Annotated in this window: 105 protein-coding genes, 2 tRNA genes and 1 pseudogene (2 of these 108 cut by a window edge); 15 read left to right on the forward strand and 93 right to left on the reverse strand. The window is 33.1% G+C overall.

Annotated elements, in window-relative coordinates; translation table 11 throughout:
• From BG261_RS03930 to BG261_RS03950, 5 genes are all read right to left on the reverse strand, one after another.
• Nucleotides 1-1,499, reverse strand: partial view of an acetate--CoA ligase family protein gene (locus BG261_RS03930; RefSeq protein ID WP_070791872.1) — the 5' portion only. Its footprint begins 619 nt before the window's first position; the window shows 1,499 of its 2,118 coding nt (coding positions 1-1,499); it begins with the start codon at nucleotides 1,497-1,499; its stop codon lies beyond the left edge, outside the window.
• Nucleotides 1,500-1,544: 45 nt separating this feature from the next.
• Nucleotides 1,545-2,888 (reverse strand): aldehyde dehydrogenase, encoded by a 1,344-nt coding sequence (locus BG261_RS03935; RefSeq protein WP_206598615.1) that lies wholly within the window; start codon nucleotides 2,886-2,888, stop codon nucleotides 1,545-1,547.
• A gap of 140 nt (nucleotides 2,889-3,028) precedes the next feature.
• Nucleotides 3,029-3,676, reverse strand: coding sequence for a YczE/YyaS/YitT family protein (locus BG261_RS03940; protein WP_233278895.1), 648 nt, complete (start codon nucleotides 3,674-3,676; stop codon nucleotides 3,029-3,031).
• A complete protein-coding gene (locus tag BG261_RS03945) occupies nucleotides 3,666-4,319 on the reverse strand; it encodes a cyclase family protein (RefSeq protein ID WP_070791874.1) in 654 nt (217 codons plus the stop codon). Before BG261_RS03945 ends, BG261_RS03940 begins: the two co-directional genes overlap by 11 nt.
• A 302-nt stretch (nucleotides 4,320-4,621) precedes the next feature.
• Nucleotides 4,622-5,773, reverse strand: coding sequence for an iron-containing alcohol dehydrogenase (locus tag BG261_RS03950; RefSeq protein ID WP_070791875.1), 1,152 nt, complete (start codon nucleotides 5,771-5,773; stop codon nucleotides 4,622-4,624).
• Nucleotides 5,774-5,870: 97 nt separating this feature from the next.
• Here BG261_RS03950 and BG261_RS03955 point away from each other — a divergent pair, with 97 nt between their 5' ends.
• Entirely contained in the window at nucleotides 5,871-6,683 is an 813-nt protein-coding gene (locus tag BG261_RS03955) for a MerR family transcriptional regulator (RefSeq protein ID WP_070791876.1), read from the forward strand.
• Between the two features lie 40 nt (nucleotides 6,684-6,723).
• Here BG261_RS03955 and BG261_RS11445 read toward each other — a convergent pair whose 3' ends face one another.
• From BG261_RS11445 to BG261_RS04075, 25 genes are all read right to left on the reverse strand, one after another.
• Complete coding sequence (locus BG261_RS11445; protein ID WP_158007175.1) at nucleotides 6,724-6,873, reverse strand: hypothetical protein; 150 nt, start codon at nucleotides 6,871-6,873, stop codon at nucleotides 6,724-6,726.
• A gap of 293 nt (nucleotides 6,874-7,166) precedes the next feature.
• Nucleotides 7,167-8,621, reverse strand: coding sequence for a sucrose phosphorylase (gene gtfA / locus BG261_RS03960; RefSeq protein WP_070791877.1), 1,455 nt, complete (start codon nucleotides 8,619-8,621; stop codon nucleotides 7,167-7,169).
• 226 nt (nucleotides 8,622-8,847) lie between these two features.
• A complete protein-coding gene (locus BG261_RS11710; protein ID WP_324609669.1) occupies nucleotides 8,848-10,644 on the reverse strand; it encodes an ROK family protein in 1,797 nt (598 codons plus the stop codon).
• Nucleotides 10,645-10,759: 115 nt separating this feature from the next.
• Nucleotides 10,760-11,722, reverse strand: coding sequence for an oxygen-dependent tRNA uridine(34) hydroxylase TrhO (gene trhO, locus BG261_RS03970; protein ID WP_233278896.1), 963 nt, complete (start codon nucleotides 11,720-11,722; stop codon nucleotides 10,760-10,762).
• Nucleotides 11,723-11,854: 132 nt separating this feature from the next.
• Nucleotides 11,855-15,151: a DEAD/DEAH box helicase gene (locus tag BG261_RS03975; protein WP_173646039.1), complete on the reverse strand. Its 3,297-nt coding sequence runs from the start codon at nucleotides 15,149-15,151 to the stop codon at nucleotides 11,855-11,857.
• A complete protein-coding gene (locus BG261_RS03980; protein WP_070791880.1) occupies nucleotides 15,141-16,421 on the reverse strand; it encodes a sigma-70 family RNA polymerase sigma factor in 1,281 nt (426 codons plus the stop codon). Before BG261_RS03980 ends, BG261_RS03975 begins: the two co-directional genes overlap by 11 nt.
• A gap of 77 nt (nucleotides 16,422-16,498) precedes the next feature.
• On the reverse strand, nucleotides 16,499-16,825 hold the full coding sequence (locus BG261_RS03985) for a nucleotide pyrophosphohydrolase (RefSeq protein ID WP_070791881.1): 327 nt from the start codon (nucleotides 16,823-16,825) through the stop codon (nucleotides 16,499-16,501).
• Entirely contained in the window at nucleotides 16,822-18,597 is a 1,776-nt protein-coding gene (locus BG261_RS03990) for a DUF2075 domain-containing protein (RefSeq protein ID WP_070791882.1), read from the reverse strand. The genes BG261_RS03985 and BG261_RS03990 overlap by 4 nt, the downstream gene beginning before the upstream one ends.
• A gap of 104 nt (nucleotides 18,598-18,701) precedes the next feature.
• On the reverse strand, nucleotides 18,702-19,973 hold the full coding sequence (locus BG261_RS03995) for a dihydroorotase (protein ID WP_070791883.1): 1,272 nt from the start codon (nucleotides 19,971-19,973) through the stop codon (nucleotides 18,702-18,704).
• Nucleotide 19,974: 1 nt separating this feature from the next.
• Nucleotides 19,975-20,604, reverse strand: coding sequence for an orotate phosphoribosyltransferase (gene pyrE / locus BG261_RS04000; RefSeq protein ID WP_070787119.1), 630 nt, complete (start codon nucleotides 20,602-20,604; stop codon nucleotides 19,975-19,977).
• Nucleotides 20,605-20,626: 22 nt separating this feature from the next.
• Nucleotides 20,627-21,313, reverse strand: a complete 687-nt coding sequence (pyrF, locus tag BG261_RS04005; protein WP_233278897.1) for an orotidine-5'-phosphate decarboxylase — start codon at nucleotides 21,311-21,313, stop codon at nucleotides 20,627-20,629.
• Nucleotides 21,303-22,250, reverse strand: coding sequence for a dihydroorotate dehydrogenase (locus BG261_RS04010; RefSeq protein ID WP_070791885.1), 948 nt, complete (start codon nucleotides 22,248-22,250; stop codon nucleotides 21,303-21,305). Before BG261_RS04010 ends, pyrF begins: the two co-directional genes overlap by 11 nt.
• Nucleotides 22,250-23,053 carry a dihydroorotate dehydrogenase electron transfer subunit gene (locus BG261_RS04015; protein ID WP_070791886.1) on the reverse strand — a complete coding sequence of 268 codons (804 nt, stop codon included), beginning with the start codon at nucleotides 23,051-23,053 and terminating at the stop codon, nucleotides 22,250-22,252. Before BG261_RS04015 ends, BG261_RS04010 begins: the two co-directional genes overlap by 1 nt.
• 401 nt (nucleotides 23,054-23,454) lie before the next feature.
• Nucleotides 23,455-26,634, reverse strand: coding sequence for a carbamoyl-phosphate synthase large subunit (carB, locus tag BG261_RS04020; RefSeq protein WP_070791887.1), 3,180 nt, complete (start codon nucleotides 26,632-26,634; stop codon nucleotides 23,455-23,457).
• A 161-nt stretch (nucleotides 26,635-26,795) separates the two neighbouring features.
• On the reverse strand, nucleotides 26,796-27,881 hold the full coding sequence (locus BG261_RS04025) for a carbamoyl phosphate synthase small subunit (protein WP_070791888.1): 1,086 nt from the start codon (nucleotides 27,879-27,881) through the stop codon (nucleotides 26,796-26,798).
• A gap of 2 nt (nucleotides 27,882-27,883) precedes the next feature.
• On the reverse strand, nucleotides 27,884-28,837 hold the full coding sequence (locus BG261_RS04030; RefSeq protein ID WP_070791889.1) for an aspartate carbamoyltransferase catalytic subunit: 954 nt from the start codon (nucleotides 28,835-28,837) through the stop codon (nucleotides 27,884-27,886).
• A gap of 18 nt (nucleotides 28,838-28,855) precedes the next feature.
• Nucleotides 28,856-29,851: an NAD(P)/FAD-dependent oxidoreductase gene (locus BG261_RS04035; RefSeq protein WP_070791890.1), complete on the reverse strand. Its 996-nt coding sequence runs from the start codon at nucleotides 29,849-29,851 to the stop codon at nucleotides 28,856-28,858.
• 90 nt (nucleotides 29,852-29,941) lie between these two features.
• On the reverse strand, nucleotides 29,942-31,222 hold the full coding sequence (locus BG261_RS04040; RefSeq protein WP_070791891.1) for a uracil-xanthine permease family protein: 1,281 nt from the start codon (nucleotides 31,220-31,222) through the stop codon (nucleotides 29,942-29,944).
• Nucleotides 31,223-31,248: 26 nt separating this feature from the next.
• Complete coding sequence (gene pyrR, locus BG261_RS04045) at nucleotides 31,249-31,770, reverse strand: bifunctional pyr operon transcriptional regulator/uracil phosphoribosyltransferase PyrR (RefSeq protein ID WP_070787128.1); 522 nt, start codon at nucleotides 31,768-31,770, stop codon at nucleotides 31,249-31,251.
• Nucleotides 31,771-32,019: 249 nt separating this feature from the next.
• Entirely contained in the window at nucleotides 32,020-32,751 is a 732-nt protein-coding gene (locus BG261_RS04050) for an MIP/aquaporin family protein (protein ID WP_070791892.1), read from the reverse strand.
• Nucleotides 32,752-32,893: 142 nt separating this feature from the next.
• Nucleotides 32,894-34,708 (reverse strand): glutamine--fructose-6-phosphate transaminase (isomerizing), encoded by a 1,815-nt coding sequence (glmS, locus tag BG261_RS04055; RefSeq protein WP_070791893.1) that lies wholly within the window; start codon nucleotides 34,706-34,708, stop codon nucleotides 32,894-32,896.
• Nucleotides 34,709-34,934: 226 nt separating this feature from the next.
• Nucleotides 34,935-36,338, reverse strand: coding sequence for a TPM domain-containing protein (locus BG261_RS04060; RefSeq protein WP_070791894.1), 1,404 nt, complete (start codon nucleotides 36,336-36,338; stop codon nucleotides 34,935-34,937).
• 131 nt (nucleotides 36,339-36,469) lie between these two features.
• Nucleotides 36,470-37,366 (reverse strand): RluA family pseudouridine synthase, encoded by an 897-nt coding sequence (locus tag BG261_RS04065; protein WP_070791895.1) that lies wholly within the window; start codon nucleotides 37,364-37,366, stop codon nucleotides 36,470-36,472.
• Nucleotides 37,363-37,836 (reverse strand): signal peptidase II, encoded by a 474-nt coding sequence (gene lspA / locus BG261_RS04070; protein WP_070791896.1) that lies wholly within the window; start codon nucleotides 37,834-37,836, stop codon nucleotides 37,363-37,365. Before lspA ends, BG261_RS04065 begins: the two co-directional genes overlap by 4 nt.
• A gap of 78 nt (nucleotides 37,837-37,914) precedes the next feature.
• Nucleotides 37,915-38,622, reverse strand: coding sequence for a hydrolase (locus tag BG261_RS04075; RefSeq protein WP_070791897.1), 708 nt, complete (start codon nucleotides 38,620-38,622; stop codon nucleotides 37,915-37,917).
• A 247-nt stretch (nucleotides 38,623-38,869) separates the two neighbouring features.
• Here BG261_RS04075 and BG261_RS04080 point away from each other — a divergent pair, with 247 nt between their 5' ends.
• Entirely contained in the window at nucleotides 38,870-40,015 is a 1,146-nt protein-coding gene (locus tag BG261_RS04080) for an amidohydrolase (protein WP_070791898.1), read from the forward strand.
• Between the two features lie 57 nt (nucleotides 40,016-40,072).
• Here the strand turns inward: BG261_RS04080 and BG261_RS04085 are convergent, their stop codons facing one another.
• The 6 genes from BG261_RS04085 to parE all read right to left on the reverse strand — a co-directional run bounded on the left by BG261_RS04085 (nucleotide 40,073) and on the right by parE (nucleotide 48,417).
• Nucleotides 40,073-40,480, reverse strand: coding sequence for a VOC family protein (locus BG261_RS04085; RefSeq protein ID WP_070791899.1), 408 nt, complete (start codon nucleotides 40,478-40,480; stop codon nucleotides 40,073-40,075).
• A 31-nt stretch (nucleotides 40,481-40,511) separates the two neighbouring features.
• A complete protein-coding gene (locus tag BG261_RS04090; RefSeq protein ID WP_070791900.1) occupies nucleotides 40,512-41,909 on the reverse strand; it encodes a TPM domain-containing protein in 1,398 nt (465 codons plus the stop codon).
• Between the two features lie 120 nt (nucleotides 41,910-42,029).
• Nucleotides 42,030-44,453: a DNA topoisomerase IV subunit A gene (parC, locus tag BG261_RS04095; protein WP_070791901.1), complete on the reverse strand. Its 2,424-nt coding sequence runs from the start codon at nucleotides 44,451-44,453 to the stop codon at nucleotides 42,030-42,032.
• A gap of 11 nt (nucleotides 44,454-44,464) precedes the next feature.
• On the reverse strand, nucleotides 44,465-45,118 hold the full coding sequence (locus BG261_RS04100; RefSeq protein WP_070791902.1) for a potassium channel family protein: 654 nt from the start codon (nucleotides 45,116-45,118) through the stop codon (nucleotides 44,465-44,467).
• 8 nt (nucleotides 45,119-45,126) lie between these two features.
• Nucleotides 45,127-46,458, reverse strand: a complete 1,332-nt coding sequence (locus BG261_RS04105) for a TrkH family potassium uptake protein (RefSeq protein ID WP_070791903.1) — start codon at nucleotides 46,456-46,458, stop codon at nucleotides 45,127-45,129.
• An 18-nt stretch (nucleotides 46,459-46,476) separates the two neighbouring features.
• A complete protein-coding gene (gene parE / locus BG261_RS04110) occupies nucleotides 46,477-48,417 on the reverse strand; it encodes a DNA topoisomerase IV subunit B (RefSeq protein WP_070791904.1) in 1,941 nt (646 codons plus the stop codon).
• 262 nt (nucleotides 48,418-48,679) lie between these two features.
• On the opposite strand from parE, the gene plsY reads away from it, so the two are divergent.
• The 5 genes from plsY (at nucleotide 48,680) to nrdF (ending at nucleotide 53,319) form a co-directional block, all read left to right on the forward strand.
• Complete coding sequence (gene plsY / locus BG261_RS04115) at nucleotides 48,680-49,318, forward strand: glycerol-3-phosphate 1-O-acyltransferase PlsY (RefSeq protein WP_070791905.1); 639 nt, start codon at nucleotides 48,680-48,682, stop codon at nucleotides 49,316-49,318.
• Nucleotides 49,319-49,458: 140 nt separating this feature from the next.
• Nucleotides 49,459-49,680 (forward strand): glutaredoxin-like protein NrdH, encoded by a 222-nt coding sequence (gene nrdH / locus BG261_RS04120; RefSeq protein ID WP_070787140.1) that lies wholly within the window; start codon nucleotides 49,459-49,461, stop codon nucleotides 49,678-49,680.
• Between the two features lies 1 nt (nucleotide 49,681).
• On the forward strand, nucleotides 49,682-50,041 hold the full coding sequence (gene nrdI, locus BG261_RS04125; RefSeq protein WP_414653942.1) for a class Ib ribonucleoside-diphosphate reductase assembly flavoprotein NrdI: 360 nt from the start codon (nucleotides 49,682-49,684) through the stop codon (nucleotides 50,039-50,041).
• 68 nt (nucleotides 50,042-50,109) lie between these two features.
• Nucleotides 50,110-52,266 (forward strand): class 1b ribonucleoside-diphosphate reductase subunit alpha, encoded by a 2,157-nt coding sequence (gene nrdE / locus BG261_RS04130; protein WP_070791906.1) that lies wholly within the window; start codon nucleotides 50,110-50,112, stop codon nucleotides 52,264-52,266.
• A gap of 99 nt (nucleotides 52,267-52,365) precedes the next feature.
• On the forward strand, nucleotides 52,366-53,319 hold the full coding sequence (gene nrdF / locus BG261_RS04135; protein ID WP_070791907.1) for a class 1b ribonucleoside-diphosphate reductase subunit beta: 954 nt from the start codon (nucleotides 52,366-52,368) through the stop codon (nucleotides 53,317-53,319).
• 178 nt (nucleotides 53,320-53,497) lie between these two features.
• Here the strand turns inward: nrdF and BG261_RS04140 are convergent, their stop codons facing one another.
• The 28 genes from BG261_RS04140 to BG261_RS04275 all read right to left on the reverse strand — a co-directional run bounded on the left by BG261_RS04140 (nucleotide 53,498) and on the right by BG261_RS04275 (nucleotide 79,093).
• Nucleotides 53,498-54,142 (reverse strand): class I SAM-dependent methyltransferase, encoded by a 645-nt coding sequence (locus tag BG261_RS04140; RefSeq protein ID WP_070791908.1) that lies wholly within the window; start codon nucleotides 54,140-54,142, stop codon nucleotides 53,498-53,500.
• Nucleotides 54,143-55,288 carry a cystathionine gamma-synthase gene (locus tag BG261_RS04145; protein WP_070791909.1) on the reverse strand — a complete coding sequence of 382 codons (1,146 nt, stop codon included), beginning with the start codon at nucleotides 55,286-55,288 and terminating at the stop codon, nucleotides 54,143-54,145.
• Between the two features lie 2 nt (nucleotides 55,289-55,290).
• Nucleotides 55,291-56,223: a PLP-dependent cysteine synthase family protein gene (locus BG261_RS04150; protein ID WP_070791910.1), complete on the reverse strand. Its 933-nt coding sequence runs from the start codon at nucleotides 56,221-56,223 to the stop codon at nucleotides 55,291-55,293.
• Nucleotides 56,224-56,615: 392 nt separating this feature from the next.
• Nucleotides 56,616-57,611, reverse strand: coding sequence for a phospho-N-acetylmuramoyl-pentapeptide-transferase (mraY, locus tag BG261_RS04155; RefSeq protein ID WP_070791911.1), 996 nt, complete (start codon nucleotides 57,609-57,611; stop codon nucleotides 56,616-56,618).
• A gap of 1 nt (nucleotide 57,612) precedes the next feature.
• Entirely contained in the window at nucleotides 57,613-59,868 is a 2,256-nt protein-coding gene (locus BG261_RS04160; protein WP_233278898.1) for a penicillin-binding transpeptidase domain-containing protein, read from the reverse strand.
• Nucleotides 59,865-60,242 carry a cell division protein FtsL gene (gene ftsL, locus BG261_RS04165; protein WP_070791912.1) on the reverse strand — a complete coding sequence of 126 codons (378 nt, stop codon included), beginning with the start codon at nucleotides 60,240-60,242 and terminating at the stop codon, nucleotides 59,865-59,867. Before ftsL ends, BG261_RS04160 begins: the two co-directional genes overlap by 4 nt.
• Nucleotides 60,243-60,269: 27 nt before the next feature.
• Nucleotides 60,270-61,217 (reverse strand): 16S rRNA (cytosine(1402)-N(4))-methyltransferase RsmH, encoded by a 948-nt coding sequence (gene rsmH, locus BG261_RS04170; RefSeq protein WP_070791913.1) that lies wholly within the window; start codon nucleotides 61,215-61,217, stop codon nucleotides 60,270-60,272.
• A gap of 102 nt (nucleotides 61,218-61,319) precedes the next feature.
• A complete protein-coding gene (locus tag BG261_RS04175) occupies nucleotides 61,320-62,567 on the reverse strand; it encodes a peptidoglycan bridge formation glycyltransferase FemA/FemB family protein (RefSeq protein ID WP_070791914.1) in 1,248 nt (415 codons plus the stop codon).
• 29 nt (nucleotides 62,568-62,596) lie between these two features.
• Entirely contained in the window at nucleotides 62,597-63,838 is a 1,242-nt protein-coding gene (locus BG261_RS04180; RefSeq protein ID WP_070791915.1) for a peptidoglycan bridge formation glycyltransferase FemA/FemB family protein, read from the reverse strand.
• Between the two features lie 201 nt (nucleotides 63,839-64,039).
• Complete coding sequence (recN, locus tag BG261_RS04185) at nucleotides 64,040-65,698, reverse strand: DNA repair protein RecN (RefSeq protein WP_070792195.1); 1,659 nt, start codon at nucleotides 65,696-65,698, stop codon at nucleotides 64,040-64,042.
• Between the two features lies 1 nt (nucleotide 65,699).
• Entirely contained in the window at nucleotides 65,700-66,125 is a 426-nt protein-coding gene (locus tag BG261_RS04190; RefSeq protein ID WP_070791916.1) for an arginine repressor, read from the reverse strand.
• Between the two features lie 3 nt (nucleotides 66,126-66,128).
• Complete coding sequence (locus tag BG261_RS04195; RefSeq protein WP_070791917.1) at nucleotides 66,129-66,947, reverse strand: TlyA family RNA methyltransferase; 819 nt, start codon at nucleotides 66,945-66,947, stop codon at nucleotides 66,129-66,131.
• 11 nt (nucleotides 66,948-66,958) lie between these two features.
• Nucleotides 66,959-67,837, reverse strand: a complete 879-nt coding sequence (locus tag BG261_RS04200) for a polyprenyl synthetase family protein (RefSeq protein ID WP_070791918.1) — start codon at nucleotides 67,835-67,837, stop codon at nucleotides 66,959-66,961.
• Nucleotides 67,827-68,054, reverse strand: coding sequence for an exodeoxyribonuclease VII small subunit (locus BG261_RS04205; RefSeq protein ID WP_099098635.1), 228 nt, complete (start codon nucleotides 68,052-68,054; stop codon nucleotides 67,827-67,829). Before BG261_RS04205 ends, BG261_RS04200 begins: the two co-directional genes overlap by 11 nt.
• Nucleotides 68,051-69,376 (reverse strand): exodeoxyribonuclease VII large subunit, encoded by a 1,326-nt coding sequence (gene xseA, locus BG261_RS04210; RefSeq protein ID WP_070791920.1) that lies wholly within the window; start codon nucleotides 69,374-69,376, stop codon nucleotides 68,051-68,053. The genes BG261_RS04205 and xseA overlap by 4 nt, the downstream gene beginning before the upstream one ends.
• The gene (locus BG261_RS04215; RefSeq protein ID WP_070791921.1) at nucleotides 69,369-70,217 is read right to left on the reverse strand and encodes a bifunctional methylenetetrahydrofolate dehydrogenase/methenyltetrahydrofolate cyclohydrolase; all 849 of its coding nucleotides are present in this window, start codon (nucleotides 70,215-70,217) and stop codon (nucleotides 69,369-69,371) included. Before BG261_RS04215 ends, xseA begins: the two co-directional genes overlap by 8 nt.
• Before the next feature lie 149 nt (nucleotides 70,218-70,366).
• Nucleotides 70,367-71,482 (reverse strand): alanine racemase, encoded by a 1,116-nt coding sequence (gene alr, locus BG261_RS04220; protein ID WP_070791922.1) that lies wholly within the window; start codon nucleotides 71,480-71,482, stop codon nucleotides 70,367-70,369.
• Between the two features lie 5 nt (nucleotides 71,483-71,487).
• Entirely contained in the window at nucleotides 71,488-71,847 is a 360-nt protein-coding gene (gene acpS / locus BG261_RS04225; protein WP_070791923.1) for a holo-ACP synthase, read from the reverse strand.
• Entirely contained in the window at nucleotides 71,840-72,559 is a 720-nt protein-coding gene (locus BG261_RS04230; RefSeq protein ID WP_070787157.1) for a pseudouridine synthase, read from the reverse strand. The genes acpS and BG261_RS04230 overlap by 8 nt, the downstream gene beginning before the upstream one ends.
• A 47-nt stretch (nucleotides 72,560-72,606) precedes the next feature.
• A complete protein-coding gene (scpB, locus tag BG261_RS04235; RefSeq protein WP_099098636.1) occupies nucleotides 72,607-73,173 on the reverse strand; it encodes an SMC-Scp complex subunit ScpB in 567 nt (188 codons plus the stop codon).
• Nucleotides 73,166-73,894, reverse strand: coding sequence for a segregation/condensation protein A (locus BG261_RS04240; RefSeq protein WP_070791924.1), 729 nt, complete (start codon nucleotides 73,892-73,894; stop codon nucleotides 73,166-73,168). The genes scpB and BG261_RS04240 overlap by 8 nt, the downstream gene beginning before the upstream one ends.
• Nucleotides 73,887-74,627: a site-specific tyrosine recombinase XerD gene (xerD, locus tag BG261_RS04245; protein ID WP_070791925.1), complete on the reverse strand. Its 741-nt coding sequence runs from the start codon at nucleotides 74,625-74,627 to the stop codon at nucleotides 73,887-73,889. Before xerD ends, BG261_RS04240 begins: the two co-directional genes overlap by 8 nt.
• Nucleotides 74,628-74,639: 12 nt before the next feature.
• Entirely contained in the window at nucleotides 74,640-75,125 is a 486-nt protein-coding gene (gene cbpB, locus BG261_RS04250) for a cyclic-di-AMP-binding protein CbpB (RefSeq protein WP_070791926.1), read from the reverse strand.
• Entirely contained in the window at nucleotides 75,115-75,630 is a 516-nt protein-coding gene (locus BG261_RS04255) for a metallophosphoesterase (protein WP_070791927.1), read from the reverse strand. Before BG261_RS04255 ends, cbpB begins: the two co-directional genes overlap by 11 nt.
• A complete protein-coding gene (locus BG261_RS11115; RefSeq protein WP_075201839.1) occupies nucleotides 75,627-76,637 on the reverse strand; it encodes a nucleoside-triphosphate diphosphatase in 1,011 nt (336 codons plus the stop codon). The genes BG261_RS04255 and BG261_RS11115 overlap by 4 nt, the downstream gene beginning before the upstream one ends.
• A complete protein-coding gene (racE, locus tag BG261_RS04265) occupies nucleotides 76,634-77,425 on the reverse strand; it encodes a glutamate racemase (protein WP_070791928.1) in 792 nt (263 codons plus the stop codon). Before racE ends, BG261_RS11115 begins: the two co-directional genes overlap by 4 nt.
• A gap of 57 nt (nucleotides 77,426-77,482) precedes the next feature.
• Complete coding sequence (locus BG261_RS04270; protein ID WP_070791929.1) at nucleotides 77,483-77,719, reverse strand: YneF family protein; 237 nt, start codon at nucleotides 77,717-77,719, stop codon at nucleotides 77,483-77,485.
• 120 nt (nucleotides 77,720-77,839) lie between these two features.
• The gene (locus BG261_RS04275; protein WP_070791930.1) at nucleotides 77,840-79,093 is read right to left on the reverse strand and encodes a diaminopimelate decarboxylase; all 1,254 of its coding nucleotides are present in this window, start codon (nucleotides 79,091-79,093) and stop codon (nucleotides 77,840-77,842) included.
• Between the two features lie 207 nt (nucleotides 79,094-79,300).
• Between BG261_RS04275 and BG261_RS04280 the strand changes: the two genes are divergently transcribed.
• Entirely contained in the window at nucleotides 79,301-80,704 is a 1,404-nt protein-coding gene (locus BG261_RS04280) for a DUF1958 domain-containing protein (RefSeq protein ID WP_143603359.1), read from the forward strand.
• A gap of 72 nt (nucleotides 80,705-80,776) precedes the next feature.
• Here BG261_RS04280 and lepB read toward each other — a convergent pair whose 3' ends face one another.
• The 5 genes from lepB to BG261_RS04305 all read right to left on the reverse strand — a co-directional run bounded on the left by lepB (nucleotide 80,777) and on the right by BG261_RS04305 (nucleotide 83,088).
• Nucleotides 80,777-81,406, reverse strand: coding sequence for a signal peptidase I (lepB, locus tag BG261_RS04285; protein WP_070791931.1), 630 nt, complete (start codon nucleotides 81,404-81,406; stop codon nucleotides 80,777-80,779).
• A 66-nt stretch (nucleotides 81,407-81,472) separates the two neighbouring features.
• A tRNA-Gln gene (locus BG261_RS04290) sits at nucleotides 81,473-81,544 on the reverse strand.
• Between the two features lie 26 nt (nucleotides 81,545-81,570).
• Nucleotides 81,571-81,651, reverse strand: a tRNA-Tyr gene (locus tag BG261_RS04295).
• 78 nt (nucleotides 81,652-81,729) lie between these two features.
• Nucleotides 81,730-81,933 (reverse strand): DUF2969 family protein, encoded by a 204-nt coding sequence (locus BG261_RS04300; protein WP_070791932.1) that lies wholly within the window; start codon nucleotides 81,931-81,933, stop codon nucleotides 81,730-81,732.
• A 135-nt stretch (nucleotides 81,934-82,068) separates the two neighbouring features.
• Entirely contained in the window at nucleotides 82,069-83,088 is a 1,020-nt protein-coding gene (locus tag BG261_RS04305) for a branched-chain amino acid aminotransferase (protein ID WP_070791933.1), read from the reverse strand.
• Nucleotides 83,089-83,194: 106 nt separating this feature from the next.
• Here BG261_RS04305 and BG261_RS04310 point away from each other — a divergent pair, with 106 nt between their 5' ends.
• On the forward strand, nucleotides 83,195-84,025 hold the full coding sequence (locus BG261_RS04310) for a mechanosensitive ion channel family protein (protein WP_070791934.1): 831 nt from the start codon (nucleotides 83,195-83,197) through the stop codon (nucleotides 84,023-84,025).
• 23 nt (nucleotides 84,026-84,048) lie between these two features.
• Here the strand turns inward: BG261_RS04310 and budA are convergent, their stop codons facing one another.
• Both budA and BG261_RS04320 read right to left on the reverse strand, forming a co-directional pair.
• Nucleotides 84,049-84,759 carry an acetolactate decarboxylase gene (gene budA, locus BG261_RS04315; protein WP_070791935.1) on the reverse strand — a complete coding sequence of 237 codons (711 nt, stop codon included), beginning with the start codon at nucleotides 84,757-84,759 and terminating at the stop codon, nucleotides 84,049-84,051.
• Nucleotides 84,760-84,859: 100 nt separating this feature from the next.
• Nucleotides 84,860-85,648, reverse strand: coding sequence for a LysR family transcriptional regulator (locus tag BG261_RS04320; RefSeq protein ID WP_070791936.1), 789 nt, complete (start codon nucleotides 85,646-85,648; stop codon nucleotides 84,860-84,862).
• Nucleotides 85,649-85,754: 106 nt separating this feature from the next.
• Here BG261_RS04320 and BG261_RS04325 point away from each other — a divergent pair, with 106 nt between their 5' ends.
• Nucleotides 85,755-86,276 carry a DUF4865 family protein gene (locus BG261_RS04325; RefSeq protein ID WP_070791937.1) on the forward strand — a complete coding sequence of 174 codons (522 nt, stop codon included), beginning with the start codon at nucleotides 85,755-85,757 and terminating at the stop codon, nucleotides 86,274-86,276.
• A 56-nt stretch (nucleotides 86,277-86,332) separates the two neighbouring features.
• Here the strand turns inward: BG261_RS04325 and rny are convergent, their stop codons facing one another.
• On the reverse strand, nucleotides 86,333-87,913 hold the full coding sequence (gene rny / locus BG261_RS04330) for a ribonuclease Y (protein WP_070791938.1): 1,581 nt from the start codon (nucleotides 87,911-87,913) through the stop codon (nucleotides 86,333-86,335).
• 164 nt (nucleotides 87,914-88,077) lie between these two features.
• Between rny and BG261_RS04335 the strand changes: the two genes are divergently transcribed.
• A complete protein-coding gene (locus tag BG261_RS04335) occupies nucleotides 88,078-89,664 on the forward strand; it encodes a polysaccharide biosynthesis protein (RefSeq protein ID WP_070791939.1) in 1,587 nt (528 codons plus the stop codon).
• A 23-nt stretch (nucleotides 89,665-89,687) separates the two neighbouring features.
• On the opposite strand, the gene BG261_RS04340 is transcribed toward BG261_RS04335, so the two are convergent.
• Together BG261_RS04340 and metK are read right to left on the reverse strand one after the other, a co-directional pair.
• Nucleotides 89,688-93,113 (reverse strand): pyruvate carboxylase, encoded by a 3,426-nt coding sequence (locus tag BG261_RS04340; protein ID WP_070791940.1) that lies wholly within the window; start codon nucleotides 93,111-93,113, stop codon nucleotides 89,688-89,690.
• Nucleotides 93,114-93,314: 201 nt separating this feature from the next.
• Complete coding sequence (gene metK, locus BG261_RS04345) at nucleotides 93,315-94,505, reverse strand: methionine adenosyltransferase (RefSeq protein ID WP_070791941.1); 1,191 nt, start codon at nucleotides 94,503-94,505, stop codon at nucleotides 93,315-93,317.
• A gap of 223 nt (nucleotides 94,506-94,728) precedes the next feature.
• Between metK and birA the strand changes: the two genes are divergently transcribed.
• Complete coding sequence (birA, locus tag BG261_RS04350; RefSeq protein WP_070791942.1) at nucleotides 94,729-95,655, forward strand: bifunctional biotin--[acetyl-CoA-carboxylase] ligase/biotin operon repressor BirA; 927 nt, start codon at nucleotides 94,729-94,731, stop codon at nucleotides 95,653-95,655.
• A gap of 56 nt (nucleotides 95,656-95,711) precedes the next feature.
• Here the strand turns inward: birA and BG261_RS04355 are convergent.
• Nucleotides 95,712-96,677 (reverse strand): annotated as a pseudogene (locus tag BG261_RS04355) (serine hydrolase domain-containing protein).
• 186 nt (nucleotides 96,678-96,863) lie between these two features.
• Between BG261_RS04355 and BG261_RS04360 the strand changes: the two are divergent.
• Nucleotides 96,864-97,595: an SDR family NAD(P)-dependent oxidoreductase gene (locus tag BG261_RS04360; protein WP_070791943.1), complete on the forward strand. Its 732-nt coding sequence runs from the start codon at nucleotides 96,864-96,866 to the stop codon at nucleotides 97,593-97,595.
• Between the two features lie 63 nt (nucleotides 97,596-97,658).
• Here the strand turns inward: BG261_RS04360 and BG261_RS04365 are convergent, their stop codons facing one another.
• The 15 genes from BG261_RS04365 to ccpA form a co-directional block, all read right to left on the reverse strand.
• Complete coding sequence (locus BG261_RS04365; RefSeq protein WP_070791944.1) at nucleotides 97,659-98,066, reverse strand: hypothetical protein; 408 nt, start codon at nucleotides 98,064-98,066, stop codon at nucleotides 97,659-97,661.
• Nucleotides 98,067-98,130: 64 nt separating this feature from the next.
• The gene (locus BG261_RS04370; RefSeq protein ID WP_070791945.1) at nucleotides 98,131-98,937 is read right to left on the reverse strand and encodes a helix-turn-helix domain-containing protein; all 807 of its coding nucleotides are present in this window, start codon (nucleotides 98,935-98,937) and stop codon (nucleotides 98,131-98,133) included.
• 77 nt (nucleotides 98,938-99,014) lie between these two features.
• The gene (gene trxB / locus BG261_RS04375) at nucleotides 99,015-99,926 is read right to left on the reverse strand and encodes a thioredoxin-disulfide reductase (protein WP_070791946.1); all 912 of its coding nucleotides are present in this window, start codon (nucleotides 99,924-99,926) and stop codon (nucleotides 99,015-99,017) included.
• Between the two features lie 91 nt (nucleotides 99,927-100,017).
• On the reverse strand, nucleotides 100,018-100,245 hold the full coding sequence (locus BG261_RS04380; protein WP_070791947.1) for a DUF4059 family protein: 228 nt from the start codon (nucleotides 100,243-100,245) through the stop codon (nucleotides 100,018-100,020).
• A 14-nt stretch (nucleotides 100,246-100,259) separates the two neighbouring features.
• Nucleotides 100,260-101,021 carry an amino acid ABC transporter ATP-binding protein gene (locus BG261_RS04385; RefSeq protein ID WP_070791948.1) on the reverse strand — a complete coding sequence of 254 codons (762 nt, stop codon included), beginning with the start codon at nucleotides 101,019-101,021 and terminating at the stop codon, nucleotides 100,260-100,262.
• Nucleotides 101,014-101,823 (reverse strand): amino acid ABC transporter permease, encoded by an 810-nt coding sequence (locus BG261_RS04390; RefSeq protein WP_083318269.1) that lies wholly within the window; start codon nucleotides 101,821-101,823, stop codon nucleotides 101,014-101,016. The genes BG261_RS04385 and BG261_RS04390 overlap by 8 nt, the downstream gene beginning before the upstream one ends.
• A 17-nt stretch (nucleotides 101,824-101,840) precedes the next feature.
• On the reverse strand, nucleotides 101,841-102,704 hold the full coding sequence (locus tag BG261_RS04395) for a transporter substrate-binding domain-containing protein (RefSeq protein WP_070791950.1): 864 nt from the start codon (nucleotides 102,702-102,704) through the stop codon (nucleotides 101,841-101,843).
• Between the two features lie 37 nt (nucleotides 102,705-102,741).
• On the reverse strand, nucleotides 102,742-104,082 hold the full coding sequence (locus tag BG261_RS04400) for a DEAD/DEAH box helicase (RefSeq protein WP_070791951.1): 1,341 nt from the start codon (nucleotides 104,080-104,082) through the stop codon (nucleotides 102,742-102,744).
• A 196-nt stretch (nucleotides 104,083-104,278) separates the two neighbouring features.
• Nucleotides 104,279-104,890, reverse strand: coding sequence for a superoxide dismutase (locus tag BG261_RS04405; protein ID WP_070791952.1), 612 nt, complete (start codon nucleotides 104,888-104,890; stop codon nucleotides 104,279-104,281).
• 50 nt (nucleotides 104,891-104,940) lie between these two features.
• Entirely contained in the window at nucleotides 104,941-105,792 is an 852-nt protein-coding gene (locus tag BG261_RS04410; RefSeq protein WP_070791953.1) for a transporter substrate-binding domain-containing protein, read from the reverse strand.
• A 321-nt stretch (nucleotides 105,793-106,113) separates the two neighbouring features.
• On the reverse strand, nucleotides 106,114-107,136 hold the full coding sequence (holA, locus tag BG261_RS04415) for a DNA polymerase III subunit delta (protein WP_070791954.1): 1,023 nt from the start codon (nucleotides 107,134-107,136) through the stop codon (nucleotides 106,114-106,116).
• Nucleotides 107,137-107,138: 2 nt separating this feature from the next.
• The gene (locus BG261_RS04420) at nucleotides 107,139-108,461 is read right to left on the reverse strand and encodes a sensor histidine kinase (protein ID WP_070791955.1); all 1,323 of its coding nucleotides are present in this window, start codon (nucleotides 108,459-108,461) and stop codon (nucleotides 107,139-107,141) included.
• Between the two features lies 1 nt (nucleotide 108,462).
• Nucleotides 108,463-109,128 carry a response regulator transcription factor gene (locus BG261_RS04425; RefSeq protein WP_070791956.1) on the reverse strand — a complete coding sequence of 222 codons (666 nt, stop codon included), beginning with the start codon at nucleotides 109,126-109,128 and terminating at the stop codon, nucleotides 108,463-108,465.
• Between the two features lie 123 nt (nucleotides 109,129-109,251).
• A complete protein-coding gene (locus BG261_RS04430) occupies nucleotides 109,252-111,129 on the reverse strand; it encodes an LTA synthase family protein (protein WP_233278899.1) in 1,878 nt (625 codons plus the stop codon).
• Between the two features lie 42 nt (nucleotides 111,130-111,171).
• Entirely contained in the window at nucleotides 111,172-112,167 is a 996-nt protein-coding gene (gene ccpA, locus BG261_RS04435; RefSeq protein ID WP_070791957.1) for a catabolite control protein A, read from the reverse strand.
• Nucleotides 112,168-112,520: 353 nt separating this feature from the next.
• Between ccpA and BG261_RS04440 the strand changes: the two genes are divergently transcribed.
• Together BG261_RS04440 and BG261_RS04445 are read left to right on the forward strand one after the other, a co-directional pair.
• A complete protein-coding gene (locus BG261_RS04440; RefSeq protein ID WP_070791958.1) occupies nucleotides 112,521-113,612 on the forward strand; it encodes a M24 family metallopeptidase in 1,092 nt (363 codons plus the stop codon).
• A complete protein-coding gene (locus BG261_RS04445; RefSeq protein WP_414653943.1) occupies nucleotides 113,605-113,859 on the forward strand; it encodes a phosphoribosylaminoimidazole carboxylase in 255 nt (84 codons plus the stop codon). Before BG261_RS04440 ends, BG261_RS04445 begins: the two co-directional genes overlap by 8 nt.
• A 60-nt stretch (nucleotides 113,860-113,919) precedes the next feature.
• Here BG261_RS04445 and BG261_RS04450 read toward each other — a convergent pair whose 3' ends face one another.
• From BG261_RS04450 to glsA, 3 genes are all read right to left on the reverse strand, one after another.
• Nucleotides 113,920-114,657, reverse strand: coding sequence for a DUF3021 domain-containing protein (locus BG261_RS04450; RefSeq protein WP_070791959.1), 738 nt, complete (start codon nucleotides 114,655-114,657; stop codon nucleotides 113,920-113,922).
• Nucleotides 114,654-115,094, reverse strand: a complete 441-nt coding sequence (locus BG261_RS04455; RefSeq protein WP_070791960.1) for a LytTR family DNA-binding domain-containing protein — start codon at nucleotides 115,092-115,094, stop codon at nucleotides 114,654-114,656. The genes BG261_RS04450 and BG261_RS04455 overlap by 4 nt, the downstream gene beginning before the upstream one ends.
• A 125-nt stretch (nucleotides 115,095-115,219) precedes the next feature.
• Nucleotides 115,220-115,343: the 3' end of a glutaminase A gene (glsA, locus tag BG261_RS04460; protein WP_070791961.1), read on the reverse strand. It continues 1,724 nt past the right edge of the window; 124 of the gene's 1,848 nt are visible here — the last part of the coding sequence; its start codon lies beyond the right edge, outside the window; the stop codon is at nucleotides 115,220-115,222.

Consider the following 115,343-nt stretch of genomic DNA (forward strand, 5'->3'; position numbering starts at 1 on the left):
GTTCTAACACCATACTTTTGTAATACTTTCATTCCGTCAAGTTCATTTAAAACTTTTTGACTATCAGTTTTTTCTGAAATCTTTGAAGGGATTGCAACTTCCAAGCTTTTTTTAGATTTATCATATTCAGAAAAATTAATTATTTTCTTCAACGCAGGTAAAGCATATTTAGGTGGTGGTAAAATTGGAACACCAGCTTTAAGAAGTCTTTCTTGATACTCATGATTTCTCGTATTCTCCATATATGGCATCATGAGTATTGGTTTTTTTACATTTGTTTCAGCTAGTGCTTTTTCAATTCCAGGTGCCATATACTTTATAGCTGGATCATATATTTCTTCAGCTAAAGTAAAACCAAGAATAAGAGTACCTATATTTTCATCTTCTAAAACAGCCTTAACAGTATTCGCATAGGTATCTACATCATATGCAATAGAAGCAGTCGTATCCAAAGGATTCTTTGCAGTAGCATATGTTGGTAAAATATCATTTAATTTTTTTACTGTATCTTCAGTGAAATCAGGTAATTGAATGCCAAATTGCTCACTTGTATCTGCCGAAATACCAACCTCACCACCTGAAATTGCCATTATTGATACAGTAGATTTTTTAGGCAATTCATCCCAAGTTGCTAGCGTCATTGAGATACTATAAAGCTCTTGTAGGTCATCAACTCTTATGACACCAAATTTCCTAAATATTGAGTCAATGACTTTATCTGCACCAGCCAAACTTCCAGTATGTGAGGCGGCTGAAGCACTTCCTTTTTCAGATTTTCCAATTTTCAAAACTACAATTGGTTTTCTAAGTTCAGCAGCCCTTTTGAAACTTTTTATTAATTTTTCAGGTTCTTGCACCCCTTCTAAATGCATTGCTATTACTTTAGATTTTTCATCTTCAACAAGATATTCTAAATAATCTTCCATCTTTACAACTGCTGAATTACCAGCACTTATATTATATGAAAGTTTCATATTCTGTGATTCCATCGCAGAAAGACATGTTTGACCACTTTGTGATATTAATGCTACAGATCCTTTTCTATCTTCTTTTGGAATCATCAGAGCATAACTTGTAATTCCATCAATTAAATTTATGAATCCTGCACAATTTGGACCCATTAATGAAATTCCTAACTCATTAGCAACCTTTTTAAGTTCTTCTTCATCTTTTTTATCTTCCAGTTTTCCTGTTTCGCTATAACCGCTAGCAAAAACAACTGCGCTACTTGCCCCTTTTTCAGCTGATTCTTTTAAAAGGTTATTTACAGTCTCTTTTCGGGTTGCAATTATTACTTGATCTATATCTTCTGGTAGATCTTTTATACTTGGATAACATTTATGACCAAATACTTCGTCCCTTGATGGATTAACAAAATAGATATTATCTTTATTGCCAAACTCCAATAAATTTCTAGCTGTGTCACCACCAAACCCATCACGCTCATTTGCCCCTACTAATACTAGTTTTACAGGATTTAGAAGTTTTTCTACATTCATTAACAATTCCTTTCTTAAAAAATTTAGAGATAGCTCGCAAATTTATTATAGTATGTAATTTCCACCATTTGCCATTGCAAACAATCTACGTCTAGTGAATGTAGAGGCATCAGTAATACCTTCTCCAGTTGGAGTAGCAATAGTTGGAGAATCTTTTCCAGTACCATCTACACCGAAGGCTGCTGACGTACCACCATTTTGAACATAGATTGATGTATTAATTCTACGACCAAACTCTGTTACTCTATATACATCTTTTGACCATATTGATGCAGAATGATTATTATTATTTTCTGCTTCAATTGCCCATTCCATTGCTGACTCAAAATTAGGTGTTGGAACAATAGGGATAATAGGTAGTAATTGCTCTTTTTGAACAAATAAATCATCTTTATCAGTAATAAAAATTGCTACCCTAGGATCGCCTTCGACATCTACACCAGCATCTGATAAAATTTTTGAAGCATCTCTTCCGATATAATCTTTATTTACTACCTTTTCTCCAGACTCAAGTTCTACAAAAATCAAATCTCTAACCTTATTTGCTTCTTCTTCACTTAAAAGTCTCGCACCTGATTCAACAAACGCATTAGTAAAACGATCAAGTACCTGATTAGAAACAAATATTTCTTTTTCTGTAGTACACATTAATGTATTATCGTATCCAGTCGATAAGTATAGCTCATTTGCTGCACGCTCTACATCTGCCGTCTCATCAACAATTGTTGGAGGGTTACCTGCTCCTGCAGCAATAACTTTTTTACCGGAAGCCATTAGAGTCTTAACCATGGCTGGTCCACCTGTTCCCACTAATAGTTTTACATATGGTGATTCTAAGATTTCTTGCAATGTTGCAAGACTTGGATTTGCTGACATTGTAACTAAGTTATTAGGTCCCCCAGCATCAACAACAGCTTTATTAAATGTTTTTACTGCAATTGAAGAAGATTTTTCTGCAAATGGATGTGCATTAAATACAACGGAATTCCCTGCAGCTAAGTTTGAAATTCCGTTACCAATCACAGTCAAACTTGGATTAGTTGAAGGTGTTACAGCACCAACTACACCATAAGGGGCAGAGTATTCAATTGTAAGACCTTTATCAGTCGCGAAAGCCCTTGTTTTTATCACTTCAGTCCCAGGTGTATTTAATATACCACCTAAGTTTTTATCTATTTTATCTTCTACACGACCAAATTTAGTTTCTTCAAATTCAAAATTTGAAAGTTCATCATTTATTTTCTCGAATTCTTTTCTCACATTACTAATCATTTGGTCTCGTTGTTCAAGAGAATAATTATTTACTAAATCTTTTTGAGCTTTATTTGCCGCATCTAATGCTTCAGCCATTGTTGCAAAAACACCAAATTCCATTTTATCGTTATACATAATTTCTCCTTTTTTGGTTTATTAATCTGAAAACTACGCTACTATGCTTCACTAATGTATTCAAATCAGGGGTTAATGAGAATTACTAATTCTAATCTTTTTATATATTAACTCACCTGTTTGACTTAATATTGAATTTCTCAAGATTCCTTTACAGGTTCTGGGATACCTGCGATTTTTCTAGAAAAAGGTGCAGTATGTCCCATCATCCAGTCAATTAATGGTCCATAAGTTAAAACAGCAATAACTGTTCCTATCCCCCATGGCCCTCCCATAAAGAAAGCAATTGTAAAGAATGTTGCATAGACTATGATATGTGAAATACCATATCTAATATGAAACCACTCTGTTATTGATAAAGTTAAAATATCTGAAGTCTGATAACCCATATCCATAGGGATGTAATAGGCTAATGCAAAACAAATTAATATCGTTCCTGAAATGATATAAAAGGCATTTAATGCAAATGATGCTTCTGCAGGAAAAATATTGTCAACAATAGGTGTAAACATATCAATTGCTGGACCAATACCAAATGCATATGCAAATGATCCAAATCCAATTAATTTCCTATTTATAAAGAAGAAAACTACGAAAAGTAAGCCTTCAAATACGAGGGAAGCTGTTCCAAAAGTCCAACCTAATTTTTCTGACAAGGCAATCTCAAACATCGTAAGTGGATCTGAACCAGTATGAGATTTAACAAATAATACAACTCCCAAAGCAGCAATAATAACTGAGGGTACTACTGCTAAACATTTTCGAATATACTCTTTACTAAACATCATTCACCTCAATTGCCACTGCTCTTACAGGTGAACCATCACAGTGTATGTATAAAGGAAATGCAGATACAAAGAAATTATCGCTAGTTATATCTGAAAAATTAGCCCAATTTTCCCCAATTATTAAATTATGTTCTGAGAATAAGTCATGAACAGGAAATTCTGTTCCTCCTGTTTGATCCGCATTAATTGTATCAATACCTAAAAATTTAATTCCATTATCAATCAATGCTTGAGCAGCTTCACCATTCACATATGGATGAGTAAAAAATTCCTCTTTCCCAATGTTTTTATCCCATTTTGTACGGAATAGTACAAATGGATTTTCTTTTACTCTAGGAAGAAATTCTTCTATATCTGCTAGAGTTATTTCTTCATTATTTCCTTTATTTGAAACATCTATCAGCAATCCTTTACCAAAGAAATTATCAAGACTCATTTCATCAACGAATGATCCTGTATTAGAAAAATGATATGGGGCATCAACATGAGAACCTGACTGAGAACCAACAAAAACTCCAAATAAATTATATCCTTCATTATCAACTGTTGTAGCAACATCAATATTTGGAATAGGATCTCCTGGGTACACAGGTGTTTTTTCGTTTAAGTGAAGTGATAAATCAATAATCCTTCTAATGTTCATTTTAAATTTCTCCTTTTATTTTTTTGAATTTTATTAGTATCTAATAAAAGATTGTTCTCAAACACACATTAATATCTATAAACTTATAAAAATATTTTAATTCCGTTAATCTGTAACCGTTTACATAAGTTGATAAAAAAATATGTTTTTAATCAAAAACATTTTTATTGTAGCGCTACACCTCCAAACTTTTTTTATTATTTTTCCTTAACTATAATATAAAGCTTACTGTTACCACAAGGTCAAGCAAAATTTAATAATAGCTTCAAAAAAACTCTTCAAAAATTGAAGAGTTATAAAAATTAAAATTTATATGCTTTTTCTAATATTTCAATATATCCTTTTTTAGTTAACTCTTTAGCATTATCCGCTGTTAAATCGTTGATCAGTGCTTTCTCAGCAAGTGAATCAAAATCATCTTGACCAAATTTGTCTAGTTTTTCTAAATTAGGGAAATTAAATTGCTTTGTAAATTCTCTTAATACTTTAAGACCTTCTTCAGCAACTTGAGAACTATTTTTTCCATCTGGATCAACACCTAGTGCAACTGCGATATCAGCATATCTTTCAATTTCAGCGTCTAGGCTATATTCAATTACTGGAGTTAACAGTAACGCATTTAATAAACCATGTGGTAAATCATATTTTGCTCCTATTGTTTCAGACATTGCATGAACTGCACCTACATTAGAATTAATAAAAGCCATACCTGCCATTGAAGAGGCTATAAGCATTTTTTCTCTTGCTTCAATATTTGTTGGATTAGTAAAAGCTATTGGTAAATACTTTTTAACTAACTTAATTGCAGACAATGCAAGACTATCTGAAATAGGATTGTGTACTTTAACTGTATAAGCTTCTATTGCATGGGTCATCACATCCATACCAGGACCTGCAGTAGCACTTTGAGGTAAAGTAATAGTTAGTTCTGGGTCTAATATTGCAATCGTTGGTATAAGGTTAATTGAGTCAAACATTGCCATTTTAAAGTGTCTATCAGTGTCATCAAGTACTGCACAGAAAGTAACCTCAGCTCCAGTGCCAGCGGTAGTAGGAATGCAAATATTTGCAAGCATTGGTTTATCAAGATCAGTAAAATCCCAGTCAGAACACTTCCCACCATTGCTAACAAGTGCAGCTATTGCTTTTGCTTCATCTAAGGCAGAACCACCACCTAGGCCAATTATAATATCAATACCCTGCTCTTTGGCAATTTCTGCCCCCTCTTCACAATCATAATCCCTAGGATTTGGTTGAACTTTTGTATATGTAAAACTTGAAATTTCTTCTTTCTTTAGGCAATCAATAATGAAATCAATAGTTTTAGAATCCTTAAAAAATGGATCAGATACAATTAAAGCTTTGGTTGCACCTAAAGATTTAGCTTGTGTTCCAACTTCTCCTAAAGATCCCGCACCGGAAATAATACGGGTTTGATGATTAAAATTAAACATAGTTTTTCTCCTTTTATTATTATATAATAATATTATAAACTCTACTGTAACAATAGAGTCAATAATCAATATTGTTGTATTATAAGAAGAGGAAATCATGGAAGAAAAACTTTATTCAATCGGAGAATTTTCTAAAATAAATTCTGTAAAAAGGCAAACTTTATTGTGGTATGATAAAATTGATCTTTTCAAACCAGTTAAAATAACAGAAAATGGATATAGATATTATTCTCAAGAACAATTAGAACTTTTTATTGTAATTAGAAACCTTAAAGACTTAGGAATACCTTTAGAACAGATCAAAGATATTATTAATACTCGTACACCTGAAGAAATGATATTAATATTTGAAAAACAAATCGAAAACATTGACATAACAATAAATAAACTTTCTCGTCTAAAGGATTCTCTTTGTAATTGGAATCAAATGATTAAAAAAATCGAATCATTGCCCTTTAACACTGTATTTATTGAATATCAGGAAGAAGAAAGGTTGTACGTAACTAATAATCTTTCATATCTATCTGATGAAGAGCGGATGTTAGAAATGACAAAAATCAATAGATATAGATCTCAATCCTCACAGTTAGCAGAAAACCTTGGTGGAATTGTTACACATAATAATTTTTTGAATAACAAAACAGTCTATGATTTTTACTATTTACCTGCTCTTGAAGGTGAACATAATTATATAAAATCTTCTGGATACTATCTTTCTACTTATTCAAAAGGTAATTATACTGAAACCTACAAAATATATGATAAGTTAAAACAATATGCTTTGGATAACAATTTGTTTCTTTCCAATAAAACATACGAACAAAGTCAAGTTGGCGAACTAGTATCTGCCAGTGTAGATAGATATGTCAATAAAATCTCAATTAAAATAATTGAAAAACCTTGCCAATAACTTGCAAGTTAAAAGCCGTGATTAAAAAATCACAGCTTTTTTAATACCCTCTATTTGTAATTGCTTGATATAGATAGTAAATAACACCTAGTATAACACCCCATTTTATCAAGAAAAATGCACTTGATAAAAATATTTTAAGAACAAATAGTGCAATTATCGCTAAAATTATCGTTTTTATTAAATTCATATTTTTTCCCTCATTAATTAACTGAACATCATCTGATGTTTTGTTGAATTAATTATATCATAGCTACATTTTCTTTTTATGGGTCTTGAGGTTGATTTTTCAAAGAGGCTGACTCAAAAGTCCTCTGAACAAATTTTATAAAAAACAAACACGAACTATATTTGGGATATCTGCTAAATTCCCTTATATAATTCGTGTTTTTCGTATATATTTCAACAAAGTTTGGATTATTGTTATTTGAATTTATTTATAAATTTCTGCATAATTCTTTTTGGGTCAGCCTCTACTATCTATTATTGTTCAAAAATTACTCTGTCATTTTCCTTAATGACAAAGTCTTTTGTAGCAAGGTTTGCTTCAAGTGTTGCTGAAACTGTTCCGTCTGTATTTGTACGAGTTACAACGATTTCACTTTCACTTGGTGTTTCTACTTCAATCTTACCTTCTAAATCAAAAGCATCAGACTGATTACGGAAACGAAGTAATTCAAATAGATTTTGGACCACTGCACGTTCTACTTCTTGGTCAATTTCTTCAAGTGAATAGTAATGACGGTTAATGTTACGTCCTTCTTTTGTCCCTTCAAGAAGTTCAATATCATTTTTACCAGCTAAAAGCCCAACATAATAAACTTGGGGAATACCAGGTGCGAATACTTGTACAGCTCTTGCAAGTAAGTAAGCACGGTCATTATCTCCTAACGCTGAATAATATGTACTATTGATTTGATAAATATCTAGGTTGTTATAATTTGCTGAAGAATAAGTCTTCTTAACATTTGCTCCCACCTTATATAATTCCTCTGAAGCGTAATCAAGCTCTTCATCTGTAAGCAAATCACGCGCATCTACTACTCCAATACCATCATGGGTATCAAGCGTAGTAAATTGTTTCATTGGAGCTGTTTTTAACCAATGAGCAAGACGATTAGATTTACCTGAATATAGCGAATAAAGATTAATCATTGGAAGCGCAAAATCATAAACAAAGTAATCATGTTCAGATATCTTCATTGGAATTGAATAGTGCTCATGGATTTCAGGAAGAATTTCAGCTTGGTAAGGTGCCAAGATTTCTCTAACTTCATCAAGAGTTTCCCAAATATCAGGTTCAACAAAGAAACAATTTGTATCTGCTTTTTTAACTGCATAGGCAAAGGCATCCAGTCTAATCAAGCTTGCCCCGTGTTTAACCATATCCACAAGAGTATCCTTGATAAATTCTTTTGCTACTTGGCTGTTCACGTCGATATCAATTTGTTCTTCCCCAAAAGTGTTCCAAAGGTTTTCAACACTTCCGTCAGCAAATTCAATCTCTTGGATTGGAGCCTTGTCTTTACGCTTGTAGATCAAATCAACGTCTTCTTGAGTAGGACGGTTTTCACCAACTTTTTCCCAGAACTTTTCCCAACGAATGAAGAAATCTTTGTACTTAGAGTCGTCCTTCTTCTCCTTGAAGTCTTGATACATATGCGATTGGCGCGAAACATGATTAATCATGAAGTCGAACATAAGATAGTAATCTTCTGCAAGTTTTTCAACATCAGACCAGTCCCCGAAAGCTTCATCAACGACAGTATAGTCGCTTGGCGCAAAACCGCGATCCCCAGTTGACGGAAAGAACGGAAGTAAGTGCACACCACCAACAACACCCTTCATGTGATCAGTCAAAACCTTGTTCAAGTCCTTAAGATTATCCCCCATGCTGTCACTGTAAGTAATCAACATAGCTTCATTTTTAATAGCCATAAAATCCTCTTTCTCTCATAGTTAATTTTTTCACTAGTTACATTATAACTTATTATTCTAAAATTTCTAGGGATATTTCAAATTAATTTAAAATATTCAGTAAATTTATTATAAAAATATTAAAAACCTGAGCCCTACTTCTATCAGAAAAGGGGAATACTCAGGTTTTTGACATCAATAAAAATTGAACTTAATTCAATGATACAAATTTAGACAAGAAAGAAATTTATAAACTCCTAGCATCTATTTCAATAAACAACTGATAAAGAGCACCAAGTAGATTTGATGAATTATGGAACTTGCACTCTTCGATTGCAATTGGTTGGAATGTTTTTTCTAGTAATCCATGCTCCTGCCTTAATTTATAGTATTCTTCTTTGATTGTTTGCGTAACTATTTTTTGGTTACTGATTCCACCACCTATGACTATTTTTTCAAGGTCTAAGGTCACTTGAAGATTATTAATCAGACTTGCAATATCTCGGCAGTAGGCAGTAAACAATTCATCCAGTTCTTTTGACTCATGATTTACAATAGCATAAAATATTGTTTGGTAATCATACTTTGATACACCTAAAATATCACTTGCTCTCTTCATAAAGACAACTGCTGAGGCTTGATTATCAAATAACTGTGAATCATGTCTATTAGGATTTCGTATTAAGTAACTCACTTCTCCAGCTTGATAATTTGGACCTTGAAGCAACTGATTATTTACAATAAGACCACATCCAACATCTGAGCCGAGAACAATCGCTGCCCCATTTTCAATATCCTTAAGATTTCCAATCCACCACTCCGCAAGTGCTGCTGCCTTACCATCATTTATGGTAACAAAAGGAAGTTCCGTAAATGATGAAACCCATTCTTTCATTGAAAAATCATAGAGATATGGAATAGCTCCAGCAGTATGGATATATCCATTTCTTGAATTAATCTTACCTGGAATACTCATGGCAATACCTTTAATAATATCAGACTTTTCCTCAATCTCACTTTGAAGCATGGCTTGCAGTTCTTCCAAAGATTCAGGAGTCTCTCTTTTCCATATCTCAACTAGATTACCAGAACCATTAATTAACCCAAATTTAACAGATGAACCACCAATATCAATACTCAAATAGTCCATATTTGATTTATGGATTGTCGTATCAATAAATGATCTAAAAAATCTTATCTCATCATCATTGCACTCGCTTGCTACCACGCGCTTTTGGTCAACGTGAAAAACATGACCCAAATAAGAGTTATCCTTATTCTTATATAGCTTATATTTGGAGACAACACCTTTCGATTCCAACAATTCGGCAAATGGCTTAGCTAAGTCCTTCAAAAAGTCATGAGAGGAAGTTGCCACGAAAGATGGAGGAAATTCAGAAGTAATAAATTCTTCAACAGGGAAGTCTTTTTTGATAATTTCCTTGATATCTGCCCCAAAATAGTAGGTAAAATCATGGTCAGCAGGTTGCCCCTCATCTACAAAATATAAACCACAGTTGAGAGCCATCGCCTTGATTTTCACCTTAGCAGCCTCGAAGGAGAACCCTTTTGCATATTCAGGATTGGTAACTATGGTCGCATACTGCTCCGCCAGTTGTGCTCCCGCGCTATCGCCCACGACAAAAAGATTATCCATGTCGATATTGTAATTTTGATTATTGTCCAGAAGCCAATTCATCATGCTATTGATGTCTTCAAGCGGTGCAGGATACTTAGTTTCTGGTGCCAAACGGTAATTGAAATTGATGACCGTGAAGCCCTGACTAGCTAGGTGCATAGAGTAAAAAAGATAAATCTCTTTACTGCCGTAAAAGTAACCCCCACCGTGAATATTGACGATGGTCGGTAAAGGATGATGAGTCCCTTTGGGATAATAAATATCAAACTTATTCTCTTTACCGTGAGGACCATATGACAGATTCTTTATTTTTTTAATTGTATAAGGCTCTTTGAGGCCTTTATCACGCTCAGTATCATGTTTGAGCATTATCTCTCGTTCTTGAGGTATTTCTTCTAATCTCATAAATGTAACCTAATTTCTATTTTTCCTAAATTGATTATAGCAAAAATTCTGAATTTATAAAAACGGTTACATTGTTAATTTGTGAAAAAAGACCGTCAATTGACGATCTTTGAACTTAAGCACGTTTTTTAGTAAAGAAATCTTTATCTTTCATACGTTCTTGGATTAATTTGTTTAGCTCTTCTTTTGGAAGGTGCATTTCTGTTTGACATTGTTCTGAACAACATCCTTCAAATTTTTCATCACACTCTGGACATTGGATGAATAGTCTGTGACAAGCTGGATTATGACAATTTTTATGGTCATCATTTACTTTACCACATTGGTGACAGTGAGAAAGCACATCATCAGTAATTCTTTCACCCATGCGCTCATCGAATACGAAATTTTTCCCGATGAATTCTAAAGGTAAACCTTCTTCTTCAGCCTTACGAGCATATTCAATAATACCACCTTCAACGTGATAGACATTTTCGAAACCTTCATGTTTCATGTAAGCACTAGCTTTTTCACAACGAATTCCACCAGTACAATACATTACAATATTTTTGTCCTTAGAGTCTTGAAGCATATCAACAGCCATCGGTAATTGCTCACGGAAGGTAGTTGACGGAACTTCTAAAGCATCCTTAAAGTGACCTACTTCATACTCGTAATGGTTACGCATGTCTACAAAGATAGTGTCTTCACGACCCATCATTTCGTTAACTTCAGCTGCTTTAAGGTAAGCACCAACGTCTGAAGGATCAAAAGTTGGATCATCAATACCGTCTGCAACAACCTTATCACGAACCTTCATACGAAGAACCCAGAAAGATTTGCCGTCGTCATCAATAGCATAGTTTAAACGAATACCATCAAGAGCTGGATCAGCTGCATAGATTGTTTCCTTAAGAGCTTCAACATTTGAAGTTGGAACACTAATCTGAGCATTGATACCTTCAGTCGCGATGTAAACACGCCCGAAAACACCTAGGTCAACAAACTTTTGGTAAAGCTCATCACGAAATGCTTGAGCATCAGGGATATTGAAGTATTTGTAAAAAGAAATCGTTGTGCGTGGCTCAGTCTCAGCCATCAAACGCTCTTTTAATTCTTTGTTTGAGATTTTATTATGTAAATTTTCCATAACAAATATTATACCAGAAGTTTGTGAAAATTAGGATTGATTTGATTGTGAAAAATATAATTAATTATTCTTTATATCAAATTATTTTTTGTTTGTTTTTGAAAGAGAATCTAGTACTTCGTTTGGGAGAATCCCCATAAAATAATTTTCTATATTATTCCAAAACCAGTCAGAGTAATTTAATATTTTTTCTCTGATAGTTGTCTCAGGTTGACTTTTTTTAAATAAGAACTTCAGCATTTCTACACTGATATAATGCTTAAGCTGAACGTCTTTTAATATTCCATTCTGATAAAAATCACCTTGTTTTATTGCTTTTTCTAAGGGAGATATTGAATTCATTCTTATATATATTTGTGGATTATTTCCACCAATCACTAAAAAGTCTAGGAGTCCTCTAGCTTCACCAATGCCCAAAGCAGTTATCTTAGAATCTATTTCTTGACTATGAGGATTAGAACGAATATGGAACAGCGTGATTCTATGTTTTTCAATAACGAAATTAGTGTCAGGCTTTAATGAACTTAATACTGATCTAAGTATAAATTTTGAATAGATATCTCCATCTTGATGGATTGAATATCTTGGATTATTTTCAATACTGTTTATTCTCTCTGAGATAAATTTAATTTCTTTAATTTTTCCAAATTCAAAAGCAGAATTAATAATAGTTTGTGCAAAAGCTCTTGCTTTAAATTTATCAGATATTTTCAAGCTTCTCATAAAATGATTACCTAAATCAGTTACTGTAAATTGCTTACCGGTTAATTTATACTCATTAATAAACTGTTCAAATGAAGATAAAATTTTTTTATATTCAGATAGAATATCATCAATAGCTATTCCATTTTTTAATATTATCTCAATTCCAGATGCATAAGTGAATTTTTCAAATAATTTAGCATGTTTTAATTTTTTTTGTTCTTCTGAAGTAAATAGAGAATGTTTAAAACTAGGATATGACATATTTTTATAGTAACTTTCCCAAATACCACTTAGATTCACTTGATAAACAGAGGAATATATATTACTCATCAAATCATATTGCTTAATAAAATATTTACTCAGATTTGAACTTAAAAATTTATTCTCCAGTTCTGGATTAACAAATATCATATCATTTCCAAAAAGGCTTCTTGGTCTCGCAACAAATGGGGAGTAACCTAATTTATTTGGAGATGAAAAATCCTTTTCAATCATAAGTAATACGGTTTTAACTTTATTATCTAATGAATCCTCGTCCCTTTTATTTTGAACAAAAATATACTTAAAATCTTCAGGACTAATTATTAAGTTACGACTATTTCCACTCTGTTTATAAATTGATAATACTTTCCTCATTACTTCTATGATTTGAGTTTTTTTAATAGCAGACATTCCGTGAAGTTGTTTTACCTCATTAAAATCCCTAGCTAAGAAATCAATCATACCAAATCCATATGGTACTCTTGAATTATCTCTAGCAGCGCGTCCAATTTCTTGAATGTAATCAACTACGTTCCCGGTAGGTGCATAATGATAGACATTAGTAATGTCTGGTATATCAATTCCCATTCCAAAAGCTTTTGTCGCCAAAACAAATTGAAGATCTCCACTTTTAAATTCTATTAATACTTCATCCTTTTCTTCTTTACTAAGTGTCCCATAATACTTTCCCGTCACTTCAGAGATCACATGGTCATTTTGAACAATAAAGTCATAGAAATTATTTAATAAACTTACAGTTGGAAAATAAAGTAAAGATTTTTGCTTCTTTTTATATGCATACTTTAAATGTTTTAAAGCTAATGTATTTTTTGTTTTTCTGTAGTCCCTACCTTCTAAATCAAGATCCTTTTCGCTACTCCTAACCTTCATTAGAATGTCTTTTCTTCTTACCTCACCAAAATACGAAATAGGTGATATCATATTTAAACTATTTCGTGTATCTAGATACATGTCTTCTTTTCCGCCATAAATAGCCGTAGCCGTAAAAGTTACAATAGGAAATTTATACTCTTTTCTCAATTTTGCCAGGTATATACCTAAATACCAATAGTCTGCACGAAATGATTTACCCCATGTTGTTACAATATGAGCTTCATCAATAATAACAATACCTATTTTCCTATTACCAATGACCATTTTAATATCACTTCTTGCTTGCAAAGTTTCAGGTGATAGATATAATACATCAATTTCTTGATTATTTACTTTTTGTAAAATTTTCTCTTTTTCATATGGTGGTGTATTTCCATTAATTGTTGCCGAGCTATCAATACCTTTTTTCCTCATACTGTCAACTTGATCATTCATTAATCCAATAAGAGGTGAAATAACCAATGTCAAAGGTTTATCATCATTATATTTTGTTGCTAAGTATAGAGCAGGTATCTGGAACATAACAGATTTCCCTGCACCTGTTGAAGCAGTAATGTATACATCACGAAAAGGGTCACCACACATAGCTTTCTCAGCTTGTATAACAATGTCATCAATTATTTGTGCTTGAGAAATGTCTATTGTTTCTTTTGATTGATTTTCAATATTTTTATAAAAAGCAATATCTTTAAAGTTATCATACCCATATATATCTTTTAGAATTTTTTCGTATATAATTTTATTTTTAATAAATTGCCTTTCAATTGACAATCTTGAAAAATAAAAATTTACATCTGTAAAGTTATTTAAAATATTTAATCTCTCTAAGTAATGATTTGGAATATAATCGCTGGATTCAGATAGTACAAATATGATATTTTGTTTACTTAATCCATTCAAAATACTACTTTCCAAATCTAAAAATGGAATCTCATTCTCTGAAAGTTCAATTCTTTCTATATTATCTATAGGAGTAGCCTCTGAAAATTCTACAGCTATAGGGATATTTTCATATAAATAATATATCTGAGTGTCATTTTCAAATTGATGATAAGTGACAAAGTAAGAACCACTAAATTTTGAATAGTCTATTTGACCATAAAAATAAGATACATTTTCTAATATTCTTTCTTGTTCAGAACTCAACTCTGAGTCTTCATTATAATACAGATCGTGATAAATATTTTCAATATTTGATAAAGTATTTTGATATGGAAACTGTTTATTATATAAATTATTTTCTAAAATAACTACTGGAAATCCACTCATATTAGAATATTGTCTAAATAATTGATATTCTTCAGCTGTCATCCATCTATATTCTTCCTCAAAATTTTGATTTTTAATTATATCTTGAATGGCATTATTTTTGATAATATCTAAATTAACTTTATCATAATATTTTGTGGAAAAAGAAAAATATTTGTTGTTCTTAGGTAGTTTATCTATTTCAAAACCTTTCAAAACTATAATAATTTTTCCTTTTTCATTTATAATTGACTGAATTTTATCTTTCATAATACAAATTTCCCAATCCTTCCATAAATCTTCTATTTTGTAATTTTTCTAAGGATTTAGATTCGATTTGCCTAATCCTTTCTCTAGTAACATTATAAACTTTTCCAATTTCTTCCAAAGTTCTTATTTGGCCATCATCTAATCCGAAACGTAATGATATTATTTCAATTTCTTTTTGTGTTAATATTTCATTTAAAAGGGAACGTATCTCATTTCTAAATGTTTTTTCATCTAATAATTCTTCCGGAGTAGTAGTATTGTTATCGGCTATAAATTCTTTCAAACTAGAATTATCTTCATTATTAATACTGATTTCCAAACTAACAATATTCGAAATTTCTTTGTACATTTTCAACTCAACTATATCATTGATAGACAAATTCATTATTTTTGAAAGTTCTTCATTTGTCACTTGTCTAGAGTTTGTGTTCCAAAAATTATTTTCTATCTTTATTAATTTTACAATCTTATCTCTGACATGAACCGGAATTCGAATTGTATTGCTATAATTTGCTATCCCTCGTGTTATACTTTGACGAATCCACCAGACTGCATACGTAGAAAACTCATTCTCAAAACTCAGATTAAATTTTTCAGCTGCTTTGATCAGGCCTTGCATACCTACTTGATACATATCATTTAAATCAAATGCTATCGTAGAAAATTTCTTATATTTAAATACTACTTTCCATACAAGCTTGCTATTAGCCCTCACTAACTTATCCAAAGCATCTAATTTCTTTAATGAGTATTTGTCATTCAAATGGTATTCATTCAAATATAATTTATTATTAGATTTGGAAACCACTTCATTTAATTGATCAACTTCTTTATTAAAATTAGTACTATCAAGTAGTGCATCTAAACTTTCTTCTTCAAATTCATCCAAAAAATCTAAATTAACACTTTTTGTATGATTATTTTTATTATTTATTATAGAATATCCATTATTATCTAAATAATTTCTAATTATCAATTTATCTTCATCATTAATACCTTTGGATTTATACCATTTATTTAAACTATTTTCATCACATTCCTTATAAATACCAAAAAGTTTATCCACATCTTTTAATCTATTAATAAATGTTTTTTTAGTTTGAAACATAGTAATCTTTAAAGATTCTAATTCATCAAAAACAATTTGTTTATCTTCGTTTGAAATATGATATTTATTAAATAAATAATATATCTTTTCCGCACTTATACTACTTCCATATAAAAAATTATCATCTATGTAATCAATAATTTTCATTAAATTATCACTCATATTAACACACCTTTTTTATATAATATTGAATTCAATAAATAAACTTAAATTATCTAATTATTAATAGTTAACTAAACCTATTCAAGTTCATCATATTTCTTATTTGAATTTTTACTTTTTTCAACTGGATATTTTTCATCATTCTTTATTAACTTTTCTTCAATTATTTTATCAATATCGAAATTTAAATTGTCTGCTAGCATATATGAATATATTAAAACATCTGCAAGTTCTTCCTTTATATGTTCAATATCTTTATTACCTTCTTCAGAATTTTTCCATTGATAAATTTCTAAAAGCTCTGATGCTTCAAGTGAAATAGAAATTGCAAGATCTTTTTCATTATGAAATTGTCTCCAATTTCTATCATCTCGAAATTTATTTATTTTTTCCATTGAATTCATAATTTTAATTTTCCTTCTTTAGCCAATTTCAAAGCTTCTCTTAATTCTTCATCAACAGCATATATATAAAGACCATTTACCCCTCTTGTTAAAAGAACATTAAGTTCATTCTTTAAAAGTTTATCTGAAACCTCTACTTTTTCACCTGTTTTTAGTGTTCTTCTTTGAGTAGCTTTTTTATTTTTACTCCCTTTAGGATCGTAAATTATTTTGCCGTCTCTATATTTAACTGAGGGGCCAATTATTACACCTGCATAATTCAAATCAAAACCTTGTATTGTGAATGTAGAACCAACTTCATTTATTGTTTGTTTTTGTTCAGCCCATGCCAAATCTTTATTTTTTCTTTTCTCTTCCTTATTCTGTGGAAGTTGTAAATTCCATGGTAATTTCCATCCATCAACTTCTACATTCCAAAATTCGTCCCCATTATCCGGCTTTCTTTTGTCTACGTAATCCCAATCAAATGTAGAAAGCATTCGAGAGATACCACTATCTTCATTTTCAGATTTTTTCTTTATTTTTTTATACATCAGATCAATATCATCAAATATTTCCAGATCATAACCTTTAGAGTCTTTCGGAATATTTAAAATTTTGTTTTCATCAATTAATGTTCTTATCCAAGATATAGTTTCATCATCTCCATTGATTCTTAATTGATTATCTAAATATACATATTGATTATTCAAAATTGCTTCATGGATTAGAAAATCAAATTCCTCCTCATCCCAATATTGTTCTCTAGAAAGTATCTGATTTTTATCAAGAACTGCAATCACAACTTTCGCTCTATCTAACAAATCCTTTAGTTGATTACTACCTCTATATGACTGCTTTCCTTGGGTCCATAATAAGTGTGCTTCATCAACTATTACAATATCAACTTTGTCCTCTGGTAGAGTATTATTTATAAAAGTTGTAGGTCGAGATACAATTTGACCACTTCTTCGGTTTAAAATTCCTAATTTAGTGGCAATCTGTTGATAAACTTTCAATTGCTGTTCATGATTTACTATTAATTGTTGCTTCTTCCCAAGATTTCTAATTACAATATTTTCAGGATCTTCTGAGCTATCATTTGCTAGTTGATTAAGTTCATAAAATAAACTACTTAATAAAACAGTTTTTCCTGATCCAGCTTCTCCCTCTACAACAATCAGTTGTCCAACTTTATTTTGAGAAAGAGATTCTGTAATTTTTAAAATAATTTCATCTTTAACTTTCAATTGCTCATCAGTTAATTTGTGAAATGGAGAAGCCTTAAAAAGAGCAGAATCTTTTATAATTCTCTCAGTAGGAAAAAGATCCTTATTCTTTTTATTCAATTTCCTCCATATTTTAGAAAAAATTTCATCAAATTGATCTGCAGTATAGTAATTATTTTGTTGATTAGTCCGTCGATTGTTAACTTTTTTAACTTTATCTACGCTTGTCATATATTGCATTAATCTATTTTCAATATCAAGCGTCAAGGACTTGTTAAAATGATTATGTCCAATCACAAACATTTTTGAAGAATCAGAATCTGCAAGCTCTTTCCAGTCATCCCTTAATAAACTATCAGCTAATAAATGCTCCTCTGTTCTACGTCCAATATTGGTTGTTTCTCCAACGTAAACTGTGTATTCATCTTTTTTTGTATCATTTACAATGTAAACTGTTGGGTATTCAAAAATTATCTTTTTATCATTTTCAGATTCAGTAACTAAATTTTTGATACCTTCTCTAGAATATTCTGTTTCATAAATTACTGGTGACTTAATCGTCATAAAATACTCCTATTTTTCATAAATATAATATAGTTTTATTATATAATAATATTTAATCATTTTAAATGGAAAAAACACCCTCTCGGATGTTCTTCTATGTTCTCTTAACCTTCATAAACCACATTTCCATCACAGATTGTATACATTACTTTTCCTGTGAGTTCTTGGTTGATGAATGGTGTATTATTTGCTTTTGATGCGAAGTCGTTTTCTATTACGACTTTTTTCTTGTCGTCAAAGATTACGATGTCTGCTGGTCCACCTTCTGTAAGGTATCCTGCATCAAGGCCATATAAATTAGCCGGGTTTAGGGTCATTTTTTCTAGTAGTTGAGATAATGTTAGATATTCTTCATCTACTAGGTGAGTTAATCCTAATTGAAGGGATGTTTCAAGTCCTGTCATTCCGCTTGGTGCTTTTGTCAGTTCTTGGTCTTTTTCTTCATGAGTATGTGGGGCATGGTCTGTTGCGATTACATCAATTGTCCCATCTTGAAGTCCCTTGATTGCTGCTAGTCTATCTTCTTCACGTCTTAATGGTGGGTTTAATTTTGCGTTAGTACCCACAGTTAGAATTTCTTGTTCTGTGATAGAAAAATGTTGCGGTGTAACTTCTGAAGTAATATTTGCTCCCAAAGATTTTACGAACTTGATTACTTCAACACTTTCCTTGGCTGACATATGTTGGAAATGCACACGTGCTTTTGTGTCATAAGCAATCATTGCATCACGCGCAACCATGCTGTACTCGCTGACTGTAGGAGCTCCTGTGAAACCACATTTATGGCTCACTTCTCCGTCATTGATTCCAAGAACACCTGTTAGTGCAGGGTCTTCTTCGTGCAAGCTGATTAGAGTATCGTACTTAACCGCTTCTTGCATGGCACTTCTTACCATTGCTGAGTCTGAAAGTGGGATACCGTCATCTGAGAACCCTGCTGCTCCTGCTTCAAGCAAGGCTGGGAAGTCAGTTAGGTGCTTTCCGTCAAAGTTAGTAGTGATTGTTGCCACAGATTTGATATTGATATCTTCTTTGGCAGCAGACGCTAGAACTTCTTCTAATACGGGTACAGTCGAGATTGTCGGATTGGTATTTGCCATCATAACAACAGTTGTGAACCCTCCACGAGCGGCAGACAAAGCTCCAGTATGGATATCTTCCTTGTGGGTTTGCCCTGGTTCACGAAAATGTACATGGACATCAACCAGACCTGGTGCTACTACCAGACCACCTGCTTCAATAACCTTATCAGCTTCTGCTGTGATATTTTCAGCAATCTCTTTGATTTTGCCATCTTCTACTAAAATATCAGCTATTCCATCAAAATTGCTTGCTGGATTAACTAATCTACCATTTTTAATAAGTAATTTAGTCATATTAGTCCTGCCAGTTATTTTGGTCAGCCTTGAATTTTTTCAATAGCTCAAGTTCATCTTCATCTACATATCCAATCTCACGAGCGATTTCGATAAGATCAGAATAGTTAGAAAGTGTTTCTAGTGGTAAATCAGCTTTTTCAAAGTTTTCAATTCCACGTGGAAGTTCATAAGTGAAAATTGCGGCTACTCCTAGAACATCAGCACCTTCACGACGTGCAGCTTCAGCTGTTCCAATTACAGAACCACCTGTTGAGATTAGGTCTTCAATGATTACCATTTTTTGACCTTTTTCAATGCGCCCTTCAATTTGATTTCCTGCACCGTGGTCTTTTGCTTTTGAACGGATATAAACCATTGGTAAATCTAAGATTTCAGCAACCCATGCTGCATGAGGTACGCCACCAGTAGCTGCTCCTGCGATTACTTCAACATCTGGGAATTTTTCTTTAATAACATCCGCAAATCCTTGTGCGATTTGACGACGTACTTCAGGATAGCTAATTGTTATGCGGTTATCTGTGTAGATTGGTGATTGGATTCCACTTGCCCATGTAAAAGGTTCTTTTGGTGATAGGAATACTGCTTTAATGTCTAATAGGTCTTTTGCGATGTCTTGTGATAGTGTCATTTCCCTTTTCTCCTCTTATATCTTAAGAATTATATTGTTCCATAATATTTTCATATGCTTCTACTGGATTTTCTGCTTGTGTGATTGGTCGTCCGACTACAATATAGTCACTTCCAATTTTACGAGCATCAGCTGGTGTTACTACACGTTTTTGGTCACCAACTTCTGCACCTGCAGGACGAATTCCTGGTGTTAGGCAGATAAAATCTTCTGAGGTAGCGTCTTTGATGGCTCTTGCTTCTTTTGCAGAACAAACTACTCCAGCAAGTCCAGCTTTTTCAGTACATTTAGCATAGTGAATTACTGAATCTAGTAGGCTTGTTTGGATATTTTGAAATTCATGCATTTGTTCTTCGCTTGTTGAAGTAAGTTGAGTTACAGCGATTAGCTTTGTATTACTTCCTTCAAGACCACGAAGGGCTGCTTCCATCATCTCAACTCCACCAGCTGCATGAACATTTGTAAGAGCAACATTCAATTCAGCAATGTTTGCCATAGCACGTTCCACAGTATTTGGAATATCATGAAGTTTTAAATCTAGGAATACATCGTGATTCTCAGCAACTTGCTTTACAATTTCAGGACCATATTTATAAAAGAGTTCCATTCCGATTTTTACAAATAGTCTTTGTCCTTTAAATTTTTCTAAGAAGTCATAGACTTCCTTATCTGATGAAAAGTCTAATGCTATTACTGGTCTAGTTTCCACGAAGTTCCTCCTGTATTCCATTTACAAAATCTTGTAGATTGTCAATTCCATATTTATCCATCACGCCTGGTAAATCTTTAATAATATTTGGACAGGCATAAGGGTCAGTAAAGTTTGCAGTACCAACTCCGATAGCGCTAGCTCCTGCTATCATCATCTCGATTGCATCTTCTGCAGTTGTTACTCCGCCCATACCGATGATTGGAAGGTTTGAGGCAAGAGCTACCTGTCTGATAAGTTTGAGGGCTACTGGGAAGACTGCTGGTCCACTCATTCCACCTTGACCGTTAGCGATGATTGGTTTGTGTGTCTTAAGGTCATAACGCGTACCAACCAGTGTGTTAATCATGGTAAAACCAGTCGCACCGGCTTCTTCGACAGCTTGAGCCACGTCGTTGATGTTTGCCACACTTGGTGTTAGTTTGACGTAGACCGGCACCGATGAAGCATCTACCGCACTTTTAGTCGCAGCATATGCTAGTTCTGGTACCTGACCGATTAGAAGACCGTTACCACCGTGGTCGACATTGGGACAAGAGATATTCAGTTCTATCGCCGTAACATTTGGTGCTTGTGATACTTTATGACTCACTGTCGCATACTCTTCATTTGAAAATCCTGCCACATTGGCAATGATTGGAAGGGTTGGATAGTTATCAGCCAACCAAGTTAATTTTTCAGCAAGAACAACATCAACCCCTGGATTTTGAAGTCCGATGGCGTTGAGCATACCGCTTGGAGTTTCCGCCACACGAGGTGTTGGATTTCCATAACGAGCATTTTCAGTTGTTGCTTTAATCATGATTGAACCTAGTTCATCAAGGCTATAGTATTTGGCATATTCTTGACCAAAACCGAAGCACCCTGATGCAGGAATAATTGGATTCTTAAGGTCAAGTCCAGGTAGTTTAATGGCTAATCTATTTTTATCTGTCATTATAGTACCACGCTTCCTGTTTTAAAGACTGGTCCATCTTCACATACACGAAGATTACTTGTTTCTGGATTTTCAATTTTTGGAACTACACAGGCATAACATGCTCCCATACCACAAGCCATACGGCTTTCAAGTGAGATATAAGCGTGAGGATGTTCCTTAAAGCGTTCGTTAACTGCCTTAAGCATTCCAGGTGCTCCACATGAGAAGACTGCTGTTGGTTCAAAGTCAAGTGCATCAAGCAAGTGACCAACATGTCCATGAACGCCATATGAACCATCATCAGTAGAGATGAATACTTGTCCTAATCCTTGGAAGAGTTTTTCATAGATGATTACATCCCAGTTGGCATAACCAAAGAGGAAGGTAATCTCTGCTCCAAGTTCTTTCAACTCTTTTCCAAGTTGGTAAAGGGGAGGGACACCGATCCCACCACCGATTACTAGGACATGATCTCCTGCTTTGACCATTGAAATATCAAAGCCATTACCTTGAGGTCCCATAACATCGACTTCATCTCCTGCTTGCAAAGTTGATAAGATTGCTGTTCCTCCACCTTCAACACGATAGATAATTGAACAAGTATTATTTTCCTTATCAATTTCAGCAATTGAGATAGGACGTCTTAAAACCTTACTAGCATCTGGAACTTTCATATTTAAAAATTGACCAGGGACGTTCATATCAGAAACCATTTTTCCAGTCATCTTCATTTCAAAGATTCTTGGTGCAATCTGTTCTTGACTGACAATCTTCAGATTTTCCTTAAGTATCACAAGTTTTTCCTTTCCGATTTTCTCCATCTATGGAGAATCAGACTCCAATTCCAGAGCCTGATTACCACTATTATTAAAATTTATATAAACCGTTACACAATTTAACTAGATAAAAGATTAAATATTGAATTACTAAGTGCCAAGCCGTTGATAGAACTTTCGTTCATCAAGACGAAGGCAACCAAGTAAAGTAATTAATTTTAAGTCATTCAAGTATTTAGAGCTTAAAATACTGAATTACAAGGCGCCGAGCCTTAGATAGAACTTTGGTCCATCAAGACGAAGGCAACGAAGTAAGGCGATTAATTTTAACTAATTAAGTAATTTAGAGATTAAAATATTGAATTACGAGGCGACAAGCTTACGATAGAACTTTCGTTCATCGAAGCGAAGTAAACGAAGTAAGGCAATAAATTTTAAGCCTAAATTTAGATTTTGTGAACGCTGAATGAACGCGTCTCAAGCACCTTCAAGATAGCATCCGTAGTATCAAGAGCTGTAAAGAGTGGAACACCACGTTCTACAGCTTCACGACGAATGTATAAGCTATCATCATTTTCAAGGTTACGGTCAGTTCCAGTAGTGTTTACAACTGCTGCGATGCGTCCACTTGCAATTAAGCTTAAGATATCATCTTCTGCTTCACCAATCTTGTTAACGGCTTCAACATTGAGTCCCTTTTGGTTAAGGAACTTAGCAGTTCCACCTGTTGCAAGTAAGCTATATCCGATGTCAGAGAAACGTTTAGCAAGTTCATAGGCTTCATCTTTATCACTATCAGCGATTGTGAAGAGAACTGATCCAAATTCTGGAAGGTGGATATTACTTGCTTCAAAGGCTTTGTAAAGAGCTTTATCTAAAGTATCATCTGTACCCATTACTTCCCCAGTAGATTTCATTTCAGGGCCTAAAAGCGTATCAACTTTTTGAAGCTTAGTGAATGAGAAGACTGGCGCTTTAACGTGAACTTGATCGCTAACTGGTGCTAAACCATCAGCGTATCCAAGGTCTTTGATTTTCTTACCAAGGATGGCTTGTGTCGCAACTTGAGCCATTGGGATGTCAGTAATTTTGCTCAAGAACGGTACTGTACGGCTGGCACGTGGGTTAACTTCGATAACATATACTTTGTTATCATGGATTACGAACTGGATGTTCATCATTCCAAGACAGTTAAGTCCTTTAGCTAGACGTTTTGTGTAATCAACGATTGTGTCGATTGTTTCTTGGCTAAATGTTTGTGGTGGGTAAACGGCCATTGAGTCACCTGAGTGAACCCCTGCGCGTTCAATATGTTCCATGATCCCTGGGATTAGGACAGTTTCACCGTCACAGATGGCATCAACTTCACACTCTTGACCAACAAGGTATGAGTCAACTAGCACTGGATGGTCTGGGCTCGCCTTAACCGCTGTTCTCATGTAAGAACGTAAGTCTGCTTCGTTAGCAACGATTTCCATTGCGCGTCCACCAAGTACGTATGAAGGACGGATAAGAACTGGGTAACCAATAGCATTAGCGTTTGCTACTGCTTCTTCTTCGTTAGTTGCTGTTGCACCAGGAGGTTGTGGGATGTCCAAATCTTTCAAGGCTTTCTCAAACTCATCACGGTCTTCCGCACGGTCTAAATCAACTACTTGAGTTCCTAGAATCTTAACACCTGCTTTTTCAAGTGATGAAGCAAGGTTGATTGCTGTTTGACCACCAAACTGCACAACAACTCCGATTGGTTGCTCAAGTTCGATAACGTTCATAACATCTTCGAAAGTCAGTGGTTCAAAATATAATTTATCAGATACTGAGAAGTCAGTTGATACTGTCTCAGGATTTGAGTTCATAACAATTGCTTCGTAGCCAAGTTTTTGGATTGCTTTGATTGAATGTACTGTTGCATAGTCAAATTCAACCCCTTGACCAATCCTGATAGGACCAGATCCTAAAACTAGAACACTTTCCTTATCAGATTTTACTGATTCGTTTTCAATTTCATATGTTGAGTAGAAATAAGGTGTTGAGCTTTCAAACTCAGCCGCACATGTATCAACCATTTTGTAGACTGGTTTAATGTCGTTCTTCTCACGCATTTCACGTACTTTTTCTGGAGTCATTGACCAAAGATCAGCGATCTTACGGTCAGCAAACCCATTTCTCTTAGCCTCGTATAGAACTTCAGGATTGAAAACCTGTGTCTTAAGTTGTTCTTCAATTTCTACGATATGTGCTAATTTATCAAGGAAGAATAAGTCAATTTTTGTAAGTTCAGCGATTTCACTAATAGTGATACCACGACGAATTGCTTCTGAAAGGTAGAAAATACGGTCGTCCTGAACTTTAACCATTTTTTCATATAATTCATCTTCACTAGCATTTTCTGCTTCTTCAGATTCATTATGGTAAGCACCAACTTCAAGACTTCGAACTGCTTTAAGTAAGCTTTCTTCAATGTTACGACCAAGAGCCATAACTTCTCCAGTTGCCTTCATTTGAGTTCCAAGGTGACGGTCACCATGTTCAAACTTATCAAATGGGAAACGTGGAATTTTAGAAACTACATAATCAAGTGCTGGTTCAAACATTGCATAAGTTGTACCAGTTACGGGGTTCTTCATTTCATCAAGGGTGAAACCAACTGCGATTTTAGCAGCTAGTTTAGCAATTGGATAACCAGTTGCTTTTGATGCCAATGCTGACGAACGAGACACACGAGGGTTTACTTCGATTACATAGTAGTTTAATGAGTGTGGATCAAGTGCTAACTGTACATTACATCCACCTTCAATTTTAAGGGCACGAATGATTTTTAGACTTGCATCACGTAACATTTGATATTCAATATCAGAAAGTGTTTGGCTTGGAGCAAATACGATTGAATCCCCTGTATGGACTCCTACTGGATCAAAGTTTTCCATGTTACATACTACAATTGCATTGTCAGCAGCATCACGCATTACTTCATATTCGATTTCCTTGTAACCAGCGATTGATTTTTCAATCAAACATTGAGTTGCAGGTGATAATTTAAGTCCGTTGGCTGCAATTTCACGAAGTTCTTCTTCGTTATCACACATACCACCACCAGTACCTCCAAGAGTGAAGGCAGGACGAACAATGATTGGATATCCAATGATGTTAGCAAAATCAACTGCTTCTTCAACAGTATGAACGATTTCACTTTCAGGAATTGGTTGTTCAAGTTCTTCCATCAATTTTTTGAAAAGATCACGGTCTTCTGCTTGGTCGATTGCTGAAAGTTTTGTTCCTAGAAGTTCAATATTTAGTTCATCTAAGATTCCTGATTCAGCAAGTGACATTGCCATGTTAAGTCCCGTTTGTCCTCCAAGTGTTGGAAGGATTGCATCAGGTCTTTCTTTTCTGAGGATACGGCTTACAAATTCAAGAGTGATTGGTTCAATATATACTGAATCAGCAATCTCTTTATCAGTCATGATTGTTGCAGGATTTGAGTTTACAAGAACTACTTCGTAGCCTTCTTCTTTAAGAGCTAAACAGGCTTGTGTTCCTGCATAGTCAAATTCGGCAGCTTGACCAATGATGATTGGACCAGATCCGATTACCATAATTTTATTTATATCGTTACGCTTTGGCATTTCTTCTCCTTGTTATAAATTCTTCTGAGTTAAGCTAATTTCTTGATTAACTTATATTTCATTGACGGGATTCGCCTACTAGAATTTTCATAACTGCCTCACATACGACTTTGAACTGTAGTTCAAAGTTAATAAATCGTATGCTCAGCTGTTTTCAAATCCTAAACAGTAGGCTCATCACCTTTGAATATATCTATCATTTCCATGAAGTCATCAAATAAATAGCTTGCATCGTGTGGTCCAGGTGCTGCATCTGGGTGGAATTGAACTGAGAATGCTGGGAATCGTTTGTGTCGTACTCCTTCAACACTTTCATCATTAATTTCCACATGTGTAATCATCAAGTCGCTTGGAAGGTCTTCACTTGAAACAGCATATCCGTGGTTTTGTGATGTAAAATCAACACGACCTGTCGCAATTTCTCGAACTGCATGGTTAAATCCACGGTGACCGAATTTCATTTTGTAAGTTTTTGCTCCGTTTGCCATTGCAAATAATTGGTGACCCAAACAGATTCCAAAGATTGGATATTTCCCTTGAATTCCACGAATCATATCAAGTGCTTGCGGTACATCTTCTGGGTTACCAGGTCCGTTCGTAAGCATTACTCCATCTGGATTCATTTCAATAATTTCTTCAGCAGTTGTAGTATGAGGAACTACAGTCAAGTTACATTCTCTCTTAGACAGTTCACGCAGAATTGAATGTTTTAACCCAAAGTCAACAACTACGATGCTACGACCTGTACCTGGTGCTGGATAAGGAGTTTTTGTAGAAACTTGCGATACTTGATTTGTTGGAAGAACTGTTGCCTTAAGTTGGCTTTCAAGATGCTCGATTTCATCACCAACATTTGCCATTGTTGCTTTTAACGTACCGTGCTCACGGATAATTCTTGTAAGAGCGCGTGTATCAATTCCTGAAATTCCTGGAATATTTTTTCTTTTCAGAAACTCATCAAGGCTCATTTGGTTACGGAAGTTGCTAGCAAGTCTAGCGTTCTCACGTACTACCACTCCCTTACATGTTGGTGAAATTGACTCGTAATCATCGCGATTAATTCCGTAGTTACCAACTAACGGGTAAGTAAAAGTCAAGATTTGTCCGTTGTATGATTGGTCAGTAATTGATTCTTGGTAACCTGTCATTCCTGTTGAAAATACAAGTTCTCCTGTAACGTCAACATCAGCTCCAAAGGCAGTTCCTTCGAAAATTGTACCGTCTTCTAATATTAATAATCTTTTCATTCTTATTTGTTCTCCTCATCAAGCTTTTGCTGATTCCTGTAATTCATGATTGCATCAAGGATTGCCATACGAACATAGACACCGTTTGTCATTTGTTCAACAATTCTACTTTTTGGACTTTCAACTAAATCATCATCTATTTCAACTCCACGGTTAACTGGCGCTGGATGCATAATAATTGCTGTGTCCTTCAATCTGTCGTATCGTTCATGAGTTAAGCCAAACTCTTTATTATATTTAGCTTCTGAAAACTCTTCACTCCCATGATGTCTTTCATGTTGTACTCGAAGAAGCATAAGAACGTCAAGTTCTTCAATGACATCATCAAGTTGGACATGTTTACCATATTCGTCAAATTCATCAGTGTGCCACTCATCAGGTGCTATAAAATAAAGCTCAGCTCCTAGACGTTTAAGCATAATCATATTTGATTTTGCAACACGTGAGTGACTCAGGTCTCCTGCGATAGCAATCTTAAGACCATCGAAGTGACCAAATTCCTCATAAATTGTCATTAAATCAAGAAGACATTGCGATGGATGCTGTCCGCTTCCATCTCCACCGTTTACGATTGAAGATTTAATAGTTGGGCTTGCAATAAGTTCTTCATAATAACTATCTTGTGGGTGACGAATGACACAAACATCAATACCAATGGCAGACATTGTAAGTACCGTATCATAAAGAGTCTCCCCTTTATTAACCGAACTCGTTGAAGCATCAAAGTCGACCACTTTGTATCCAAGTCTTCTCTCAGCTACTTCAAAACTCTTATGAGTTCGCGTACTTGACTCAAAAAACATATTTGCTACAAATTCTTCTTTCAAAGACTGAGCAGACGGATTAGTCTTTTTATATTCCTGAGCATTTTCAACAAGTGCCATAACCTCTTCATTGGAAAGAGTTTCCATCGTTACTAGATGTTGTAAGGCAAGTTTTCCATCTTGATTTATCATTCTATTTCCTTTTCTACATTAAAAAAGTGATGTGCTATGAACGATCCTTGAATTTTTAGGATAAAGTTTTTCTACAATTTGATTTACTGCAGTAGGACCTTCACCAAAGCCTTGGGAAATTAATTTTAATTTCCCTGGGTATGTAGCTCCATCCCCTATTGCGTAAATTAGTGGCATATTTGTTTCCATTAAAGAATCAACTTCATACAATCCACGATTCTTGTTTAGGTCAATCTGCCAGTTTTTGCTGTGGCTATTATCACTTAGAAAGCCGTAATTAACTATCAACTTGTCGACAGAAATTGTTCTTTCTTCATCTTGTGACTTCACCTTAGTTAGATTTATCTCAATAGCATCTTCTGCATCTTGGATATTGTTAAATTTATATGGTGTTAAAACTTCAACACCTGAAAGGTGAAGTTGTCTTACACTTTCTTCTAAAGCTCGAAATTCTTTTCTACGATGAACAAGGTAGACCTTGTTGGCAACTTGACCAAGCATCATGGCAATATCAATGGCTGAATCACCACCACCTGCCACAACTACATCAAGTCCCTTGTAATTATCTAATTTATCTACATGGTAGAAAATTCTTTCTTCTTCATTTACCAGATTTTTATCAACATCTGCAGCTAGTTGACGGGGATTAAAACTCCCATTTCCAGTGGCAAGAATAATTGACTTAGTCTCATAAGCACCTTTATCCGTAGTAACTAGATAGTTATCACCGACTTTTTCGATGTTTGTGACCGATTGGCCAACTTTAATTTCAACTTCTGGCATTTTTTCGACCTGCTTACTCAACTGCTCAACTAGTTCACTAGCTTTCACCTTTGTATGTCCTGCAACGTCGTGTATATATTTTTCAGGATAGATGGCCTGTAATTGACCACCAACCTGAGGTAGACTTTCGATAATTTGTGTTTTCACACTTCTCATACCGGCATAAAATCCGGCGTACAGACCGACTGGGCCTGCTCCAATAATGGTAATGTCATAAATTTCCTTAGACATTTTATCCCCCTTATGATCTATATTTTGGAAAATGATTTTCCAAAATTAAGTTTATCATAAGATGATTTTCTTCTCTAATGTTTGAGCTTCTTAATGTCCTGCTTCATTTGCAGCGGTCTTTGGTAAAATCATATTTAAGAAGATTCCAAGGATTGTTGAGAAGGCCACTCCTGTGATTGCGAAGTTTCCAATTTGAAGTGTAAGGTTTCCGATACCTGATACCAAGATTACACTCGCGATTAGTAGATTACGTTTGTCGTTGAAGTCTGTTTTATTTTCAACTAAGATTCTAAGTCCACTTGCAGCGATTACACCGAAGAGTGCAATGCTTACTCCACCAAGAACTGGCGCTGGGATACTTGAAATCAATGCTGACATTTTTCCAACAAAACTTAGTAAAACTGCAAGGACTGCAGCACCCGCGATTACGAAGACACTGTATACCTTAGAAATTGCCATAACTCCGATATTTTCACCGTAGCTCGTTACTGGAGGAGCTCCGAAGAATCCTGCAATAATTTGAGCAAGTCCGTCACCTTCAAGAGTCTTATCAAGACCTGGATCTTTAAAGTAATCACGACCTGTTAGGCTATTAAGTACCATAATGTGTCCAAAGTGCTCAGTCATTGTTACAAAAGCGATTGGAGCCATCATAAGGATTGCGCTTGGATAAACCTTAACTTGGTAATCCAGGAATGGAATATCAAATGTTGGTGCCTTAATCCAAGGACTTGATGTTACGTGTGAAAAATCAACAATTGGTTGACCAATTACTTTTCCAACTACAAGTGCGAACAAATATCCAACTATAATACCTAATAAAATTGGAATTATTGAAACAAATCCTTTTCCGTACATATTGAAGAGAATTACCGCAAATACTGTGAATAGTGAAATTATCAGATATGGTAGGAAGTATTCACCATTACGATTCATGGAATCATTAACTGCATTTCCAGATAATGATAATCCAATAACCATTACTACTGGTCCTACTACGATTGGAGGAAGAATTTTATCAATCCAAGCATTTCCTGCTCTTTTTACAATCATAGCCACGATGAAGTAAACAAGTCCTCCTACCATTGCCCCTTGAGCAACAGCAGGCATACCGTCATGTTTAAGTAAGTACTGCATTGCTCCAATATAAGCAAAACTTGAACCCATGTATGCTGGAACTTTAAACTTAGTGACAGTTAAATGAGCCATTGTTCCAAGTCCACTTGAAAATAGTGCGATACTTGGATCAATTCCAACAAGAATTGGCACAAGTACAGTAGCTCCAAACATAGCAAATAAATGCTGGAAGCTTAATCCAAGTAGCAAGCCTGGTTTTGGCATGTCATGGACATCATAAATTGGTTTTTCCATTATTTAGTTTGTATCCCTTCTTGGTATTAGTCTTCTTTTCTAATTTTAATGCTATCTTCACCATCAACTTCACTTACTGTTACGATGATTTCTTCATCACGACTTGTTGGAATGTTTTTACCTACATAGTCAGCTCGGATTGGAAGTTCACGATGTCCACGGTCAACGAGTACAGCTAAGCTTACTTTTGAAGGGCGACCTAGACTTACTAGCGCATCGATTGCTGCACGAATTGTACGTCCTGTATAAAGTACATCATCAACTAAGATGATTTCTTTTCCTGTAATATCAACAGGGATTGATGTAGTATCTTCATCTGTCTTTTTATCATCACGGAACGGATTTGTATCAAGTTCTCCAAGAGGGATATCAATATTTTCTAATTGTTTAAGACGTTCTTGAATTCTTTTTGCAATATATACTCCACGAGTTTTAATACCTACAATTACTAAGTTATCTAAATCTTTATTACGTTCAATAATTTCGTAAGTGATACGTGTAATAGCACGTTTCATTGTAATTTCATCTGTGATTTCTTTAACTGACATTTTTCTCTCCTCATTTCTCTGTAGTAGATAAGACTTAACTTATCAAATGTGATATTCAGCAAAAAACACCCTGCCAGAAGGCAGGGTGTGTCTATGAAAAAGTTTACACTACAAAGTGAGTGTATACTATATAATCAATTTGGCACACCTTTACAGCCTCTCTGGACTATTCTTAAAGGTTTTACTTATTCTATCAAATTTTTTGGTAATTATCAATAGAAAAAAGAATGGAATAAATTCCATTCAATCTTAATTTTTAGCTAAATCTAAGTCAAGATCTTGATCACCTGGGTCAACTTCTGTGCCTAGTAAGCTTTTAGCTACTAATGCAGCAAGTATACCACCAACTATTGGTGCTAAGATGAATAACCAAATTTGGCTCAATGCTGTTCCTTGAACCAATACTGCTGGTGCAAGACTACGAGCAGGGTTTACTGACATACCAGTAACCGGTACACCTACAAAGTGAAGACCTGTTAATGTTAAACCAATTACAAGACCTGCTAAACTGTCATTACCTCGAGAGGGACTTGTTACTGTCATGATAACTAGTACAAAGATAAAAGTAAGAACAGCTTCCACGATAAATGCACCAGTTGCTCCAACATTAATCATTGCATCCGCACCATAAAGGTTTTGACCAAGCGCCTTTGTATCCCCACCAGCTGAATTAACTAAAGCTAGAAGTGTTAAGCTACCTGCAAATGCACCTACAACTTGTGCAATAATATAACCGATTAAGTCAGTCATATCCATTCTTTTGTTCACAAACATTGCAATTGATACCGCTGGGTTCAAATGAGCACCTGACACGGTTCCAATGCTATATGCTGCCATCATAACAGCTAAACCAAATGCTAGTGCAATACCAACAAGGCTAACAATTGAACCTGCTGCTGCTCCGCCACCAAAGACTGCTGCTGCTGTACCTACAAATACTAAGATAAATGTTCCAATAAATTCTGCAATATATTTTTTCATTTTATTGCCTCCTTACAATCTATAATAATAGCACTTTCAGTTTATCATGTAAAAAGATACACATATTTTCCTGAAATTTTCATAAATATAAAAAGAAGACAGGAATTATTCCTACCTTCTTAAGTATTAAATTTTTATAAGATTATTCAACAGTAACAGCTTTTGCAAGATTACGTGGTTTATCAACATCAAGTCCACGCGCAATTGAAGCATAATATGCAATTAATTGTGTTGGAATTACCATTGCTATTGGAGCAAGATATGGGTGAACTTCAGTAACGATAATATCATCGTCCTCTTTCGCCATACTTTCTTCAACTACTGTAAGTACATTAGCTCCACGTGCTGCAACTTCCATAATATTACCACGAGTATGAGCCGAAACTTTTGGATTGTTCGAAATTAAAGCAATTACGGGAGTACCTTCTTCAATAAGAGCAATAGTACCATGTTTCAATTCACCTGCTGCAAATCCTTCACATTGGATATATGATACTTCTTTTAACTTAAGGCTTGCTTCCATTGCAACATAATAATCTTCAGCACGTCCAATATAGAAAGCATTTCTACTATCAGCAATTACTTCATTTACTTTTTCTTCTATTAATTCTTTTTCTGACAAAGTAGCTTCAATTGATTGAGCTGCAATTGAAAGCTCTTTAACTAAATCAAAATCAAATGCTTCTGATTTATTGTTAGCTTCTCCAACTGCTTTTGCAAGGAAAGTTAGAGCTGCAATTTGTCCAGTATATGCTTTAGTTGATGCTACTGCAATTTCAGGTCCAGCATGTAGAAGCATTGTGTATGTTGCTTCACGAGAAAGAGTTGATCCTGGAACATTTGTGACTGTTAAACTTGGAATCTTTCTTTCATTTGTTTTAACTAATACTTGGCGTGAATCTGCAGTTTCTCCTGATTGAGAAAGGTAAATAAAGAATGGTTTTTCCGATAATAACGGCATATCATAGCCCCACTCACTAGCAACACCCAATTCAACTGGTGTATCAGTAAGTGCTTCAAGAGTTCTTTTAGAAGCATAACCAGCATTATAACTTGTTCCTGCTGCAATAATATAAATTCTGTCAGCATCTTGAACTGCTTTTACAATCTCAGGATCTACATTCATGCTTCCATCTTCATTAACATATTTTGTAATAAGTTTACGCATAACTGATGGTTGTTCATCAATTTCTTTCAACATATAGAAAGGATAAGTTCCTTTACCGATATCTGAAAGGTCAAGCTCAGCGATGTATGAATCTCTCTCAACTTTATTACCATCATAATCAGTAATTTCAACATTACCTTTTGTCAAGACTACTAACTCCTTATCATGAATTTCCATAAATTCATTAGTTTCACGAATCATTGCCATAGCATCAGAACATACCATATTATATCCGTCACCCAAACCAATGAGAAGCGGACTTTTATTTTTAGCAACATAGATTACATCAGAATCATTTTCATCCATCAATGCAAAAGCATATGAACCTTCAATAATATGAAGTGCTTTTTTGAAAGCTTCTATTATTGATAATCCTTCATTGGCAAACTTTGCAATTAAAGCTACTGCAACTTCTGTATCTGTTTCACTTTTGAACGGATAGTCTGATAAATATTCTGCTTTAATTTCTAAATAATTTTCAATTACTCCATTATGAACAAGTACAAATTCACCATCAGCGCTTGCATGTGGATGAGAATTTTCTTCACTTGGTTGACCATGTGTTGCCCAACGAGTATGACCAATACCTGCTGTACCTGCAACTTCCATACCAATTTTTTCTCTTAATTTAGCAATTCGACCGACTGATTTAATTAAATTCTTATTTCCTTTAGCATTATTTACAAAAATTCCTGCTGAATCATATCCACGATATTCAAGTTTTTCAAGTCCTTGCATTAAAATATCTACTGCATTATTATTCCCCACTACACCGACAATTCCACACATATCTATATCTCCCTTTAAATTGGTATATACTTTTTTATTATTTATTTTTAAAACATAGATACTATAAAACAATACATTGAAGATGTCAATAACAATTTTTATTATTGAAAATAAATTTATTGGTATACATTGATAAACAATTAACTTCTATTAAAAAAGACCTTACGGCCCTCCATACTTTAAATAAATTTATATTTAAAAATTATTTTTTGGTTATGTTCCATTTTTACCAACTGCCTCCAGAGCCTCCATCAGAATATCCTCCGCCAAAACCTCCACTGCTACTATCAAAATTTAATTTAGAGTCATTACTAGAAGTATAATCTCCAACCGATTTGCAAATATTATTATATCTATAAAGTGAGTCAGTATTATATAAATTATAATTAGTATATCCTGTAGCAAGAGTCTCTAAACCTTCATTCTTAACTGTTTTCATTATTTTTATTGCTCTTTTAATATAATCATCCATTTCTTTCTCAGTTAATTTATTAGTAAGATCTTCAAAAGTAATGTTACTTTTATATTCATTAACAATCATGGATTTAAGAATTATGAAAACTAAATTTTTCCTCTCTTCATCCAACTTTTCATATTTAGATGATTTATATAAACTATTTTCTATCTTCTTATTAATTACTTCATCATTTCTTTGAATAAATTTATTTTCAATCTCATCACTAAATCCAATTCTATCAATTTTTTCTTTTAACCATTCTAATTTTTCCCCATAAGAGATATCACTCATATATATAGGGTCTTGATCTAATCCTTTAATTTGATTAATACTCAAACTATCATTATATAAATTCTCAATTATTTTAGAACGTTCAATTAATAAATCTATTTCCTTCTCTCTATTAGTATCATCAGTAATCGTTCCCATCTTAAAATCAATATATTGTATTGGAGTAAAATATACTAAATTATAATTTTTCAAATCCGGAATAACATTTGCCATTCCCTTATCAGCAAAAATTTCAACAAGCCGATCAATAGAGACTTGCTTTTCTTCCTCTCTTTTTTTATTCTTCCTAAAGTCAAAAATAATAACGACACCAATAAAAATTAAAAATCCTATAATTATTAAGTAAATAATTTTTTTATTGAGAAAAATATATGCTAGCCAATCCAGTAAATTAAATTTTGGGGAAAAATTTAACGAATATTTACTGATATTATCCGTTATGTCATTTACAGCGTCATCATACCTTCCCATTTTTAGTTTGCTCATTACAAATTGATCATCTTGAACAATTTTAGTAGCAAAACTACTTTTTATAGGTCCACTATAGTCTGCTCCCATCGCAAAATAATATTTACGATCATTTGGAGATATAGCAAGTAATATTCCATAATTGTAACCACTGTAACCTAAACCTAAATTATTAAATTTTCTTCTAGCCACCTTATCTATTGATTCACCATTTAATCCATTTAGTGTATAAACAAAATAAACAGGGTGATGGTCCATGTACTTCATATCTTCATTTAAGGAATTTATATTTGAGATAGTCCTTTCAGACAAAATATTTGCATCATCCTGTACATACTTTGAATCTGCGAATACCCCAACACCCCCGAAAACAAAGAAAAACATAATTATTATTAGTTTGATTATTTTTTTCAATTCTTTCACCCATCTATATGTAATTATATGAATTTATGAAACTAGTATTTAACAACATTCTACACTAAAATTTATATTTTATATACAAAAAGCAGTACAATTTCTTGTACTACTTAGACTTAAATAAAAACTTAAATTTGTTCTCTTAATTTTTCAATTGCTTTTTGAAATACTTCAGGTGCTGGTGCTGTGAACTCCATCCACTCACCAGTAGTTGGGTGTTCAAAACCTAAAACTTCAGCATGAAGAAATTGTCCTTCGTTTGGTATCAAAGTTTTTCTAGGGCCGTATAATGGGTCTCCTGCTACTGGATGACCAATATAAGCCATATGGACACGAATCTGATGAGTACGTCCTGTTTCAAGTTCAAGCGAAATCAATGTATAGTCATTAAATCGTTCAATAACCTCAAAACGTGTTACCGCAGGTTTTCCACTCGCAATAACTGCCTGACTTTTACGATCTTTAGGATTGCGACCGATTGGGGCTTCAATCATTCCCTTATCACTTGGTAAATTACCATGAACAATAGCTAAATATCGACGCTTGCTTGTTTTTGCTTTCAACTGTTCTGCTAATTTTTCATGGGCAGAGTCATTTTTAGCGACCATCAAAAGTCCTGATGTATCTTTATCAATTCTATGAACGATTCCAGGACGAATAACTCCATTAATCCCTGATAAATTTTTAATTTGATGCATCAATCCATTTACTAAAGTGCCTGATGTATGACCAGCTGATGGGTGAACAACCATACCTTGTGGCTTGTTGACCACTGCAACATCATCATCTTCATATACAATATCAAGGGACAAGTCTTCAGGTAGGTATTCTAAAACTTCTTCAACTGGCTCAGTAAACTCAATCACATCACCTTCTTGAACTTTATATTTTGCTTTTGCAGCATTCCCATTAACAGTTACTTGACCATCTTTTATTAATTCATTAGTAACTGTTCGTGAGTATTTTGTTAGATCAGCCATAGCCTTATCAAGTCTACTGCCAGCTTCTTTTACAATTATCTTCATTTTTTCTTACTTTTTCCTTTCTTGCTATCTTCTCTAAAGATACAAATATAAATCAATATCAATCCAACAGTTAAAAAGGAATCCGCCACATTAAAAATCGGGAAATTAATAAAGTCTAGTTGGAACATATCAACAACATAACCAAGACGCACTCGATCAATGAAATTACCAAGAGTTCCTGCAATTATGAGAGCAATACTATATGAAATTCCATTATTTTTATTGATATTTTTAACCAAATAATAAGTACCTACTACCAAAGCTATCGCTGTTATGATGGTAAAGAACCACTGCTTGCCTTCAAACATTGACCATGCGGCACCAGTATTTTGGAGATGAGTTAAACTTAGGATATTTTTTATAAAAGGAATGCTATCTCCTAAGGGGATATTTTTCACTGTCCAAAATTTAACAAATTGGTCAGCAGCAACTCCTAAAATTATTATTAAAAGTACTAGTATTTTTTTCATAAGTCTAATTATACCATAAGAATTTTTAGTGGTGGAAAAAAATTAATTAAAAGAGAGACCATAGGCCTCAACTTTCTTCTAATACAGTTCATGATCTTCCCTGTAATGTTGCATTTTTTTGTGGAACAACTCTTCTGCTAGTCCATAACCTGTTACTGTAATGGCATTAGCTCCTGCTTCAATCGTTTCTAGAATAGATTCTTCGTTCTTGCCACCAGACGCGATGATTGCCACATCAGGATATTCATCAACTGGGAAAAATGATTTAACATGCCTGACTAATTTTGCTGTGTCTTTTCCACCAGCTACGTTGAAAATATCAACTCCCATTTTATGTAGGGAAACTAAATCACGCTCATAATCTAGTACTGTGTAGATTATCGGAACATCAATATATGAATCAACAAGCTTAATAGTTTTTTCATCTACTGGACCATTTAGAACAACTGCTGATGCACCCTTTTGATCAGCTGTCATTCCGTTTGTCGCACAACGAATTCCTGATGTTAAACCACCACCAATTCCTGCAAGAACAGGCATTCTAGCAACATTTAAGATTGATTCTAGAATCGCCATATCTGCAGTAAATGGGTAGACATTTAAGATAGCATCCGCATTTGTATTTGAAATTACAGTTACATCATTAGAGTACAAAATACTTTTTATTCTACGTCCCTTAATCATGAATCCTGATGCTTTAGAAATTACCTTAGGCATTGATATGATAGAATCACGACTTCTTAGTGTAGAATCAATATTTGGTATATGTTTTACTGGTTTTTCCATAATTTTCCCCAATTCATTTTCATTATAATTCTGATTATAGCACCAAAATTTATTTTTAAATGTTTTTGAGAAAAATTTTACATTAAATTTACTTACTGCATACTTTGAAAATATTTTTCTTCATCAATATGATATTAAGACATTTAAATTTTTTAACTTGGCATCAAATTTTTCAAAGGTAATAATATAGTTACTGAACCTTGAATTTGATATGATTGTATGTACATATAAGAAAGAGGAATTGTGAATGGCTATAGAAGAGGAATTTTTAGTTAAATTTATCGCAATAAGACATCATATTCATCAACATCCAGAGTTATCAGAACATGAATATGAAACAACTGAATATATAAAAAAATTTTTAAGAGATCTTGATATAAAAATAATCGATTCTGGTTTAGAAACTGGAGTAATTGCTGAAATTGGAAATGATAAGAATAACATTATCGGGCTTCGATGTGATATTGATGCTCTTCCAATATTTGAAGAAACTGGTCTTCCTTACGCATCGGTTAACGATGGAGTAATGCACGCCTGTGGTCATGATTTCCATACAACTTCACTTCTTGCTACTGCTGAATTATTAAAAGCTAATGAAGATAATCTCAATGGCACTGTTCGTCTTTTCTTTCAACCAGCTGAAGAAAACTTCCAAGGTTCACAGGCTGTAATTAAGACTGGTCTTCTGTCAAATTTAAATGCTCTTGTTGGCTTTCATAATTTCCCTGATTTACCTCTTGGCACTATTGGATATCGTCAAGATAAGCTAATGGCGAGTGTTGATAGAATAAAGGTCAAGATCAAAGGAGTAGGTAGTCACGCTGCTCATCCTCATGAGGGAAATGATCCAATCGTTACAGGATCACAAATAATAACCAATCTTCAAAGTCTAATATCCCGTCACATTCCTAGCAAGGAAGAAGCTGTTCTTTCTATTACACATGTCAAATCTGGCAGTACTTGGAATGTTGTACCAGATACATTTGAATTTGAAGGTACACTTAGAACTCTTAATGAAGAAATCAGGGGAAAACTTAAAAATTTATTCTACAAGACAGTTGAAAATACAGCTGATATATATGGTCAAACTGTAGATATTGAGTGGACTGAAGGTTCAGACTGTCTTGACAATGATTTGCAACTTTTCAATAAACTTGTTCCTAGTATTACTGATAACTTTTTAGATGCTATAAAAATTGAAAGCAATCTAACTGGTGAAGACTTTTCTCGTTATCATAAATATGTTCCGATATTCTTTGCCTTTATTGGTACAGGAAAAAATATTCCACTTCATAATCCTAAATTCTTAATTGATGATAAAGCATTAATTTATTCAATTAAATATTACCTTGATGTGGTTCAAAGACTACTAAATATAAAATTAGATATTTAAAAAGGACCAGAGGGTCCTTTAGACTTAAACTCTAACAAAATATCAGTTAGAGTTTTTTTAATGCCAAACTGGTTGCCAAGTTACACCAAACTTATCGACCACCCATGCTACTTTTCGATTGTCTAGAACTTTTTCAGGTCCCATCATAACACTTCCGCCATCTGATAATACCTTAAATAAATTATCAAACTCTTCTTCCGTTTGACAATCAATATAAAAAGATGTTGCCCAATTAAATGCAGGAGCGTCCCCTGGTGCCATATCCATGAACATAAACTCTTGACCTTGAATGTCTAAAATTCCATTCAAAACGCCTCCAACCATTTCTTTTGAAATATTTGGAAAATCTTCAGTAAAAAATTGAAGGTTTTTAACTGTCGTACCTGGAATATTCTCTGTGTAATATTCCATTGCTTCTTTTGCTCTTCCATCAAATGTTAAAAATATTGTAATTTTTGCCTTCATAATAATTTCTCCTTTTTTCTATATTTATAATTTACCAAGTACCACCTGAACTACCGTCTGAATATCCACTACTATCAAAACCACCACCACTACTATCAAAAAATGAATCTGATTCATGAGGTGAGTATGTATATATCAAAGAATTAATTGAATTGTATCTGTAAAGTGAATCTGTATCATAAATATTGTGATCATTATAATCACTCATAATTATATCAGCTCCCTCAGATTTTAAGGTATGAGCTTTTTTAATTGCTTGCTTCGTATATCGCTCCATATTGCTATTAATTATATTATCATTTATATTTTCTTTAGTAATGATATTACTAAAATCATTAACAATGATTGACATTAATATAGTTTTTACCAAATTTTTCTTCTCATCGCTAAACTTGTTATACTTCTTATTTCTGGAAAGGGATTCTTCCATCTTATTATTAATTATTTCGTTATTTTCTCTAATATATTTAGCCTCAATTTCGTCATTCAAACCAATATTTGCAATATTTTCATTTATTCTTTTAAGTCTTACTTCATAAGATTCATTGAAGGTGTAATTTGCTCGGCTAGAAAGCTCCTTAAGTTGATTGATACTATATGTTTCATTATAAAGTTCTTCAATAGTTTTAGTACGCTCAACCAGTAAATCTATTCCTCTTTCTTCATCATCAAATGGTGATAAATTTTCCCAATATCTTATATATTCTTCTGGAGTAAGATGTACAAGTTCATCATTTATTATATCAGTGATATTTTCTGTTAATCCTTTGTCTGACAATTTTTCCACTAATGCATCTATTCTTTTCTGATAATTTTTATGATATTTCCTTATTTTATTAAAAGCAACCATAATAATACTGATTATAATAAATGAAAAGCTACCCCAAACTAAATATTTTTTTTCGACAATATCAGAACTTTCATTTGATACTTCCTGATCAATATTTTTTGAATAATTCATTGAAAAATCTCTTACATTATTAGTTATATTATTTACCGCTGAATCATAATTTTCAGACTTTAATTCACTTATTATATTTGAATCCTTTCCCACTATGTTTGTAGCAATCAATTTTTTTGTTGAAGGATTATAATCCGCACCCATTGCAAAATAATATTCACGTGCATTGGGTGATATAGCAAATAAAATACCATTATTATAGCCCTTATAACCAAGTCCTAATTCATCAAACTTTTTTGTAGCTATTTCTTTAAGTGATCGTCCTTGTAAATCATTAAGTGTATAAACAACATATACTGGATGATGGCTCATATTTACCATCTCACTATTTAATGAATCAATATTTGAAATTGTACTTTGACTTAGAATTTTAGCATCATCAACTACATATTTTGAATCTGCAAAAACTACAATATTAGTGAACATTATCGTCATTAGAATAACAATAAAACTTATAAACTTTTTCATAAAAATCTCCTAATGGACTAACTCTAATTTTTTATATACTAAATTTATAACTACATTATAGCTTAATATATAGAAATATATAGAAAAAAATCGAGTTTCCTCGATTTTCAATTTATATTATTATTCAGCATCAATTTCGATAACGTCCTTGACACCTTTTTCCTTATCTTCATCAAAGATAAAGCTTCCGTTACTAGTTCTTTCACTGTAACCAAGGTCTGTTGGATGAATATCAAATTCATGTAACATTTCTGAAATTACTCTAAGATTAGTATTTTCCAATACATTACCTGCTGCGAACACTCTATGTGGTGTTTTCTTAAGTTCACGTAAAACTAAAAGTCCACGATTTGCACGACTAGTAACCGGTATTTCTGATACCTTCATTTTCTTAAAGGCACCACGTTGAGTTAGTAGGTACATATCTGGTGATTTAAGAAGAAACGCTGAAGAAATCACATCTTCATCTTTTAAGTTCATCGCCTTAACACCAGCAGCTTTTGCACCAACAACTGGTACTTCACTTATACCAAAATGAAGTGCATATCCACGATAAGATACTAGCATTACTTCATCAAGTTCTTCAATTGGACCAACTGCAAGTACCACATCTTCTGTTGATTTTAACTTAGCATATTTTGTTGACTTAGACTTATATGTACGCCATGGCTTGAATTCGCTCATTGATACTCGTTTAATTTGACCAAGTTTTGTTACTGCATATAGTAACTCGTCATTAATTTCTTCAAAATTAGTAACTATTTGGGCAAATATAACACGCTCTTCAGACTCAAAGTTAGTTAAAGACTGCGATAAATGTTCCCCAGTTTCTTTCCAACGAATATCTGGAAGCTCATGAATTGGTCGATAGATAACATTACCTAAGTTAGTAAAAATCAACAAATGTGAAGTCGTTTTGGTATTTTCCAAAAGAACCAACTTGTCTTCTTCTTTCTTACCCAGCTCCTCTATTTGACTAGATGCAAAACTTCTAGGAGTCGTACGCTTGATGTAACCATCACGGGTAACTGTCACATAAGTTTCTTCTTCGACAATCAGGCTCTCTGCTTTAATTTCAACGTTTTCCACTTGGTCAACCAAGTTACTTCTACGAGGATTAGCAAATTTCTTTTTGACCTCGCGTAGCTCACGCTTCATCAAATTGAACATGGTTCTCTCATCATCAATAATTGCCTTAAGGGTCATTATTTGGTCTTTAAGCTCAGCGTCTTCCTTTTCAAGGGTCACGATATCTGTATTTGTTAAACGATAAAGTTGCAAGGTAACGATTGCTTCTGCTTGCTCTTCTGAAAAGTCATATGAAATCTTCAGATTTTCTTTTGCATCCGCCTTACTATCACTTGCTCTGATTAAGGCAATAACTTCATCAAGAATACTTAAAACACGAACTAAACCTTCAACAATATGAAGACGTCTTTCTGCCTTTTTAAGGTCGTAACGACTGCGAGAAACTATAATGTCCTTACGGTGACTAATGTAGGCTCTAAGTACTTCAATCACTCCAACTTGAGTTGGTGTCATATTATCAATGGCAACCATGTTGAAGTTGTAGTTTGTCTGTAAGTCTGTGTATTTATAAAGATAATTAAGAATTAGTTGCTCATCAGCTTCTTTTTTTAGCTCAATTGCGATTCTTAAGCCATCGCGGTCAGACTCATCACGAACTTCAGCAATTCCAGCAACTTTTTGATTAACACGCACATCATCAATTTTCTTGACTAATGTTGCCTTGTTTACTTCATAAGGAATTTCTGTAACAATAATTTGTTTCTTACCAGCCTTAAGATTTTCAATCTCAGTCTTACTTCTTACAACAATACGTCCTTTACCAGTTTCATAAGCACGTTTAATTTCATCTTTACCTTGAATGATACCACCTGTTGGAAAATCAGGTCCAGGTAAAATTTCCATCAATTTATCTACTTTGACAGATGGGTGATCAATCATATAAATTGCTGAATCAATAACCTCACCTAAGTTATGAGGTGGGATTTCTGTCGCGTAACCAGCTGAAATTCCTGTTGATCCATTAACTAAAAGATTAGGATACGCAGCTGGAAGAACAGTTGGTTCTTTCTCAGTATCATCAAAGTTCCAGGCAAATGGAACTGTTTCTTTTTCAATATCTTGAAGTAAATGAAAAGATATTTCGCTAAGTCGAGCTTCTGTGTAACGCATAGCAGCGGGTGGATCACCATCCATTGAACCATTATTACCGTGCATCTCTATTAATGGTTCACGCATCTTCCAATCCTGACTCATACGAATCATTGCTTCATAAATTGAAGAGTCCCCATGAGGATGGAAGTTACCCATAACATTACCAACTGATTTGGCAGATTTACGATAACCCTTATCAAAGGTATTTCCATCCTTGTTCATTGAATACAAGATACGACGTTGTACCGGTTTCAATCCATCTCGGATATCCGGTAAAGCACGCTCTTGAATTATATATTTTGAATAACGTCCAAAACGTTCTCCCATAATATCTTCGAGAGACAAATTTTGTATATTTGACATTTTTTCTCCTACTAAATCATATTACTAAGTTGAGATACTGCTTTCTTCTTACCTACTACATAAATGAAATCACCTACATGTAAGATTGTATCCCCGGCACCAATTTCAGTTGTTCCATCGGTGTGCCTAACCATTGAAACATTTATTTCATGCTTGTCATGGAAGTTAATATCTGATATTTTTCTTCCTTCTAATTTCGGACTGTTTACCTTCATTTCAGCAAACATCATATCATGCGAAATTTCGAAGTACTCGAAAATATTCTTGTTAACCAGTCTTTCCGCAAGTCTTCGCCCTGCATCAGCCTCTGGCTGAATAATAACATCAGCACCAACCTTGGCTAAAACCTTGGCTTGAATTGATGTAGCAGCCTTTGCAACAACCATTTTTGCCCCTAGCTCTTTGGCTAAAAGAGTTGTAAGTGTACTTGATTGTTCATTTTCACCAATAGCTACCACAACATAGTCAAAATTTCCAATACCGACACTTTCAAGCATTCTTTCATCTTGAGCATCACCAATTATAGCTTGAGTTGCAATATCCATGTAATCATTTACTATATCTTCATTTCGGTCAATGGCTAATACTTCTTGCCCTCTTTCAGCAAGCCCCTTAACTACACTACCACCAAAACGCCCTAATCCTATTACTGCATATGATTTCATAAAGTCTCCTATCCGATAATTACTTGTTCTTCTGGGTATTTAAAGTAACTTTCCCTCTTATCGCTATGGTTAATTGAATATATAATTGTAAACAAACCAATACGGCCAACAAACATCAAGATAATAATTAGTATTTTACCAAAAACTGATAAATCTGGTGTCATTCCCATTGAGAAACCTGCCGTTGAAATTGCTGCTACAACTTCAAAAAAGATATATTCGATACCATTATAAATCGGCAATTTTTCAGTCATAAGTAGAACAAATGAACTTGCAAAGGTTACTGTCATATAAAGGAATATTACTTCGTAAACCTGTCTCACTGTATGTGTTGGAATCGTTCTGTAGTGATAAGTGGTAACATCTTCTCTACGTAAAATTGAGCGAATATTCAAAAGTAAAACTCCAAAAGTTGTAGTTTTTATCCCACCAGAAGTTGATCCACTTGTACCACCAATGAACATCAAGATCATAGTCAATAAGACACTTGAATACGGCATTTTATTATAATCATAAATATTAAATCCAGCAGTCCTTGGACTCACTGCAAGAAAGAAGTTCTGACTAAAGTAATCAAGAATGTTACCATCAAAATTCCCTGCATCAATTAGCATAAACATAAGAGTACCGCCAACTACCAAAAGAGCAGTCATAACTAATGCAATCCTCGTATGTAAACTAAGTCTCGGATTATTACGATAATTAAGCAAATCCATCCAGATAATAAATCCAAAACCCCCTGATAAAATTAAAAGGGACATTACTATTAAGATGTAAGGATCATTCGCAAAATCCATTAGCGAATTACCAAATAAGTCAAAGCCTGCATTTGAAACTGCAGATACCGAATGAAAAATACTATACCAGATTCCTTTTTCCCAACCAAACATTGGAACAAAAGAAAATCCCAAAAGAATAGCTCCTACAATCTGAATAATTGCCATCATCTTAATAATGTAATTAATAAGCTTAAATGCTTGACCTGAATTAGCAAAATTATAGGATTCTTTGATTACCATGGAATATTTAAGCGAAGGGTTTTGACCAGTTATAGTTAATAGAATAACAACAACAGTCATAAAACCAAGTCCACCAATTTCATTCATTAATAATATCATGACCTGGCCAAAAAATGACCAATGATAGGCTGTTGGTAATGTTGTAAGTCCTGTAACACAAGTCGCACTGGTTGCTGTAAAAATAGCATCTAATAATGATGTACTTTCTCCCGATTTTGTAGCAATTGGTAGCATCAATGAGATAGTACCAACTACAATAATAATCAAAAAGCTTATAGCAATTATCTGTGCAGGCTTCAGTTTATTTAATATCGTCTCCATAACAATGCATCCCTAAATCTAAAAGATGACTTCTCCATCTTCTTCAAGAGTAAATTTAACATTATTTTCAATCCACTTACGGCGTGGTTCAACCTTGTCTCCCATAAGGACAGAAACACGGCGTTCTGCTTGAGCGACATCATCTAATGTAACACGAATTAAAGTTCTAGTTTCTGGATCCATAGTTGTTTCCCAAAGTTGGTCAGCATTCATCTCTCCAAGACCTTTATATCGTTGCAACGTGGCACCTCGACCAAATTCTTTTCTTAAATCTTCAAGTTCACCATCAGTCCATGCATAGGCAATTTTTTCCTTTTTACCTTTACCTTGACTCATCTTATATAAAGGAGGTAAAGCTATATAAACTTTTCCAGCTTCAACCAAAGGCTTCATATAGCGATAGAAGAATGTTAAAAGAAGAATCTGAATATGTGCTCCATCTGTATCCGCATCGGTCATAATAATAACCTTATCATAATTGACATCTTCAATATTGAAGTCAGCACCAACTCCTGCCCCAATTGTATAAATCATTGTATTAATTTCTTCGTTCTTCATGATATCTGAGATTTTCGCTTTCTCAGTATTAATTACCTTACCGCGAAGAGGTAAAATCGCTTGGAATTTTCTATCTCGACCTTGTTTTGCAGAACCTCCGGCAGAGTCTCCTTCGACAAGATACAATTCATTTTTCTTAGGATTCTTAGATTGTGCAGGCGTTAATTTACCAGAAAGTAATCCTTTATCCTTTTTCGATTTTTTTCCAGTACGACTATCTTCACGCGCTTTACGAGCTGCTTCTCTTGCTTCACGTGCCTTGATAGCCTTACGTATCAACCCTTGTGCCACTTCTCCATTCTCCATAAGGAAATATGAAAGTTGGGTACTTACAATTGAATCAACAATTGGACGTGCAAGAGGACTTCCTAACTTATCTTTTGTTTGCCCTTCAAATTGTAAATGTTCTTCTGGAACCAAAATTGAAAGAACAGCCGACAGTCCTTCACGGTAATCAGAACCCTCTAAGTTCTTATCTTTTTCCTTAAGTAGACCTGACTTCCTTGCATAGTCGTTCATTGACTTTGTAAGTGCAGCCTTAAAACCTGTTTCATGCGTACCACCGTCTTTTGTGCGCACATTATTGACAAAGCTCAAGATATTATCAGAATAGCCATCGTTATACTGCATGGCAACCTCAACTTGAAAATCAGACTCTTCACCAGTAAAGTACATTACAGGTGTCAAATTATCCTTATCTTCGTTTAGATAGGCAACAAAATCCTTAACTCCATTTTCATAGTGGAAGGTATCTTGCTTATCATTTCTTTCATCTGTCAAAGTCAATGTAACATTTTTCAAAAGAAAGGCTGTTTCATTAAGTCGTTCAAAGATTGTGTTGTACTTGTATTCTATGGTTGAAAATATTTTAGAATCGGGTAAAAAGCTAACCTTTGTTCCAGTCTTTGATTTAGGTGCTGTTCCAATTTTTTCTAATCCTGTAACTGGCTTCCCACCATTTTCAAATCTTTGTCGATAAACTCCACCATCTCGAGTAATCTCTACTTCTAGCCATTCTGATAATGCATTAACTACTGAAGACCCTACCCCATGTAGTCCCCCTGAAGTTTTATAGCCGCCTTGCCCAAACTTACCACCTGCATGAAGAACCGTAAATATTACTTCTACTGTGGGTATACCCATTTTGTGCATACCTGTTGGCATTCCGCGTCCAGCATCGACTACGCTGATAGAATTATCTTTATGAATGGTAACATCAATCTTGTCTCCAAAGCCACTTAAAGCTTCGTCAACTGCATTATCAACAATTTCATAAACCAAGTGATGTAGTCCTGCTGTATCAGTAGAACCAATATACATACCTGGTCGTTTTCTGACGGCATCAAGTCCTTCTAAGACTTGAATGGCATCGTCATTATAATGATTAACATCAATTGTCATTTCTTAACCTCTAACTATAACTCTTATGTGATATGCTCAAAATATTTTCAATCTTATATTTCTATTATCTTTTTTACTATTTGTTATGAGCGCATACCACTTCATTCTATCTATTATACGAGAAAAAAAGCCAATTGACCATAAAAAATGTATTTATTTCCCAGATATCTTGAAAATAAATGTATTTCAAAATACTTAATATCTAAAAGAAATAATCCTTTTGTATTATTTCTTTTAGCCAAAATCTGATATAATATGTTTTATGAAAATCGTAATATTATTAGTTTTAGCATATTTATTAGGCTCAATTCCATCAGGTCTGTGGATTGGAAAAATATTCTTCCATAAAAATCTACATGATTATGGAAGTGGCAATACAGGAACTACAAATACCTTTCGTATATTAGGTAGAAAAGCCGGAATTATTGTATTTATTTTAGACTTTTTCAAAGGATATATTGCTACTTGCCTTCCATTAATATTTAATGTTCATGGAATCTCACCCGTAGTGTTTGGAATCTTAGCAATTTTTGGACATACTTGCTCTATCTTTGACCACTTTAAAGGAGGAAAAGCGGTAGCAACAAGTGCTGGTATGCTCTTTGCCTACAACCCCTACTTCTTCTTATTCTTGCTAATTATTTTTGCAATAACACTTTACCTAACTAGTATGGTTAGTTTTGCAAGTGTGGCTTGTGCAGTTATTGGTGGTTTAGCAGTTTTAATTTTTCCATCAATACACTTTATTTTTAAATCATACGATCCCATTTTTACAATTTTAACTTTAATATTAGCCTTCTTTATAATTTATAAGCATAAGGATAATATTAAGCGAATTATGAATCATGATGAAAACCTTGTCCCCTTTGGGCTTAACATAACTAATCAAAAAACAAAATAGTTCCATTTATATAAAAACACAAAATATAGGGTATGCTTTTAAAAAAGAACACTATATGTTGTGTTTTTTATCTTGCAAAAACAATTTTTTTGATTTAGAATAATCACATACTATTTTAAAAAAGATAGGAGTTTATATAAATGGTTACAGTTTTTTCAAAAAATAATTGCATGCAATGCAAAATGGTAAAAAAATGGTTGAGCGATAAAGAAATTCAATTTCAAGAAATCAATCTTGATGAGCAACCTGAATATGTTGAAAAAGTAAAAGAAATGGGATTTATGGCTGCCCCAATTATTGCCAAAGATGACCTTTCATTCTCAGGTTTTCGTCCAGCTGAACTTGCTAAATTAGCGTCATAAGATGGTGAAGATTGCTTATTTTTCTGTAACTGGACAAGTTCGACGATTCGTAAAGAAACTTGACTTACCTAGTTTTGAAATTACAGATTTTTCACAATCTGATGTTGATGATAGCTTTATTTTAGTTGTACCTACATATGAGCCAGATATAACTTATCCTGCTGACGAATTTCTTGAAGATTATTCTGATAAATGTCGCGGAATACTTGGGAGCGGGAATCGAAACTTTGGTGATGAATTTGTCTATACAGCAAAAGATTTAGCTAAAAAATATAACCTTCCTATGCTATACTCTTTTGAATTCAATGGCACACAAGAAGATGTTGCAAATGTATTAGAAATTATTACAAAAATAAAATAATTTTCTACAAATAATTTGCTATAATATTTAATGTTATAGTGAATTTTTATTTATAAATTGGAGGACATATGTCTTTAAAAAATCTTGGCGACGTAACTTATTTTCGCCTAAATAATGAAATTAATATTCCTATTAATGGTCAAATCCCTCTTCACAAAGACCAAGAGGCATTAGAGGCTTTTTTTATTGAAAATGTTGAGCCAAATTTAATGCATTTTGATACTTTAAGAGATCGTTTTGATTATTTATTAGAAAATGATTATATTGAAAAAGATTTCTTCGGAAAATACAATTTTTCTTTTATTGAAGAGTTAAGTACTTGGCTTTATGACCAAAACTTTAAATTTAAATCATTCATGGCTGCGTATAAGTTTTATCAACAATATGCAATGAAGACTAATGACGGTGAATATTATCTTGAAAATGTTGAAGATCGTGTTCTCTTAAATGCTCTTTACTTTGCTGATGGTGATGAAGAACTCGCACGTTCAATTGCTGATGAAATGTTAAATCAACGTTATCAACCTGCTACTCCTAGTTTCTTAAACGCCGGACGTAGTCGCCGTGGTGAATTAGTATCATGTTTTTTAATTCAACCAACAGACGATATGAATGCAATTGGTCGTTCAGTTAACTCTGCTCTTCAACTATCACGTATTGGTGGTGGTGTTGGAATTAATCTATCTAATTTACGTGAAGCTGGTGCTCCAATCAAAGGAATTGCTAATGCTGCAAGTGGAGTTGTTCCAGTTATGAAACTTTACGAAGATTCATTTTCTTATTCAAACCAACTTGGACAAAGACAAGGTGCAGGTGTTGTTTACCTTAATGTTTTCCATCCAGACATTATTGCCTTCTTATCAACTAAAAAAGAAAATGCTGATGAAAAAATTCGTGTTAAGACACTCTCACTTGGTGTAACTGTCCCTGATAAATACTATGAATTAATCAAAGAAAACGAAGATATGTATCTATTTAGTCCATATGATGTTGAAAGAATTTATGGTAAGCCATTCTCTTATGTTGATATCACTGCTGAATATGATAACATGGTTGCAAATCCTGAAATTGATAAAAAGAAAATCAGAGCGCGTGATTTAGAACAAGAAATTGCTAAACTTCAACAAGAATCTGGTTATCCATATATTGTGAATATTGATACTGCAAACAATGCAAATCCAATTGATGGAAGAATTGTTATGAGTAATCTATGTTCTGAAATTCTTCAAGTACAAGAACCAAGTATTATCAATAATGATCAAACATATGAAAAACTTGGAACTGATATTTCATGTAACTTAGGTTCTACAAACGTTGTTAACCTTATGAATACAAAAGATTTCGCTAAATCAATTGATGCAATGGTTAGAGCCTTAACTTTTGTTACAGATAGCTCTAGTATTGATGTTGTTCCATCTATTAAAAATGGAAACGATCGCGCTCATACTATTGGACTTGGTGCTATGGGTCTTCATTCATACTTTGCTAAGAACCACATTGAATATGGTAGTCCTGAATCTGTAGAATTCACTGATATCTACTTCATGCTTCTTAACTACTATTCTCTTGTATCAAGTAATAAGATTGCTAAAGAACGAGGAATTAAGTTTTATAACTTTGAAAAATCAAAATATGCTGATGGTTCTTACTTCGATGACTATGTTAAAGAAGACAAAGACATTTCACCAGTTATTGCAAAATTATTTGAAGGAATCAAAATTCCTACTCCTGCTGATTGGCAAGAACTTAAAGAACAAGTTCAAACTGATGGATTATATCATCAAAATCGCCTAGCTGTTGCTCCAAATGGTTCAATTAGTTATATCAATGATGTATCAGCAAGTATTCATCCTATTACTCAACGTATTGAAGAACGCCAAGAAAAGAAAACTGGTAAAATTTATTACCCAGCGCGTGATTTAGCGACTGATACAATTCCTTATTACACAAGTGCCTACGATATGGATATGCGTAAAGTTATTGATGTTTATGCAGCTGCTACTAAACACGTTGACCAAGGATTAAGTCTAACATTATTTGTTCGTTCAGAAATTCCAGAAGGAATCTATGACTGGAAGACAAGTCCTAAACAAACAACTCGTGACCTTAACATTTTGCGTAACTATGCTTGGAAACAAGGTGTTAAAAGTATTTATTACGTTAGAACATTTACTGATAACGGTGACGAAGTTGGGGCAAACCAATGTGAAAGCTGTGTAATTTAAGTTCAGCATAAGACTTACAAGCTGTGCTCTTATGCCTTATAAATTCAATTAAAGTATTTATAAGTAACGAATTTTTGCAATATTTATTTGGAGAATAAAATGAATGATTATTATAAAGCCATAAACTGGAACGCCATTGAAGACATGATTGATAAGTCTACTTGGGAAAAGCTAACAGAACAGTTTTGGCTAGATACACGTATCCCACTATCAAATGACCTTGACGATTGGCGCCATCTTCCAGAAAATGAAAAAGATTTGGTTGGCAAGGTGTTTGGAGGACTTACTCTTCTAGATACTGTCCAATCTGAGACAGGTATGGATAGCTTACGTGCAGATGCTCGTACCCAACACGAAGAAGCTGTTCTTAACAATATCCAATTCATGGAAAGTGTACATGCAAAAAGCTATTCAAGTATCTTTTCAACATTAAACACAAAAACTGAAATTGACGAAATCTTTGATTGGGTTTCAGAAAATGAAGTTTTACAATATAAAGCTCAAAGAGTTAACGGAATTTACCGTGATGGTACTCCTTTAGAGAAAAAGGTTGCCAGTGTTTTCCTAGAAACTTTCCTTTTCTACTCAGGGTTCTTCACTCCTCTTTACTACCTTGGAAATAATAAACTTTCAAACGTAGCAGAAATAATTAAACTTATTATTCGAGATGAAAGTGTTCATGGAACTTATATCGGTTACAAATTCCAACTTGGTTTTAACGAACTAAGTGACGAAGAACAAGAAAACCTTAAAAACTGGGCATATGAGCTTCTATTTGAACTTTATGAAAATGAAGAACGTTATACAGATGATTTATATGGTGAAATTGGTTGGGATGAAGAAGTTAAAACCTTCTTACGCTATAATGCCAATAAAGCATTAATGAATTTAGGTTTTGAACCTCTATTCCCTGATAATGCAAGTGATGTTAATCCAATCGTTATGAACGGATTATCAACAGGAACAAGCAACCACGACTTCTTCAGTCAAGTTGGTAATGGATACCTACTTGGTCAAGTTGAGAGTATGGCTGACGAAGACTACGATTTCTAATACATACGAAAAGGCTGGTAAAATTTACCAACCTTTTTTATTTTGTATTATTTTCTAAATTTCAATTTATAGTTTATTAAAATAGAAATGCCTTCGATTTACTACGCTGTCGATTACACTTAAATAAGCAAGCATATTAGTATAAATCGCAACGATGTATTAATCTATTTTTAAGTGACTATATTTTTTCTGCAATAACTATCCATACATAATTATTCATCTGACGGTAAGTTGTCTTGAAGTTATTAGCGCGGAAAATTTCTTCCAAGTCGGTGATCAAAGGATAATATTCTCGATTTAAATCTTCTACTAAATCCTCGAAGCCGCGTGAGATTTCTCTTTCAATGATAGCATCTAATGCTGCTTGAGAAAGGAACATTGTATCACCAAATATTATTTTGCCACCGGATGGTAGGATTTTATTATATGCTGCTAAGGCTGAGTTTTTTTCAGCTGCATTGAGGTGATGAAAAACCAGATTAGAGACAATTGTATCAACTTCATTCTCTGCTTGAGGGAAATTTTCCATGTCTCCATCTAAAAATTCTACTTGATAATCCTTTAATTTTTCCTGCGCAATGGCTCTCATCTCTTGAGATGGTTCGATTGGATATACTTTTTTACCTGCTTGAAGTAGCTTTTCAGTTAGATTGCCTGTGCCACTTCCAAACTCGAGAATGCTGTTTCCTGACTGATTGGTGATTTCTGTGATAATATCCCAGTAACCTTCAAAGACGTCCTTATATTGGGGATTGTGACCTTCTACTTCATCATCATAACTTACTGCCCAATCCTTAAAGATTGGCATGAATTCTAATCCCATTTATTTTCCAACTTTATCAAGTGCTTGTTTAACATCTGCAAGTAAATCATCCACATATTCGATACCAACTGATAAGCGAACTAGTCCATCTTTGATTCCTGCTGCTTCTCGTTTGTCTTTTGGAATAGAAGCATGAGTCATGATAGATGGTACTTCTACTAGGCTTTCAACTCCACCTAAACTTTCAGCAAGGGTAAAGATTTTAAGTGCTTCAACAAATTCTGCTGTTTTTGCTTCATTTTTCAATTCAAATGAAACCATACCACCAAATCCAGACATTTGTTTTTTAGCAAGTTCATGTCCTGCATGGCTAGCAAGTCCTGGGTAGAACACTTTTTCAACTGCTTCATGATTTTCAAGATATTCAGCTACTGCTTGAGCATTTTTCTGATGCGCTTCCATACGGATACCAAGTGTCTTAATTCCACGTTGAGTTAACCAGCTATCCTGTGGTCCTAGGATACCTCCTACTGCATTTTGAAGGAAACCAATCTCAGAAGCAAGTTCTTGATTGTTTGTCGTTACAAGTCCTGATACAACGTCACTGTGACCACCTAGATACTTAGTACCACTATGAAGAACAATATCAGCACCAAGTTCAAGTGGACGTTGAAGGTAAGGTGTGGCAAATGTATTATCAACGAGTGTCAATAGATTATGCTTCTTAGCTAGTTCTGCTACTGCTTGGATATCAGTAATTTTCAAAAGTGGATTACTTGGGCTTTCAACATAGATTGCCTTAGTGTTTTCTTGGATATTTTCTTCAATATTTGCAAGATTACTTGTGTCAACAATCGTATACTCCAGACCATTTTTCACAAAAACTTTGTCAATGATTCTGAAAGTTCCACCGTAAACATCATCCCCTAAGATGATATGGCTACCAGGTGCAAATAAAGAGAGAACTGTATGAATCCCAGCAAGTCCTGAACCAAAGGCGAATCCTTGTACACCGCCTTCAAGGTCAGCTATCAATTCTTCAAGTGCGTGTCTTGTCGGGTTACCAGAGCGAGAATATTCATATTCTTTAGGTTGACCAAGGCCGTTTTGACGATAAGTTGATGTTTGGTAAATTGGAACACTTACAGCTCCTGTTGTCTTGTCTTCTGAAATTCCGCCATGAATAAATTTAGTATTAATATGCATTTTTAATATTCCTCTCTTTTATATATATCTTTTGATAAGTATTTTTCCCCACCATCTGGGAAAATAGTCAATATTTTTGAACCTTGGGGAAGTTTACTTGCTTCCCGTAATGCAGCAACCATTGCAGCACCCGATGAACTACCAACTAGCAATCCATATGTTGATGCTAATTTTCTGGTCATGTCAAAACCTTCTTGGTCACTCACTGTTTCATAACCTGCAATATCCAGGCTTTGAAAGAACTTTGGAATAAATTCTACTCCGATTCCTTCAATCTCGTGACCATGCGACTGACCTCCGTTCAAAATAGAACCTACTGGCTCGACTCCAATTAAGCGAATATCAGGAATTTTCTCTTGTAGATATTTACCTAAACCAGAGAAGGTTCCACCACTTCCTACACCAGCCACAAATGAATCAATTTCAACATTCAAATCTTTTGTGATTTCTGGGCCCATTGCTTTATAGTAAGTATCTGGATTATCATCATTTTCAAATTGTAGAGGTAGATATGAGTTTTCAATTTGGTTATCTAGTTCTTTTGCTTTTGCGATTGCACCTTTGATACCTTCTTCAGTTGGACTATGTACAATTTGAGCACCTAGAGCTGTCATCAAGTCCTGCTTTTCTTGACTGAATTTCTCTGGCACTACAAATATTGTTTTCAGCTTATATTTTAAAGCAGCAAGTGCGACACCAATTCCTGTATTACCTGCAGTTGGCTCAATTATTGTCGTATCAGAATTTATCAAGCCTTTTTCAATTCCACTAGCAATAAGATGTTGACCAAGCCTATCCTTAACGCTTCCTCCGGGATTTAAAAATTCTAACTTTGCATAAACAGTTGAACCTAAGGGTATTTCCTCAAATTCATTATTAGTAAAAGATATAATGGGCGTATTGCCAATTAAATCATGTATATTTGTTACAATCATTGTTTCTCCTTAGTGTAGAATTAAATATAAATGGTAAATCACGTGATGTATCTTGAAAAAAATTAAAAGAAAAAAGGAGCTGACTAAATCAGCTCCCGAAATACCTATTAATAATGTAGATATAAATCCCAAATTATTGAGACTCAGATTAATACTATATTATTGTTAGATTTTCTTTTGCGAAATAGTGCGACAAAATGACATGCTAGATTTTTCTACCACGCAACAACAACAAGTATTATTTGATGTAAATTTGTTGTTTGTCATTTCTATTTCTCCTTCTTCTGATATCACAATAATAACATAATTTTCACATTCGTCAAATATTTTAGACATAAATTTAAAAGAAGATCTGCTAGAAAAATTTCTAACAGATCTTTTATAATTCTCTTTTATTTGTATGTTGCAAAATAAATTATCAATGCTAATGCACTTCCAAAGAATCCAACTGCCCAGAAAAGGAAATCAACCTTCCACTCACTCCATGCTTTACCATGGCCAGAGAATCCACCAAGTTCAAAGTGGTGATGTACTGGTGTCATTCTGAAAATTCTTTTTCCACCACTGGCTTTAAAGTAAGCAACTTGGAGCATTACTGATAGTGTCTCGAAAACATATACAATACCAATTAGTAAAAGTGTCCATTCAGCATGTAACAAGATTGAAATAATGGCTAATAAGCCACCTAATGCTAGGCTTCCAACATCCCCCATGAATATTTTTGCAGGTTTGTGGTTGTAGAAGAAGAAGGCGAGAAGACCACCAATTGTAGTCATGATTATCAGCAATACATCAAATTGTTTTTGGTTATAGGCTATCACTGCATAAGCAGAGAGTGAGATTACGACCGAAATACTTGCTAATCCATCTATACCATCTGTTAAGTTAACAGCATTTGAAAAACCTACTAACCAAAAGATTAAGAAGATTGCAAAGAAGATACCAACATTAACTTTTAAACCAAAAATATTGATAAAGTTTGCCCCTTCTTCATGCATAAAGATAAAGTAGGCAAGTATACCAGTTAAAATCTGAGCGATTAACTTTTGAAGGCTTGTAAGTCCTTGATTGATTTGTCTAAATACTTTCAAGAAATCGTCAGCAAACCCAACAGCTGCATAAATAGCAAATACTATCCAAGCTATCCAAAATGGAGGTGTCAAAGTTCCATAAATTATAGCAAACAATAGTGATATGGCAAGTGAAGCAAGCACAAATACTATACCACCCATAGTTGGCGTTCCTGCTTTTTGAGCATGTTGATGTACATCTTCATGCATCTGTTGACCACCTATTTTTTTCTTATGGAAAAATTTTATAAACTCTGGAATTCCAATAAAGGTTACGATGAATGTAACTATTCCAGCAATTACTGTTTCGAACGTCATTTTATACTCCTAAATTCACTACTAGTTTCTTGTTTTTTGAAAGTTCTGTGTTCATATCAATACTTTGTCCAATTACTTTATTTCCAATACCTGTAAATTCAACTTCTAAATTCATCCATTCAGCAAATTTTTCAGTATCATATTTTGTCCAACCGTAAATATCTGGCATATCGATATCACCATCTGTTAGGAGCAATATTCTTCTATTTGGATTAACTGTAGTACCTTCACTTACAGACTGCTTAATAATCTTGCCTCCATTTCCAATTATGACAGGGGCAAGAATTTCTCGGCGTAATTCTTGAGCAGTTTTGTTTGGTTTTTCATCAATATAACTCTTGATTTTTATTTTTTCTGTTTCAAGTCCAGTATCCGCTACTGCTAAAGTATCCTTCATCTCCATTGCTCGAGTCAAAATAGGATTAGCAACATCAGAAATATAATCAAGTTTCCAATTTGATGGAAGTTTTATTGTCATATACATAATGAACTCAGGATTTTCTGTCGGAGTTATTGCAACAGCAGAATAAAGATATGAGGTAGCTCCAGTAAGATAGCTACCATTTTCAGAAATTTGTGCAGTACCCGTTTTTACTGATACATTCTGACCGTTAACTTGGAAAAAAGGAGTACCGTTTGTTGGATTATATGCTGTACCAAATACTGGATCTGTACCTACGTTTACCATGTATTGAAGTGTTTGATTTGCAGCAGAGGCATCAACAGGCTTACCAACAATTTCAGGTGTCACCTGTCTCACCTTTTTATCATTAACAATACGATTAATAAAATGTGGTTCAAGCATTGTACCACTATTTGTAATAGCAAGGAAACCTCTTATCATTTGTAATTGGGTCACACCAATACCTTGCCCAAACGAACTCATTGCATTAGTTACAGTATTGTTATCAGGAAATAATCCTGGTTCCTCGTTGCTAACCCCTATATTTGTTCTTGTACCAAACTTAAATCTTTCTAAATAATCACGCCATACTTTATCACCCATTTTTTTCTCAAGTAGAGTCATACCTATATTACTAGAATATGCAAAACCTTGAGCAAAATTCATAGTTCTACCACCAGGATTAATACTCCAATCCCAGTCATGGATAGGTTGACCATCTACTACATATTCACCACTTGTGTAGTAATCATTTGGATTAAAATTATTTGTATTAATTGCAGAGGATAAAGTAAATACTTTCATAGTTGAACCTGGTTCATAATTTGATTGATAGAGAAAATTCGACCATGGAAAATCTTTATATAAGCCTGATTTTGTATCCGGATTAAATGTTGGTCTTTGAGTCGTTGCCAATATTTCCCCAGTGTCAGCTTTAACTAAGGTTGCCACAAGTTCTTGTGCCTCTGAACCCTCTTCTGCTTTATCTACTAGACCCTCAAGATAGGTTTGGAGTGAAGAGTCGAGAGTTGTATATACATCACTACCATCCACAGCTTCTTTCACTGATTCAACAGTACCGGGTAAAGGAACTCCTAATTTGTTTTTCTGCAGAACCTGTACTCCATTTTTTCCACTTAATATATCATTTAAACTGGCTTCAATTCCATTTTGTCCTACAAGCCCCTTAGACTCATCATCACTATCCTGTAAGCCTGCTTGACCGATAAAGTGTGAAGCAAATTGCCCGTTAGGATAACTCCTTGACAGATGTGGCTCGAACTTTATACCTCTAACTTTTTGTTTTTCTGCCTCTTTTTCGATTTTATCTCGAGTGCTAAAATCAACATTTGATCCTTTATTCCCAAAGTAGACATATTTAAGATTCTCATTATTCAATTGTTCAGATACATATTTAGTATCCATACCTAAAATATCTTTAAATATTTTTTCAATTTTCTTAAAGTCATCTTTATTGGCATAAAGTCGTTCTTCCTTAGCATTAACATAGTTTTTATCAGTAATTACATAAATAGTATACTTACTTGAATCTATGGCAATGGGAACACCATTGCGGTCAAAAATTGTACCACGTTTAGCTTGAATAACTTGAGTTTCCTGTACGTTTCTTTTAGCCTTTGTAGAAAGGTTAACACCTGAAACCTGATCAGTAGCAACAATCCATGTTAGTCTTAATGCAAAAACCACAAACAAAAAAATTGTAATAAAAAATAGAGTTTGACTAACACGTTTTCGGTTCTGACCTGGTGTAAGATTTACTTTCTTTACATATTTTTTTATAATCTGCCAAGGTATTAATAATATATTTTTCATTATCAATAAGATATTTTTCATTTTGTAGCTTTCCGTATATTCTTATTGTTAGATCTTAAATTATTTTTTTCAGCTATCTTTGTAACTCTTTCTGATCTTGATAACTCTTGAATTTGTTGATCTAATTCTTCATGTCGAGTTTTTTTCTGCTCAATTTCATATTGAATATTAGTTAAATTCTGTTCAGACTGCATAACTTTTGTCCTCACAAAAACAGTACCAATTGCTATGATAACAGCAGTAAAAATAACTACTAAATAAAAAGTTTTTTCTATTTTTGACATCTTATTTAATATATTAGTCATCAAATTTGACGAAACAGATTCCGCACTAATATTATAACTATCTTCCTTAGCCGCTGTTGATATATCAAAAACTTCTTTAGGTTTAGCCATTTATACTCTCCCTTATCTATCTCTTGATTATTCTTTTTCCTTAAGTTTCTGAGCAACACGTAATTTAGCGCTATGAGCCCTGTTATTATAATCTAATTCTTCTGAACTAGCTACAATTGGCTTACGATTTACAAGTTCTAAAATTGGTTTCATTTCTTCAGGAATAAATGGTAAACCACGCGGAACGTCAACAGTACTGTATTCTTTGAAAATATTCTTAGTTAATCTATCTTCTAATGAATGAAAGGTGATAACACTAATCCTTCCTCCAATAGATAGTAAATCAATTGCTTGTTCCATTGAATCTTCAGCAGCACCCAGCTCATCATTTACTTCAATTCTGATAGATTGAAATATTCTTTTTGCTGGATGACCTTTTTTCTTCAATTCTTTTTGAGGTAATACCGATTTAATAACCTCAGATAATTGTGTTGTAGTTACTATGGGGCTTTCTTTTCTTACACTTTCAATTTTTCTAGCAATTTGCTTTGAGTATTTTTCTTCACCATAACGATAAAAAATTCTGACTAAATCATTGTAAGAGTAACTATTCACCACATCATATGCCGTCAAAGAAGATGATTGGTCCATTCTCATGTCCAGCTTTGCTTCATTACGATAAGAAAACCCTCTACTGGCATCATCAAACTGTGGGCTTGAAACTCCCAAATCATAAAGAATACCGTCTATTTTTTCAACACCATAAACTTCTAATGCATTTTTTAAATTTCTAAAATTATCTTTTATTAATGTCACAGAGCCTTGCTCAATATACTTATTTAATTTAATCTTAGCATTGTCATGAGCTACTTGATCCTGATCAAATGCATACAAATGACCAGTAGTTAGTTTACTTAATAAGTACTGACTATGACCTGCTCCACCCATCGTTGCATCAACATAAATTCCATCAGATTTTATGTCTAGCATATCTACAGTTTCATGGAGTAATACTGTTTCATGTTTAAAATCCATCTTGTCTCACTTTCAAACTGGTGCTTAAAATTATAACATAATTTGAACTATTTATCTATTGAGAGTTAGGTTCGTAGACAAATAGAGTATGTTACTTAAATTCTAATTTCTTCCAGTTATACTCTTTGCAAAGTCAATGACTTTTTTCTTTGCAGGTTTAGGATAATATACAAATTCTCCAACTTTTTGAGTAATATAGCCAGAAAAATTAGTTTTAAAGCCCAATACTCCATCACTGCCATCAAATTTACCTGAAATACCATAAAAATTATAAACAGGTACATTATTAGCCAAGGTCTTATTTAATGCGTACTCTTGGATAGCAAATGGGGCATAAAATCTCTTATATTTATCATATGTACCACTAAATAAATACACAGTTTCTGTTGAAGAGTAAATGAACAATGCTACCGAAAGTAAGATATCATTTTTGCCATGTTCTTCAATTAATTCATCAGCTTCAGATATTCTTTTATCATAAGTGGATATTTCAGAAACAACCTCTTTTTTTTGATTGTTTTTCTTCCTAGAATTTGGTGTTTTAACTAGAAATTCTTCAATATCAGCTAATTTTGTTTTAAGGTCATTTTGATTTGCAATAAGATTATCTTTATAATCCTTTAAATTTATTTCTGCAACTAAAAACTCTGCTTTGTCCCCAAATATATTATATATATCTTGATAATATTCAAGACTCTTATCATCATAACCACGGCGTTCGGCTGTATGCTCAGTGACTTTTTTAAAATTCGGTAGTTCCTCATAAGATAAACTTCTTACTCTCACACCAAACTGTTTAGTTTTTTTAATAGAATATTGGCCATCTTTTGTAAATGATTTGAATAATGTTTTTTGGTCAAAATCATTAAGATTTTTTACATATCTCCACTCATAATTATTCATATCATCAGAAGGTATTTTTTTGAATCCTTCCTTTTCCATCATTTCTAAGAACATGTCATTTGATTCAGAAGTTGTTTCTCCTTGATCGTTAAACATTTGAAATGTAACATTTGGTCTTATATAAAACTCTAATGCATTTTTTTCTTTTGCAAATTTTTTTAAACCTTCTAAATACTCCACATAATTATCCATGCTGAATTCCTTATATAAAGGACCATGAGTAAGTTCCATACGATAACCAGCAAAAATTTTCTTTCCAAAAATCAATGATGCCATTATTGGGTTATTGTTTTCATCAACTAAACCCATTAAATATGTATCCCAATTGCTTGAATGTAAATAGTTTCTCATTTCTAGTGTTTGTTGCCAGTCTCCTTCAACAGCATTGCTAGCAATTTCTAAAAATTGTTCATCACTTATTTCTCTAAATATATTATTTTTCAACATTCTCTTCCTTCTTTATCTTTTGAGATATATCAATTTCTTCCTAATATTTTTTTTATCTTAGAAATAACTTTATATTTTACTGGTTTTGGTAAATATAGAAACTCTCCAACTTTATGTACAGCATATCCAGAGAAGTTAGTTTTAAAACCAAGCACACCATCACTTCCATCAAAGTTACCAGAAATACCATAGAAATTATAAGATGGAACTCCATTTTTGAGAGTTTTATTTAACACATAATCCTGCATTGCAAATGGAGCATAAAAACGTTTGTATTTGTCATAGGTTCCACTAAATAGATATACCGTTTCATGTTGTGAATAAATAAATAGGGCAACTGATAATAAAATATCTTTCTTACCATGCTCATTAATTAATTCATCGGCTTCTGAAATTCTTTTATCATAAGTAGAGATTTCAGATTCAACTTCTTTTTTTTGATTATTTTTCTTTCTTGAATTCGGTGTTTTTACTAAAAATTCTTCAATATCAGCTAATTTATTTTTCAATGAATTTTGATTTAAAATTAAATTTTCTTTATATTCTTGTAAATTAATTTCAGCAGCTAGGAATTCTGCTTTATCACCAAAACTATTAAATATCTCTTGATAATATTCAAGTGTTTTATCATCGTATTCTCGTCTTTCAGCTGTATGCTTTGTAACTTCCTTAAATTTTGAAAGTTCATCATACTTCAAGGGCCTAATTTTTATACCAAATTGTCTTGTTTTCTTAATACTGTATTGACCATCTTTAGTAAAAGATTTAAAAATTGATTTCTCATCTAGGTTCTGTAAATCCTTTACGTACACCCAATCATAACCCATATAATTATTTTCAGTTTTTTCGAATCCCTCAGATTTCAATAAATTTATAAAGTTTATATTTTCATCAGTAATTGGATTACCATTGTCATCAACTTTTTGGTATATGACATTTGGTCTTAAAATAAGTTCTAATACACCATGCTTCTTACTGAAGTCTTTAAGACCTTCTAAAAACTCTTTATATTGCTCGTCATCATATTTTTTAAATAGCGGTCCATGTGTTAATTCCAAATGGTAGCCTGCAAAAATTTTGCTACCGTATAGTAAAGCAGCCATCACAGGTTCATCATCTTCATTTACGAGCCCTAATAAAAAAATATCTCTCCCGCTTTTCTCAAAAAAGTCTTTCATTTCAAGAGTTTGTTGGAAGTCATGTATTTCGGAATTATTAGCAACCTCAAGAAACTCACCTTCATCAATTGCTCTAAATTTATACTTATTCAAAATTTCATACCTCTATCAGTCTATTTAACAAATTGGATTATTATATTTATTATTAATATATGATAACTACTAATCATTATCTATTCTAACAAAAAAGGCTTAAAAAAGCCTTTAATATTATATCATATTTTTCTTTAACTTTTAAGCTCTTAAATGAAACATTCTTTATGTATTTTGTTAAACATTTTAGAAAACGCTTCACTATTTCACTAATAGTTTTTCGGCTTGTGCACGCGCTTCTTTACTAACATCATCACCTGCAAGCATTTTCGCAATTTCTTCGATACGTTCTTCATAATCAAGTTTTCTTACTGTAGATGTCGTAACATCATCGCTGCTTTGTTTTTCAATATAAAATTGAGTATCAGCAATAGCAACTACTTGAGGTAAATGAGAAATACATAATACCTGTCCTGCTGCTGAAATCTTGTAAATTTTATTAGCAATGGCTTGAGCAACTCTTCCCGAAACACCTGTGTCTACTTCATCAAAAACGATACTTGTCTTGTTTTCTTTTCGAGAAAACGATGATTTAATTGCTAACATCAAACGACTTAATTCTCCACCAGATGCCGTTTTTGCTAATGGCTTAAATCCTTCACCTGGATTTGTTTGAATAAAAAACTCAATGTGTTCATTTCCTTGGCGACTGAATTTTGCTTTTTCAAAATTAACTTTGAAATCTGCTTTTTCCATATAAAGATCTTTTAATTCATTTTTTATATCTTTTTCAAGATCAAAAGCAAGTTTTCGTCTCATAGCATTTAAGTTATTACTAGCAATGACCAACTCTTTTTCAGCATCTTTAACTAGAGTTTCAAGACTCTCATTATCATTCTCTCCACCTGTTAAGTCAGAAAGTTCATTTTTTATATTATCAAGGTAGGATAAAACATCTGAAAGCTCAGGCCCATATTTCTTTTTTAGGGTAGCTAATACTGCGATTCTGTCCTCTAAAAACATCAGTTCATTTGGATTAAATTCTAAATCATCCAATGCTTTAGCTAAACTTGCAGTAACATCTTCCAAAATATAATAACTCTCAGCTATCTTTGATGAAATTTCCTTATATAATGGTGAAAAATCTTCAATTATCTCGACTTCATTCATTGCATTTCTAACATTTGAAAGACTTGAATAATCTTCGTCATCTAAAGCTGCATAGGCAATATTTAGAGAATCGACGATATTTTTACTATTTACTAAAATTTCTCTACGTGCTTGAAGCTTTTCATCTTCAACTATATTAATTTCAGCTGTCTGAATCTCCTCAATCTGAAATTGAAGAACATCGATTCTTTGAGCAAATTCTTGTTCATTTCTTTTTCGCTCAAGTAACTTAGAACGAAGATTTCTATATGTTTCAAATTTATCTTGATAAGCTTTTTTTACAGCTATAAAATCTTTTCCGCCAAACTCATCTAGCATTGACTGATGCTGTTTAGAATTCATTAGCTCTTGATGGTCGTGCTGTCCATGAATATCAACAAGGTGTTCTCCGATTTCACGAAGACTAGTCAAATTAACCATTTGACCGTTAATACGACAAACGCTTCTACCATTTGAGAAAATCTCACGTCTTAATATCAACTCACCTGTATCTTCAATACCTAACTGCTCTAATTTTTCATTTATTCCAGCAGTTGTTTCATAGAAAAATAACCCTTCAATTTGAGATTTATCTGCACCGTGACGAACGAAATCAACACTAGCTCGACTACCTAAAAGTAAATTCATAGCATCTATAATAATTGATTTCCCTGCTCCTGTTTCACCAGTTAAAATCGTCATTCCATTATCAAACTGAAGATGAATATCTTCAATTATGGCAAAATTTTTAATAGAAATATCTTGTAAAATATTACTCACCTCCTAACAAACGATAGATTGTTAAAGCGTCTTCCTCCGAATATGCAACCAAAAGTAAGCTATCATCGTCTGCTATAAGTGAAAAAATACGACGGCCATATAGTTCAAGCAAGTTACGCTTCACTAGCATTGCATGCCCTGGACCTGTTTTAACTGAAAGCATCTTATCCAAAACTTCTACATGCAAAATTAAAGATAGATATGACTTATCTTTTTGTCCAGATGGAAGACTATATCGATATCCACCCGATTTTGCTGGAACCTTTACTAATCCCATTTCTTTAATATCACGAGAAATTGTTGCCTGAGTTACGTCGATATTTTTTTCTTGCAGATTTTTAACTAATTCATCTTGAGTTTTTATATCTTGACTTGAAAGAAGCTCTTCAATTTCTTTTATACGATCTGCTTTTTTCATTTACTATTTATTATCCTTTAATTCTTGATGTGCATTTTCAACAACTTGATCAATTTTCTCAGTTGATATTTCAGCTTCTTCTCCATCCTTTTTCAAATGTACAAGAAATTCCATATTACCATGTCCACCCTTTATTGGTGAATGTGTTAACCCTAAGATTGAATATCCTATTTCATGAGCTATATTTACAACCTTGACAATGGTTTCCTTATGAACGTTAGCATCCTTAATAATCCCATGCTTTCCTATCTGTTCTCTACCTGCTTCAAATTGCGGTTTAATCAAGGCAACAACTTCACCTTGATCTTCTAAAATCTCAAATAGTGGTGGAAGAATTAGACCAAGTGAAATAAAGCTAACATCAATTGAAGAGAAGCTTGGAAGGCCATCTTTAAAATCATCAGGTTTAGCGTAACGGAAATTAAACTGCTCCATCACGACAACTCGATCATCTTGACGAATTTTCCAAGCAAGCTGATTTGTACCAACATCAAGAGCATAGCTTAGTTTAGCACCAGATTGAAGCATTACATCAGTAAATCCACCGGTAGACGCGCCTATATCAAGTACGGTTTTACCATCTACTGAAATATCAAAATATTCTAATGCACGTTCAAGTTTCAAACCACCTCGTGAAACATATTTAAGCTTCTCACCTTTTATGTGTAATTCTGTTGCAGCATTAATTTTCTCTCCTGGCTTATCAAAACGAAGGTTGTCCGTATTATAAACAAGACCAGCCATTATTCCTCTTTTGGCTTTTTCCCTGGTATCAAAAAGCCCCTGTTCGTAAGCTAGAACATCAACACGTTCCTTTGCCATTTATTCTCCTATTACTTATCATCTATATCTAGCATATCAATTAACTCTAGGACACTTGATGGCCAAAAGTCATTCTCATCTGATAATTTTTTTATTATTTGTCTTGCTGAATATAATTCATTTTTCAAAGCCTCTTTAGCTCCTTCAAGACCAAGAAACTTAACATAAGTTGCCTTATCTTCCTCAATATCTTTGCCTGGAGTTTTTCCAATTTCTGCAAAATCAGCTGTTACATCTTTTATATCATCCCTAATTTGAAAGGCAAGACCAATATGTTCACCAAGTGTACGAAGCTTCTCAACTATCTTTTCATCTGCTTGTGCAACAATAGCTGCTGCTACAAATGGAAAAGTTAGCATTCTTCCCGTTTTCAAAGCATGAATCTGCTTAAGCTCATCAAGGCTAATTTCTTTTTGCTCACTATCCATATCTAATACTTGACCGGCTACCATTCCATAAGAACCACTAGCATATGATAATTCACGAACTAATTTAACAAGAATTTCTGCAGACAATTCACTTGAAACTAATAAATTATAAGGATCAAGAAGTAATGCATCTCCCGCGAGAATTGCTTGTGCATCTCCATAAACTTTATGGTTCGTCAGGCGGCCACGACGATAGTCATCATTATCCATTGCTGGTAAATCATCATGAATAAGGCTAGAAGTGTGAATGAGTTCAACTGAAGCTGCTACTTTGTAATGTTCCTCTGTTAATTCAATACCAAAGGCACGCAAAGTTTGCAACATAAAAAGAGGTCTTATTCTCTTTCCACCAGCATTGACTGAATATAATATCGAATCTGTTAGATGTGGAATCAACTCCTTTTCTGAGTAAAACTCTCTAATAGTTTCATCAATATTACTTAGTAATTCATCATTCTCCATCAAAAACCTCTAAAGAACCATCTTTTTGTACAATTTTCACCAAAGTATTTTCAGCGTCAGCTAGAGTTTTTTTAAGGCTTTCACTTAAAATCATTCCCTTTTGAAATTCTGAAATCGCATCCTCAAGAGCAACATCACCATTTTCTAACTTACGAACAATTTCTTCTAACTCTGCCAAATTATCTTCGAATTTTTTTTCTTCTACTTTTGCCATTATTTATTTTTTACCTCAACATTTATTCTTCCATCTGCTAAATCGATTTCTAACATATCACCATCAAACACATCATTAGTACTTTTAACAATCAAATCATCTTTTTTAACAACTGCGTAGCCACGAGATAGAATCTTCTCAGGACTAATCAAAGTCAATGCCTGCCAAGCCTTTTCAGCTTGGTTCTTCTTTTGATCATATATCTTATTTATAGCATTTACAAGAAGCCTTTGTTCTTGACTAACTAAATCTTGATAATTATTAACTTTTCTTAACAGGTTAATGCTAGACAGTCTATGATTTAAAAGCTCATAAGTTTGTGACTTCTGCCTTAAATTTTGCTTCATCAAGTCAATTAATTGATTAGTCAATAGATCAACTTTTTGAATGTGTCCATCGTAGAGACGCTCAGGTTGTCTAAAAATCACAGAATTAACAAGTCGGTCAACACGTTCTTGGCCTAATTTTATAGACTTCAAAAGTGCGGCTTCCATTCTTTTTTCACGATCAGATAAGGCGGTCAAAATATCAAACTGGCTAACTGGGGTAGCAATCTCAGCTGCTGCAGTAGGTGTTGCTGCCCTTCTATCTGCCACATAGTCAGCCAAGGTTGTATCAGTTTCATGCCCAACGCTTGAAATAATTGGTATTTTAGATTCAAAGATTGCTCGAACCACTGACTCCTCGTTAAAACACCAGAGATCTTCGATTGAACCACCACCTCGACCAACGATTAAAACATCAAAGTCTCCAATATCATTTGCTCTTCGTATGTTTGATGCTATTTCTTCAGCAGCACCATCACCTTGAACCTTTGTAGGAAATAGAACAATTTCTGTCATTGGAAACCTTCTTCCAACAGTAGTTATAATATCGCGAATGACAGCACCTGAGGGACTAGTTACAACCCCAATTTTTTTTGAAAATTGAGGAATGTCTTGCTTCCATTGCATATTAAAGAGACCTTCAGATGTTAGCTTTTCCTTAAGTTGCTCAAACTTAACAGCGAGTGCTCCAATCCCGTCAGGTATCATCTGAGTTACATTTATTTGATATTGTCCACTTTTTTCATAGAGGCTTATTCTCCCAACAACCATTACTTTCATACCATTTTCTGGTAAAAAATTAAGTTTATTAAAAGCTGGTGCAAACATTGTAACACTAATAACAGCACTATCATCTTTTAGTGAGAAATACTGATGACTTGGCCTTTTACGAAAATTTGATATTTCTCCTGTTAAATAGACTTTTTCTAAATATGGATCACGCTCGAATTTGGTTTTTAAATATTTTGTTAATGTTGAGACTGTTAGGTACTCAGTCATTTATTGTTCTCCATGCTGCTTGATATGTTTGCTCCATAAGCATTGTAATTGTCATCGGTCCAACCCCCCCTGGAACTGGAGTAATAAGGCTTGCTACTTCACTTACCTCATCAAATTTAACATCACCAATTAACTTTCCTTCACCATTACGGTTCATGCCAACGTCAATAACAACCGCTCCATTTTTTACAAAATCAGCTGTAATAAAATGTCCTACTCCAATAGCAACAACTAAAATATCAGCTTGTTTTGTTACATCTTTGAGATCTTTGGTTTTAGAATGAGTAATAGTTACTGTAGCATTTTCTTGCAATAACAAAGCTGCCATTGGTTTTCCAACAATATTTGAACGCCCAACAATTACTGCATTTTTACCAGTTAAATCAACATTGTACTCTTTGAACATTTCCATAATTCCTGCAGGAGTTGATGGAATCATAAGTGGATTTCCTTCCCATAATTTACCCATATTAAGTGGGTGAAAACCATCAACATCTTTTTGAGGATCAATCGTTAAAAGCACTTTCTCTTCATCAATATGTTTTGGAAGTGGCAATTGAACTAATATTCCATGAAATTGAGAGTCTAGATTGTATTGATTAATTATTTTAAGCAAATCTGCTTCTGATATAGTTTCTTCAACACGACGAACAACCGAGTTGAACCCTAGATTATTTGCTACTCTTTCTTTATTTTTCACATATACTTGACTTGCTGAATCTTCACCTACTAAGATAACCACCAAACCAGGAGTAATTCCTTTTTTTATCAATTTATCTGTTTTTGTTTTCAAATCAGCTTGCATTTTTTCAGCTAAAGCTTTCCCATCAATAATTGCCATTTATATCACTCCCCTTAATTCTTATAGTTTATCTCTTATTATACCAAATTTTCAGAAATTCTTCTGAATTAATATTCTTTTAATGCTTATAATCCCTTTCTATAAATCAGTAAAAAACTAATCCATTGCTAGACTAGTTTTTTACTGATTTATTCATTTATATATGTTCGATAAATTCTATCACTTAAAAGACATACAACTTCATAATTGATTGTACCTCTTTTATTTGCAACATCATCGACTGTAATAACATCATTGCCATTTTTACCAATAAGAGTTACTTTCGTTCCTAAAGGATATTCTTGATCAAGTTGAATAGTAATCTGATCCATTGATACACGTCCAATAATTGGCATCCTCTTGCCATCTATTAATACATCAAATCCTTGCATGTTCCTCGTCCAACCGTCTGCGTATCCAATAGGCAATGTTCCAACAAAAATATCTGAATCAGTTGTGTAGGTTGCTCCGTATCCAACAGTCTCACCTTCTTCAAGAAGTTTCACATGACTCAACTCACTTTCAAGAGTCAATGCTGGTTCAAGTTCAAATGGTAGCTCAATATTACCACACGATGGGTTTAGTCCATACATTGCATCGCCAAAACGTATAATGTCTTCAATCGTGTCAGGATGCCAAAGACTTGCTGCTGAGTTTGTTGAGTGAATAAAGTGTGGACGACGCTCCATACCTGCAAGTGCACTCTTAAAGGCATGCTCTTGTTGCTCAAATTTTGTTTGAGAAGCTTCATCTGCTGTGGCAAAGTGAGTAAAAATACCATCAAAAGTAAAATTATATTTATCAATAATTTCAATAATTTCATTAATATCTTCGACACATCGAACGCCAATGCGCCCCATTCCGCTATCGAATTTAATATGCAGTTTAAGCCCAGAAAGATCTTCTTCTCTATTTTCGTCTATGACTTGTAATAACCACTCAACACTTGGAATGGTCAAACTTATATTTTCTTCTAATGCTAGTTTAGCATCTCTAGGTGAAATACCACTTAAAACTAAAATATTTTCAAAGATATTGTTCTCTCTTAATTCAAGAGCCTCATCTAAATTTGATACACAGAATCCATCAACTAAACCTTGTACGGCATGTGCTACTCTCACAGATCCGTGTCCATATGAATTTGCTTTTACAACTGCATATACCATCGGATCAGATCCTACATGGTCACGAAGATTTCGGATATTTCTTCTAATACTTTCCAAATTAACAATTATTCTCGTTGGACGATGTATACTACTTCTCATAATATTTAACTCTTTTCTAAGATAATAAATGCAATAGCTTCAAGGTTTGAATGGCTAATTGAAATAAAAACATTTCCTAATCCATTAAAAGGTGACTTACTAAAATATGGAGCCCCCTGCCCATCATTAAGTATTTCCAAATCTTGAAAACTTATTTCCCCAATTCCACTTCCCCAGGCTTTTGAAAATGCCTCTTTTGCGGCCCAACGACCAGCAAGATACTCAATTTTTCTTTGACCTGAATATTTTTCGAAAATTTCAAGTTCAGAAATTGTCAGTACCCGTGCTGCAAAGCGCTCGTTTTTAGCGTAAGCTTTCTCAATGCGAGAAAGTTCTATATTATCAATTCCAATATTTTTAATCATTTTTCGCCATATTAACAAGTTGGCTTACTTCTTTTTTACTTAATTTGCGATATTCACCTGGAGCAACACCTGCAAGATCAAGTGGCCCATATTGTACACGACTAAGTTTTTGAACAGGAAGACCTACTGCTTCAAACATTTTTTTTACTTGGTGGTTACGTCCTTCATGAATAACAAGACTCACGACACTTGTCTTTTTAACACCATCAGTTTTTAAAATTGAATAAGTCGCAGGTTTTGTTTTACGACCATCAAGTCTAACACCATGTGTTAAAGGACGAAGATTTTCCTTATTTGCTTGACCTTCAACTTTCGCCACATATACTTTTTCAACTTCATGACGAGGGTGAGTCATAAGATTTGCAAACTCCCCATCATTAGTCATCAATAGTAGTCCACTAGTATCCCAATCAAGCCTACCAACTGGATAAATACGTTCTTTCACGCCATGGAAATAGTCCATAACAGTTTTTCTACCCTTTTCATCACTTACACTTGAGATAACCCCTCGTGGTTTATTGAATAAAAAGTAAACAGGTTCTTCACTGTATGCTGAAATTCCATCAACTTCAACTCGATCTCCTGCCTTAACCTGATAGGCAAGATCCGTCATCATTTTTCCATTAACCTGAACTTGACCAGATTTGATTAATTCTTCAGCCTTACGACGACTTGCGATACCCGCATGGGCTAAATACTTATTTATTCTCATTTATTAAATTCCTATTTTCTATTAATTGGTCTGTTGCCAATTATTTTTTAAATATCTTCAGTTAGATTACCTTCATCAAAAAGTGAAACTTCTTCAATATCTAATTTACTCTCATCTACTTGAGGCAATTCCTCAAGTGAGTTAATTCCTAGATAATCTAGGAAAAATTCAGTTGTTGCATATAAATTTGGGCTACCAATTACTTCTTTTTTTCCAATAACTTTTATTAAGTCAAAGGTTAGTAATGTAGTAATGGCACCTTGTGAATTAACTCCGCGAATATTATCAACTTCAATTCTTGTTAAAGGTTGTTTATAGGCAATAATGGATAATACCTCTAAAGCAGCCTTTGACAAAGACTGATTGATTGGAGTTTTAGCATAATGTTGTAAAAGTTCCTTGAAAATATCCTTACTAGTCAGTCTATAGCGACTTGCAGTTTCGATAATAGTCAATGCACTCTTTTCATCATTTTCGTATTTTTCTTTCAATTTGTCAATTTGTTGCTGAGTTGCTTGTGGGCTAATGGACATTAGACTAGACAAATCTCTTATTGTTAGTCCTTCTTCCCCTGCTACGAAAAGCAAAACCTCAAGCATTGCTGTCTTATTCAAAAGTAGTATCCACCTTTTCTAAAATAATTGAACCAAAAATTTCTTGTTGACTACAAGAGATAGTTTGAGTCTTAATGAGCTCAAGCGTAGCTAAGAAAATAGTTATCATCTCATCCTTATTTACCGATGTCGTAAATAGATCAGAAAACTCAACACGACCTCGTTCATTAATAATCTGACTTACCTCTATAATTTTTTCCTCAATTGAGAAAGAATCACCAACAATCGTATTGTTCTCATCTCTTAACTCTCGTCTTTTTTGTTCAAGAACCTTATTAAAGGCCAAAAATAAATCTATACTATTTTTGTCGAAAGCCAGCTCAACATCATCGGCAGCAATTTCAGTTTTTTCTTTGGAATAAAAACCAGCTCTATAAGTATGTAACTCCTGTAGATCTGCCGATAAAAGCTTAAACTTACGATATTCATCAATCTGGCTTAGAAGTTCTTGCTCTAAATCTATTGTATCATCCTCAAATTCATCCGTCACTGTTGGTAAGAGTCTACGGGATTTAATAAGGATAAGTTGGCTTGCCATAACTAGATATTCACTTGCAAGCTCTAACTCCATTGTTTTCATAGAATTAACATATTCAAGATATTGCTCAATAACTGAAACAAGCGGTACCTCGTAGATATCCATCTTGTATTGGCTTACAAGATGGAGTAATAAATCTAGAGGTCCTTCAAAATCTTTAATTTTAATCTTTATATCATTCATTCTTATAATATTTTTCTAGTGTCGCTGTAGTTGTAAGACCCAATTTACCAGCTAAATCATGAATTTTCATTCCTTTATTAACTTGGCGAAGAATATATTGCTCTCTTAACTCTTGAGCTGTTAAGGGAGTATATTTCTTTAGTTCATAGTAAAGAAATTGTCTAGATTTTGAGAATAATTCATCACCATTAGTTATACTACGTGAAATTAGTATAAATTTATTAGACATTGGAATAATCCTTTTAAATCCATTTTTTGTTAGGGATAAAATTTTGAAATTCCAATCAAAATCACGCCAACTAAGGGATTGTATCTCTGTAGGTGTCAGACCGAATTCTATTATCAAAAGGGCTATAAATTGTCCAACAGATTCAATCTGCCCATAAACATCTGGTAAATTTACAACTCGAGGTACTTTCACATCATCTTGAATCTTTTTAACTTTTACTTGCTCAAGTTGTAGATATTGTGAAATATTACCTTTGTTATATGAATATTTCAAGAATTGATTGATAGCTGAAATCTTTCTTTTAGCAGCAGTCTGACTCAGACCATCAGCTAAAAGCTTTTGCCGATAAATATCTAAATTTGTCTTTGTCAAATCGCGTTCCTCCATGAAGGACGCAAAGGCTCTTAAATCATAAAGATAATTATCATATGTATTCTTAGTTATACTTTTACTTGCCAAGTACTCCAAGATTCTTTCTTCATTGATTACAGAGTTTTCTGCCATATTACTACTCTCTTATTTCTTTAAATTTTTTTCATTCTCTGGTATTTTTTCTATTTTGTAATGCTTTGGAAAATCATGTACAAATGCACTAAAGGCCTTTAAAACTTCTTGTCTAGGAATAATTCCTACAAACTCTTTACCATTTAAAACAGGTAGAAATGACTGTTTTGTAAGCTTACGCAAAACATCTTCAAAAGAATAATTAAGCTGAACTGTTTCAATTTCATTATTTACTATTTCAGAAATATCTGTTTGAGTGCTTTTTTCATAAAAGAAATCATGAGCATTTTCAAACTCAACGATTTCTGTTAATCCCAAGATACCTACAAACTCTTTCTGTTTAGTAATAACAGGTACATTTGAATATTTATATTGACTCAAAAGTAATTTCGCATGAGCAATATTATGTTCATCAATTAAAACTGCAACATCTTTTGCTGGTTTCATGAAGGTTTCAGTTTGTGCTAGAAGAAAATCTTCTATTTGTCTATCTATCATATTTTAATTGAAACTCCAAATCTTTTATAGGTTTATGATCTCTTGTGAGATACTGTATATGATAACCTTCATTATTTAACTCAAGCTTACAATACATTTTTTCATGATGATCACCACGTGGCTGACTAATGCTCCCTGGATTTAAAAATAAAATTCCATCTTCAATCGTAGCAACTGGTCTGTGAATATGACCGAAGAAAGCGATATCGGCCTTCTTGTCTTGTGCTAAAAGTTCAAGTTGTTTCAGACCAAAATTCACACCATATAAATGCCCATGAGTAACAACGATTTTTTTATTCTCAGCGTCAATAGTAGCAACCTCTGGATAACCCGAGTCAAAATCACAGTTTCCTTCAACGACTGTAATCCCTTTCCAAACTGGATCACTACTTGGAAGTTCTGAATCACCACAATGAATTATTGCACTTGCAGTTCCATTGTATTTATTCTTAATCTCTTCAACAATTTCACGATCTCCGTGAGAGTCACTCATAATTATAATCATTTTGCCCAATCTCCCCATACTTGTAGAAGCTTTTCTAAAGCTTTTGCTCGATGCGAAATTTTATTTTTTTCTTCCAAAGGTAACTGCGCAGCGGTCTTTCCAGTTTCCCCTACTTCAAATAATGGATCATACCCGAAGCCATTCTCTCCTTTTGGAATAGTTGCAATGTAGCCATCCCAGTCTGCCTCAACTACTAAAGATTCTTTACCAGGTGCTGCGACAACTAAGGTTGTATGAAATTGTGCTGTTCTTCGTTCAGGAGTTATAGCTGTACTTGATAGTTCATGCAATAGTTTTGCATTGTTAGCAGCATCAGTTGCCTTATCTCCCGCAAATCTTGCACTCCAAACACCAGGCAAACCTCCCAAAACATCAACCTTCAAACCAGAGTCATCAGCTAAAACCATTTTCCCAGTTAACTCAGATATAGTTTCTGCTTTAAGTCTTGCATTTGCTTCAAAAGTTGAACCAGTTTCTTCAACTTCAGGTAGTTCAGGATAATCATTTAAATTCTCAACTGTATAACCTAATTTTGAAAACATTTGGCGAAATTCTTTTGTTTTACCTTCATTATGTGTAGCAATGAGAATTGTCTTATCCTCACTAATTTGATATTTTTTATCTTTTTTGGCAAAGTCAGGTTTTAGATTTAAAATGTCAGAAAGTTTCTCACTATCGAAATCTCCATATGTCTCTAAATGAATTAATTTACCATCTAGATATGCTGAGAAGACTCCATTTGAAAGCTGATACTGAAAATCTTTTCCTGTAGCAGTACGAACTATTTCAAAGAAAAGATCAAATACTGCATCAGTTTTATCTTCTACAGAAAAAATTTCTATACCAAAGCTCTCACTATCATTATCCTCAAAAAATTTTTTGAAAAAACTTTCAATTGGTAAAAACTTTTCTCTAAAATTTTCTTCAAAACTATAAATCAGAAGAAAACCATTAGCATCTAACTTACCAAATACGTTATTTTCTACATCTTTAAAAATTTGACTCATAAATCAACATGCTCCACTTCTACGTCTTGATTTAACCATGTGTCTGCTATTTCTTTAAAACTTTGGACATTGGCTGTTGTATAAAATTTATGATTTAATGTTTCTGACTCAATTCCATTGATTTGGAAATAATCAAGCAGCATTGAAATATCACTAACTGTTTCAGCTCCACTATCAATCAGTTTAACGCCTGTCCCCATTACATTTTGAATTATTGGTCGTAATAAGGGGTAATGAGTACATCCAAGAACTAAAGTATCAACTTTCCCTGTAAGTTCTTGCAAACTCTCGTAAATTACTTTTTTAGCAAGCGATGAATTTACTTCATTACTTTCAACCAAAGGTACGAAACGTGGACAAGCCAAGCTGTAGACTTCGATTTTAGGTGACTTAAGGTTTATTACCTTCCTATAACTATCACTCTCTATGGTCATCTTAGTTCCAATTACACCAACTTTATCAGTTTTTGTAGATTTAATTGCTGCTCTTGAACCAGGTAAGATAACCCCTAAGATTGGTACATCTATTTCTTTTTTTATTTCCTCTAAAGCAACTGCTGTAGCAGTATTACAAGCTATAACAATCATTTTCACATCTTTGCTTAAAAGAAAATTTACTAATTGCCATGTATATTCTAATATTTGTCTAGCTGGCCTTGGTCCATAGGGCGCTCTGGCTGAGTCACCAATGTATATAACTTCTTCATGAGGTAATTGACGCATCAATTCCCTAACTACTGTAAGTCCTCCAACACCTGAATCTAGAACCCCAATTGGTCTTTTATCCATGATATCACCTAAATTTTCAGAAAATAAAGGGGCAGAGCATCATGCTCAAGCCCTTTATTATTTCTTACTAACTTCTTGTTTTGCAGAATTTTTGATTTGACGAAACACTTGTTGAACTTGAGTTTCACTTGGTTTGCGCCCCATTGAACTCATCATCATACGTACTGCGTCTTCATTTAATGGTGGGTTATCAGCCATCATTTTCTTCACTTGAGAACGAGTTAAGAAAACTCCACCTGCAAAACCTGCTGCTGCAGCTACTAAGATTAATAAAATAGCAATTCCGATGTTCATAATTATGTATATATCTCCTTATTGATTGTTCATTAGGTAATTATACCAAAAAAGTTATGTAAAGAAAAGTTGAAACATCAATATTACTACTTAAGTACTAGTAAATTTTTACCAGTTTGCTTATTCAGAAAAATCAAATCCATATAATGTTGCAAAGTAATCTTCAGGAACCTCTGCACGCCTTATCATACGTGGGCTTCCATCTTCTTGCAACAATATTTCTGCACTTCTTAGTTTAGCATTATATTGATAGCCCATTGAAAAACCATGAGCACCTGCATCATGAATTAAAAGAGTATCCCCAATCTGAATTTCAGGCATCATTCTTTCAACAGCAAACTTATCGTTGTTTTCACATAAAGAACCCACAATATCCACTTTCTCAGTTGCTTTATCATCATACCTACCGTTTATGCTAATGTGATGATAGGCTCCATAAAAAGCTGGACGCATCAAATTTACAGCACTCGCGTCAACTCCAATGTATGTTCTATAAGTATTTTTTCGATGTAATACTTTAGTAACCAATAAACCATGAGGCGCCAACATATATCTACCTAACTCAGTATATATTTTGACCGAGGTAAGACCATGAGCACCAAGTACTTTATCATATGCTTGATGGACTCCCTCACCTATTTTGAAAATATCATTTTCTTGTTGACCAGGTTTGTAATTGACCCCAATGCCGCCTGAAAGGTTAATAAAATCAAGTTCCACCCCTGTTTCTTCTACAACTTCGACTGCAAGTTCAAATAATTCTTCCGCAAGAGCAGGATAATAATCGTTAGTTACAGTATTACTAGCAAGGAAAGAATGGATACCAAATTTCTCAACTCCAAGACCTTTAAGTTCTTTAAATGCTTTAATAAGCTGTTCCTTTGTCATCCCAAATTTAGATTCTTGAGGATTATCCATAATATCAGTTCCAAGCGCAAAAACTCCACCAGGATTATAACGACAAGAAATTGTCTTAGGAATTTCAATAGTATTTTTTAATAATTCAATATGCTCATAAGCATCAAGATTTATTATTGCTCCTATTTTAGATGCATATTCAAACTCACTTGCTGGTGTATCATTTGATGAGAACATAATATCATGTCCCTCAAACCCTAATTTGTGACTCATTAGCAACTCAACATAACTAGCACAGTCTACACCGCACCCTTCTTCCTGTAAAATTTTAAGTATGGCAGGAGTTGGTGTTGCTTTTACTGCGAAGTATTCTTTAAAACCTTCGTTCCACGAAAATGCTTCATATAAATCACGCGCTTTTTGTCTAATCCCTGCTTCATCGTATAAATGAAAAGGGGTAGGAAATTGTTCTGTTATCTCATCAAGTTTATTTTTATCTACGAATGGTTCTTTCATCATAATCCTCCATATTTTTATAATATTCTAACATATTATGACAGAATAAAAAACCAAAGAAATTACAATAAATATAATAATTTTTAATTTAAAAGTGATATAATTATTCTATTATTTTGTTTTCTTTTTTTGAGAAAATTATTTTTTATTTGTGAAAGGAATATTTTGAAAACTAAATTTATAAAATTTTTCTGTTTTAGTTTATTAATGTCAGTTAACTTTTTTTTCTTAAAAAATCCGCCAGTATTTTCTGAAGAAACTGACTTAGGACCTACAGGGGACTTCTATCAAATGACCAAAGACTACGGTTATAGTGTTGACAGAAAATATAAACCTAAATCGTCCATCATGATTGATGCTCAAAATGGTCAAATCCTGTGGCAAGATAATCCAGATGAAATTCGGGATCAGGGCAGTATGGCAAAAGCTATGACTATGTTTATTGTCTATGAAGCAATGTCAGAAGGAAAGTTTGGTATGGATACACTTATAACAGCAACTTCTACTGATCAACAAATTAGTCAAGTCTACGAAGTGAGCAATACTCCAATTGTTGAAGGTGTTAAATACCCAGTTAGCGAACTCATAAAAATGTCATTCATTCCCTCTTCAAGTGCTTCAACAATTATGTTAGCTAATTTGGTATCTGATAACGATGCTGGAAAATTTATTGACATAATGAATGAAAAAGCAAAAGAAATAGGCATGACTAATACCCATTTCAACAATTGCTCGGGGGCTCAAGCTGCTGTGTTCAAAGGATTATACACTCCAGAAGGATACAATCCAAATGAAAGCAATCAAACAACCGCACGCGACTATTCAATTTTGGGTTTTAATATTGTCAATAAGCACCCCGAAATATTGGAAATAACTAAAAATGCAAAATTAACTATTATGCAGGGTACTCCCTATGAAGAAAATGTCCAAAATTATAACTACTCTCTCCCAGGAAACATTGCACCAAATGGTCAGTCATATTCCTATGAAGGCGTAGATGGTATAAAAACGGGATCAAGTCCAATCGCTGATTACAATTATATGGCAACATGTAAAAAAAATGATATGCGTGTAGTTGAAGTAATAATGGGTGTTGGGAATTGGGATGATGAGGACAGTGAATTCAATCGTCACCTATACGGTAATGCACTTCTTGATTATGCTTATAGTAATTTTTCCAAAGAAGTCATATTACCTGCTGGGAAACATGATATTGATTCAGAAAAAGTTAAAACAGATGACGATTTAGTAGCTGTCAAACCAAAAGATATTGACGGAAAATTTTCGATTTCTGGTGAAGATATAATTTATAATTCTCCACTCCCATTTGTAACTAAATCTATACCTCAAATTAAAGTTGCATATAAAAAAGCTGGGCTGCTTTCATTTTCAAAGAGAGCAAGCAATGATAAAAAATCTACTTCAAAGAATAGTGGATTCAGTCACTTTATTAAAACATCATTCTTAATTTTTATACTTCTACTTTTTTGCTTGTTAACACCTAATCGAATTAAAAATCATAAAAAAAGTAAATTTATTATTTCACTTAAAATATTTAGTCTTTTATCTATCGTCTACTTGGTTCTATCAATGATAATAAATATCTTTTAGCATCTATGCTTACTATAATTGGTAGGCATTTTTTGCTCAAAAAAAGCACTGAGTTACCAGTGCATATTGCATTTATTTTTCATTTGTTGATGATTCTGTTGTTTCAGTACTACCAGTATCAACCTTAAAACCATTTTCAAATTTAGCTTCGTCATTTTGAACAAAACCAAAATCTTTCAATGGAAAAACTTTGAAGGTGATTCTTCCATAGATATCAGACTTGTCAATTAATCCAAATTTACGACTATCATCAAGTACCTTACGATTATCATTTAAAATAATATATTTATCTTTTGGTAATTTTTGAATATTTTTTCCAGTCAAACTAGAAACAGAAAAGTCTGCATTGTATTCTTCATCTGGGTTCTCTTTTAAAAAAGCCGTTTCGTTCTTTTTTATGTATGGTTCTTTAATTATCTTCCCATCAATATAAAGGATATCATCAAACATTGTAACTTCTTGACCTGGAATTCCAATAACTCGGCCAATATATTTTTTATCACCATTTCTATAAGCCACTAAATCTAAATTTTCAAGCTTACTTTTCTTAAGAGCAAGCACTTGTTCAGATTTTGTTAATGCTGGTGCCATATTATTGTTATGAATTCTTATTGGTTCAAATACATAAATTCGTAAAAGAATTAATGCACCAATTAGTAATGCTGTGATAATCAGTCTAGTATATAAATCTCTTTTTACCATTTTCTACTCCTAGAACTTTTAACTATAATAAAAGGTGGTTCATCCCACCCTACTTGATAAATATTACTGGGGTAGCTGGATTCGAACCAACGCATGAGGGAGTCAAAGTCCCTTGCCTTACCGCTTGGCTATACCCCAAAATTGACTCACTAGAAAACTAGTAATGGAAGGGGAGGGATTCGAACCCCCGAACCCGAAGGAGCGGATTTACAGTCCGCCGCGTTTAGCCACTTCGCTACCCTTCCATGGTTAAAATATATTTCAAAATCAACAGATATTATTCTATCAAATCTCTGCTGATTTTTCAATACTAAAATTAAAAATTATAGAGATAAATTATAATTTTTAATTGCTTCCTCTAGTGCTACTGAATAATTTTTGTATTGAGCCTTATCTTTACTATTTTCTCTTAATAAAAATTTACCATCATTCTCAATAATTTCAGCAACGACCTTTTTGCCAATTACTAGGTTTACACCCGCATCTGTATCCACAACTTGGATTTCTATATCTTTCTTTTTACTCATAAGTCTATTCTACAAAAAAACTAGATAGTTTTCAAGACGAATGGTTGAAGTGAAAAATTTTTTCTATAATAAATTTATTAATTTACTATTATATTTATAAAAAAAGGACTTTTATAAGTCCCGATAATATAAATTTTATACTTTAAAAATCCAACCCTCAGGTGCCTCAACATCACCAAATTGAATCCCCACTAATTCGTCATATAGTTTTTTCACAACTGGACCAACTTCGGTTTCACTATAAAATACATGAAAGTCATCCTTATTTTGAATTCCACCAATTGGTGAGATTACAGCTGCTGTACCACATGCACCTGCTTCAACAAAATGATCTAAGTTGTCTACTTCAACCTCTCCTTCAATTGCTTTCATACCTAAACGGTTTTCAGCTAGGTAAAGAAGTGAATATTTTGTGATACTTGGCAAAATTGATGGGCTAAGGGGTGTAATAAATTCGTTATCTGCTGTGATGCCAAAGAAATTCGCACTTCCTACTTCTTCTATTTTTGTATGTGTTGCTGGATCAAGATATATTACGTCACTAAATCCACGATCTTTTGCAGTATCGCCTGGAACTAAACTAGCAGCATAGTTACCACCAACTTTTGCTGCACCAGTACCATGAGGAGCTGCTCTGTCATAGTCATATGAAACGATGAAGTTCGTTGGTGCAAGTCCACCCTTGAAGTAATTTCCAACCGGCATAGCAAAAACTGTAAAAATATACTCGGGAGCAGCATGTACACCTATTGTATTACCAACCCCAATTAATAATGGACGAATATAGAGTGTTCCGCCTGTTCCGTATGGAGGCACGAAATCTTCGTTTGCTTTAACTACTTGTTTAACAGCATCAATAAATTTATCTGTTGGCACTTCAGGCATCATTAATCTTCTAGCAGTCCTTTGGAGCCTTTCAGCATTCTTATCAGGACGAAATAGATTAATCGACCCATCTTTTGTCCTGTATGCTTTTAAACCCTCAAATCCTTGTTGTCCATAATGTAGAGCTGTACTAGCTTCTTCAAGATGTAAGGTTGAGTCTTCTGTTAATGCTCCCTCATCCCATGATCCGTCTTTAAAACGTGAGATGTATCTAAATGGTAGTTTCCTATATTCAAATCCTAGATTTTCCCAATCAAGTTCCACTGTCATTTCATATCCTCCTATATTTCTGATATAATAATATTTAATAATTTTAGACTTTTTTTTCTATAAATTCAAGAGATTTTTAGAAAAATTCAGAAAATTCGAGGTATTTATGAATTTATTAAAAAATGTTGATTGGAGCGAGTTTTTCAAACAAGTTGGGAATCGAGCTTTCTATATAGCAATAACTAGTATTTTATTTTATATATTATATAAATTCTGCAAAAAAATTGTGGAACGTTTCTTTAAAAATTATTCCCAAAAATCTTGGTCAAATACTAATTGGACTTTAACCTTTTCAAGGATTGCCCAAAGTGCTTTGCAATATATAACTCTTTTCTTATATATTTACACTGTTTTAGATATTATCGGAATTCCTATGAGTAAACTTCTAGCAGGTGCTGGATTCTTTGGAGTCGGCTTAACTCTAGTTGGAAAAGATTTACTATCTGACATAACAAATGGTTTTTTTATTATCTTTGAAAATCAGGCTAGCGTTGGTGATTATGTTTCAGTTGTTAATATGCCTGCAGCAATTGGCCTTGTTAAATCAGTTGGTATTAGAAGCTTGGTATTAATAGATGCTAATGGATCAATTATCTATGTACCAAATCATAATATACAAAGTATAAGAAATTTTTCTAAAGAGATCTATAAACTTTATATTGACTTACCCTTAGCAAACAGTTCAATTGAAAACCCAGATACGATTTCAAAAGAAATTACTAAAGTTAATAAAAATATTTTTTCTCACAATAAAGATCTTTTTATTGAAGAACCAACTTATATTGGGATACATGATATAAATAATTCTGGATTATTTATACGCAGCCTTGCTAAAGTAAAATATACGGATCGTGGTAAGGTAGAAGCTCTCCTTATGGAGGGGTATTTAGAACTTAATTTGAAGCCAGAAAAAGAACAGTCAAAATCAGAGAATTAATTCTGATTAAACTGTTCTTTTTTTTATTCACTTAAATCAATATCTTTTTTCAGTCTCTCAACATCAAGATCAGCACGTAAGAAATTTTTATCATTTGTTGGGAAGCTTTGTTCTAATTCATGAACTGGTCCTAGTTCAAATTGCCCTTTTTCAAGAACATAATCTAAGACATGTCCTCCAAATGAATGGTCATTAGACAAAAAGTGCAAATGGAAGCCTGCAACACTCACACCATGGAACATTTCTGGTGTCCAAATACCTACTACAGTACCTTTTACATTTTCTTCAATGTATTCTGGTTGAACTTCAGCAACTTTTGCAAAACGTTCACCATTTTCTGCACGTGTTATCATTCTAACATGCATCTTTTTAAAAGTACCTTCAATTTTTATTGAACGGAAAAGGTTATATCCATCGAAATAACTTTCCATTTTCTCAGAAAGATCTTCACTAGTTATTTCAGTTCTTTGGATACCAATTACTTCAGCTTCATGAGGAATCACTGCTGCATATGGTACCAATGAATCTCCAGGTAGTTCTGTAATTGTTTTATCCCCACGAGCTTGGTATGCTTTACCGTCTAAAACAATAAGTTCACCATCTATTGAATCAACTGTTCCGATTCCTAAATCTCCGTGAGTTAAAAGTTCATCAATTGTTAAATTTCCAGCATAAAGTCCTGCCATTAAAGCACTTAGAGTATTATGTTGGAAAAGTTTAATTCTGTCTGTCATTAATAAATCCTCCACTCACCATTATAAAACAAAAACGCTATAACTAAAACAATAAAATTTAGGAATTTACTCACAAAGAAATTCTATAAAGATATGTGAGTTAAATAGATAAAATTGAGTTATTAAAAATTTTATCATTGTTTTTCAAAGAATATATATATAATTTGCTATATGCTTTAATATTTGAATTATAGTTAGTTAATTTATTATTAACAGTAATAAGTTTTTCAGGAAGTATGGAAATAATATTTTTCTTTTCCATCAAGTCAATAAGAATATCAAGCGAATCAACTTCTATTACTTTTCCTTCTTGTTCTCTATTGATAAGTTCTAAAGTTCTTTGTCTGTATGGACAAGTCTTATCACGACTTATCGCTACCTTACAATCTTTCAGATTATTATCATTTAAATTACTTTTCACCCATATGAGCTTCTCTTCTATCGTAAACAGAAGTTTGAAATCTAAATCATTTATTTCTTGATTTACAATAATAAAATCAATCTGACAAGTATGTAATAGACCCACTAGCTCAGTAGTTGATCTGGTATATATTTCGTAATTTTCATCTGTATATAATTCTTGTAAATAATTCTTTGAAATAGATTGAGTAGCTCCAATCCTATATTTTTCATCAAATAATAAAAATTCATTTTTTATATCATTATAATTTTGAATCATTTGTTTAGCATATGGCAAAAATCTTTTACCATCACTCGATAAAATCATCCCCCGATTTGTTCTTTCAAATAGTGATGTACCTAGTTCTTTTTCTAGTTTACTAATTCTTTTGCTAATATTAGACTGTACATACGAAAGCTTGTTTGCAACCTTGATAGTTGACTCTAGATTGACTAGTTCATTAAAAATTATTATATCGTTTAGTTCCATTATTCCTCCAGGTATTACTATTTGGAATAGTTAATATGATTTATAACCATTATACAGCTCCAACTCTTCTTTGTATAATTAAAATATAAAATTAAGGAGAAAAAATATGCAGATTATGCAATACAAAATACCTTTTTCTAACGATTTTGATATGAATATTATTAGAAAAAGAGTGAGTGAAAATGGTTTTAAAACTGACAAATTTGAGGATTTATTAATAAAAGCATATCTAATAAGAGATGAAAATAATCAAAAAGAGTACTGTCCATTTTACATTTGGAAAGACTATGGAGGGATGAATAAATTTATTTTTGAGGGATTTTATGATAATATTTTGAATTCTTTTGGCTGGCAAAAAATAAATATTGCTATTCCCCTTGAAATGGAATTTAAGAAAAATATCAAAAATACTACTCATATTTTAGAAATTGAACATGACTACAAAGAGACTAATAAAATGGTATATCCAGGCTATTCTTTAAGTAATAATGATATTGACTACTTAGGCAAAATTATTGTCTACAACCCTGATAAATGGAAATACGTAGAACTTTACTTTTTAGAAGACTTTAATAATAAAATTTCAGAAATAGGTTCAATTTATGAAGTTCTTCATATGTCTATTTAATTATCAAATCTAACTCACTTAAACAAAAAAACAGCCTAGGCTGTTTTTTTAACAAATTATTTCGCATAGTCAATGGCTCTTGTTTCTCTGATAACAGTAACTTTAATGCTACCAGGGTAGTCCATTTCCTCTTCAATTTTTTGTTTAATTTTATGTGATAAGACTGTAGCCTTATCATCATCAATTTTACTTGGATTAACAAGTACACGTACTTCACGTCCTGCTTGAATAGCAAAACTTGAATCAACACCATCAAATCCATTTGAAATTTCTTCAAGGTTTTGCAGTCTCTTGATATAGTTATCAATTGATTCACGACGTGCGCCTGGTCTTGCTGCACTAAGAGCATCTGCTGCTGCAACCAATACTGCAATAACACTTGTTGGCTCTGTATCGCCATGGTGACTTGCAATTGTATTTACAACTACTGGATTTTCCTTGTACTTTTTAGCAAGCTCAGCTCCAATTTCAACGTGGCTTCCTTCAATTTCATGGTCAAGAGCCTTACCAATATCATGTAAGAATCCTGCACGTTTTGCAAGAGCTACGTTTTCACCCATCTCACCTGCAAGTGCTCCTGCAAGAGTTGCTACTTCAACAGAGTGATCAAGAACATTTTGACCATAACTAGTTCTAAAGTGTAAACGTCCCATGATCTTAATTATGTCTGGATGTAACGTGTGAGCACCAACCTCAAAGGCTGCTTGTTCACCATATTCCATAATACGTTTATCCAGTTCTTTACGATTCTTTTCAACAAGCTCTTCAATTCTTGCTGGATGGATACGACCATCTTGAACAAGTTGTTCAAGCGTTAAGCGAGCAATTTCGCGTCTTATCGGATCAAATCCTGATAAAACAACTGCTTCTGGTGTATCATCGATAATTACATCAATACCTGTTAATGATTCAAAAGTACGAATATTACGTCCTTCACGACCAATAATACGACCTTTCATTTCATCATTTGGCAAAGTAACTACTGAGACTGTTTGTTCACTTACAAAATCTCCACTAACACGTTGCATTGCTAAAGAAATAATATTTCTAGCACGCTTGTCAGCTTCTGCATTTGCCTTTTCTTCACTAGCACGAATGGTTTGAGCTAATTCACGAGTAAGTGATTCTTCAGTATTATCTAATACTATCTTCTTAGCTTCTGCAGTAGACAATTGAGCAATTCGCTCTAAAGTCTCTTTTTTCTCTGCATCAAGCTTGTTCACCTCTTGTTCACGCTGTACAATTTGTTGCGTTTTTTGCTCAAGATTATCTTCTTTTGAATCGAGATTCAATTCCTTTTGTGTCAAGGCATCGTCTTTACGATCTAATATTTCTTCACGTTGTTTTAAACGATTTTCTTGTTTCTTAAGTTCTTGCCTGCTTTCTTCAAATTCATTTTCAATCTTTAAGCGATAATTTTGCCCCTCCTCTTTCATCGCTAAACGGGCTTCTTTTTTCATATTTTCTGCATCACGCTCAGCATTGAGAGTTAAATCATTAGCTTTATTCTCTGCATTTTCTATCAATGTGTCAGCATCAAGCCGATCCTTATTTAGACGAATATTGCGCAAGATAAAACCTGCAAACAAACCAATTACAGCACAAACGAGAGCAATTACGACATTAATTGCTAACATTTCACACCTCAATTGTTATATTTGGTACCTATAAAAATCTTCTATTTGTACTCTATTATTTTAACATAATTTAGGTATTTGGTCAAAGTTCGTGAAGTAATTATTGTTTACCTAATCGCTTAAAAAAAATTTTTTTTGGATATAATTTATGATATATTAAATACATGAAAAATAAATTAGTATCTGGATCATTTTGGTTATCCACAGCGAATATACTTTGTAAAATTTTAGGTATTGTATACTTAATTCCATGGCTTGCTATGATGGGAAGTTTTCAAGACAAACAACAAGCTCAAGCTCTTTATAGTGTTGCATACCTTCCCTATGCACTTTTTTTAACTCTTGGAACATCTGGTTTTCCAACGGGTCTTGCAAAAAAAATTGCTAATAATATTAAAGATAATAAAGAGGACGAAAACGAATATGTATTTTCCAGTTCATTAACAATTCTAAATACTGTTGGATTAATTTCAGCTATTTTACTCTTTATTCTAGCACCTGCTCTGAGTAGAATTAGTCCAACTGCCAATCAATACGCTGCAACCATTGCAATCAGAAGCCTATGTCCATCTTTATTAATTATTCCTTTCTTAAGTGCTCTTCGTGGTTACTTCCAAGGAAAAAGTTTAATTAAAGAATTTGGAATTTCAATGGTAATAGAACAGGTAGCTCGTATCATAGTAATATTATTAGGAACTTATCTTTTACGAATTATTTTCAAGCAAAGTGTATTATCTGCTGTTGTTATAAGTACATTTGCATCTTGTATCGGCGGTATATTTTCAATAATATATCTTATATATAAAGGACTAAAAGAAAAACTATTTAAAGTTAAAACTCTTTTCTCGTTTTCCATATCAAATTTAAAAGAAGAAAAGACTATGATTAAGGAGGTTATACACGAATCACTACCATTTATTTATGTAGGTTCACTAATCCCACTATCTCAGTTAATTGATCAAGTTACAATAAAATATATTTTCCTCAGACTAACTGACCTTAACTTAAATCAAATAGAAAATGTATATACATTGGCATCAGCAAATCCAATTAAACTTACAGCGGTTCTATTAGCCATTACTGGATCAATTACTGTAACTGCCCTTCCTTTAATTGCTTCAAGCGTAGGTGAAAAACAGATTTCAGAAACAATTTCAAAAATTTTAACTTTGTCCTATAATGTTATCTTTCCAGCAACTATAGGTATGATATTAGTATCAATGCCATTGAATACTATGTTCTTTTATTACAGTTTAGATGGAAGTTATTACCTAATTCTAAATACTTTTTCAACTTTTGTCGTAAGTGTATTTTCAATCGTATTATTAATCGTTCAAGCTCTTGGGTATCATAAATATGCTATGAAGGCTACAACAATTATGCTTGTCCTAAAATTTATTCTACAATTTCCAGCAATATATATTTTTCAAGGATATGGAATTGTTTTAGCAAGTATTGCAAGCTACGGAATCATGGCAATTCTTTCATTGAGATTTATATTCAATAAGACAAAATTTAGAAATGCTCAAGAACTTGCAAGCAGCATATTTAACTCTACCGAAGCAACTCTAGCTATGTCAATCATTTGTACTGTAATGCTTATAATTAGTAATGTATATACAAATGTAGAGAGTAAAGGACAATCATTTATTACCATTTGTATAGTTGGAATAACTGGTATCATTTTTTATGCTTATTTTTTATCTCCGAAAAAATTTAAAGAAGCAGTAAAAAAATTTATTAAAAAGTAGTGTGAAAAATTCACACTACTTTTTTATTTTTCTATTTCAATCAGCAAATCTCCTGATTCAATACGATCGCCTTCTGCAACAAAAATTTCTTTTACAGTTCCAGTAAATCTTGCTTGAACTGAAGTTTCCATCTTCATTGCTTCAGTGATAAATAGATTATCTCCTTTTTCGACCTTATCTCCTACTTTTACAAGAACTTTAAGAACAGATCCCGACATAGTAGCACCAATTTGGTTGTCATTTGTCAGATCAGCTTTTAGTCTTTTACGGCTGGTAGTTTTAGAAGACGCATCATGAACCACGATTTCTCGTCTTTGGCCATTGAGATTGAAGTAAAGTGTCCTATTACCATCCTCATCAATATCACCAATTTGGTCTAGGCGAATAAGCAAATCTTTACCTTTTTCAAGGTTAAAGTCTATTGCCTCTCCAACTTCCATACCTTGGAAGAAAGTCGCAGTATCTAGTAATTTTATATCAGCAAATTGTTCATAAGCCTTACGATAATCCAAAAATACTTTTGGATACATAATATAGCTTAAAACTTCTTCTTGCTTAGGTTTATAGCCTATCAACTCTTCTAGTTCTGCTTCAACCACTTTAAAGTCAACTGCTTTTACCAGGCTACCAGGTCTTACAGTATAAGCTTCCTTGTCTTTAAGAATCAATTTTTGTAGGTCTTTTGGAAAACCACCGACAGGTTGACCCAAATCACCACGGAAGAAGGAAATTACAGAGTCAGGGAAACTCAAAGCCTGACCTTTTTCAAAGATATTTTCTTCAGTAAGATCATTTTCCACCATAAATAGTGCCATGTCACCAACAACTTTCGATGATGGAGTAACTTTCACTATGTCGCCAAACATCATATTAACGGTATGGTACATCTTAGTAACTTCATCCCAACGATCGCCAAGACCCACGCCCTTAGCCTGTTGTTGAAGATTAGAGTATTGACCACCTGGCATTTCATGCATGTATACCATCGGTTGAGGTCCAGTTACACCGTTTTCAAAGGCTTTATAATTTTTGCGAGCACCAAGCCAATATTGATTGATTTTATCAGCATTTTCCACATCAAAATCAGGTTGCCTATCAGAGCCTTCAAGAGCATAGTAAAGACTTGTCATACTTGGTTGACTGGTAGCACTACTCATAGCAGGAATTGCAAGGTCTACTATATCAACGCCGGCACGGACTGCTTCCGCATAGGTAAAAATACCATTTCCGCTTGTATCGTGTGTATGAAGGTGAATTGGTAAGTCAGTTGCTTCCTTCAATTCAGAAATCAAACGATATGCAGCCTGTGGTTTAAGAAGTCCAGCCATATCCTTAATAGCTATGATATGTGCTCCTAAAGACTCAAGTTCGCGAGCCATGTTCTTATAATAATCGACTGAATATTTTTGTCTTTCGGGATTATTAATATCACCAGTGTAACAAATTGTCGCTTCAGCAATCTTACCTGTATCACGCACTGCTTGAATTGATTTTTCCATTTGAGGAACCCAATTCAAACTATCAAAGATTCTAAATACATCAATACCTTGTTGTGCTGACTCTTTAATGAATTCTTCTAACACATTATCTGGATAATTAGAATAACCTACAGCATTTGATCCTCTAAATAGCATTTGTAAAAGAGTATTTGGCATTGCTTTTCTAATTTGTCTAAGTCTATCCCAAGGGTCTTCAGTTAAGAATCTATAAGCCACGTCAAATGTTGCTCCACCCCACATCTCAGAAGAAAATAAGTTAGGTAAAGCTTTTTCAGTTAGTGAAGCGATATCTAATAAATCTTTTGTACGAACACGTGTAGCTAATAGACTTTGATGAGCATCACGGAAGGTAGTATCAGTCAAAAGAAGTTGATTTTGATTTTTTACCCATTCAGATACAGCATCAGCACCAGCTTGGTCAAGAACATTCTTTGCTGTAATTATTTTTTTATCAGTTTGATTAAGTTTCTTCGGAATATAAATTTCTGCCGGATGTTTCTTTTCTTTTTCAACACCAGGGAAACCATTTACTGTAATTTGACTAATATATTTAAGGGTCTTATTACCACGATCACGTGTAGCTGAAAACTTGAATAAGTCAGGCGTGTTATCAATAAAGGTAGTTAATACTGTTCCGTTTTGGAAATCTGGGTGACTAATTACATTGTTCATGAATGGAATGTTAGTCTTAACTCCACGGATTCTGAACTCTTTCAAGCAACGTTGCATCTTTTGGATAGCTTGTTCAAGGCTTGTCCCATGAGTACAAAGTTTAACTAAAAGCGAATCATAATAAGGAGTTACGACTGCACCAGCATAAGCATTACCTACATCTAAACGTACTCCAAATCCACCTGGTGAACGATAAGTATCAATCTTCCCTGTATCTGGCATGAAGCCATTCAATGGATCTTCTGTCGTAATACGACATTGAATTGCGACTCCTTTATGTTCGATATCTTTTTGTTCTGGAATTCCAATTTCTTTATGCAGATCTTTACCTTGGGCAATCAAAATTTGAGACTGAACAATATCAATATCAGTAATCATTTCAGTAATTGTATGCTCTACTTGAACACGAGGATTTACTTCGATGAAGTAAAAGTTATCTCCTTCAACTAAAAATTCAACAGTCCCTGCATTGATATAACCAACGTGTTTCATGATTTGAACTGCAGCCTGACAAATCTTTTCTCTTTGCTCGTCAGAAAGCGACACACAAGGGGCAACTTCTACTACTTTTTGGTGACGTCTTTGGACTGAACAGTCACGTTCAAATAAATGAACAACATTACCATGTGTATCTCCTAAAATTTGAACCTCAATGTGTTTAGGATTTGCAATATATTTTTCAGCATATACTTCATCATTACCAAATGCTGATTTTGCTTCACTCTTAGCACGATCATATCCTTCTCGCGCTTCTTTGTCATTGTGAGCGATACGCATTCCACGTCCACCACCACCAAGAGATGCTTTAATCATTATTGGATATCCATGAGTATTACCAAATTCAATGACTTGTTCAACAGAGTCAACAATTCCATCGGTACCTGGTACAGGACTAATTCCAGCATCATAAGCAGCTTTTTTAGCCTTAATCTTATCTCCAAAAATATCTAAATGGTGAATTGATGGTCCGATAAAAGTAATTCCTTCATCTTTACAACGTTTTGCCAAATCAATGTTTTCAGATAAAAAACCATAACCTGGGTGAATTGCATCAGCACCAGATTCTTTAGCAATACGAATAATATCTTCAATATCTAGATAAGCATCAATTGGTTTTTTACCTTTACCAACTAAATATGCCTCATCAGCTTTAAAACGGTGCACTGAATATTCATCTTCAGCTGCATAAATTGCGACAGTTGGAATCTTCAACTCTGTACATGCTCTAAATACACGAGTTGCAATTTCACCCCTATTTGCGACTAAAACTTTCTGCATAAAAAATATCCTTCCATTAATAACTAGGTTTGCAACAAGTATAGCATGGATATTGTGCATTAATTTGTTCTTTTACAAGAAATCGGTTTCATTTTCAATATTTTCTGAAAATAAAAAAACAAGTAATCAAGCCAGTTTTGACCGAATTACCTGTTTTCATTGTTTATTTTGACTATTTCAATTAGGATTTTTCCTAAAAGACTAATCTAATAGTGCTTTTAAGTCTTCTACTTTATCTAATTGTTCCCATGGAAGTTCGATATCTGTACGACCAAAGTGTCCGTATGCTGCTGTCTGACGGTAGATTGGGCGACGTAGGTCAAGCATCTTGATGATACCAGCTGGGCGAAGGTCAAAGTTTTTACGAATAGCCTCGATTAGCTTATCATCGTCAACTTTTCCTGTTCCAAAGGTATTGATATTGATACTGATTGGTTGTGCAACACCGATAGCATAAGAAAGTTGAATTTCTACAGTATCAGCAAGTCCAGCAGCCACGATATTTTTTGCAATATAACGCGCTGCATAAGAGGCAGAACGGTCAACCTTAGTAGCATCCTTACCAGAGAATGCTCCACCACCGTGATGTGCGTAACCTCCGTAAGTATCAACTATAATCTTACGTCCAGTAAGACCTGAGTCACCTTGAGGTCCACCTACTACAAAGCGTCCTGTTGGGTTGATAAAGTATTTTGTATCCTCATCAAGTAAATCAGCTGGAATTACTTCCTTGATTACCTTGTTAATGACATCTTCTCTTATTGTTTCAAGAGTTGCTTCTTCAGCGTGTTGAGTTGAGATTACAACTGTGTCAATTCTCTTTGCAGAACCGTCTTTGTTATATTCAACCGTTACTTGGCTTTTAGCATCTGGTCTTAGATAATCGATCTCACCAGATTTGCGCAAGTCAGCAAGTTTTTTAACCAATTTGTGGCTTAATGAAATAGCTAAAGGCATGTATTCTTCAGTTTCATTAGTCGCATAACCAAACATAATACCTTGGTCACCTGCTCCAATTAGATCAAGCTCATCACGATCTTGATTACCACGAATTTCAATAGCTTCATCTACACCTTGAGCGATATCTGGCGATTGCTCAACTAGGCTTGGATGAACTCCAACTGTTTTGTAGTCGAATCCAAAAGTCGCATCAGTATAACCGATTTCCTTAATTGTATTACGTACTACAGTATTTATATCTACATATGCATCAGTCGTAATTTCACCAAAAACATGGACACTTCCAGTGTATACTGCAGTCTCAGCAGCAACACGCGCATATGGATCATGTTCTAAAATTGCATCTAAAATTGCATCAGATATTTGATCGGCAATCTTATCTGGATGCCCCTCTGATACACTTTCACTTGTAAATAAAATCTTCTCTGTCATTTTTGTTTCCCCCTACTTTCTATTTTTCGGTTACAGGTAGTGGATTTTCTCCAACCATCGGGACTGTACCATAGTCAATTTTAACACAAAATCTTTTTAATAAGTAGCAAAAGATTTTTATAAGATCATTGTAAATATTAATGTCTTGGTCTCATTATAAATATTCATAAACCTTTATGCTTAAATAAAGGTAACTCTTTACATTTAATGGTATAATTAATTTATGACTACAAAAGAAAAAGTATTTAAAATTTTATTCGACGCTGTTGACTATGTTAATGGTGAAGAAATCGCAACTGTCTTAGATATTAGCCGTACAAGTGTTTGGAAGGCTGTCAAGGCTTTGGAGAAGGACGGAGTTTTAATCGACTCAGTAAAAAATCGTGGTTACAAGCTTATCGCAGGTGATCTTCTCAATGCAAGTGAAATTGTTGAGAAAGCAATTGACGTTAAGGATGTAAAAATTACACCCGAAAGTGCTTCGACTCAGGCTGACGCTAAAAAGGACTTGGAAGAAAACACACTTTATTTAGCAAATGCACAGGAACAAGCTAGAGGACGTTTTGGAAGAAGTTTCTATTCTGAAAACGGTCGTGGAATTTATATGAGTTTAGTTATTAAACCACATGTTAAATTCTCTGATATGCCTCAATATACTGTTTTAACTGCTGCTGCAGTTGTTCAAGCTATTCAAAACTTAACTGGTATTGATACTCAGATCAAATGGGTTAATGATATCTATATGAATGGTAAAAAACTTGCTGGAATTTTAACAGAAGCACAAACTGATGTTGAATCAGGTACTGTAACTGATGTTATTATTGGAATTGGTTTTAATTTTGCGATTCAAAATTTCCCTGATGATATAAAGGATAAGGTGACTAGTCTTTTCACTCAACATCCACCTATCACAAGAAATGAACTCATCGCAGAAATTTGGAATCAGTTCTTCTACCTATTAGATAAAGACTACTTAAAGATTTACAAGGATCATTCATTAGTTCTAGGTCGCGAAGTTTCTTTCGAACAAAATGGTGAAGAATATACAGGTAAAGCAATTGACCTTACTGATAAAGGTGAACTAATTATAGATACTGACCAAGGTCAAAAAATTATCTCAAGTGGAGAAATTTCACTATCAAAATGGTGAAAATATTAAAACAAGATTATCAATTGCTTGATAATCTTGTTTTTTTGAATAAATTTTTATCTAACTAAATAATCACGAGCCATTTGCCATACATTGTCTTCATAATTACTTATTACCGTATAAATATTTTTTCCTTTTAGATTATATAAAGATATACAAGAAATTCCTGGATCACTTCCTTCCATGTAGATATATTCTTCATCCTTAGTCAGCCAAAATCCTAATCCATATTTTTCATCATCACTTTCTGAATGCTTTTTAAACGTTTCTGAGACACTTTCCTCTGATATAATTTTAAATGAAAAAAGTCCATCCCAAAAATTGCAAATATCAATTACTGTAGTAAAGCATCCACCAGCTCCAGTTCCCTTAGAATCAATAGAATAAATATTACTTCGAGGAGAACCATTTTTCGTCTTTATATAACTTGTAGCTGTATTTTCAGGTAACTGGTCAAGTTCGTAATATCCAGTATTAGTCATATTAAGTTTTTTAAAAATATTTTCATTTAAAAAATTATCAAAGGTGACGCTATCTATTTTTTCAATAATATCAGCTAAAAGAACATAACCAGCATTGTTGTATATAAACTTTCCTCGTCTAGTATTATCTTGAACCTTATTTATGAACAAGGGTAAAATATCGCTATTTTTTCGAATTGAATAGTTTGGAATTTCTTTCCATAAACTTTCGTAATCATCATTAATTGACTCATCAAAATAATCCTGGATACCTGATGTATGAGTCAGTAGCTAATGTATGGTTATATTATCTTCGATTGTACCTAATGAACCATTATAAATTTCTTTAATTGTCGTAGAAAAAGATAATTTATTAGATTCTATCAATTGCATAATTGCAACTGCAATAAATGTTTTACCCATTGATGCAGTACCAAATTTAGTATCTGCATGAATTGATAGTTTATTGGCTATATCACGATACCCACACGTTTCAATTTTAACTTGGGTATCTTGTCTTTCAAAAGTTACTCCGGAAAATACATTCTTTTCTTCGCTCACTAATCTACTCCTCAATTTTTTATACAATATATCGTAAAAATATTATCATTTTTTTAATTTATTATATAATATAAGGAATAGATTTAGTAAGACACAAACTATTCTGTATAAAAATATAAGAACGCTTATTATAAAAAAGTTGTTTTCGTATTAGTATTAATGTATAAAATATAAGAGGTGATTAATATGAATAAAAACATAGTAATTTTAGGTGGAACATCAGGTGTTGGGAAAGCAATAGCTTTGAGTCTTATACCTTATGATACAGATATTACAATTGTTGGAAGAAATGAAGATAAAGCTAAAGAAATAAAGATAATTTCAAATAATAAAATAAATTACATTTTAGGAGATTTGACAAAAAAGAACGAACAAAAAAGAATTGTAGATATTTTGAACAATAAACTTTCTAAAATTGATGTATTACTAGATACTTTTGGAGTATATCCTACATCACCTACTATAAATATAAGAAGCAATTTGCAATCTCATTATGAAATTATTACCCTTCTTACTCCGTTACTTTCCAAATCACAACAATCTAGAGTTTTCATAGTAACTGGAAATCCAGTTGCAATAAATAATATACCTATTCCTTCAACTCAGAATAACGTAGTAGAGATGGCTTCATGGGAAATTTCATATAAAACATTATTAATGATTTATTTATCTGATCAACTTATTGATTATAATATAATGGTTAACTCTTTTTATCCTGGAGAAGTTAGAAGCAATCTTATGCCATGGACAAGAAATCTTAAAAATACAAATGTTCCGGTTGGAAAGTATCTTTCATTATCTAATAAATTGGTAAATAAAACTGGCGAAATGTTTGATCAAAATGGTTCTGAAATATATTTACCTAAAGAATACTATTACAAAGAAAATCAAAATAAATTAAAAAAATATTTGAACTAAATATAAATAAAAAGCAAAAATAAATTACTTATTATTTTTGCTTTTTATTTATTACACTCTATATTACGTATCTAAAATATAAGCCAAAGTGTTCAAATTTTTCATAAATTCTTTTTTTATGATGGGCTTCATTATCTTTAAAATAATCATAAAACTTTTTCTACTTTCTACGTAAAATATTTCATTTATCAATGTAGAATTTCCTATTGAAGTCAACTCGAACTTAATTTTATAATCTAATTTATCTCCTTTTATGTCATAAAATACTTCATTACCACCATCAGTAATATTCAAAATCTCTCTTCCATTAAAAGTTTTTTTAGGTCGTTTTAATTCAAGTAAATCATCACCACATTCTGTTGATCCCGAAATATCATATGCCCATTGTGAAATATTAGATGAGGCTAAAATATTTTTCACTTCATCAATATCAGCACTTATTACTGTTTTATTTTCAAATAATTTTTCCATTTGAAATCCCCTCTCTTAATAACATAATTATAGGAGGATGATTATAAATAAAAAATAAGAATTCTTATATTTTCTTAAAAACTTCTTCTTTATAAAGATTTCTGAACAAATCACTATTAGTACTATACTCAATTTTTTTAATTTTATTGTTTGTAATACTAACACCTAAATAGTATAAATTTGCTAGCATATAATGAGAATTATGCGATGAAATAAAATTTATTGCTTCTTCAATTGTTTCAAAAGAATCTGAATACATCTTTAATGTTTTTTGTGCAAGAGCTTTTAAATAGAACAATACATTCATATTCTCTTCATATTTTATTTTATCTAGGTCAAAAAATGATTTGCAAAAATAATCTTCCGATTCTTTTTTTAGGCCTAGTTTTGCAGAAATCAAACCTAAACCAGAATTACATAATCTTTCAACAATGTTTTTATTATTTTCAATTAATACTATATTAAAATTTTGCTGAGCTTCTTTTAAATTTCCAATTTGAAACTGTGAAACTGCTAAATAATAATAGTAATTTTGCATGTTTAATTCACTAACAGATTCTATTACATCAGTTGATAATAAAAAATTATTCAATCTCGAATACTCATGATTCCGACACAACAATTCGCATTTCTCATTCATTTTGAAATCACTACTAAGAGGTAAAAATTCATTTAATGAGATATCTTGTAAGTTAGCAATTCCCAGTCTACTCAATAATTTTAATAATATATCTCCTGAAGGCATATAGTTTCCAGCTTCAATATTTGATAAAAGGGGTTGAGAACAAATGCCATATGCACACTGCTTTTGGCTTAGACCTAACTCTATTCTTTTTCTCTTTATAATATTGCCAATTTCTTTTTTATTCATTTATAATCTCTAAAAATCCTTTATTTTATCAAAATTTATCAAAAAATAGCATATCAATGATACACTATTTTTCGGCTCTATAGTTCACTAATAAATTGATATGCTTGTTGTCCTGCTACTGCGCCATCACCTACAGCTGTTGTTACTTGACGCAAGTCTTTAGCACGGACATCTCCAATTGCGAAAATTCCAGGTATAGTTGTGCGCATCTTTTCATCAGTTATTACCCAACCTGCTTCATCTGTTATTCCTAAATCTTTTACAGTTTCAGTCATTGGATCAAGACCAACATAGATAAATAGGCCACCTACTTCTTTTTCTGAAACTTCATCAGTTTTAAGATTTTTAAGCTTAACACCAGTAATTTTTTGCTCATCACCAAGAATTTCTTCAACTACTGAATCCCAAATGAATGAAATTTTTTCATTAGCAAAAGCACGGTCTTGAATAATCTTTTGAGCACGTAATTCATCACGACGGTGAACAATTGTAACAGAGCTTCCAAAACGTGTTAAAAAGATTGCTTCTTCAATGGCTGAATCTCCACCACCTACAACCATGATATCTTTGTTACGGAAAAATGCTCCATCACAGACAGCACAATATGAAACTCCACGAGCTCCATACTCTTCTTCACCAGGTACTCCTAAGTGACGATGATTAGCTCCTGTTGCAATGATTACAGTTTTAGTTTCAAATTCTTCATCTTCTGTAATTACTTTTTTTACATCACCATGGTCTTCAACTCTTTGTACAATTCCATAAGCATTTTCAACACCCAATCCTTCAAGTGGTTCGTACATCTTCATTGATAAATCAGGACCCATGATTGTTTCATATCCAGGATAATTTTCAATTTCAGCAGTATTATTCATTTGTCCGCCAGGTGCTCCTTGTTCTAATAAAAGAACTTTTAGGTCACTTCTTGCAGCATACAGAGCTGCTGTCATTCCAGCAGGGCCTGCACCCAATATAATTGTATCGTACATAATTTCTCCTAAATTTAAAATTTATATAATATATTCTATGCTTTATATCACAAAAAACCAAAGAAAAAGCTCAATCAAGAGCTCATATCTTTTAACGCGATCTGATGATAATCAATATTGTCAAAGTTGCAAAGGACAATATTGGAATGCTTAAAAAATTTATCAGCATTACATCGAAAATCTTATTTTGTCTTTGATGGATTGTTTTATTTTGACCACGTGCCATATACCCAAGTATATATAAAACACTTATTGCAAATGCCATTAGTGCCGTGATCAAAAGGGCTTCAAGGTATAATTTAACAGTGAATTGTAACATTAGTCTTCCTTTTGCTAGTTTTCAATTACATCCATTGTAACATTATTTACATGTCTATTCAAAAATTCTTTTGTTCTAGGATTTTTTGGATGATTGAATACTTCGTCAGGAGTTCCTTGTTCAATAATTTTTCCTTTTTCTAGGAACAAAATCTTTGTAGCAACATTATAAACAAAGTCCATTTCATGACTTACAAGTAACATTGTTTGACCATCTCTTGCAGCTCGTAAAATTGATTCTTGAACTTCACCAACTAATTCTGGATCAAGGGCACTTGTTGGTTCATCTAAAAGAAGTAGCTCAGGTTTCATTGCAAGTGCTCTTGCAATACCAACCCTTTGTTTTTGACCACCTGATAAAAATTTTGGATAATAATCCATTCGATCAGACAGTCCAACTTTTTTTAATTCTTGCTCAGCAATTTTACTCGCTTCTTCTTTTGATAATTTCTTTACAACCGTCAAACCTTCCATGACATTTTGAATTGCTGTTTTTCTCTCAAAAAGGTTAAACTGTTGAAATACCATTGCGGTCTTTCTTCTAAGTTCCAGAACTTCTTGATTAGAAATTTTGGTGAAATCTACTTTAAAATCATTAATTTCAATTTGACCAGAATCAGCTTTTTCAAGATAATCAATACTTCTTAAAAATGTTGATTTACCTGCACCACTGGCACCAATAATAGCAATAACATCGCCAGAATTGATATCAAGTGAAATACCATCTAAAACAATATTACCAGAAAAGGCCTTTGTTAAATTTCTTATTTTAATCATGTACAGCCCCTCCGTTATCAAATGGATTAGAGAATAATCCACGCTTCTTCTTCTCTTCAGGGTTAGGAATTTCAAGTTTGCGTTCAATTAATGAGATGATATTTTCAAAAACAATATTTATAGCCCAATAGACTATTGCTAAGGCAATATACGCTTCAAAAATACGATAGCTACTTCCACCCAAAATTTTAGCTTCTGCTGTCATTTCAATTACACCTGCAACAAATGATAAAGATGTTCCTTTAAAAAGTCCAATTAAGGCATTCCCAAGAGGTGCTGCAGCAACAGTAGCAGATTCAGGTAGAATCACTCTACGAAAGACTTGAAAACTTGTCATTCCAAGAGATTTTGCTGCCTCAATTTGACCAGTTTCAACTGACTGAATTGCTGAACGGATAGTTTCACTATTAAAAGCAGCTTCATTCAAAGTAAAAGTTACGATTACAAAGAACATAGATGAAATATTATTGATATTATAATTTGTACCATAATTCATGTTAATAGCTCGAAGAATAAGTGGAATACCATAATATGTCAATAATAATTGAACATAAATTGGAGTTCCTCTCATAAAGCTAACAAATAAAAGTCGAAGTTGGTTTAAAATAGGAACTTTTTGAATACTAATTATTGCAAGAATCAGCGCTAATATTAAACCAAAAATTGCTGAAAAAAGCGTTATTTCTAATGAAACAGGAATTTTACTGACAATGTTTGGAAAAGATCCAACGAAAGCATCCCAATTGAAAATCTTATCAAAGAACATTGCCCAAAATTCTTGAAAACTGTATTTTCCTTGCATAGGTAAACCTTTCTCAATTATTTATAATCACTAGCATCTGGAACAAAGTTACCATTGAAAAACTTCTTAGACAACTCTTTTAAAGTCCCATCTTTTTCAAAGTCTGCTAATACCTTATTTACCTTCTCTTCCAATTTCTTTCCTTCTTCATCATTTGCAAAAATAAAGAAGTCTTTACCGGAATAGGCATTACCATCATCTTTGATCTTAATTGGAGATACTTGTAAATCATAACCTTGGTCTTTAATTACAGTATTTAAAGAAATTGTATCATGAAGTACAAAATCAACTTTCTTGCTTTCTACATCGCCGAGTCTTGTCCCTAAGGGTAGATTATCAGCATAATTCACCACTATTTCCTTCTTATCAGGATTACTCTTATTCCAATTTAATAGAATTTCAGTATAGTTAACACCTGCAGATGCTTCTGTTGATTTTCCAGATAAATCATCCAGCGATGATACATTATCTCCTTTACGAGTTGCAATTGCATTATCAGTTTTAGAAACAGGATAAGAATAAATATACTTTTTACTTCTTTCCTCTGACCAACCAATATTATTTGCACCAACTTGATAACGACCAGCATCAATACCAGTTAAGATTGAATTAAATTCAGTTACCTCAACCTTTGCATCATATTCAGGTAGTTTTTCAAATACTTTTTTCGCTAACTCAACATCATAACCTGTAGGCTTACCATCAACTACGTAACTATATGGTTTTGTATCACCATCAGTTGCAATTACAATTTGTTCTTTTTTAGCACTTGATGATTCTTGAGTTTTGCTTGATGAAGAACTATTACCACATGCAACGAGGAGAGCAGCGGCAGCAACAGTTATAACACCCAATGATAATTTCTTAAATTTATTACTCATGTAATATCCTCGTATGCTAGTTACCTAGCATTTCTCTCTAAAAGTTTTGTTTTTTAGCTTTACGTTCAGCACGACCACGTGCTTTTTGTTCTTGACGACGTTGTTTTTTATTTCGCTCATCAAGTACCCAGCCAATTTTTTTCTTATATCCTGGTTTAATTTTTTTCTTCTTTTTCTTAACAAGACCAATCATTGTTGGATCAAGTTCTTTCTTAGTTTTTTCACGTTTTTCACGACGATCACGATCATAAGTATCAACAATTTCTCCATTTTTTATTACTTTAGGAGAAAACTTGATTCCCATTTTTTCAAGATCACGAATTGCTGAGTCATCACTTGGTGCATATAAGGTAATCGCTGTACCTGATAGGCCATTTCTACCTGTACGACCAACACGGTGAACGAAAAATTCTAAATCACGTGGAATTGCATCGTTAATTACATGACTTACACCTTCAATATCAATACCGCGTGCCGCAAGGTCAGTAGCAACAACATATTGATAATCAAGATTTTGAACTGATTTCATGATACGTTTACGTTCACGTGGAGGAACTCCACCATGAATTTTAGCTACTTTTAATCCATTATTAACTAAGAAAGAATGAATTTCATCTGCACGTTCCTTAGTATTAGCAAAAATCATTGCTAAATATGGATTAATAGTTTTAATAATTTCTAATAATTGATTATTATTGCTTTTTCCTTTTGTAGAAATTAACCAATTATCTATTGTATCACTAATAACAGTTTTACTTGCAATCTTTTCAATTACGGGATTATTTAAATATTTCTTCAAAAATGGTTGTAACTTTTGTGGAATTGTTGCTGAAAAGACTAGCATTTGAACTTTTTTATCAAAAGTTGATGCAATCTTGTCTACATCTGTTAAGAATCCCATATCTAAAGTCATATCTGCTTCATCAACTACATATGTGTTTGCAGTATAAGTCTTTAATGCTTGTGCATTTATTAAATCAAGTACACGACCTGGAGTTCCAATAACTAAATGTGGTTGACTGTTTGCTAATTTTTCAATCTGACGATTTTTATCAGTTCCTCCAACATAGTTAACTACACGAATACGGTCATCATTTGCAACAAATTTCATAGCCTCGTTATAAATTTGAGTTGCAAGTTCACGACTTGGTGCAGTGATAACTGCTTGTACAGTATCTGATTCAGGATCAATTTTTTGGAAAATAGGAATTAAGAAAGTATGTGTTTTGCCACTACCTGTCTTAGATTCTCCAACAACATCTCTTCCTTTCAAAATCAAAGGGATAATTTTTTCTTGAACTTCTGTTGTTTCTTTAAAATTAATATCCTCTAGTGTCTTATTAATAAATGGTTTTAAGTTAAAATCTGTAAATTTCATGTTTTCCTCTCTCATTTACTGTTCATTAGATAAATAACAGTATAAATAATCAAGCAGATTTACAGACGCTCCTATTCTGAAAAATGCTCATCAGAGTATTATACCAAAATAATCAAGCCCTGTGTATAAATCAGTTTTCCAGTAGCCTCAGATGGTTAAATAAAAAAGCACGCCATAAGACATGCTTTCTACAGAATTATTTAGCTGCTGCATAAAGCTCGTTAACTTTATCCCAATTTACTAATTCAAAGAATGCTGCGATGTAGTCAGGGCGTACATTGTGATATTTCAAGTAATATGCATGTTCCCAAACATCTAATCCAAGTACTGGAGTTAATCCATCGCTTAATGGTGAATCTTGATTTGCAGTTGAAACAACTTGAAGTTTTCCATCTTTATCAACAACCAACCATGCCCAGCCTGAACCAAAACGTCCAGTTGCTGCAGTTTTAAATTCTTCTTTAAATGCTTCAAATGAACCAAAAGCTTCATCAATTGCGTCAGCAATTTCAGCTGTAGCTGGACCACCAGCATTTGGAGCAAGAATTTCCCAGAAGAATGAATGGTTAACATGCCCACCACCGTTGTTGCGAACTGCAGTACGGATATCTTCAGGAACTGCATCTAGATCTTTAACAAGATCTTCAGCACTTTCAACTTTTAAGTCTGGGTGTTTTTCTAGAGCTGCATTAAGATTTGTGATGTATGTTTGGTGATGTTTATCGTGATGTAAATGCATTGTTTCAACATCGAAAAATGGTTCTAATGCGTCGTATGCGTATGGTAATTCTGGTAATGTAAATGCCATGATTTTCTCCTTATTTTTAAAAAATCTTTTAGTAAATTATTTTATAACCGTTATTTATATTGATCTTCTCCTGGAACATAATCAGCCCCATAGAATTTTTCAGAAAGCTCTTTTAGCTTACCGTTTTCTGAAAGTTTTTTAATCTCAGTATTAACTGCTGCTTGAAGATCTTTTTCATCTTGACCAAGCAAGAAATATTCGTATGTTGCAAATACAGGATAATCTTTTAAGTCAGGGACATTATTTACAAGGTCAAGTCCATTATCTTTAAGTAAGATTTCTCCATTTGATTTGCTGGCAAACATGAAATCAATTTTACCTGATTCAACTGCTGCCATTCTTTCTTTTAAAGGATCTTCTGAGTATGCAAAGTCAATCTTCTTATCTGGATTTTCTTTATTCCATTGTTCGTAGATTGCTCCATAGTTAGAACCAGTTGGTACTAAAGTTTTTTTACCAACTAAATCAGCTATACTCTTAAAGTTATCCCCTTTACGAGAAAAAATTGCATTCACATTTTGTGAAATTGGGTACGTGAATAGATATTTTTCTTCACGTTCAGGTGTTTTACCAAAGTTATTTGCACCAATTTGAGCACGTCCAGTATCAACATCCATTATGATTGAATCATCTGGAACCTTTTTATAGTCAAATTCATACTGTGGTAATGCTTCATCTACAGCCTTCAATACTTCAATATCAAAACCAGTTAATTTGTCTCCATCCATAAATGAATATGGTCTAGAGTCAGCAGTTTGCGCTACTGTAATCTTGGTAACTTTAGAATCACTTTTTGACTGTTCTATTTTTGAAGATGATTTACTACCTGATGAACAGGCAGCTAATAATGCTGTACTTGTTAGCAAAACAGCTCCGACAGTAAATAGTTTCTTTAATTTCATTAAAGCCCTCCTATTGTATAATTTTCGAATCATCGGACAAATTGCTTAATATCATTAACAATTCATCGAAAAACCGATATTTATTTAACAATGTCTCTCTCATTTTCACAAAAAATTCAAATGAGAAAACGTTAACATGTCTATTTTCTAATATTTACCTTTTTCAGTCAACTAAAAGGCTCAAATTTCGATAACTTTTGCTATACCAAATAAATCTTACATTCAATAGTTAATAACTATATGTAATGTTTTTAAAAACATATTAGCTATAACTTTGCTCATAAAAAAAAACAAATTCCCTTGGAATTTGTCTTTTTATATTTACTTAACTCTACTCAGAGCAATTTTTATTACTTCTACATCAAAAAGATAATTTTTGTCTCCATGTCCAGATTTAATTTGATAATCTAGATTAATTAAATCGTATATAGTTTGACTTAAAAATCCTAGGGATAACTTACTTACAGTTTGCATAGCAAGTTTAATCCTATAAGGATGTATTTTTAATTGCTCAGTAATTTGTGCTTGTGAATTTCCCTTTTTCTGTAAAAGTTTTACTTGATAATAAAGTCTAAAATTACCTGTAAGTATTGAAAGCAGTTTTATGACATCCTCACCTTGAATTACTAAGTCATTGATAAGGGAACGCGCTTCTTTAATACGACCTTTTAGTAGCATTTCAGTTAAATCAAAAATGTTATCCTGTAAAGTTTTTGGCAACACTAAATCTAAATCAGCAACACTTATTTCTCCACGAGGTTTATATAACTTCAATAAATCAAGATTCTTTTTTGCTAATCCAAAACTGAAAGATGACTTTTCAAGTAATCTTTTCATTGCTGTGGCAGAAATGTCCATACCCATTTGTCCTGACAAATCAAGTAGGTGTTTACTTAATTCACTTTCTTTAAGAGAATTAGCTTCAAAAAGAATACTTTTTTGCTTAAGTTTTTTAACAACTCTTCTTTTATTATCTAGTTTCCCATGAACAATAATAATTAAAACAGTCGTATCAACTGGATTATCTACAAATCCCTCAAATCGATTTAATTCTTGTTCTGTAAAGACAGATTTCTTGGCAGTTGATATATCCCAAAAATTCTCATAAATTACAACCCTTTGATCATCAAAAAAAGGTAAGCTTTCAAGTTCTTCCAATGCAAATTTACTATTAGACTCGCTCAAATCTATATATGATTGGCTTAAGTTATCAGAAGAAAATTGTATTTTTTCTAATATTTTTTGCTTTGCCTCAGATAAAATATCCTCATCTTCTCCGTATATTAAATAGAGAGGAGAAAGCTGTTTTTTATCAATTTTATCTATTTGATCAAAAATCGTCATTACTATACCTTTAATCTAACTGTAAATATTGATCCCTTTGGGGTATTACTAGAAACTTGTATTTTTCCATGTAAGTGGTCAATTATTTGTTTTGCTAACGAGAGTCCTAGACCGAATCCACCTTTTGCTCTTGTTCTCGCCTTATCAACACGATAAAAACGGTCAAAGATTTTTTCTCGATCATCTGGTGTAATACCTTCACCATTATCAAAAACCCTCATAATTAAATTTCCATTTTTTTCTTTTATATCTATATGTATCTCTCCATCATCACCTGTATACTTAATAGCATTATCAAATAAAATCGTTAAAACCTGTTTAATTAAGCTCTCATCAATTTCAATTTTATTGTCATTAAGTTCTACAGAACTAGTAAACGTTTTGCCTCTATTTTCTGCCAACATCTGATAATTTTCAAAAATAGTTTCAAAAAAGCTTTTATCAACATAAGTCAATTTAACTTTTAAGCCTTCATCACGTTTTGCGAGATTAAGAAGATTACTTGTTAAAATCCTCATGTTTCGTACTTCATTTAAACTTTCAGAAATATTTTCTGATTCATCGATGATTGAAGCATTAGGATGTTGAAAAAGCAATTCTAATCTGTTCTGTAAAATGGCTAAAGGTGTTCGTAATTCATGGCTGGCATTTTCAACGAAACTTTTTTGTTTTTCATATGCTTTATAAAGCACTCTATTGCTCCATTGTGAAAGATAAATTGAAACCCCAAGAGAAACAAACCAGAAAACAATCATAACTGAAATTATTATTACTCTACTTCTGCTTAAACTTTCAGATAATTGGTTAGTATTTACTAGTATTTGGATATAAGCAATATATGTTAAAGAGGGTTTAAACTTAGACTCAATGGTTTCTGTCCTAAATTGCATATCTTGACCATATGGATTTGTTACTGAAACACTTTTTATAGAATTTAGTGTAGAGCTATCAAATTTAACAGAATTCAAAATAAGGTTATCTGAAATATCAAGTTTTGATGGGTTTAATATATTCCCTTTTGCATCATAAACAACAATAGTCACATTTGGTCCAAAATCCCCTGCAGTTTTTAAGTAATCGCTTGAGTCTTCAACACTGGAAGAATGGATTCCATTATTTGTACCATTAAATATCCCATCATTGCTGCCACTTAAAGCTATTGATGCTAATTTTAAAGGATCAGAAGCAAGTTTTTGTATATTCTCATCAGTTGATTTATATAAACCTGAAGATAGTACCTGTAATATTATTACAGTAAGTAAAACAAAAATAACTGTAAAAGCAATGAAAAAATGTAGAAATGATCTAAAATCGATTTTCTTCATATTATCTTAAAATGTATCCAACATTTCTCAAGGTATTTAAATTCTTAGCGAATTCACTATCCTTCAATTTTTTTCGTAATTTACTAATGTAAACTTCTACCACAGTTACCGTTGTATCGCTATCAAAGCCCCAAATTCGGTCAAAGATTTGTTCCTTTGGTAAAATAACATTTTGATTTTGAAGTAAATAAACTAAAAGATCAAATTCCTTACCTAAAATTTCTACCGAATTTCCTCCTAATTTTACTGTATTGTTAGCCGGATTAACAGAAAGTTCACCATAGGATAAATTAGTATCTTCTAGTTTCCCTGCACGTTTTAATAATGCTTGAATTCTAGCCTTAAGTTCTTCTAAATAAAATGGTTTTGTAAGATAATCATCTGCTCCTATCTCAAAACCATGCATCTTATCATCAAGGCTTTCCTTAGCAGTCATGATAAGTACTGGTGTATCAATTCCTTTCCCTCTTAATTCTTTTAAAACATCAAATCCGCTCTTCTCAGGTAACATAAGGTCTAATAAAATTAAATCATAAATACCAGATTCAGCTTCATATAGCCCTTCTTCTCCGTCGAATACTTGTGTAACGTCAATGAAACTATCTAAGTAATCAAATACTGAATTTGAGAGGCTTAAATCGTCTTCTACTAATAATATTTTAAACATTTTCATATCTCCATTCTAACATATTTTTTTATCATTCTATTTGTTAGTCCTTAAAAAAATCTGAAAATATACTGTAATAAAAAAGAGAAGGAAATTTATTCCTCTCTTTAAATAATAAAACTATCAATTATTAATTTTACGCTCTGAAACTTTCACACCAGCAGTATTTTCTTTACTTTCGTTTATAAAAGCCCTATTGTAAAAGTCGCTATTTTCTCCTAATAGTTGATTTACTGTATCAATACCATCCCGTTCAACAAGAGTTTTTACATCAGAAGCAAGATTTGTTCCTAACCCTAACCTATTACCCTCTATCTCAACGCCCATAGCTGCTAATACTGTTGGAAAATAGTCAAATGGCGCGTACTCTCTATTATACATTTGGATCATTTCTTTGTTAGAAAAGTCTCCATTTAAGATTAAATTAAATGTTGATCTTCTATAGCTTGGATCAAAATCTTTAAAATAATTTTTATCCATACTTAAATGATCCCCAGTTAAAACAATAGTAGTGTTTTCATAAAATTGTTGTTTTTGAATCCAACGAACTAATTCAACAACATCTTTTTGAGATTGTAAAAAGACGTTCGCATATTGTGATTTATAAGGTGTTGGTGTGCCCGGTTCTAAATAACCATCTGGAAAATGTGTATCCGCATTCTCCAATGTTAAATTGAATGGTTTACCTGTTTCATATAAACGAGTCATTTCATCCTTAGCATATTGATATAACTTTTTATCTTCAAATCCCCACCAAACTTTATAATCTTTAGGAATTAAACCACTATTACGAGCATATTCTAAATCAAAAATATTATAATCGCCATGATTTGTAAAAAATGATGTTAATCCACCAAAATTGGCATCTGCGCCAAACATAACTGTCTGCTCGTATCCTTCTTTTTGTAGGATATCTCCAATAGCAGTAGCTCCTGGTAAGAAATAACCTGTTTTACCATAAGAATTGCCACCCATTGGTATCTTAAGTGGAAGTCCAGTACTCATATTAACCATAGAAGCTACAGACCAGCTTGATCCATAAGTCTGATTTGGACCACCGAATGTTTCATTTTGTGAAAAATGTATGCCTTCTTTAGAAAGTTCCATAAGTTCAGGCATTAGATTATGTCCTTCATAACCGTATCCCCCATTTTCTTTATCAAAAAATGAGTTCTCATATGATTCCAAATAGAAATGAATCAAATTTCTTTTTTGTTGTGGGAATTTTAATTCTGTTTCTTTCGGTGCTACATAGTTATCTTTTATGTAGGACGAGTCACTGTAATATGCCTGATAAACTTTCTTCAAATCTAGTTCTTTAATACTGTAATTTGCTCCATATACAAATGATATAATCCCAATCAATAGGGCGATTAGTCTATAAAATCTTGCTGAAATTAACGTCTTTTTACCAAGTCCTATCTTAATATTAGGCCAAAATATAGTAATAAAAAGAACTGTAAGTGCAACAGTAGCAAGGACAGGAGTTGAATAGATTTCAAGCATTACACCATCTTCACCGCCACCTATTGGTGAATTGAAATTAAAAATGAATTGTTCAGGAGTCAATTTACCAAAGAATGAAATAAACCATTTACTCCCTATTGCTAAGGCTATGCCTCCAGCAAATAGTATGGTTGAGATGATAAGAGATAAGTATCCTAAGATTCCTCTCTTTTTTTCGTTTTCCTGAACAATGCCAAGTTTCCTTAAAATATATTTAGCGAATACAAAAATTATCCCTATACCTAGAAGGAAAATTAAAAACTTAAGGAAAAAATATTTTCTAAAATATTCACTCCAGACTAATATATTTTTTTTTTTCAAATAAAACCTTAATATTCCAAGTGATGTCACGACTGTAAATATTGAATCCTGTAAAAAAGTCTTGCAGTAATTTACAAGACCTTTCTCTTTTTTCAAGATAACATCAACAACTGTGATTAACAATAATGTAAGAATTAATCCAATTACAAAAAGGATTTCCCATAATATTAACACTGATCTTACCAATTGATAAAAATTTTATCTTCTTTCTTTTTTTTATTTAGTTGTATTTTTTTCTACTATACCGTGAGGAAGGATAACCGTCTTTTCTTCAATTTCTTCTTTCCCCATAAGTTTTGTTAAAAGACGCATTGCAACTGCACCAATATCATATAAAGGTTGTTCAATACTTGAAATAGATGGACGCGTATAGTTAGTAACAGGTGAATTATTACTTGTAATAATTTCAAAGTCTTCTGGAATCTCAAGGCCAAGATCTAAAAGGCCATTTAGTAGGCCAACAGCAAGCTCATCATTCGCAACATATGCTGCAGTTGCACCACTATTTTTAATTCTCTCAGCAATAGCAATACCATCTTCATAGCTATATTTACTTTCAAAAATCAAGGCTTCAGTATATTTTAATTTATTTTCTTTAAGTGCTTCTTTATATCCCGCCAAACGTTGTCCATTAATTTCATCCACTAATGGTCCTGATAAAAAGGCAACTTTTTTATTAGATTTAGCTAATTGATTAACTGCTTCACGACTTGCTGAAACATAATCAATATTAACTGAAGCAAATTGTTCATCACCATCAACTGTTCCTGCAAGTACAACTGGTGTTCTACTGCGTGAAAATTCTGCACGAACACTATCAGTGATACGATTTCCCATAAAAATAACTCCATCAACCTGTTTTGCTAATAAGTTATTTACTACATGAACTTCTTTTTTATCATCGCTATCTGAGTTAGCAATAATCGCATTGTATTTATACATAGTTGCAATATCGTCAATACCACGCGCCAATGTTGCAAAATAAGTATCTGAAATATCAGGTATTACAACCCCAATAGTAGTTGTTTTCTTACTTGCAAGCCCACGTGCTACAGCATTTGGTCGATAATCTAATCTATCAATTACTTCAAGAACCTTTGCTCTGGTTGCTTCACGTACATTTGGATTTCCGTTAACCACACGGCTAACTGTAGCCATTGAAACATTCGCTTCTCGAGCTACATCATAAATGGTAATTGCTGTTTCTTCCATTTTTCTTTACATCTCCTTAATAATTTATTCGTACTGTAATCGTTTACTGAAAACTTTGTGAAAACGATATTTCAGATTCAGTATACCAGTATATGTAAGCATTTACAAGTATATATTGTTTGTTTTCAGAAAAAATATACCAATATTTTTTTGTGAAATATTAAACTTCATTTTCAATCATTCTCTATTGAAATTGCTTTTTAAAAGCCTCAATTGTAAATATTTGGTTAATTAATTTATAAATTTTCATCTTAAATTTTCAGTGAGAAGCAAAATATACCAGTCATAAATTACAAAACTTTTTTTTAGTGGTATAATTATTTCTATATTATATGAAGGAGAAATTTGTAATAATGACTAATAAATTTACAGAAATTCAAAAATTTCTTGAAGCTAACGATAGCGATATGACATTTTTAACTAATCCAACTACTATTAACTATCTTACCGGTTTTGAGTCTGATCCGCATGAAAGAATTATGGGGCTTATGATTTTCACCGACCGTGACCCTATCTTATTTACTCCTGCTCTTGAGGTTGAACCTGCTAGTAACACAGTTGATTTTGATGTATATGGTTATACTGACAATGAAAATCCTTGGGAAGTTATCAAAACTCTTGTTGGCAATTTAGATGTTAAAAAAATTGCTGTTGAATACGAAGATATCAATCTTAAGAAATCTCAAGGTCTTCAATCTGTTTTCGGCAATGAATTTGTTAACATTAGTCCATTAATTCAAAGACTTCGTATTATTAAATCTGAAGATGAAATCGAAAAAATGATGGTTGCTGGTGATTATGCAGATAAAGCCTTTGAAATTGGTTTTAAATATGCTGCTGAAAATCCAGGTGCAACTGAAATGGATGTTATTGCTAAAATCGAATATGAGATGAAACGTCTAGGTATTTCAAAAATGTCATTTGACACAATGGTTTTAACTGGCGATAATGCTGCAAATCCACACGGTATGCCAGGAAAAAATGTTATTGAACGTAACAGATTCCTTCTATTTGACCTTGGTGTTATGAAAAATGGTTACGCAAGTGATGCTACTCGTACTATTTCAATTGGAAAACCACGCGAATTTGATACTGAAATCTATAATATTGTTCTTGAAGCTCAATTAGCTGCTATGGACTTTGCAAAACCAGGCGTTACAGCTAATGAAATTGACAAGGTTGCGCGTGATGTGATTACTAAAGCTGGATATGGCGAATACTTCACTCACCGTACCGGTCATGGTATTGGTATGGATTGCCACGAATTCCCATCACTTGGTGGTGTTGATGATGTGGTTATGGAAAAAGGTATGTGTTTCTCAATCGAACCAGGTATCTACATTCCAGGAAAAGTTGGCGTACGTATTGAAGACTGTATGCATATGACTGATACTGGGGGAATACCATTTACTAAAACAAGCAAGGAGCTTTTAATCTTTGAATAAAATGGCATTAGACGGTCTAAATAATGACTATCCTTTAAAGGTTATCATTCGTGGAAGAATGGAAAATAATCTTGGAGTTGCTGAAGTTTTGTTTGTCTCTGAAGATAAAGAACTAATATGGGACTTCTACGAAGCAAATCTTAAAAAAGATGATTTCCTAATGATTTATGGTGTACCTTATGATACTGATCTTTCAAAAATTGGTCATTATCCTTCGGTTGCTTTTGAAAAAGATGATTTTGAATAAAGAAAAACGTCAGATAAAATTCTGGCGTTTTAATTATGAATATACATTTTTTCACTAGATTTATAATCTTACAAAAGAAAGGTTATCAAATACACTTAAATCCGTTACAGTTATTTTATCTTTAGGAACAAAGGTAATTTTAGATAGTTCTTCACAAATTTGCACAGATGTGTAAGAGCACCAAACTTGCATGCTTTTTTTACTTTTTGATAAGCTAATAAAATCAATATTTGTTTTAACGAAATCATTATTTAAAAATTCATCCCAATTAATATCTTGTCCAAATCTGATTGAATACCTTTTTTGATGTGCTCTCCTTTTACGTAATCTTTCAGTATAATCTTTATCAATTTTTTTAGAAGTTAATTTATTATTAATCATCTCAAGTTCCTTATCCGTTGTTTTATATGTTAACGTCCATATGATAATATATGCTAAACAAAAAATAGATACACAAATCATATAACTTTTTATCGATAAATCAGTCCAACCCGTAAATTTAAAAATCAATGAAAAAATTACAAGGGTCACTATAAAATGAATAAATGTTTTTTTCAATAAAGACCAATCTTCAATTGTAAAAATTAAACCTGCCCATGTGAATAATAATCCAATTAACGTCCAAATAACAATTGAATACCAGATAGCATCAACTTCTCTTGAAAATGTACTAACAAATTGAGGGCTTGATGGATAGTAGATACCACCTTCATAAAATGAGGAGACTATTAGTGAAATTAAAAATCCAATTGTAATTCCAAAACTTGCACCTTTTAAAATATTTTTAAATATCTTCATATTCCCAACCTCCTTTTCAATTCTTTAACAAATCTTCTTGAAACATAAGCTGTTTGTCCATTTTTGAGGGTAAGTTTTATTTGTCCATTAAATGCTTGTTCCAATTGCTGAAGTTGAAAAAAATTTACTAATTCACTCTTACTTATCCTAATAAACTCTTCTTGAAACACTTCTTCCACTTCATACAAGGGTATCTTAAGCTTATAAATTTTACTATCTAAGGTCTCAACCAATACTTTTCTGCTTTCTGAGTAGATTCTTATAATTTCTTCGGGTTCGAAGATAAAAATTTTATCATCAGAATATGCAACTATATTTTTATTAGTAATTAAATTTTGTAACTTTAAAATTTCTTCTATCTCTTCATTCATAGCATCAGAATAAATATCAATTCTTGAATCTTTTTCATTCTCGTCTATATAAAGATTTACTTTCATATATCCCTCTCCTTTAAGGTAATATTATCATTAAATATTATCCAAAACTATAACTTTTGGGTAAGAGGTATAAATTATTGATTAAGAGGTCAAAAAAAGTCTGACAATCGTCAGACTGGATTAATTTATATTTCTTCTTGTTCTACTCGTGATGATAACTGCCTTAATGTTCTATCAAAGAGACTATATCCATCTAAAGCGATTGCCTTCCACATAGCAGCCGCAAGGGATGGATTTTCTTTTGTCATT

This window comes from Floricoccus tropicus (genome assembly GCF_001832905.1).
Taxonomy (GTDB): Bacteria; Bacillota; Bacilli; order Lactobacillales; family Streptococcaceae; genus Floricoccus; species Floricoccus tropicus.

Coding starts and splice junctions, on each gene's coding strand:
- BG261_RS03935 (WP_206598615.1), bottom strand. CDS start 2,888: ATGTATAACGATAAAATGGAATTTGGTGTTTTTGCAACAATGGCTGAA.
- BG261_RS03940 (WP_233278895.1), bottom strand. CDS start 3,676: ATGATGTTTAGTAAAGAGTATATTCGAAAATGTTTAGCAGTAGTACCC.
- BG261_RS03945 (WP_070791874.1), bottom strand. CDS start 4,319: ATGAACATTAGAAGGATTATTGATTTATCACTTCACTTAAACGAAAAA.
- BG261_RS03950 (WP_070791875.1), bottom strand. CDS start 5,773: ATGTTTAATTTTAATCATCAAACCCGTATTATTTCCGGTGCGGGATCT.
- BG261_RS03955 (WP_070791876.1), top strand. CDS start 5,871: ATGGAAGAAAAACTTTATTCAATCGGAGAATTTTCTAAAATAAATTCT.
- BG261_RS11445 (WP_158007175.1), bottom strand. CDS start 6,873: ATGAATTTAATAAAAACGATAATTTTAGCGATAATTGCACTATTTGTT.
- gtfA (WP_070791877.1), bottom strand. CDS start 8,621: ATGGCTATTAAAAATGAAGCTATGTTGATTACTTACAGTGACAGCATG.
- BG261_RS11710 (WP_324609669.1), bottom strand. CDS start 10,644: ATGAGATTAGAAGAAATACCTCAAGAACGAGAGATAATGCTCAAACAT.
- trhO (WP_233278896.1), bottom strand. CDS start 11,722: ATGGCTGAGACTGAGCCACGCACAACGATTTCTTTTTACAAATACTTC.
- BG261_RS03975 (WP_173646039.1), bottom strand. CDS start 15,151: ATGAAAGATAAAATTCAGTCAATTATAAATGAAAAAGGAAAAATTATT.
- BG261_RS03980 (WP_070791880.1), bottom strand. CDS start 16,421: ATGAGTGATAATTTAATGAAAATTATTGATTACATAGATGATAATTTT.
- BG261_RS03985 (WP_070791881.1), bottom strand. CDS start 16,825: ATGAATTCAATGGAAAAAATAAATAAATTTCGAGATGATAGAAATTGG.
- BG261_RS03990 (WP_070791882.1), bottom strand. CDS start 18,597: ATGACGATTAAGTCACCAGTAATTTATGAAACAGAATATTCTAGAGAA.
- BG261_RS03995 (WP_070791883.1), bottom strand. CDS start 19,973: ATGACTAAATTACTTATTAAAAATGGTAGATTAGTTAATCCAGCAAGC.
- pyrE (WP_070787119.1), bottom strand. CDS start 20,604: ATGACACTATCACAAGACATCGCAAAAGACCTATTAGACATTAAAGCA.
- BG261_RS04010 (WP_070791885.1), bottom strand. CDS start 22,250: ATGACAGATAAAAATAGATTAGCCATTAAACTACCTGGACTTGACCTT.
- BG261_RS04015 (WP_070791886.1), bottom strand. CDS start 23,053: ATGGAGAAAATCGGAAAGGAAAAACTTGTGATACTTAAGGAAAATCTG.
- carB (WP_070791887.1), bottom strand. CDS start 26,634: ATGCCAAAGCGTAACGATATAAATAAAATTATGGTAATCGGATCTGGT.
- BG261_RS04025 (WP_070791888.1), bottom strand. CDS start 27,881: ATGAAAAGATTATTAATATTAGAAGACGGTACAATTTTCGAAGGAACT.
- BG261_RS04030 (WP_070791889.1), bottom strand. CDS start 28,837: ATGATAAATCAAGATGGAAAACTTGCCTTACAACATCTAGTAACGATG.
- BG261_RS04035 (WP_070791890.1), bottom strand. CDS start 29,851: ATGTCTAAGGAAATTTATGACATTACCATTATTGGAGCAGGCCCAGTC.
- BG261_RS04040 (WP_070791891.1), bottom strand. CDS start 31,222: ATGGAAAAACCAATTTATGATGTCCATGACATGCCAAAACCAGGCTTG.
- pyrR (WP_070787128.1), bottom strand. CDS start 31,770: ATGTCAGTTAAAGAAATCACAGATGAAATTACAATGAAACGTGCTATT.
- BG261_RS04050 (WP_070791892.1), bottom strand. CDS start 32,751: ATGAAAAAATATATTGCAGAATTTATTGGAACATTTATCTTAGTATTT.
- glmS (WP_070791893.1), bottom strand. CDS start 34,708: ATGTGTGGAATTGTCGGTGTAGTGGGGAATAATAATGCAGTAGATATT.
- BG261_RS04065 (WP_070791895.1), bottom strand. CDS start 37,366: ATGAAGATAATTGTAAAAGAAGCTGGCAGTAGACTTGATAAGGCTATG.
- lspA (WP_070791896.1), bottom strand. CDS start 37,836: ATGAAAAAAATACTAGTACTTTTAATAATAATTTTAGGAGTTGCTGCT.
- BG261_RS04075 (WP_070791897.1), bottom strand. CDS start 38,622: ATGGAAAAACCAGTAAAACATATACCAAATATTGATTCTACACTAAGA.
- BG261_RS04080 (WP_070791898.1), top strand. CDS start 38,870: ATGGCTATAGAAGAGGAATTTTTAGTTAAATTTATCGCAATAAGACAT.
- BG261_RS04085 (WP_070791899.1), bottom strand. CDS start 40,480: ATGAAGGCAAAAATTACAATATTTTTAACATTTGATGGAAGAGCAAAA.
- BG261_RS04090 (WP_070791900.1), bottom strand. CDS start 41,909: ATGAAAAAGTTTATAAGTTTTATTGTTATTCTAATGACGATAATGTTC.
- parC (WP_070791901.1), bottom strand. CDS start 44,453: ATGTCAAATATACAAAATTTGTCTCTCGAAGATATTATGGGAGAACGT.
- BG261_RS04100 (WP_070791902.1), bottom strand. CDS start 45,118: ATGAAATCATATGCAGTAATAGGATTAGGGCGTTTTGGTGGTAGTGTA.
- BG261_RS04105 (WP_070791903.1), bottom strand. CDS start 46,458: ATGGAGACGATATTAAATAAACTGAAGCCTGCACAGATAATTGCTATA.
- parE (WP_070791904.1), bottom strand. CDS start 48,417: ATGACAATTGATGTTAATCATTATAATGACGATGCCATTCAAGTCTTA.
- plsY (WP_070791905.1), top strand. CDS start 48,680: ATGAAAATCGTAATATTATTAGTTTTAGCATATTTATTAGGCTCAATT.
- nrdH (WP_070787140.1), top strand. CDS start 49,459: ATGGTTACAGTTTTTTCAAAAAATAATTGCATGCAATGCAAAATGGTA.
- nrdI (WP_414653942.1), top strand. CDS start 49,682: ATGGTGAAGATTGCTTATTTTTCTGTAACTGGACAAGTTCGACGATTC.
- nrdE (WP_070791906.1), top strand. CDS start 50,110: ATGTCTTTAAAAAATCTTGGCGACGTAACTTATTTTCGCCTAAATAAT.
- nrdF (WP_070791907.1), top strand. CDS start 52,366: ATGAATGATTATTATAAAGCCATAAACTGGAACGCCATTGAAGACATG.
- BG261_RS04140 (WP_070791908.1), bottom strand. CDS start 54,142: ATGGGATTAGAATTCATGCCAATCTTTAAGGATTGGGCAGTAAGTTAT.
- BG261_RS04145 (WP_070791909.1), bottom strand. CDS start 55,288: ATGCATATTAATACTAAATTTATTCATGGCGGAATTTCAGAAGACAAG.
- BG261_RS04150 (WP_070791910.1), bottom strand. CDS start 56,223: ATGATTGTAACAAATATACATGATTTAATTGGCAATACGCCCATTATA.
- mraY (WP_070791911.1), bottom strand. CDS start 57,611: ATGACGTTCGAAACAGTAATTGCTGGAATAGTTACATTCATCGTAACC.
- BG261_RS04160 (WP_233278898.1), bottom strand. CDS start 59,868: ATGAAAAATATCTTATTGATAATGAAAAATATATTATTAATACCTTGG.
- ftsL (WP_070791912.1), bottom strand. CDS start 60,242: ATGGCTAAACCTAAAGAAGTTTTTGATATATCAACAGCGGCTAAGGAA.
- rsmH (WP_070791913.1), bottom strand. CDS start 61,217: ATGGATTTTAAACATGAAACAGTATTACTCCATGAAACTGTAGATATG.
- BG261_RS04175 (WP_070791914.1), bottom strand. CDS start 62,567: ATGTTGAAAAATAATATATTTAGAGAAATAAGTGATGAACAATTTTTA.
- BG261_RS04190 (WP_070791916.1), bottom strand. CDS start 66,125: ATGAAAAAAGCAGATCGTATAAAAGAAATTGAAGAGCTTCTTTCAAGT.
- BG261_RS04195 (WP_070791917.1), bottom strand. CDS start 66,947: ATGGCAAAGGAACGTGTTGATGTTCTAGCTTACGAACAGGGGCTTTTT.
- BG261_RS04200 (WP_070791918.1), bottom strand. CDS start 67,837: ATGGAGAATGATGAATTACTAAGTAATATTGATGAAACTATTAGAGAG.
- xseA (WP_070791920.1), bottom strand. CDS start 69,376: ATGACTGAGTACCTAACAGTCTCAACATTAACAAAATATTTAAAAACC.
- BG261_RS04215 (WP_070791921.1), bottom strand. CDS start 70,217: ATGGCAATTATTGATGGGAAAGCTTTAGCTGAAAAAATGCAAGCTGAT.
- alr (WP_070791922.1), bottom strand. CDS start 71,482: ATGAGAAGTAGTATACATCGTCCAACGAGAATAATTGTTAATTTGGAA.
- acpS (WP_070791923.1), bottom strand. CDS start 71,847: ATGATTAAAAATATTGGAATTGATAATATAGAACTTTCTCGCATTGAG.
- BG261_RS04230 (WP_070787157.1), bottom strand. CDS start 72,559: ATGAGAATAAATAAGTATTTAGCCCATGCGGGTATCGCAAGTCGTCGT.
- BG261_RS04240 (WP_070791924.1), bottom strand. CDS start 73,894: ATGAATGATATAAAGATTAAAATTAAAGATTTTGAAGGACCTCTAGAT.
- xerD (WP_070791925.1), bottom strand. CDS start 74,627: ATGGCAGAAAACTCTGTAATCAATGAAGAAAGAATCTTGGAGTACTTG.
- cbpB (WP_070791926.1), bottom strand. CDS start 75,125: ATGATAGATAGACAAATAGAAGATTTTCTTCTAGCACAAACTGAAACC.
- BG261_RS04255 (WP_070791927.1), bottom strand. CDS start 75,630: ATGATTATAATTATGAGTGACTCTCACGGAGATCGTGAAATTGTTGAA.
- BG261_RS11115 (WP_075201839.1), bottom strand. CDS start 76,637: ATGAGTCAAATTTTTAAAGATGTAGAAAATAACGTATTTGGTAAGTTA.
- racE (WP_070791928.1), bottom strand. CDS start 77,425: ATGGATAAAAGACCAATTGGGGTTCTAGATTCAGGTGTTGGAGGACTT.
- BG261_RS04270 (WP_070791929.1), bottom strand. CDS start 77,719: ATGAACATCGGAATTGCTATTTTATTAATCTTAGTAGCTGCAGCAGCA.
- BG261_RS04275 (WP_070791930.1), bottom strand. CDS start 79,093: ATGAAAGAACCATTCGTAGATAAAAATAAACTTGATGAGATAACAGAA.
- BG261_RS04280 (WP_143603359.1), top strand. CDS start 79,301: ATGTCAGTTAACTTTTTTTTCTTAAAAAATCCGCCAGTATTTTCTGAA.
- lepB (WP_070791931.1), bottom strand. CDS start 81,406: ATGGTAAAAAGAGATTTATATACTAGACTGATTATCACAGCATTACTA.
- BG261_RS04300 (WP_070791932.1), bottom strand. CDS start 81,933: ATGAGTAAAAAGAAAGATATAGAAATCCAAGTTGTGGATACAGATGCG.
- BG261_RS04305 (WP_070791933.1), bottom strand. CDS start 83,088: ATGACAGTGGAACTTGATTGGGAAAATCTAGGATTTGAATATAGGAAA.
- BG261_RS04310 (WP_070791934.1), top strand. CDS start 83,195: ATGAATTTATTAAAAAATGTTGATTGGAGCGAGTTTTTCAAACAAGTT.
- budA (WP_070791935.1), bottom strand. CDS start 84,759: ATGACAGACAGAATTAAACTTTTCCAACATAATACTCTAAGTGCTTTA.
- BG261_RS04320 (WP_070791936.1), bottom strand. CDS start 85,648: ATGGAACTAAACGATATAATAATTTTTAATGAACTAGTCAATCTAGAG.
- BG261_RS04325 (WP_070791937.1), top strand. CDS start 85,755: ATGCAGATTATGCAATACAAAATACCTTTTTCTAACGATTTTGATATG.
- rny (WP_070791938.1), bottom strand. CDS start 87,913: ATGTTAGCAATTAATGTCGTAATTGCTCTCGTTTGTGCTGTAATTGGT.
- BG261_RS04335 (WP_070791939.1), top strand. CDS start 88,078: ATGAAAAATAAATTAGTATCTGGATCATTTTGGTTATCCACAGCGAAT.
- BG261_RS04340 (WP_070791940.1), bottom strand. CDS start 93,113: ATGCAGAAAGTTTTAGTCGCAAATAGGGGTGAAATTGCAACTCGTGTA.
- metK (WP_070791941.1), bottom strand. CDS start 94,505: ATGACAGAGAAGATTTTATTTACAAGTGAAAGTGTATCAGAGGGGCAT.
- birA (WP_070791942.1), top strand. CDS start 94,729: ATGACTACAAAAGAAAAAGTATTTAAAATTTTATTCGACGCTGTTGAC.
- BG261_RS04360 (WP_070791943.1), top strand. CDS start 96,864: ATGAATAAAAACATAGTAATTTTAGGTGGAACATCAGGTGTTGGGAAA.
- BG261_RS04365 (WP_070791944.1), bottom strand. CDS start 98,066: ATGGAAAAATTATTTGAAAATAAAACAGTAATAAGTGCTGATATTGAT.
- BG261_RS04370 (WP_070791945.1), bottom strand. CDS start 98,937: ATGAATAAAAAAGAAATTGGCAATATTATAAAGAGAAAAAGAATAGAG.
- trxB (WP_070791946.1), bottom strand. CDS start 99,926: ATGTACGATACAATTATATTGGGTGCAGGCCCTGCTGGAATGACAGCA.
- BG261_RS04380 (WP_070791947.1), bottom strand. CDS start 100,245: ATGTTACAATTCACTGTTAAATTATACCTTGAAGCCCTTTTGATCACG.
- BG261_RS04385 (WP_070791948.1), bottom strand. CDS start 101,021: ATGATTAAAATAAGAAATTTAACAAAGGCCTTTTCTGGTAATATTGTT.
- BG261_RS04390 (WP_083318269.1), bottom strand. CDS start 101,823: ATGCAAGGAAAATACAGTTTTCAAGAATTTTGGGCAATGTTCTTTGAT.
- BG261_RS04395 (WP_070791950.1), bottom strand. CDS start 102,704: ATGAGTAATAAATTTAAGAAATTATCATTGGGTGTTATAACTGTTGCT.
- BG261_RS04400 (WP_070791951.1), bottom strand. CDS start 104,082: ATGAAATTTACAGATTTTAACTTAAAACCATTTATTAATAAGACACTA.
- BG261_RS04405 (WP_070791952.1), bottom strand. CDS start 104,890: ATGGCATTTACATTACCAGAATTACCATACGCATACGACGCATTAGAA.
- BG261_RS04410 (WP_070791953.1), bottom strand. CDS start 105,792: ATGAAATTAAAGAAACTATTTACTGTCGGAGCTGTTTTGCTAACAAGT.
- holA (WP_070791954.1), bottom strand. CDS start 107,136: ATGACGATTTTTGATCAAATAGATAAAATTGATAAAAAACAGCTTTCT.
- BG261_RS04420 (WP_070791955.1), bottom strand. CDS start 108,461: ATGAAGAAAATCGATTTTAGATCATTTCTACATTTTTTCATTGCTTTT.
- BG261_RS04425 (WP_070791956.1), bottom strand. CDS start 109,128: ATGTTTAAAATATTATTAGTAGAAGACGATTTAAGCCTCTCAAATTCA.
- ccpA (WP_070791957.1), bottom strand. CDS start 112,167: ATGGAAGAAACAGCAATTACCATTTATGATGTAGCTCGAGAAGCGAAT.
- BG261_RS04440 (WP_070791958.1), top strand. CDS start 112,521: ATGACTAATAAATTTACAGAAATTCAAAAATTTCTTGAAGCTAACGAT.
- BG261_RS04450 (WP_070791959.1), bottom strand. CDS start 114,657: ATGAAGATATTTAAAAATATTTTAAAAGGTGCAAGTTTTGGAATTACA.
- BG261_RS04455 (WP_070791960.1), bottom strand. CDS start 115,094: ATGAAAGTAAATCTTTATATAGACGAGAATGAAAAAGATTCAAGAATT.